The sequence below is a fragment of the Thiohalocapsa sp. ML1 genome, assembly GCF_001469165.1.
In the GTDB taxonomy this organism is placed as follows: Bacteria; Pseudomonadota; Gammaproteobacteria; order Chromatiales; family Chromatiaceae; genus Thiohalocapsa.
The window spans coordinates 57,672-173,014 of record NZ_JABX01000001.1 but is presented as its reverse complement, the minus strand read 5'-3'; the positions used below and the strand labels follow the sequence as shown (position 1 = coordinate 173,014).

At 68.3% G+C, this 115,343-nt stretch carries 89 protein-coding genes and 1 tRNA gene (2 of these 90 cut by a window edge); 41 read left to right on the top strand and 49 right to left on the bottom strand.

Annotated elements, in window-relative coordinates:
• Nucleotides 1-324, top strand: partial view of a homoserine dehydrogenase gene (locus ML01_RS00660; protein WP_058553456.1) — the 3' portion only. The gene continues 993 nt to the left of window position 1, outside the view; only the last 324 of its 1,317 coding nucleotides appear in the window; the start codon falls outside the window, past its left edge; its stop codon occupies nucleotides 322-324.
• A gap of 300 nt (nucleotides 325-624) precedes the next feature.
• On the opposite strand, the gene ML01_RS00655 is transcribed toward ML01_RS00660, so the two are convergent.
• The 8 genes from ML01_RS00655 to ML01_RS00620 all read right to left on the bottom strand — a co-directional run bounded on the left by ML01_RS00655 (nucleotide 625) and on the right by ML01_RS00620 (nucleotide 8,786).
• Nucleotides 625-1,026, bottom strand: a complete 402-nt coding sequence (locus ML01_RS00655; protein WP_156427480.1) for a hypothetical protein — start codon at nucleotides 1,024-1,026, stop codon at nucleotides 625-627.
• Nucleotides 1,027-1,062: 36 nt separating this feature from the next.
• Entirely contained in the window at nucleotides 1,063-1,365 is a 303-nt protein-coding gene (locus tag ML01_RS00650; RefSeq protein ID WP_058553454.1) for a DUF3240 family protein, read from the bottom strand.
• Between the two features lie 34 nt (nucleotides 1,366-1,399).
• Nucleotides 1,400-4,483 (bottom strand): efflux RND transporter permease subunit, encoded by a 3,084-nt coding sequence (locus tag ML01_RS00645; protein WP_058553453.1) that lies wholly within the window; start codon nucleotides 4,481-4,483, stop codon nucleotides 1,400-1,402.
• Entirely contained in the window at nucleotides 4,483-5,682 is a 1,200-nt protein-coding gene (locus ML01_RS00640) for an efflux RND transporter periplasmic adaptor subunit (protein WP_254045099.1), read from the bottom strand. The genes ML01_RS00645 and ML01_RS00640 overlap by 1 nt, the downstream gene beginning before the upstream one ends.
• On the bottom strand, nucleotides 5,679-6,914 hold the full coding sequence (locus ML01_RS00635) for a TolC family protein (RefSeq protein ID WP_162267933.1): 1,236 nt from the start codon (nucleotides 6,912-6,914) through the stop codon (nucleotides 5,679-5,681). Before ML01_RS00635 ends, ML01_RS00640 begins: the two co-directional genes overlap by 4 nt.
• A gap of 244 nt (nucleotides 6,915-7,158) precedes the next feature.
• Nucleotides 7,159-7,746: a diheme cytochrome c gene (locus ML01_RS00630; RefSeq protein ID WP_058553451.1), complete on the bottom strand. Its 588-nt coding sequence runs from the start codon at nucleotides 7,744-7,746 to the stop codon at nucleotides 7,159-7,161.
• A 32-nt stretch (nucleotides 7,747-7,778) separates the two neighbouring features.
• A complete protein-coding gene (locus ML01_RS00625) occupies nucleotides 7,779-8,153 on the bottom strand; it encodes a DUF1924 domain-containing protein (protein ID WP_058553450.1) in 375 nt (124 codons plus the stop codon).
• A 15-nt stretch (nucleotides 8,154-8,168) separates the two neighbouring features.
• Entirely contained in the window at nucleotides 8,169-8,786 is a 618-nt protein-coding gene (locus ML01_RS00620; RefSeq protein WP_058553449.1) for a cytochrome b/b6 domain-containing protein, read from the bottom strand.
• Between the two features lie 269 nt (nucleotides 8,787-9,055).
• Between ML01_RS00620 and ML01_RS00615 the strand changes: the two genes are divergently transcribed.
• The 3 genes from ML01_RS00615 to ML01_RS00605 are packed head-to-tail and all read left to right on the top strand — an operon-like array spanning nucleotide 9,056 to nucleotide 11,564.
• Complete coding sequence (locus ML01_RS00615; protein ID WP_058553448.1) at nucleotides 9,056-9,391, top strand: PepSY domain-containing protein; 336 nt, start codon at nucleotides 9,056-9,058, stop codon at nucleotides 9,389-9,391.
• Complete coding sequence (locus tag ML01_RS00610) at nucleotides 9,391-10,083, top strand: response regulator transcription factor (RefSeq protein WP_058553447.1); 693 nt, start codon at nucleotides 9,391-9,393, stop codon at nucleotides 10,081-10,083. Before ML01_RS00615 ends, ML01_RS00610 begins: the two co-directional genes overlap by 1 nt.
• The gene (locus tag ML01_RS00605) at nucleotides 10,080-11,564 is read left to right on the top strand and encodes a sensor histidine kinase (protein WP_082673804.1); all 1,485 of its coding nucleotides are present in this window, start codon (nucleotides 10,080-10,082) and stop codon (nucleotides 11,562-11,564) included. Before ML01_RS00610 ends, ML01_RS00605 begins: the two co-directional genes overlap by 4 nt.
• 43 nt (nucleotides 11,565-11,607) lie before the next feature.
• Here the strand turns inward: ML01_RS00605 and ML01_RS00600 are convergent, their stop codons facing one another.
• Nucleotides 11,608-12,168, bottom strand: coding sequence for a Slp family lipoprotein (locus tag ML01_RS00600; RefSeq protein ID WP_256363604.1), 561 nt, complete (start codon nucleotides 12,166-12,168; stop codon nucleotides 11,608-11,610).
• A 261-nt stretch (nucleotides 12,169-12,429) separates the two neighbouring features.
• Here ML01_RS00600 and ML01_RS00590 point away from each other — a divergent pair, with 261 nt between their 5' ends.
• A complete protein-coding gene (locus ML01_RS00590) occupies nucleotides 12,430-14,985 on the top strand; it encodes an EAL domain-containing protein (protein WP_058553444.1) in 2,556 nt (851 codons plus the stop codon).
• A 48-nt stretch (nucleotides 14,986-15,033) separates the two neighbouring features.
• Here ML01_RS00590 and ML01_RS00585 read toward each other — a convergent pair whose 3' ends face one another.
• From ML01_RS00585 to ML01_RS00565, 5 genes are all read right to left on the bottom strand, one after another.
• Entirely contained in the window at nucleotides 15,034-16,326 is a 1,293-nt protein-coding gene (locus ML01_RS00585; protein ID WP_058553443.1) for a chloride channel protein, read from the bottom strand.
• Between the two features lie 119 nt (nucleotides 16,327-16,445).
• The gene (locus ML01_RS00580) at nucleotides 16,446-16,784 is read right to left on the bottom strand and encodes a TusE/DsrC/DsvC family sulfur relay protein (protein WP_058553442.1); all 339 of its coding nucleotides are present in this window, start codon (nucleotides 16,782-16,784) and stop codon (nucleotides 16,446-16,448) included.
• A gap of 187 nt (nucleotides 16,785-16,971) precedes the next feature.
• Entirely contained in the window at nucleotides 16,972-17,655 is a 684-nt protein-coding gene (gene cas6, locus ML01_RS00575) for a type I-MYXAN CRISPR-associated protein Cas6/Cmx6 (RefSeq protein ID WP_058553588.1), read from the bottom strand.
• 229 nt (nucleotides 17,656-17,884) lie between these two features.
• The gene (locus ML01_RS00570; RefSeq protein WP_058553441.1) at nucleotides 17,885-18,598 is read right to left on the bottom strand and encodes a hypothetical protein; all 714 of its coding nucleotides are present in this window, start codon (nucleotides 18,596-18,598) and stop codon (nucleotides 17,885-17,887) included.
• Between the two features lie 101 nt (nucleotides 18,599-18,699).
• Complete coding sequence (locus ML01_RS00565; protein ID WP_058553440.1) at nucleotides 18,700-18,891, bottom strand: hypothetical protein; 192 nt, start codon at nucleotides 18,889-18,891, stop codon at nucleotides 18,700-18,702.
• A gap of 648 nt (nucleotides 18,892-19,539) precedes the next feature.
• On the opposite strand from ML01_RS00565, the gene dsrA reads away from it, so the two are divergent.
• From dsrA to ML01_RS00450, 22 genes are all read left to right on the top strand, one after another.
• Nucleotides 19,540-20,796 (top strand): dissimilatory-type sulfite reductase subunit alpha, encoded by a 1,257-nt coding sequence (gene dsrA, locus ML01_RS00560; protein WP_058553439.1) that lies wholly within the window; start codon nucleotides 19,540-19,542, stop codon nucleotides 20,794-20,796.
• 131 nt (nucleotides 20,797-20,927) lie between these two features.
• The gene (gene dsrB, locus ML01_RS00555) at nucleotides 20,928-22,001 is read left to right on the top strand and encodes a dissimilatory-type sulfite reductase subunit beta (protein ID WP_058553438.1); all 1,074 of its coding nucleotides are present in this window, start codon (nucleotides 20,928-20,930) and stop codon (nucleotides 21,999-22,001) included.
• Nucleotides 22,002-22,094: 93 nt separating this feature from the next.
• Entirely contained in the window at nucleotides 22,095-22,487 is a 393-nt protein-coding gene (tusD, locus tag ML01_RS00550; protein ID WP_058553437.1) for a sulfurtransferase complex subunit TusD, read from the top strand.
• A gap of 18 nt (nucleotides 22,488-22,505) precedes the next feature.
• Nucleotides 22,506-22,916 carry a sulfurtransferase complex subunit TusC gene (tusC, locus tag ML01_RS00545; RefSeq protein ID WP_058553436.1) on the top strand — a complete coding sequence of 137 codons (411 nt, stop codon included), beginning with the start codon at nucleotides 22,506-22,508 and terminating at the stop codon, nucleotides 22,914-22,916.
• A gap of 23 nt (nucleotides 22,917-22,939) precedes the next feature.
• On the top strand, nucleotides 22,940-23,248 hold the full coding sequence (tusB, locus tag ML01_RS00540) for a sulfurtransferase complex subunit TusB (protein ID WP_058553435.1): 309 nt from the start codon (nucleotides 22,940-22,942) through the stop codon (nucleotides 23,246-23,248).
• Between the two features lie 42 nt (nucleotides 23,249-23,290).
• A complete protein-coding gene (locus ML01_RS00535; RefSeq protein ID WP_058553434.1) occupies nucleotides 23,291-23,623 on the top strand; it encodes a TusE/DsrC/DsvC family sulfur relay protein in 333 nt (110 codons plus the stop codon).
• 286 nt (nucleotides 23,624-23,909) lie between these two features.
• Complete coding sequence (locus ML01_RS00530) at nucleotides 23,910-24,641, top strand: respiratory nitrate reductase subunit gamma (RefSeq protein WP_058553433.1); 732 nt, start codon at nucleotides 23,910-23,912, stop codon at nucleotides 24,639-24,641.
• Between the two features lie 137 nt (nucleotides 24,642-24,778).
• Nucleotides 24,779-26,314: a sulfate reduction electron transfer complex DsrMKJOP subunit DsrK gene (dsrK, locus tag ML01_RS00525; protein ID WP_058553432.1), complete on the top strand. Its 1,536-nt coding sequence runs from the start codon at nucleotides 24,779-24,781 to the stop codon at nucleotides 26,312-26,314.
• A gap of 133 nt (nucleotides 26,315-26,447) precedes the next feature.
• Nucleotides 26,448-28,409: an NAD(P)-binding protein gene (locus ML01_RS00520; protein WP_058553431.1), complete on the top strand. Its 1,962-nt coding sequence runs from the start codon at nucleotides 26,448-26,450 to the stop codon at nucleotides 28,407-28,409.
• Nucleotides 28,410-28,476: 67 nt separating this feature from the next.
• Nucleotides 28,477-28,989 (top strand): hypothetical protein, encoded by a 513-nt coding sequence (locus ML01_RS00515; protein ID WP_082673802.1) that lies wholly within the window; start codon nucleotides 28,477-28,479, stop codon nucleotides 28,987-28,989.
• On the top strand, nucleotides 28,986-29,783 hold the full coding sequence (dsrO, locus tag ML01_RS00510) for a sulfate reduction electron transfer complex DsrMKJOP subunit DsrO (RefSeq protein WP_058553430.1): 798 nt from the start codon (nucleotides 28,986-28,988) through the stop codon (nucleotides 29,781-29,783). The genes ML01_RS00515 and dsrO overlap by 4 nt, the downstream gene beginning before the upstream one ends.
• A gap of 66 nt (nucleotides 29,784-29,849) precedes the next feature.
• Nucleotides 29,850-31,079: an NrfD/PsrC family molybdoenzyme membrane anchor subunit gene (gene nrfD, locus ML01_RS00505; protein ID WP_058553429.1), complete on the top strand. Its 1,230-nt coding sequence runs from the start codon at nucleotides 29,850-29,852 to the stop codon at nucleotides 31,077-31,079.
• A 128-nt stretch (nucleotides 31,080-31,207) separates the two neighbouring features.
• Complete coding sequence (locus ML01_RS00500; protein WP_058553428.1) at nucleotides 31,208-32,584, top strand: cobyrinate a,c-diamide synthase; 1,377 nt, start codon at nucleotides 31,208-31,210, stop codon at nucleotides 32,582-32,584.
• Between the two features lie 127 nt (nucleotides 32,585-32,711).
• The gene (locus ML01_RS00495) at nucleotides 32,712-33,026 is read left to right on the top strand and encodes an iron-sulfur cluster assembly accessory protein (protein ID WP_058553427.1); all 315 of its coding nucleotides are present in this window, start codon (nucleotides 32,712-32,714) and stop codon (nucleotides 33,024-33,026) included.
• An 80-nt stretch (nucleotides 33,027-33,106) separates the two neighbouring features.
• Nucleotides 33,107-34,234: a hypothetical protein gene (locus ML01_RS00490; protein ID WP_058553426.1), complete on the top strand. Its 1,128-nt coding sequence runs from the start codon at nucleotides 33,107-33,109 to the stop codon at nucleotides 34,232-34,234.
• 296 nt (nucleotides 34,235-34,530) lie between these two features.
• Nucleotides 34,531-37,602, top strand: a complete 3,072-nt coding sequence (locus ML01_RS00485) for a BPTD_3080 family restriction endonuclease (RefSeq protein WP_058553425.1) — start codon at nucleotides 34,531-34,533, stop codon at nucleotides 37,600-37,602.
• Between the two features lie 202 nt (nucleotides 37,603-37,804).
• Nucleotides 37,805-38,335 (top strand): transposase, encoded by a 531-nt coding sequence (locus tag ML01_RS00480; protein WP_058553424.1) that lies wholly within the window; start codon nucleotides 37,805-37,807, stop codon nucleotides 38,333-38,335.
• Between the two features lie 598 nt (nucleotides 38,336-38,933).
• A complete protein-coding gene (locus tag ML01_RS00475) occupies nucleotides 38,934-42,098 on the top strand; it encodes a site-specific DNA-methyltransferase (RefSeq protein ID WP_058553423.1) in 3,165 nt (1,054 codons plus the stop codon).
• 395 nt (nucleotides 42,099-42,493) lie between these two features.
• Nucleotides 42,494-43,522, top strand: coding sequence for a phospholipase D family protein (locus tag ML01_RS00470; RefSeq protein ID WP_058553422.1), 1,029 nt, complete (start codon nucleotides 42,494-42,496; stop codon nucleotides 43,520-43,522).
• Nucleotides 43,523-43,854: 332 nt separating this feature from the next.
• Entirely contained in the window at nucleotides 43,855-44,067 is a 213-nt protein-coding gene (locus tag ML01_RS29465; protein ID WP_162267932.1) for a hypothetical protein, read from the top strand.
• Nucleotides 44,064-44,423: a nucleotidyltransferase domain-containing protein gene (locus ML01_RS00460; RefSeq protein ID WP_254045097.1), complete on the top strand. Its 360-nt coding sequence runs from the start codon at nucleotides 44,064-44,066 to the stop codon at nucleotides 44,421-44,423. Before ML01_RS29465 ends, ML01_RS00460 begins: the two co-directional genes overlap by 4 nt.
• Before the next feature lie 439 nt (nucleotides 44,424-44,862).
• Nucleotides 44,863-46,959, top strand: coding sequence for a UvrD-helicase domain-containing protein (locus ML01_RS00450; RefSeq protein ID WP_058553419.1), 2,097 nt, complete (start codon nucleotides 44,863-44,865; stop codon nucleotides 46,957-46,959).
• A 96-nt stretch (nucleotides 46,960-47,055) separates the two neighbouring features.
• Here the strand turns inward: ML01_RS00450 and ML01_RS00445 are convergent, their stop codons facing one another.
• The 6 genes from ML01_RS00445 to ML01_RS00425 all read right to left on the bottom strand — a co-directional run bounded on the left by ML01_RS00445 (nucleotide 47,056) and on the right by ML01_RS00425 (nucleotide 58,978).
• Nucleotides 47,056-47,271, bottom strand: coding sequence for a hypothetical protein (locus ML01_RS00445; RefSeq protein ID WP_058553418.1), 216 nt, complete (start codon nucleotides 47,269-47,271; stop codon nucleotides 47,056-47,058).
• Between the two features lie 98 nt (nucleotides 47,272-47,369).
• Entirely contained in the window at nucleotides 47,370-48,437 is a 1,068-nt protein-coding gene (locus ML01_RS00440) for a 3-deoxy-7-phosphoheptulonate synthase (protein WP_058553417.1), read from the bottom strand.
• Nucleotides 48,438-48,649: 212 nt separating this feature from the next.
• On the bottom strand, nucleotides 48,650-49,072 hold the full coding sequence (locus ML01_RS00435) for a helix-turn-helix transcriptional regulator (protein ID WP_058553416.1): 423 nt from the start codon (nucleotides 49,070-49,072) through the stop codon (nucleotides 48,650-48,652).
• Nucleotides 49,069-49,326 (bottom strand): type II toxin-antitoxin system RelE/ParE family toxin, encoded by a 258-nt coding sequence (locus tag ML01_RS31215; RefSeq protein WP_082673801.1) that lies wholly within the window; start codon nucleotides 49,324-49,326, stop codon nucleotides 49,069-49,071. Before ML01_RS31215 ends, ML01_RS00435 begins: the two co-directional genes overlap by 4 nt.
• 42 nt (nucleotides 49,327-49,368) lie before the next feature.
• The gene (locus tag ML01_RS00430; RefSeq protein ID WP_058553415.1) at nucleotides 49,369-55,596 is read right to left on the bottom strand and encodes a DEAD/DEAH box helicase; all 6,228 of its coding nucleotides are present in this window, start codon (nucleotides 55,594-55,596) and stop codon (nucleotides 49,369-49,371) included.
• 1 nt (nucleotide 55,597) lies between these two features.
• Nucleotides 55,598-58,978: an STY4851/ECs_5259 family protein gene (locus ML01_RS00425; RefSeq protein ID WP_058553414.1), complete on the bottom strand. Its 3,381-nt coding sequence runs from the start codon at nucleotides 58,976-58,978 to the stop codon at nucleotides 55,598-55,600.
• Nucleotides 58,979-59,272: 294 nt separating this feature from the next.
• Here ML01_RS00425 and ML01_RS00420 point away from each other — a divergent pair, with 294 nt between their 5' ends.
• On the top strand, nucleotides 59,273-59,995 hold the full coding sequence (locus ML01_RS00420) for a lipocalin family protein (RefSeq protein ID WP_058553413.1): 723 nt from the start codon (nucleotides 59,273-59,275) through the stop codon (nucleotides 59,993-59,995).
• 89 nt (nucleotides 59,996-60,084) lie between these two features.
• On the opposite strand, the gene ML01_RS00415 is transcribed toward ML01_RS00420, so the two are convergent.
• From ML01_RS00415 to ML01_RS00360, 12 genes are all read right to left on the bottom strand, one after another.
• Entirely contained in the window at nucleotides 60,085-63,249 is a 3,165-nt protein-coding gene (locus ML01_RS00415) for a DEAD/DEAH box helicase (protein ID WP_058553412.1), read from the bottom strand.
• Nucleotides 63,250-63,271: 22 nt separating this feature from the next.
• Nucleotides 63,272-66,757, bottom strand: a complete 3,486-nt coding sequence (locus tag ML01_RS00410) for an ATP-binding protein (RefSeq protein WP_058553411.1) — start codon at nucleotides 66,755-66,757, stop codon at nucleotides 63,272-63,274.
• Nucleotides 66,754-67,986, bottom strand: a complete 1,233-nt coding sequence (locus tag ML01_RS00405; RefSeq protein WP_058553410.1) for an ATP-binding protein — start codon at nucleotides 67,984-67,986, stop codon at nucleotides 66,754-66,756. The genes ML01_RS00410 and ML01_RS00405 overlap by 4 nt, the downstream gene beginning before the upstream one ends.
• A 195-nt stretch (nucleotides 67,987-68,181) precedes the next feature.
• Complete coding sequence (locus ML01_RS00400) at nucleotides 68,182-69,561, bottom strand: ribonucleotide-diphosphate reductase subunit beta (protein ID WP_082673799.1); 1,380 nt, start codon at nucleotides 69,559-69,561, stop codon at nucleotides 68,182-68,184.
• A 97-nt stretch (nucleotides 69,562-69,658) separates the two neighbouring features.
• Nucleotides 69,659-70,318, bottom strand: coding sequence for a phosphate-starvation-inducible PsiE family protein (locus tag ML01_RS00395; RefSeq protein ID WP_254045096.1), 660 nt, complete (start codon nucleotides 70,316-70,318; stop codon nucleotides 69,659-69,661).
• A gap of 130 nt (nucleotides 70,319-70,448) precedes the next feature.
• Nucleotides 70,449-71,492 carry a PdaC/SigV domain-containing protein gene (locus ML01_RS00390; RefSeq protein WP_058553409.1) on the bottom strand — a complete coding sequence of 348 codons (1,044 nt, stop codon included), beginning with the start codon at nucleotides 71,490-71,492 and terminating at the stop codon, nucleotides 70,449-70,451.
• Between the two features lie 97 nt (nucleotides 71,493-71,589).
• Nucleotides 71,590-72,012, bottom strand: coding sequence for a hypothetical protein (locus ML01_RS00385; RefSeq protein ID WP_058553408.1), 423 nt, complete (start codon nucleotides 72,010-72,012; stop codon nucleotides 71,590-71,592).
• A 274-nt stretch (nucleotides 72,013-72,286) separates the two neighbouring features.
• On the bottom strand, nucleotides 72,287-72,859 hold the full coding sequence (locus tag ML01_RS00380; RefSeq protein WP_058553407.1) for a plasmid pRiA4b ORF-3 family protein: 573 nt from the start codon (nucleotides 72,857-72,859) through the stop codon (nucleotides 72,287-72,289).
• A gap of 184 nt (nucleotides 72,860-73,043) precedes the next feature.
• Entirely contained in the window at nucleotides 73,044-73,409 is a 366-nt protein-coding gene (locus tag ML01_RS00375) for a hypothetical protein (protein WP_058553406.1), read from the bottom strand.
• Nucleotides 73,410-73,564: 155 nt separating this feature from the next.
• Nucleotides 73,565-73,879, bottom strand: a complete 315-nt coding sequence (locus tag ML01_RS00370; RefSeq protein ID WP_058553405.1) for a type II toxin-antitoxin system HicB family antitoxin — start codon at nucleotides 73,877-73,879, stop codon at nucleotides 73,565-73,567.
• A 410-nt stretch (nucleotides 73,880-74,289) separates the two neighbouring features.
• A complete protein-coding gene (locus ML01_RS00365; RefSeq protein WP_082673798.1) occupies nucleotides 74,290-78,375 on the bottom strand; it encodes a ribonucleoside-diphosphate reductase subunit alpha in 4,086 nt (1,361 codons plus the stop codon).
• Between the two features lie 475 nt (nucleotides 78,376-78,850).
• Complete coding sequence (locus tag ML01_RS00360) at nucleotides 78,851-79,597, bottom strand: hypothetical protein (RefSeq protein WP_058553404.1); 747 nt, start codon at nucleotides 79,595-79,597, stop codon at nucleotides 78,851-78,853.
• Nucleotides 79,598-79,855: 258 nt separating this feature from the next.
• Between ML01_RS00360 and ML01_RS00355 the strand changes: the two genes are divergently transcribed.
• Nucleotides 79,856-80,653, top strand: a complete 798-nt coding sequence (locus ML01_RS00355) for a c-type cytochrome (RefSeq protein ID WP_082673835.1) — start codon at nucleotides 79,856-79,858, stop codon at nucleotides 80,651-80,653.
• Between the two features lie 103 nt (nucleotides 80,654-80,756).
• On the opposite strand, the gene ML01_RS00350 is transcribed toward ML01_RS00355, so the two are convergent.
• Complete coding sequence (locus tag ML01_RS00350; RefSeq protein WP_254045095.1) at nucleotides 80,757-84,029, bottom strand: efflux RND transporter permease subunit; 3,273 nt, start codon at nucleotides 84,027-84,029, stop codon at nucleotides 80,757-80,759.
• Nucleotides 84,030-84,166: 137 nt separating this feature from the next.
• On the opposite strand from ML01_RS00350, the gene ML01_RS28245 reads away from it, so the two are divergent.
• From ML01_RS28245 to ML01_RS00345, 3 genes are all read left to right on the top strand, one after another.
• Nucleotides 84,167-84,304 (top strand): DUF4258 domain-containing protein, encoded by a 138-nt coding sequence (locus ML01_RS28245; RefSeq protein ID WP_156427474.1) that lies wholly within the window; start codon nucleotides 84,167-84,169, stop codon nucleotides 84,302-84,304.
• A 364-nt stretch (nucleotides 84,305-84,668) separates the two neighbouring features.
• Entirely contained in the window at nucleotides 84,669-84,839 is a 171-nt protein-coding gene (locus ML01_RS26705; protein ID WP_082673797.1) for a DUF2283 domain-containing protein, read from the top strand.
• Between the two features lie 62 nt (nucleotides 84,840-84,901).
• Nucleotides 84,902-85,837 carry a Gfo/Idh/MocA family protein gene (locus ML01_RS00345; RefSeq protein ID WP_058553402.1) on the top strand — a complete coding sequence of 312 codons (936 nt, stop codon included), beginning with the start codon at nucleotides 84,902-84,904 and terminating at the stop codon, nucleotides 85,835-85,837.
• Nucleotides 85,838-85,877: 40 nt separating this feature from the next.
• On the opposite strand, the gene pdxA is transcribed toward ML01_RS00345, so the two are convergent.
• From pdxA to ML01_RS00330, 3 genes are read right to left on the bottom strand one after another with little or no spacing between them, the layout of a single operon-like run.
• Nucleotides 85,878-86,906 carry a 4-hydroxythreonine-4-phosphate dehydrogenase PdxA gene (gene pdxA, locus ML01_RS00340; RefSeq protein ID WP_058553401.1) on the bottom strand — a complete coding sequence of 343 codons (1,029 nt, stop codon included), beginning with the start codon at nucleotides 86,904-86,906 and terminating at the stop codon, nucleotides 85,878-85,880.
• Nucleotides 86,907-86,961: 55 nt separating this feature from the next.
• Nucleotides 86,962-88,317 carry a peptidylprolyl isomerase gene (locus ML01_RS00335; RefSeq protein ID WP_058553400.1) on the bottom strand — a complete coding sequence of 452 codons (1,356 nt, stop codon included), beginning with the start codon at nucleotides 88,315-88,317 and terminating at the stop codon, nucleotides 86,962-86,964.
• Nucleotides 88,298-90,925 (bottom strand): LPS-assembly protein LptD, encoded by a 2,628-nt coding sequence (locus tag ML01_RS00330; protein WP_058553399.1) that lies wholly within the window; start codon nucleotides 90,923-90,925, stop codon nucleotides 88,298-88,300. Before ML01_RS00330 ends, ML01_RS00335 begins: the two co-directional genes overlap by 20 nt.
• 304 nt (nucleotides 90,926-91,229) lie before the next feature.
• Between ML01_RS00330 and ML01_RS00325 the strand changes: the two genes are divergently transcribed.
• Nucleotides 91,230-92,225: an aminoglycoside phosphotransferase family protein gene (locus ML01_RS00325; protein ID WP_082673795.1), complete on the top strand. Its 996-nt coding sequence runs from the start codon at nucleotides 91,230-91,232 to the stop codon at nucleotides 92,223-92,225.
• Between the two features lie 30 nt (nucleotides 92,226-92,255).
• Here the strand turns inward: ML01_RS00325 and ML01_RS00320 are convergent, their stop codons facing one another.
• From ML01_RS00320 to purD, 5 genes are all read right to left on the bottom strand, one after another.
• Nucleotides 92,256-93,311 carry a nucleotidyltransferase family protein gene (locus tag ML01_RS00320; RefSeq protein WP_058553398.1) on the bottom strand — a complete coding sequence of 352 codons (1,056 nt, stop codon included), beginning with the start codon at nucleotides 93,309-93,311 and terminating at the stop codon, nucleotides 92,256-92,258.
• Complete coding sequence (locus ML01_RS26700) at nucleotides 93,308-94,168, bottom strand: HprK-related kinase A (RefSeq protein ID WP_254045093.1); 861 nt, start codon at nucleotides 94,166-94,168, stop codon at nucleotides 93,308-93,310. Before ML01_RS26700 ends, ML01_RS00320 begins: the two co-directional genes overlap by 4 nt.
• Nucleotides 94,169-94,221: 53 nt before the next feature.
• Nucleotides 94,222-94,542, bottom strand: coding sequence for an HPr-rel-A system PqqD family peptide chaperone (locus tag ML01_RS00315; protein WP_058553397.1), 321 nt, complete (start codon nucleotides 94,540-94,542; stop codon nucleotides 94,222-94,224).
• Nucleotides 94,543-94,697: 155 nt separating this feature from the next.
• The gene (locus ML01_RS28240) at nucleotides 94,698-95,426 is read right to left on the bottom strand and encodes a hypothetical protein (RefSeq protein ID WP_156427473.1); all 729 of its coding nucleotides are present in this window, start codon (nucleotides 95,424-95,426) and stop codon (nucleotides 94,698-94,700) included.
• A gap of 337 nt (nucleotides 95,427-95,763) precedes the next feature.
• Nucleotides 95,764-97,029 carry a phosphoribosylamine--glycine ligase gene (purD, locus tag ML01_RS00310; protein ID WP_058553580.1) on the bottom strand — a complete coding sequence of 422 codons (1,266 nt, stop codon included), beginning with the start codon at nucleotides 97,027-97,029 and terminating at the stop codon, nucleotides 95,764-95,766.
• A 354-nt stretch (nucleotides 97,030-97,383) separates the two neighbouring features.
• On the opposite strand from purD, the gene ML01_RS00305 reads away from it, so the two are divergent.
• Nucleotides 97,384-98,274 carry a hypothetical protein gene (locus tag ML01_RS00305; protein WP_162267931.1) on the top strand — a complete coding sequence of 297 codons (891 nt, stop codon included), beginning with the start codon at nucleotides 97,384-97,386 and terminating at the stop codon, nucleotides 98,272-98,274.
• A gap of 136 nt (nucleotides 98,275-98,410) precedes the next feature.
• On the opposite strand, the gene ML01_RS00300 is transcribed toward ML01_RS00305, so the two are convergent.
• Nucleotides 98,411-99,322, bottom strand: a complete 912-nt coding sequence (locus tag ML01_RS00300) for a diguanylate cyclase (protein ID WP_254045092.1) — start codon at nucleotides 99,320-99,322, stop codon at nucleotides 98,411-98,413.
• The gene (locus ML01_RS00295; protein ID WP_216819080.1) at nucleotides 99,315-99,935 is read right to left on the bottom strand and encodes an Hpt domain-containing protein; all 621 of its coding nucleotides are present in this window, start codon (nucleotides 99,933-99,935) and stop codon (nucleotides 99,315-99,317) included. Before ML01_RS00295 ends, ML01_RS00300 begins: the two co-directional genes overlap by 8 nt.
• A 266-nt stretch (nucleotides 99,936-100,201) precedes the next feature.
• Between ML01_RS00295 and ML01_RS00290 the strand changes: the two genes are divergently transcribed.
• The 3 genes from ML01_RS00290 to ML01_RS00280 all read left to right on the top strand — a co-directional run bounded on the left by ML01_RS00290 (nucleotide 100,202) and on the right by ML01_RS00280 (nucleotide 103,072).
• Nucleotides 100,202-101,710, top strand: coding sequence for a mannose-1-phosphate guanylyltransferase/mannose-6-phosphate isomerase (locus ML01_RS00290; protein ID WP_058553394.1), 1,509 nt, complete (start codon nucleotides 100,202-100,204; stop codon nucleotides 101,708-101,710).
• Nucleotides 101,711-101,786: 76 nt separating this feature from the next.
• Nucleotides 101,787-102,878: a redox-regulated ATPase YchF gene (gene ychF, locus ML01_RS00285; protein WP_058553393.1), complete on the top strand. Its 1,092-nt coding sequence runs from the start codon at nucleotides 101,787-101,789 to the stop codon at nucleotides 102,876-102,878.
• A 117-nt stretch (nucleotides 102,879-102,995) separates the two neighbouring features.
• Nucleotides 102,996-103,072, top strand: a tRNA-Met gene (locus ML01_RS00280).
• Between the two features lie 149 nt (nucleotides 103,073-103,221).
• Here ML01_RS00280 and ML01_RS26695 read toward each other — a convergent pair.
• Together ML01_RS26695 and ML01_RS00275 are read right to left on the bottom strand one after the other, a co-directional pair.
• The gene (locus tag ML01_RS26695; protein ID WP_082673834.1) at nucleotides 103,222-103,350 is read right to left on the bottom strand and encodes a type II toxin-antitoxin system MqsA family antitoxin; all 129 of its coding nucleotides are present in this window, start codon (nucleotides 103,348-103,350) and stop codon (nucleotides 103,222-103,224) included.
• A gap of 155 nt (nucleotides 103,351-103,505) precedes the next feature.
• A complete protein-coding gene (locus ML01_RS00275) occupies nucleotides 103,506-105,068 on the bottom strand; it encodes an alpha/beta fold hydrolase (RefSeq protein WP_058553392.1) in 1,563 nt (520 codons plus the stop codon).
• A gap of 238 nt (nucleotides 105,069-105,306) precedes the next feature.
• Between ML01_RS00275 and soxA the strand changes: the two genes are divergently transcribed.
• The 3 genes from soxA (at nucleotide 105,307) to ML01_RS00260 (ending at nucleotide 107,782) form a co-directional block, all read left to right on the top strand.
• Nucleotides 105,307-106,152: a sulfur oxidation c-type cytochrome SoxA gene (gene soxA / locus ML01_RS00270; RefSeq protein ID WP_058553391.1), complete on the top strand. Its 846-nt coding sequence runs from the start codon at nucleotides 105,307-105,309 to the stop codon at nucleotides 106,150-106,152.
• Between the two features lie 14 nt (nucleotides 106,153-106,166).
• A complete protein-coding gene (gene soxX / locus ML01_RS00265) occupies nucleotides 106,167-106,913 on the top strand; it encodes a sulfur oxidation c-type cytochrome SoxX (RefSeq protein WP_254045091.1) in 747 nt (248 codons plus the stop codon).
• A 176-nt stretch (nucleotides 106,914-107,089) separates the two neighbouring features.
• On the top strand, nucleotides 107,090-107,782 hold the full coding sequence (locus ML01_RS00260) for a type I-MYXAN CRISPR-associated protein Cas6/Cmx6 (protein ID WP_058553389.1): 693 nt from the start codon (nucleotides 107,090-107,092) through the stop codon (nucleotides 107,780-107,782).
• A 29-nt stretch (nucleotides 107,783-107,811) separates the two neighbouring features.
• Here ML01_RS00260 and ML01_RS00255 read toward each other — a convergent pair whose 3' ends face one another.
• The 4 genes from ML01_RS00255 to ML01_RS00240 all read right to left on the bottom strand — a co-directional run bounded on the left by ML01_RS00255 (nucleotide 107,812) and on the right by ML01_RS00240 (nucleotide 113,427).
• The gene (locus tag ML01_RS00255) at nucleotides 107,812-109,368 is read right to left on the bottom strand and encodes an alkaline phosphatase (protein ID WP_058553388.1); all 1,557 of its coding nucleotides are present in this window, start codon (nucleotides 109,366-109,368) and stop codon (nucleotides 107,812-107,814) included.
• A 317-nt stretch (nucleotides 109,369-109,685) separates the two neighbouring features.
• Nucleotides 109,686-110,474, bottom strand: coding sequence for a hypothetical protein (locus tag ML01_RS00250; protein WP_058553387.1), 789 nt, complete (start codon nucleotides 110,472-110,474; stop codon nucleotides 109,686-109,688).
• Nucleotides 110,458-112,695, bottom strand: coding sequence for a heavy metal translocating P-type ATPase (locus ML01_RS00245; RefSeq protein WP_216819079.1), 2,238 nt, complete (start codon nucleotides 112,693-112,695; stop codon nucleotides 110,458-110,460). The genes ML01_RS00250 and ML01_RS00245 overlap by 17 nt, the downstream gene beginning before the upstream one ends.
• A gap of 360 nt (nucleotides 112,696-113,055) precedes the next feature.
• Nucleotides 113,056-113,427 (bottom strand): CU044_2847 family protein, encoded by a 372-nt coding sequence (locus ML01_RS00240; RefSeq protein ID WP_058553386.1) that lies wholly within the window; start codon nucleotides 113,425-113,427, stop codon nucleotides 113,056-113,058.
• Nucleotides 113,428-113,754: 327 nt separating this feature from the next.
• Here ML01_RS00240 and ML01_RS00235 point away from each other — a divergent pair, with 327 nt between their 5' ends.
• Nucleotides 113,755-115,343 carry the 5' portion of a tetrathionate reductase family octaheme c-type cytochrome gene (locus tag ML01_RS00235; RefSeq protein WP_082673793.1) on the top strand. 121 nt of this gene lie beyond the right edge of the window, so the window shows 1,589 of its 1,710 coding nt (coding positions 1-1,589); it begins with the start codon at nucleotides 113,755-113,757; its stop codon lies beyond the right edge, outside the window.

The following is a 115,343-nucleotide window of genomic DNA, read 5'->3' as shown; positions in this document are numbered from 1 at the left end:
CACCTGGCCTTCCAGCCCACGGAGCTGGCCGACACGCCGGTGCTGCCCATGGCGGACGTCGAGACCGCGTATTACCTCAGGCTCACGGCGCTCGACCGCCCCGGCGTCATGGCCCGCATCGCCGGCATCCTGGGCGAGGAGGGCATCAGCATCGAGGCCATCAAGCAGAAGGAGCCGGCTGCCGGCGAAACGCACGTGCCGCTCATCATGCTCACCCACCGCGTGCGCGAGGCGCGCATGGACCGGGCGCTCACCCGCATCGGCGAGTTGGACGCGGTCGCGGGCCACATCATGCGCATCCGCATGGAGACGCTCGCGGGGTGAGATGCGGCCGGCGGGCGCGGCGCCATCTTCTCCACTCCAAAGGACCGACCGTGACCGAGGCGGAGCTGCGTACGGTCCTGGAGGGCATGGCCGTCCCGTTCTGGAAAGATTGGCCTTCTGGATCGGGACCGTGCTCGGCGTGCCCGGGGTTGCGCTCGCGGGATTACCATGAAAGTCGCGCGCGGCGCGCTCCTTAGCCCTGCGCGCCCTCTGGGAGAGGGCCGGTTGCGGCTGCAGTCCGACGTGCTGGAAGCGACAACCAGCCTGACCTTGGGGTGCTCCATATTGGCGGTACTTCCCCTATTTCTGGTGCGCGATCTGCACCGAGCTGCCGGCGGGCGGGTCCACCGGCAGGCGCACGTAGAAATGGGCATCGCTTGACTGCAGGTTTCGCCGCATCGGCTTGGTCGTTTTCTCGGCGAGCACGACGCCGTCGGGGCCGAGGACCCTGACCTCGACCGCCCCTGGCGCCAGCATGCGCATTGACGGCACGTGCTCGATGTCGCCGCTCACGCTGAGTGCGCCGGCATCGCGTCGCACCTGTACCCGGTGCACCTCGTAGCGGCTCCCGGCGGATGTCTCTATGGCGAGGTCGGCTTCGGTGCGCGACGCCGGCTGCGTTGCGCACGCCGTCAGTGCCAGTGCCAGTACGCAGGACAGCAACGCGGCAGGTCCGGCGGTTCGATAACAGATTGTCGTCATGGATGCGCTCCCGGGGTCAGTCCCCGATGGGTTTCGTCAGTCGATTCGGCCGGCGGCGTGAATGGGCGCCAGCCAGTAGTGGATGCCGCTGCCGCCGAAGGCCGCGGACAGGTCGTCGATCAGCGCGTGCGCGCGTTCTTCACTCAGCTCCAGCAGGAACAGCACACGCCGGCTGCGCCCGGCCACCTGCTCGGCCAGGGTCATGGAATGCTCCGAGGACCCATGCCCGGCCACGGCCATGCTCGTGAACCCCGGCGGGTCGCCGCGCTCCAGCAGCCACTCCGACAGGCTGTCCTCGACCTTCGGCGAGCAGATCAGATAGAGCAGGCATAGGGACATAGGCCAATCTCCGTCAGTGACTACGGTTTTACGCTCAGCCGAAACGCCGGTAGAGCATCGGCAGCAGCACCAGCGTCAGCACCGTCGAGGACACGAGCCCGCCGATGACGACGATGGCGAGCGGCTGCTGGATCTCGGAGCCGGGGCCGCTGGCGGACAGCAGCGGTGCCAAGCCGAACGCGGCGGTGGTGGCGGTCATCAGCACCGGGCGCAGGCGGCGCATGGCGCCTTCGACGACCACCTCCTCCATGGGCCGGCCCAGCGCTCGCAGTTGGTTGAACCAGGTCACGAGCACCACGCCGTTCAGCACGGCGATGCCGAGCAGCGCGATGAAGCCCACCGACGCCGGCACGGACAGATAGACGCCGGTGATGGACAGCGCGAAGACGCCGCCGATGAGCGCAAACGGGATGTTAGCCAGCACCAGCAAGGACTGGCGCACGGACCCGAAGGTGGAGAACAGCACCAGAAAGATCAGCACCAGCGCCACCGGCACCACCAGCGCGAGGCGGGCCGCCGCACGCTGCTGGTTCTCGAACTCGCCGCCCCACTCGATCCAGTAGCCGGTGGGCAACGTCACCTGCTCGGCGACGGCGGCGCGGGCCTCCTCGACGAAGCCCACCAGGTCGCGCCCGGTCACGTTTGCGATCGCCGTCGCCATACGGTTGCCGAGCTCGCGCGACAGCACCACCGGCCCCTCGGCGCGCTCCATGTGCACCAGGTTTTCGATGGGGACGGAGCGCCCGTCCGGCAGCGCGAGCCGCAGGCCCCGAAAGCGCGCCGGCGACGTGCGCAGCGCCTCGGAGCCGCGGATCACCAGCGGCCGGCGCTTGCCCTCGCGGTAGACCGTGCCGATGGGCAGCCCCTCCACCTGCGCGCGCAGCATGGCCGCGAGCGCGTCGGCATCCACGCCGAGCCGGCCGGCCTCCAGGCGGTCGATGACCAGATTCAGGTACTGCGCGCCCTCGTTGCGGGGCGTGAAGACGTCCTCGGCGCCGTCGATGCGCCCGAGCACGGCGACGATCTCCTCCGTGACGCGGTTCAGGGTGTCCTGATCGCCGCCGAACACCTTCACGGCCAGGTCGCCGCGCACGCCGGTCAGCATCTCCGACACGCGCATCTCGATGGGCTGCGTGAAGGCGTAGTCGAGCCCCGGAAAGTCCTCCAGCACGGCGCGGATGGCATCGATGAGGTCGTCCTTGCTCGCAAACCGCCATTCCTCCGGCGGCGCCAGCACCAGAAAGCTGTCGGTCTGGTTCAGCCCCATCGGGTCCAGCCCCAGCTCGTCGGAGCCGGTGCGGGCGACGACGCCGCGCACCTCCGGCACTTGCGCCATGATGGCCCGCTGCACGCTGAGGTCGATGTCGAGCGATTGCTCCAGATTGATGGACGGCAGCTTCTCCAACTGCACGATGAGATCGCCCTCGTCCATGGTCGGCATGAAGGTCTTGCCGACACCCAGGTACAGCGCGCCCGCCACCACCAGCAGCGCCAGCGCGAGCACGATGACCACCCATTCGTGCCGCAGCGCCCAGCGCAGCGACGGCGCGTAGATGCGAAGCAAGAGGCGCACCAGGCGCGGCTCCTGCGCGTGGCCCTTGCCGAGCAGGTAGGACGCGAGCACCGGAATCACCGTCAGCGACAGCACCAGCGCGCTCGCGAGCGCGAACACGATGGTCAGCGCCACGGGCACGAACAGCTTGCCCTCCAGCCCCTGCAGGGTCAGCAGCGGCAGGAAGACGATGATAATGATGAGCGTGCCGGAGGCCACCGGCACCGCCACCTCTCGCGTCGCGCGGAAGATCAGGTGCAGCCGCGGCAGCCGCTGCGCGCGGGCCGCGCCGTCGGCGTGCTCGCCGCCGCCGGCGCGCGAGAGCTGCGTCACGATGTTCTCGACCACGACGACGGCCGCATCCACCAGCATGCCGATGGCAATCGCAAGCCCGCCCAAGGACATCAGGTTCGCGGACAGGCCGAACCAGCGCATGAGCACGAAGGTCGCGAGCGCCGCAAAGGGCAGGATCAGCGCCACCGTCAGCGCCGCGCGCAGGTCGCCCAGGAACAGCACCAGCATCAGCATCACCAGCACCACGGCGTGCGCCAGCGCCGTGCTCACCGTGGTGACGGCGCGGTCTACGAGCTGGCCGCGGTCGTAGAAGACCTCGATGTGGACGCCCGCCGGCAGCGCCGGGGCGAGCTCGTCGAGCTTGGCCTTCACCGCCGCCACCACCTCGCGGGCGTTGGCGCCGCGCAGCCCGAGCACCAGCCCCTGCACGGTCTCGCCCTCGCCGTTGCGCGTGACGGCGCCGTAGCGGGTCAGCGCGGCGTAGCGCACCTCGGCGATGTCGCGCACCCGCACCGGCTGGCGGGCGTCGCCGCCGACGACGATGGCGCCTAAGTCGTCCAGGGTCTTGATGGCGCCTTCGCTGCGCACCAGCAGCACCTCCTCGCCGTCGGCGAGGCGCCCGGCGCCATCGTTGCGGTTGCTCGCCGTCACGGCGGCGCCGAGCTGCTCCAGGCTGATGCCGGCGGCGCTCATGCGGGCGTTGTCGGGCTCGATCTCGTAGGTGGTCACGAGGCCGCCGAGCGCGTTCACGTCCGCGACGCCGGGCACCGCGCGCAGCGCCGGGCGGATGGTCCAGTCCAGCAGGTCGCGCTTCTCGGCCAGCGTCAGCCCGTCACCTTGGATGCTGAACATGAACATCTCGCCGAGCGGCGTGGTCAGCGGCGCGAGGCCGCCGTCGACGCCGTCCGGCAGGTCGCCGCGGATGGCGGCGAGCCGCTCCGCCACCTGCTGGCGCGCCCAGTAGATGTCCGTGCCCTCGGCGAAGTCCACGGTGATGTCCGTGAGACCGTACTTGGCGATGGAGCGCAGCATGGTCTGGCCCGGGATGCCGAGCATCTCGACCTCCACGCGGCTGGTGATGCGCGTCTCGATCTCCTCCGGCGTCATGCCGGGCGCCTTCATGACGATCTTGACCTGCGGCACCGACACGTCCGGAAACGCATCGATCGGCGTGCTCAGAAAGGCGTACCAACCGGCGGCGGCGAGGCCGAGCGCAAGCAGCAGCGTGAACGCCCGCTGGGTGAGCGAGAAGGCGATGAGACGGGCGAGCATCAGTGCGCGGCCTCGCCGTCGGCCGCGGCGGCCTCCTCGGCCGTCGCCTCGGCCCCGAGCCAGGCGGCCTTCAGCTCGATGACGCCGGCGACGACGACGCGCTCGGCCGTCGTGAGCGGACCGGACAGGACGGTCTCGCCCTCCTCCTCCGCGACCAGCGCCACCGGCAGCGGCGCGAAGCCCTCATCCCGCGCAACGAACACATAGGTCGCGCCACCCTGGCGCACCACCGCCGCCGCCGGCACGCGCCAGCGCTCGCCGGCGGCGGTCGCGGTGGCGAGCTGCACCTCGACGAACTGGCCGGGGCGCAGCCGCTCCGCGCCGTCCGTGACCTTCGCGCGCACCAGCACGCCTTGGTCCTCGCCGTGCACCAGACGGCCGACGGTGACGATGCGCGCCTCGATGCCGGACTCCGACAGCAGCGCGCGGCTGCCGGTGCCGATCCCTTCGAGCTGCTCCACCGGCACGTGCACCTCGACCCACAGCGCGCTGAGATCCGCGATCTGATACAGCGGCGCCGCGGCCGGCACGGACTCGCCGGTGCCGACCATCTGCTCCAGCACCACGCCGCCGATGGGCGCGCGCACCGGCAGGCTGGAGGTCAGGGTGCGGGTCTCGGCCAGGCGGTCGATGTCGGCCTCCGACATGCCCGCCAGCGCCAGCACCTGGCGGCGCTGCGCGGCCAGGGTCTGCAGCTCATCCCGGCGCGCGCGGCTTTCCAGCAGCCGGCGCTCCGCGATGACGCCCTCGCGCTGGAGCATGCGGTCGCGGGCGACCTCGCTCTCGGCCAGCGTGAGCCGGGTCAGGGCTTCCAAGTAATCGCTCTGGATGGCAACCAGATCGGGGCTCTGCAGCCGCGCGAGCAACTGGCCCGCCGTCACCTGCTCGCCCTCGGCCACCAGCAGCGACTCGATGACGCCGGCCTGGCGCGCGGCCACCACCTGCAACTGCGGGTTCGGCACGGCGACACGGGCGGGCCAGCGGCGCGTCAGCGTGCTCGCGGCGGGCACCACCGGCGCGAGCTCGATGCCGAAGGCGCGCTGCTGCTCCGGCGTCAGCGACACCGGCTCGGCGGCCCAGCCGGCGAGGCTCGCCAGCCCCGCCAACGCGGGCAGCAGCACGACGGCGAGGCGCCGGGCGCGGCGGCGCGGACCGGCAACGGCGCGTGCAAGAACGGTTCTCGAGGTGTTCGACATCATTCGGGCAGGATTCCCAAGGCTTGATTGACGCGGGCCAGCGCCTGGCCCTGCTCGGCGCGCCGGAGCGCCAGATCCAGTTGTGCTTCGCGTGCACGGCGCTCGGCGAGCAGGCGTTCCGAGAGGTCCGTCTCGCCGAGCTCAAAGCCCCGCTCCGCCACCGCGAGCGCGTCCGCGGCGAGCCGCGCGCGCGCCTCGGCGACAGCGAGCGCTGCGGCGGCGCCGCGGCGGCCGAGCACCGCCTCCACCAGCTCCCCCTCGGCGGCGCGCCGCAGGCGGTGCAGCTCGGCGAGCTGGTCGGTGACCTCGCGCTCGCTCGCGGCCAGCGCCGGTGCCGCGTGGCTGCGCAGCCCGAACGGGATGGAAACCTCGACCTGCACGGTGTTGTCGCCATCCAGCCGCGGGTCGTCGCGCACCCGCACGCCGCCCAGGCTCAGGATCGGATGGCCGCGACGCTCGCTCGCCACGCGGTCGCGCTCGGCGCGCGCCCGCCCTAGGGCCGCGTTGGCGGCGACGAGCAGCGGGTGGTGCTCCGGCAGCAGCGGCGCGGGCGCATCTGCTGTGGCCGCATTGCCGCCGGGCTCCGGCGGCAACGGCAGCTCCGTGCGCCCGGTCAGCGTCGCGTAGGCGGCCTCCGCCCGGGCGAGGTCCGCGTCGGCGGTGGTGAGCTCGGCGGCGCGCGCAAGCGTCTCCTGCTCGGCCGTCAGCAGGTCCAGCCGCGCCAGCTCGCCGGCCGCATAGCGCTTCGCGACGACGGCCTGGAGCGCCTCTGCGGCCGCGTAGGCCGTGCGCGCCTGGTCGGCCTGCACCTTGGCGAGCGCGACCTCCCAAACGGCGTCACGCACGGCGCCCGTGACCTCCCAGCGCAGCAGCCCGGCCAGCGCATCGGCGCGCACGCCGAGTGCGCGGGCCAGCTCCAGCCGCGCGCGGCGCTGGCCCGGCAGCCACAGCGGCAGCTCCACGAGGGCTTCGAGCGCATAGGCGCCGGCGTCCGCGTTGAACTGGTCGGTGACGCCTTTGAGCCGCAGCCCCGGGTCCGCGGCGGTGAAGGCGCCGGCCTGTTGGCGCACGGCAGCGGCCTCACCGCGCAGCGCGTCGGCGCGCACGAGCTGTCCGGCCGCTGCGAGCGTGCCCTCGACGACCTCGGCGAGGCTCGGGCGCGCGCCCTCTGCCGGGGCGTCGGCAGGCGCCGCGGGGGGCGGCAGCAGCGCGATCAGGCAGAGGAGTCCGGGCAAGAGCAATCGCGCTCGGCCAGCTCGTCGCTGTGTTGGGGCATGGGGCATAGCGCAAGGCACTGGAGATGATGGGTTGGGCTGCGCCGGGACTGTCGCGGCACCGATCGGTCGGCGGCTGATGCAGCATTGACGGTAGCCGCCGAACCTGAACCCAAGCTGAATGCGACCGGCGCGCTCGGCCGGCGTCGGCACGGCGCGCTCGGTCGCATCCGGTCTCGGCGTCGGCAGCGCGGCGGCGCGAGACTCAGTCGTCCCAGCGGCCGACGCCCGGGATGTTGACGCGATGCTCGTTGTAGACGCCCTCGTCCGCACCCTGATGGCAGGCGTTGCAGTTGCTGAGGCTGCCCACGTCCGGGTTGCCGGCGACCATGCGGGTCGGAATCTCGTGGTGCTCGTTGCGGAAGTAGCGGGTCGCGGTGATGCGCGGCAGCGCCTCGGTGCCGGCATCCCCCACCGAGAAGGCCCGCGCCCGGGACTTGCCCGAGCGCTCCGCCGCGTTGGCGGCGAGATAGCCCGCGATCTCCGCGCGCAGGTCCGTGGACAGCGAGGCGTCGTCGCCATAGTGATCCCCGAGCGCCTCGGGGGCCATGATCTGCCGCCAGGCGTCCATCGGCAGCAGGCCCGGCTGATAGGCCATGTGGCAGGCGCCGCATTCCTCGGCGTAGGCGGCGTTGGCGACGGGCTGCACGTCCTCGCCGGGCTCCACCCAACCACGCTTGTGGTGCTCATGGTGGTCGTCATCGTCGTCGTCATCGCCGACGGCGAGCCCGGCGGCGCCGAGCGCCAGCAGGGCCGCGGTGAGGCCGCCGGCCAGGACAAGGGTTGCTTTCATGGGTTGCTCTCCGGTGTGGTCGGTGCGTCGGGTCACTGGCTGGCGATGTAGGCGAGGAAGTCCGCCTTCTCCGCGGCCGTGCATGCGCGGCCGAGCGTCCAGTTGCAGTTGCGCCGCAGCCACTTCTCGACCTTGGCCTCATCGGTGAGCCGGGCGGGGTTGACCGACGGTGCGAGCGGCTTGATGGGCTTGCCCGTCGTCGCGTGCCGGCCCGGCCCGGTCAGGTCCTCGCCGTGGCAGCTCGCGCAGCTACGGGCTTCGCCGCCGCCCGCCTGCGAGTGCTGCGCGGCCCAGGCCGCGGCGCCGGCGGCGGCATCGCCGGCCGCTGCCGCCGGCACGGCAGCGGCAGCCGCGAGCAGGCCGGCGCAGAGCAGCGAAACGGACCGATGGGGGTTGGTGTTGGTCATCGTGCCGTCCTCCGGTCAGTCGCGGCGCTTGCGGCCGCTCAGCATGCCGCCGACGAGGTTTTCGCGATGCGCGAGGCTTGAGAACAGCACGCCGGCCACATGCAGCACGATGAAGCCGAGGGTCAGGTTGGCCAGCACCTCGTGGGTCTCTTCCAGCACCTCGCCCGTCGCGGCGGACGTGCCCGCCATGAGCGGCGCCAAGGGGCCGGAGAGCTCCTGCGCGCCGTACAGCGCCATGCCGCTGAGGCCGGTCAGGCCCACCAGCAAGAGCAGCGCGACGACCATCGCGCCGCCCGCGGGGTTGTGGCCCAGGTAGCGCGGCGCTTTGAGGCGCAGCGCGTCGCGGATGTAGCCGAGCACCTGCCGCGGCCCGCGGACGAAGTCCGTGAAGCGCGCGTGGCGCGTGCCGATGACGCCCCAGACCAGGCGCACGGCGATCAGCGTCAGCACCAGATAGCCGGCCCAGACGTGCACGCCGAGAAGATCGTCCTCGACGATGAAGGCCGTCGCGAAGCCCCCCACCAGGGACCAGTGGAAGATGCGCACCAGCAGGTCCCAGACCCGTACGCGGCTGGCGTCGGACTGGCTGGCGGGTGCGGCGCCTGCACCGCCGGTCAAGGTCTGCAACGTCATGGCGAGTCGCTCCGTTGTCTGCAAAGATGCATGCACATCGCGGCTGCCGCCCGGCGTCGGACCCTTGCCCGGCGGCCTCGGCAGCACGCTTGCGATGCAGAGTACCGAGCGGCTACTGACCGATCCCTGTACGGCCCTGTCAGCCTTTCGTCAGGTGGCAAGGCACACCATGCTCGGGCGGCAGGGCCGCGCACTGCGTGCCGAGCGGGCGCCGCGCGCGGCCCGCCGCAACCCCGAGGCAACAGGCGCAACAGCGCCGGAGCAACGTCATGCAACCGCTCCTGCCGACCGCGGCCCGCCGCGCCCGTCCCTGGGCGCTGCTGGCCGTGCCGCTGCTGCTGGGGTCCGTGGACCCGGCCGGCACGCATGAGCATGACCACGACCGCGCCCGCGCCGCGCTCGCCCGCGGCGAGGTCCGCCCGCTGGCCGAGATCCTGACCGTGGTGCACGCCGCGATGCCGGGCGACATCGTCGAGGTCGAGCTGGAGCGCGAGCACGGCCGCTGGGTCTACGAGCTCAAGGTCATCACCCCGGACGGCCGCCGCTTGGAGGTGCTGGTGGACGCGGCCACCGGCACCGTGCTGGAGCACGAGGAAGACGACTGATGCGCATCCTGCTGGTCGAAGACGACCCGCGCGTGGCGGCCGCCGTGGCCGCGGCGCTCGCGGCCGCCGGCTTCGTCGTCGAGCACAGCGCCGACGGCGAGGACGCCTGGTTCCGCGGCGACACCGAGAACTGGTCCGCCGTGATCCTGGACTTGGGTCTGCCGGGCATGGACGGGCTCGCGGTGCTGCGGCGCTGGCGCGAGGCCGGCCAGCGCTTTCCGGTGCTGGTGCTCACCGCCCGCGGCGACTGGCACGAGCGCGTGGAGGGCATCGACGCCGGCGCCGACGACTATCTGCCGAAGCCCTTTCGCATGGAGGAGCTGCTCGCGCGGCTGCGCGCGCTGGTGCGCCGCGCCGCCGGCCAGGCCTCCGCGGTGGTGCAGGCGGGCGGGCTCGCGCTCGATACGCGGCGCATGCAGGTGAGCCGCGACGGCGTGCCGGTGCACCTCTCGCCCACGGAGTACCGGCTGGTGGCCTATCTGATGCAGCACGCGGGGCGCGTGGTGCCGCAGTTGGAGCTGACCGAGCAGCTCTACGCGCAGGACTTCGAGCGTGAGTCCAACGCCGTGGAGGTGCTCATCGGGCGCGTGCGGCGCAAGCTCGGCAGCGGGCTCATCGAGACCCGGCGCGGCTTCGGCTACGTCATCGAGCCGGATGCGCCGGACGCCGCCGCGCCCGCCGACCCGCCGTGAACCGCAACTCGCTGCGCGCACGGCTCGCCGTCGCGGCGCTCCTGTCCATCACGCTGGCGCTGCTGGTGGCGGCGGCGAGCCTGGTGATCCTGTTCGAGCGGCATGTGGAGCGGCGCATCGGCAGCGAGCTGACGAGCCGACTGAACCAGCTCGCCGCCGCCGTGCACATCGCACCGGACGACGGCGCGGTCAGCGTCGAGCAGCCCCCGCAGGACCCGCGCTTCGGCACCCCGCTCGGCGGACTCTATTGGCAGGTGGACGACAGCGAAGCCGGCAGCGCCGGCGTCGGCCTGCTGCGCTCGCGCTCGCTCTGGGACACAACGCTGGCGCTGCCGCAAGACGCACTGGCGGCAGGCGAGGTGCACACGCACCGACTACCCGGCCCGGGCGGACAGGCGCTCCTGGTGCGCGAGCGCAGCATCCGGCTCGGCGGCGCACCGAGCGCGGACGCAAGCGGCGCAGCGCGCACGCTGCGCCTGGCCGTGGCCGAGGACCGCGCCGAGCTGGTGCGGGCGCGCAACGCCTTCGCCGCGGACATGCTGCCGTACCTCGGCGTCATCGCTCTAGTGCTGGGGCTCGCCACCTGGGCGCAGATCCGCGCCGGGCTGGCGCCGCTGGAAGCGCTGCGCAAGGGTGTCTACGCCGTGCGTGCCGGCACCGCGGAACGGCTGCCGGAGCACTATCCGGACGAGGTGCAACCGCTGGTGGCCGAGGTCAACGCGCTGCTCGCCGCGCGCGAAGCGTCCATCGTGCAGGCGCGCAGTTGGACGGCCGATCTGGCGCACGGCCTCAAGACGCCGTTGAGCGCCCTGGCGGCGGACGCCGACCGGCTGCGGCAGCAGGGCAATCCGGCGCTGGCAAACGACCTGGAGCAGCTTGCCCTGCACATGCGCCGGCGCGTCGATCGGGAGCTGATCCGCGCCCGCATGCGCTCCGGCTCGCACGCGCGCCCCGCCCGGGCAGATGTCTCGGAGGCCCTGAACCGCGTGCTTGGCACGCTCAAGCGCACACCGGACGGTGCCCGGTTGGCATGGCGCGTGGCCGGACCGAACGTCGGTGCCGTAGCCCTGCCCGCCGAGGATCTGCTCGAGCTGCTCGGGAACCTGCTCGAAAACGCGGCCAAATGGGCTCGTCGGCAGGTCGATGTGCAGGTCGCCGCCACGGCCGCAGGCGGCGGCGATGAGATACGGGTCGCCATCGCCGACGACGGCCCGGGCATCGCCCCGGACCAGTTGCACCGGCTCGGCCAGCGCGGGCTGCGTCTCGACGAGCAAAAGGCCGGCAGCGGTCTCGGCCTTGCCATCGCACGGGACATCGTGGCGGCGTACGGCGGCGAGATCGACTTCGGCCATGCCGAGATCGGCGGACTCGCCGTGCGGGTCTGCCTGCCCGCCGCGCCGGAGCCAACGGCCGAGGGCGGCGGGCGGAGCTTGCGCGAGCGCGCTGAACTGCCCCGCTCGGCCCTGCGTCCCTTACGCTGATAGTCCTGAACAAACCGTCGAAGAGGGATCGCCGCGCTCCCCGTCACCAGTACCAAGGCCGATGCCAGGGCCCGAAGCCGGGTCCGTACCAGGGCCCGAAGCGGGAGCCCGGCCAGCCGCCGTACCACGGGTCGTACCACGGGCTTGGGTATGGCGCGCGGACGCTCTCCGGCTTTGCCCACAGGTGCCTGCCGGTGGCGCGCACGACGGGGTAGCGATACGGGTAGTCGCCGACATCGTGCGTCTCGACGCCGGTGACGGTGCCGCTGACCGTCAGCAGGCGCCCCTCGGGATAGGTGGCCGGGTCCAGGAAGCCATCGAAGCGGGCGATGAAGCGGCCAAGCCGCGCGTCGTCGCCGCTGTCCTGCGCCGGCTCGCCGGCGGCGTCCAGCGGCCAGGCGAGGAGCTCGATGTCGGTGTTGGCAGCGTCGTTGCGCACGGCGAGGATGCGCCCGCCCCAGCGCACCGGCGTGCCGACGTAGCGCTCCGGTGCCGCACGGACGGCGGCAGCCGTGACCGGCGCCGGGGCCGGCGTGCGGATGTCTTGTGGCACCCGCGCCGCACAGCCGAGCATGAGCAGCGTGCCGAGGACGGCGAGCGCGATGGCGCCGCGCGCGTGCCCGATCGCGCACGGCCGAGTCCACGGTGCCCGGCGCCTGGCCGCTGACCACCGCCCGCCCCGGTACCCGCTGTACGCCGTCCACGCGCAATCGGCGACGCGGTTCCGGTCACACATCAGGCACCTCCGCTTGCAGTAAGCTTGCGCATATCACCAGCCCTTCGTATCCGGGCGGTACCCATGCTTGGCCGTCGCGGACTACCACCGGCGGCGCAGCGCTCAGGACTTGCATCGCGATCGGCGAGCATGAAGAAACTGATTCAGAAGAACCCGCAGCATACCGCGGCCGGCGCGGCGGTGGGGGGCGTCGATGAGCTGTCCCCCGCTGCCGACGGTCTGTTGGTGCGTATCCAGACCCTGACCCGGGTGGTCGAGGGCCTGCCCATGGTCGTGTACGTCCTGGGCGAGCAGGACGACTCGCCGCGCTACGTCAACGACTTTCTGGGCACGCTGTTGCGGCTGCCGGACGCCGACGACCGTCCGAGTCATAGCCTGTGGCTGGCGCATCTGCACCCCGAGGACCGCGAGCGCGTGCTCGCCGAGCGAGCGGCGAGCCGGATGGCAGCCGCGCCCTTTGCCGCGGAGTATCGGCTCACCGCGGCGGACGGGGCGGTGCTCTGGGTGAGCGACACGGCCCGCGACATGGAGGCGGAGGAGTCCGGCGCGCGCGTGCGGGTCGGCATCCTGAAAGACATTACGCAGCGCCGCGAGACCGATCTCGCCTTGCACCAAAGCCTCGCGCTGAACGCGCTGCTGCTGGCGGCGATGCCCGATTACGTCGCCTATCTGGACCCCGGCTGCTGCGTGCGCCACCTGAGCAGCGCGCTGGCGGAGGCGCTCGGCTGGACGGCGGCGACCGCCATCGGCGTGCCGCTTGACGATCTCCTGACCGACGCTGCCGTGCCGCTAACAGCGTGGCTGGAACGCTGCCGCGCGGGCGAGCTGCTGCGTCACGAGGTCTGGCTGACGCTGCCGAGCGCCGGGCGGCGCTGTCTGGATGTTCGCCTGATCCCGCACGAGGTCGACGGCGCGCTGGACGGCATTCTGTTCCTTGGCCGCGATGTCACCGATGTGGTGGAGCAGCGCGTGGCGCTGGAAGAGCGCGAGGCGCAGGTGCGCAACATCGCCGGCAACGTGCCGGGGGCGATCTTTCGGTACATCCAGTCGCCGGATGGCGGTCGGCGCATGCGCTACATGAGCGAGGGCTGCCGTGACATCTGGGAGGTCGATGTCGCGGATGTGGAGCAGGACGCCGCGGTGCTGTGGGAGATGGTGCTGCCCGAGGACCGGGCCGCAATGCGCGAGTCCGTGGACAGGTCGGCGCGGGAGCTGACGGACTGGGAGTACCAGTGGCGGGTGCGCACCCCGAGTGGCCGGCTCAAGTGGCTACACGGCCGCGGCAAACCGCAGCGCGGCACCGGCGGGGAGGTGATCTGGGACAGCGTGGTGCTGGACGAGTCCGCCCGCAAGCACGCGGAGCTGGAGCTGGACCGCCTGGCGCATCAGGATCACCTGACCTTGCTGCCGAACCGGCTGTCGTTCCAGCGGCGCCTGGCCGAGGCACTGGCGCGCAACGCCGAGCGGCGCGGACTCGTCGCGCTGCTCTTCATCGACGTCGACAATTTCAAGCAGGTCAACGACTCCTTCGGCCACAGCGCCGGCGACCGGCTGCTGGTGGAGCTGGCGCGTGTGCTCTTGGGCTGCATCCCGCCGGAGCAGACGTTGGCGCGCATCAGCGGGGACGAGCTCGGGGTCATCACCGAGCGCGCGCAGGACCAGCACGGCGTCGCCGCGCTCGCCCGCAGCCTGCTGGCGGCGGTGGACCAGTGGCGCTTTCAGGTCGATGACCAGGAGATCGCGGTCAGCATCAGCATCGGCATCAGCCTGGCGCCGCTCGATGCAGAGGATGCCGAGGCCATGCTGAGGACCGCGGACACCGCCATGTACCGGGCCAAGCAGCTTGGGCGCAACCGCTACCAGTTCTACGATCCGAGCTTCACCGAGGCCGTGCAGCAACGCATCGCCTTCGAGAACGGCCTGCGCCGGGCGCTGCAGGAGGACGGCCTGGTACTCCATTACCAGCCGCAGGTGGCGGTGCCGGACGGGCGCGTCGTGGGCGTCGAGGCGCTACTGCGCTGGCGTCACCCCGAGCAGGGCATCCTGCGGCCGGTGGCCTTCCTGTCCATTGCCGAGGGTGCCGGCATCATGGGTCCCATCGGCGAGTGGGTGCTGGCGAAGGCCTTTGCGACCTTTGCCGACTGGAAGCTCGCCGGCATCGCGCCGCCGCGGCTCACGCTCAATGTGTCCGCCAAGCAGGTGGCCGATACGGACTCTCCGCGCCTGGTCGAGACCATGCTGCGGCGTTTTGCGCTGGCGCCCACCGAGGTGGAACTGGAGCTGAGCGAGGACCTGCTGGTGGAGGAGGGTGGCGAGTCCCTGCGCGTGCTGCAGTCGCTCGCGCGGCTCGGGCTCACCATGGCCATCGACGACTTCGGCACCGGGCGCTCGTCGCTCGCCTATCTGCGCCGGCTGCCGCTGACCCGGATCAAGATCGATCCGTCCTTCATCGCCGCGCTGCCGGACCCGGACGCCGCCGCCATCGTGCAGAGCATCGTCGCGCTCGCCGGCAGCCTGCGGCTTCAGGTCATCGCCGAGGGCGTCGAGACGCGCCAGCAGGCCGACTTCCTGGTCCGAAACGGCTGCCCCGAGGTGCAAGGCTTCTACTTCGCAGCGCCCATGCCTCGCGCCGAGATCGAGCCGCTGCTCGCCGCCGGGCGCCTCGATCTCGCGCCCGTGTCGTGACAGCCCGCACCCCGCACCCTGCACTTCAAACTTCAAACTTCAAACTTCCTACTCCCTCCGCTCCTCCCGCTCGACCAACACCCGCGCCAGCGAGTGATACAGCGGCTGCGGACTCAGCAGAAAGGACACGCCGTAGCCCACCATCGCCGCCGCCATCAAGGCGACCAGCGTGTTCTGGTCGTTGGTCATCTCCATGACGATGACGAAGCCCGTGATGGGCGACTTCACGGCACCGGCGAAATAGGCCACCATCGCCATCAGCACCATCAGGTCCAGCGGTGCCAGCGGCAGCAGCCGGTGCAGATCGGCGCCGATGCCGGCACCGGTGGACAGCGCGGGGGCGAAGATTCCGCCCGGGATGCCGCTCAGGTACGACGCTAGGCTCGCGATGAACTTGTAGATGGGGTAAAGCGGCTCCGGCGCCTCGCCGGCGACGACGACAGCGCGCGCGATGTCGTAGCCCGAGCCCATGACCTGGTAGTCCGTGAGCACCCCCATCAGCACCAGCACGGCGCCGCAGACGAAGGCGACGCCGAGCCCGTTGCTCGCCACCAGCGGCGCCAGCGCCCGCGACAGGCGCAGAATCAAGAAGGCAAACAGCCCGCCCGCGAAGCCGGCGACGACGCCGCAGAGCAGTACCGCGAGCCAGGGGCCGAGGCCCTGCACGGGCCCGGCGGATGCGGTGCCGAAGTAGTAGCGCTCGCCCAGCAGCAGCATCGACACCAGCGCCGACACCAGCACGGACAGGATCACGATGCCCGCGAGCCGCGGCGTGAAGCCGCGCAGCATCTCCTCGAAGGCGAAGATGATCCCGGCGAGGGGCGTGTTGAAGGCCGCGGAGATGCCCGCCGCGCCGCCCGCGAGCAGCATGCCGCGCGCCATGTAGTCCGCCGGGAAGCGGGCGAGCCGGCGCATCGAGTACATGATGGACGCGGCGACGTGCACCGTCGGCCCCTCGCGGCCCACCGATGCGCCGCAGCCCTGACCGATCAGCGTGAGCAGGATCTTGCCCGCCGCGAGCCTCAGCGTCAGGAAGCGGTCCTTGTTCTTAAGCTCCAGTGCGGCGATGACCTGGTTGATGCCGCTGCCCTCGCTGCCCGGAAAGAAGCGCCGCGCGAGCCACACCACGAGCACGAGCCCGAGCGGCGTCAGCAGCAGCGGCGCCATGGGCGCCGCCTCGGCGATGGCCGCGAACAGCCGATTGGCCTGCTCGCTCAGTACGCCGAACACGGAAGACACCAGGCCCACCGCGAGCGCGCCCAGCAGAAAGGCCCCGCGCACGCGCCAGGCGCGCCGCGACAGGAGCACACGGCGGATGTAGCGCAAGCGGCGGGTTTTCATGGTGTCTGCGGGCTTACTTCGGGTTCCGACGCCGCCCGGTTGGGGCGTCGTGCCGGCACAAAAAAAGCCGGCACAAGGCCGGCTTCATCGACGCGCACCGGGTGGCGCGACCCGACGGCTCAGTAGCCGCCCTTGCGCATCACCTCGGGCAGGCCCGCGATCTTGGTTCCCTGCTTGGTGGGCGCTAGCGGGAAGAGCTTGTAGAGGTCCTTGCTCGTGGGCTTGGTGCCCCAGAGCTTGCCCATGTCCTTCAGCAACTGGCGCTCCATGGGCTGGTTCTGGTTGTTGTTCAGGTACTCATCGCGCAGGTACTTGATCACGTCCCAGTGCTGCTCGGTGAGCTCGATGCCCTCCGCATCTGCAATCACCTTCGCGATGTCTTCGTCCCAGGCGTTGGGATCGGTGAGATAGCCGCTGCCGGTGGTCTCGATGCTCTTGCCGTTGACTTCGATTGCCATGTAAGGGGTTTCCTCTCGTCATCGCCGCCCCGCTGGGGTACCGGCGCGTTCTTGTTCAATCGGTTTGCTCGGGCGCGTGCCGGCGGAGGCTGCTGCGCCGGCGCGGGGCCGGTGCCGCTGGCATCGCCAACATCACGAATCGCTGATATTAGTGAGATCGAGCGGGCACGTCACCCGCGCGAGATCGCTACTGGGGCTTTTGCACCGCATCGATGCCCTTGTGCGGGATGAACAGCCCGCAGCCCATGACCCGGTGCGGGCCCAGTCCGCGCTCCTGCAGCCGCACCGATTCTTCCGCCGACAGGTTTGCGAGCATCAGGCTGCGGGTGATGAGGGGGCCGGCCGGTGTCGCCAGCGCCGTCGCCTTGCCGCAGAGCGCCTTGCGCATGCGAATGTCCAGCGCGGTCAGTGCCTCGGCGGCCCAGCGCAGGAAGCCCTCCTCGTCCAGCTCAGCGGGGCCGGCGACATAGCGCGCGAACAGTGTCGCCGCTTGGCTCAGCGCCTTCGGCTTGCCGCTGCCGACGCCGAGTGCGGCGCCGCCGACATCGAAGGTCTTGCCTTCGAGCGCCGCCCTCAGTTGCTCGACGCGCTCGCGCGGTACACGGATCGAGAGCTTGGTGCGCCGCGACAGCAACAGCGCCTGATCGACGCCATGGCTCGGGCGCTCCCAGCCGTTCTGCGAGCCCGCCACATGGATGCTGTGAATGCCGCAGCCCGGCTCGTCGAGCCAGGGGGCGGCGTCCAGCAGTGCCGTGCTCAGGGCGTGGCAATGGTCCACGGGGATCTCGCGGCACTGCAAAGCAAACAGCACGTCCACGACGTTGTCGGGGATGGTGATCTCGGGGGTGTCCTCGTCGTCCTGCCAGAACATGGTCATGCCTTAGATTCGAAAATAAACGGTACACTCGTTGCGGCGGAACCGAACGTCGGTCTATCGCTATCGCTATCGCCGGTGAGCGACATCGCGCGCCACAAGGGGTTCGCACATCGACGCGGCTTGAGCCGAATGTGGGTGCAGGTAAGAATTTCGATGTCGATTTCGACGAAGGGCTGGCGGAACCTGAGTGTGTGTCAGTTGTGTCGTTCTTCGCCGGGCGGGGTCAGCTCGGCAGCCGCGCCTGCATGGCGTCGCGGTGGAACCACCAGTCGTCCTGCACCAGCACGTCGATGACGTTGCGCAACCGCACCAGGAACTTGTCCGGCTCGCGCAGCTCAAGCCGATCGCGCCAGAGGTCGAAGGCTTCCTGACTGTCCACGTGGCTGTGGCGCCGGGCGACATTGGCCAGGAGCTGCGACGTGAAGAAGATCAGGTTCTCGCGCTGTACACCTTCCGCCCGCAGGTCCGCGAGGAAAAGCGCGGTGGTGGCGGCCACGGCGGCGCCGTCGGCATCGTCCGGCGTTTCATCGATGATGTGATTCAGCAGGTCCACCGCCAACTCCACGTCGATGGGGCAGGTGACCGCGAGCCAGATGCCCTGGCCCAGGGCCGCGAGGGACCCCGGCTGCTCGGCCCGGAACAGCACGTCGCAGCAGTCGGCCGCCAATTCGAATTGATCAAGCGCCATGAAGGTGTCGAAGGCCTCGCGCGCCAGCGGCCACGCCTGCGTGCCGCGGCCGAGGCCCACCAGCGCGCGGCCCATCTGCAGCTTGATGTCCGCGAGTTGGCGTTCATCGGCGCCGATGCGGTTCAGCGTGTCGAACTGCTCCTGCAACGCGAGCAGATGCGACTCAAGCGCCGCCTCCTCTGCCCCTTGATGGCCGATGGAGTCGGCCGCGGTATCGGCCAAGCGTTGGGTGATCTCGTAAGCCTTCATGGATGTCGCCTGATGGGTTGGCCTGTGGCCCCGGAGCGCGGAGCCCGCTCCGGCAATCGCTGCTGATGGACCTCTTGGGACGGCGCTAAGGCGCACGTCGTTCAGCGGATCAGGCCGCTGAACGCGGCCTCCAAGCGGTCCTCCCAGTTCTCGGGCGTGTCGGAAAATGGCGGTTTCACGTCCATGCGGAAGAAGCGCTCGCCGCTGCGAGCCACGTCCTGCACGGCCGCCTCAAGCGCCGGGAAGGTTTCGATGTCCTTGCGTGAGACCAGGATCTCGCTGAGCTTCAACATGCCTGCTGCGTACCCTCGGTTGGGAATCGTGCCGGTGTCCCGGCGATGGTAAGCCGCGCGACGCGGCAGCGGCTGCCGGAGCTGCCGGCCGCGGCGAACCGGCGTCGCCCTCACGGATTGCCCCGATGTTAATGAACGTTTGTCCCGCTATCGCCCTTGGCAAGGGGAGGCGTGCTAAAGGTCCGCACGCCACATGGAACTTCCGCAGGCGCCGCGTGTCGGCTGTCGCTGGCCGGCTATGTGCCGACGCGGCGGGGGGAATGCAACGCGCGGTCAGCGCCGGCGGAGCCCTGTGGCGGCGGGCTGTATTAGTACATGGTTATATTAACGAGATTTGACATTCCCCGGGGGGTTGGCTAGACTCGCGCGTCTTGGTCGCGGGCCTAGGCGACGGCTACGGCCTTGTTGCAAATGCAAAAAATGCGCTGCGGTCAACTATCCCCAAGGGGATAGACCGCAGGGTCGTCTTCCACCCCCAATGCGGAGTTTCGGTGGCTGTCGGTGCCGGCTATAGTGCCTTCCCAGAACGCGGGGTGGCATTTGCGCCTTATAAACCCCGTCGCTTACCGAACACCGGTCCGGCAGTCCGCGGCGTGCTGTCTGACGCCGGGCACCGATAGAACCGACCTCAACGGGAGATTCAGCGACATGACGATCGAGAAGCACCACACTCCGATGATCGATCAGCTGGAGGACGGCCCCTGGCCGAGCTTCATCTCCGGCATCAAGCGGCTGCGCGACGAGCATCCGGACCCCCGCATCAACGCGATGACCAACGACCTCCTCGGTCAGCTTGAGCACTCCTACGAAACCCGCAAGGGCTACTGGAAGGGCGGCACCGTGTCGGTCTACGGCTACGGCGGAGGCATCATCCCGCGCTTCTCGGAGGTCGGTAAGGCGTTTCCGAAGTCCAGAGAATTCCACACCCTGCGCGTGCAGCCGCCGGCCGGCAACCACTACAGCACGGCCATGCTCCGCCAGCTCGCCGATAGCTGGGAAAAGCACGGCTCGGGCCTGGTCACCTTCCACGGCCAGACCGGCAACATCATGTTTATCGGCGCCGACACCCAGTCGACGCAGCACTTCTTCGACGAGATCAACGAGTACGGCTGGGACTTGGGCGGCGCCGGCCCTTGCGTGCGCACCGCCATGTCCTGCGTCGGTGCCGCCCGCTGCGAGATGTCCTGCACGAACGAGCTGAAGGCGCATCGCATGCTGGTCAACAACTTCGTTGACGACGTGCACCGCCCGGCCCTGCCCTACAAGTTCAAGTTCAAGGTGTCCGGCTGCGCCAACGATTGCCAGAACGCCATCGAGCGCTCCGACTTCGCCGTGCTCGGCACCTGGCGCGACGACATGAAGGTGGACCAGGAAGAAGTCCAGGCCTACGTCAAGGAGCGGGGCCGCCAGTACATCATCGACAACGTCATCACCCGCTGCCCGACCCAGGCCCTGTCGCTGAACGACGACGACACGCTGGCCGTCAACAACCGCGACTGCGTGCGCTGCATGCACTGCCTGAACGTCATGCCGAAGGCGCTGCATCCCGGCGACGACAAGGGCGTGACTATCCTGATCGGCGGCAAGCGCACGCTCAAGATCGGCGACCTGATGGGCACCGTTATCGTCCCGTTCAAGAAGCTGGACACGGAGGAAGACTACGAAGAGATGGTGGAGCTCGCCGAGGGCATCATCGACTTCTGGGCCGAGAACGGCCTCGAGCACGAGCGCTGCGGCGAGATGATCGAGCGTATCGGTCTCGCCAACTTCCTCGACGGCATCGGCATCGATCCTGACCCGAACATGCTGAGCCATCCGCGCCAGAGCTCCTACGTCCGCATGGACGGCTGGGACGAGGCGGCGGAGGCCTGGTTCGAGAAGCAGGCCGAGAAGGCGGCCGGCTGATCCGGCCCAGGCCTCGGCGCGCGGCGCCTTTTCCTCCCCGGAGGACATCCCCGGAGGAGCGCCGCGCGCCGATTCGCTGCGCGAGTGTCGATCAGCACCTAACTGTTTACTGATTTACTGGAGGAACATCGATGGCCAAAGACATGCGCGAGCCCGTCGAGAGCGGCTGCCCCGATCCGTGGCAGTACATGCACCCGGTGATGCGGAAGAACTTCGGACAATGGAAGTACCACGATCATCCCCGTCCCGGCGTGCTGCGTCACGTGGCCTACAGCGGCGACGAGATCTGGACCGTCAAGGCCGGCACCCAGCGCATCCTCGACGTCTTCACGCTGCGTAAGCTGTGCGACATCGGCGATGAGCTCGCCGACGGCTACGTGCACTTCACGCTGCGCTCGAACATCGAGTACATGGTCACCGACGGTGCCCGCGTGCAGCCGCTGATCGATGCGCTCGAAGACGCCGGCTTCATCGTCGGCGGCACGCAGAACTCCGTCACGATGATCTCCCACACCCAGGGCTGGCTGCACTGCGACATCCCCGGCACCGATGCCTCCGGCGTCGTGAAGTCGATGATGGACGAGCTCATCGACGAGTTCCGCAACGCGAATATGCCAAACCGCGTGCACATCACCACCTCCTGCTGCCAGATCAACTGCGGCGGCCAGGGCGACATCGCCATCAACGTGCAGCACACCAAGCCGCCGAAGATCAACCACGATCTGGTCGCAAACGTCTGCGAGCGCCCGTCCGTCGTCGCCCGCTGCCCGGTCGCGGCCATTCGCCCGGCCATGGTCAACGGCAAGCCGTCGCTGGAAGTCGATGAGCGCAAGTGCATCTGCTGCGGCGCCTGCTACCCGCCGTGCCCGCCGATGCAGATCAACGATGCCGAGCACTCCAAGCTCGCCATCTGGGTGGGCGGCAACCACTCCAACGCTCGCGGCAAGCCGACCTTCCAGAAGCTGGTCGCCGCCGGCATCCCGAACAACCCGCCGCGCTGGCCCGAGGCGACCGCCATCGTCAAGCGCATCCTGAAGGCCTACAAGGAAGGGGCGCGCGACTGGGAGCGGGTCAACGAGTGGATCGAGCGCATCGGCTGGCCGCGCTTCTTCGAAGAGGTCGAGCTGCCCTTCACCAAGTATCACATCGACACTTGGCGCGGCGCCCGGGCCAGCTTCAACAGCTCGTCGTACATCCGCTTCTAGGCGCTGTGAGGCGCTGCGGCGTTTCCTGAAGCTCGCGGCGGCCGGCAGCGGAGGGGGTCCGCTGCCGGCAGTCGCCGCCACTGCGAGGTCGCTATGAAATTTGCAATTCAAATCAACGAAGGACCGTACCAGCATCAGGCCTCCGACTCGGCGTACTTCTTCACGAAGGCCGCGCTGGAGAAGGGGCACGAGGTGTTCCGCGTGTTTTTCTATCACGATGGCGTCAACAATGCGTCGCGGCTCACCACGCCGCCGCAGGATGACCGCAACGTGGTCAACCGCTGGGCCGAGCTGGCCGAGCAGCACGACCTCGACATGGTGGTCTGCGTCGCTGCCGCTCAGCGCCGCGGCGTCGCCGACGAGGGTGAGATGCAGCGCAACGGCAAGGATGCGACCAACATCCACCCGCGCTTTCGCATCTCCGGGCTCGGCCAGTTGGTCGAGGCGGCCATTCAAGCGGACCGTCTGGTCGTCTTCGGCGACTGAGCGGCGGGGGATAAGGTCATGTCGGAAACCATCAAGAATTTTCTGTATCTCAATCGCAAGGCACCCTACGGGACCATCTACGCGTGGGAATCCCTGGAGGTCGTGCTCATCGGCGCCGCCTTCGACCAGGACGTGAGCCTCGCCTTCGTCGATGACGGCGTCTACCAGCTCACCAAGGGCCAGGACACCGCCGGCATCGGCATGAAGAACTTCTCGCCGACCTACGCGGCCCTGGGCGACTACGAGGTCAAGAAGATCTTCGTGGAGCAGGAGTCCCTCGACGAGCGCGGCTTGACCCTCGACGACCTCCAGCATCTGGTCTGGGAGGACGAGGACGAGGACTACGCCGAGAAGGACTCGATCAAGCTCGTCTCCCGCGCCGAGATGGCCGCGATCATGGACGACGCCGACGTCGTCTTCAGCTTCTGACATCGGCCTGAGCGAGGACACCGATGAGTACGCTTCACACCGTCAACAAGTCGCCCTTCGAGAAGCCGTCCCTGGATGTTTGCCTGGCCCACGCCACGGCCGGGGCCGGCGTGCTGCTGATCGAAGACGGCGTGTACGCCGCGACCAAGGGCACCGCCGTCGAAGATCGCGTGAAACAAGCGCTCGATTCCGTCAAGCTGTTCGTGCTTGGACCCGATCTGCTGGCCCGGGGCTTCACCGAGGATCGCGTCATCGACGGCATCAATGTCGTGGACTACGCGGGCTTCGTGGATCTCGCCGCGGAGCACGACAAGGTCCAGGCCTGGCTGTAATGCCAGCAACCCTAATTTCAGCAACCCTATAGGAGCAACGAGATGCCAATCGAAGTCAACGGTAAGACCTTCGAGACCGACGAGGAGGGCTACCTCTCCGACATCAACGCCTGGGAGCCCGGCGTTGCCGAGGTGATGTCCAAGGAAGACGACCTAGAGCTCACCGACGAGCACTGGGACATCATCAACTACCTGCGCGACTACTACGAGGAGTATCAGATCGCTCCCGCCGTGCGCGTGCTGACCAAGGCGGTCGGCAAGAAGTTCGGTAAGGACAAGGGCAACAGCAAGTACCTGTACGGCCTGTTCCCCTACGGTCCGGCCAAGCAGGCTTGCCGTTACGCGGGGCTGCCAAAGCCCACCGGCTGCGTCTGAGCAAGCCCACCGGCTGCGTCTGAGCAAGCCCACCGGCTGCGTCTGAGCAAGCCCACCGGCTGCGTCTGACCAAAGCCCGCCGGCGTCTGACCAAAGCCGATCGGCTGCGTCCGAGCGAAGCCGTGCGCTGTCGGTCCCGTCAAGGGACCGGCGGTTCGAGGCGCCGCGCGTGACGCCACCGGCAGCCGTACTCGCGCGCGGTCCGCGGACCTGCCGCCGGCCGACGCCCTGAGCGTCCGGCCCCGATAACGAACGCCATAGAGAACACCACAGAGGCAATGTCGCCATGACCTACATCTCCACGCTCTACGCCTATCTGTTCTATTTCGCGGCGTTCGTGCTGGTGGCGGGGCTGGCGGCGAAGGTCTTTCAGTACGCGCGCACCCCGGCGCCGTTGAAGATCCCGACGACGCCTGCGCCGACGACACGCGCGGGTGTCGCCTTCCGCATCACGCGTGAGGTGGTCTTCTTCGAGAGCCTGTTCCGCGGCAACAAGTGGATTTGGATCTTTGGCTGGATATTCCATTTCGGCCTGTTCCTGGTGACCCTGCGGCACCTACGCTACTTCATCGATCCCGTGTGGGCGCCGATCCAGTTCATCCAACCCTTCGGCGTCTACGGCGGCATCGCGATGGTGGTCGGCCTTGCCGGGCTGTGGGCGCGTCGCTTCTTGGTCGATCGGGTGCGCTACATCACGTCGCCGTCCGACCATCTGATCCTAGCGCTCTTGATCGCCATTGGACTCTCGGGACTGTCGATGCGCTTCGTCGTGCACACCGACGTCATCCGCGTGAAGGAGTTCTTCCAGGGGTTGTACGTCGGGCAGTTCTCGACCTTACCGGCGGATCCGCTGTTGCTCGGCCACCTGCTGCTCGTCGCCCTACTGATGATTATTTTTCCGTACAGCAAGCTGTTGCATATGCCGGGGCTCTTTTTCAGCCCGTCGCGCAACCAGGTCGACAACCCGCGTGAGCGCCGGCACATCGCCCCCTGGGCGCGGCGCCTGGAACAGCAGTGATGCACAACTTCGACGCGTCCGGCACCGGCGACTGCGTCCACTGTCGAAACGAAGCCAGCGAGGCCCGTTATCGGCGCCTCCCGTCAGAAGAGAGAGGCGCCGCTGCGCGCGTTACCGCTTTCGGAGACTCATGACCCATGGCTAAGGCTGATTTCGCAGTACCCGTCCTCAAGCAGTATCCGGAGATCCCGGCCATTGAGCCGGGCGTGATGGCGCATTCCGCCCCCTTCAAATCGAAGGAGGAGTTCCAGGCGCCGCTCGGTTTCCCGGGGCAGCTCGTTGACGACTGGCAGCAGAAGGCCCTCGACAAGATGGGCGACCTGCTCGGCCGCTATCGGGGGCTCCGGGTGTACCTGGACTCCTGCGTCAAGTGCGGCTCTTGCACGGACAAGTGCCACTATTACCTCGGCACCCACGACCCGAAGAACATGCCTGTTGGCCGCCAGGACCTGATGCGCAAGGTCTACCGGCGCTATTTCACGCTTGCGGGCAAGTTCTTCCCGAAGCTGGTGGGCGCCGAGGACTTCACCGAAGAAGTGCTGAGCGACTGGTACAGCTACTTCCACCAGTGCTCGCAGTGCCGGCGCTGCTCGGTGTTCTGTCCGTACGGCATCGACACCGCCGAGATCTCCATGGCCGCGCGCGAGATCATGGATCACATCGGCGTCGGCCAGAAGTACTGCAACGAGATCATCGCCAAGGTCTACAGGATCGGCAACAACCTAGGCCTGCCGGGGCCGGCGCTGGCCGACACGCTGGAGGGTCTCGAGGAGGACGTCTTCGACGACACTGGCGTCGAGGTGAAGTATCCGCTGGACCAGGAAGGCGTCGATATCCTGTTCGTGACCCCGTCGGCGGACTTCTTTGCGGAGCCGCACGTGGACGGGCTCATCGGCTACGGCAAGGTCATGCACGAGGCGGGCGTCTCCTGGACGTTCAGCAGCTATGCCTCCGAGGCCGCCAACTTCGGCATGTTCATCGGCTCCTACGACAACATGCGCCGCGTGGCCCTGCGCATCCGCGAGGCCGCCATCAAGCTCGGCGTCAAGCGCATCGTTTTCGGCGAGTGCGGCCATGCCTGGCGCGTTGCCTACAGCTTCTTGAACACGCTGGCTGGCCCCTGGGACTTCCTGGACCCGCGCTACCCGGTGCCGCAGCACATCTGCGAATTCACCTATGACCTGATGCAGCAGGGCAAGCTGAACTTCGACAAGAGCCTGAACGACGACATGGTGCTGACCTATCACGACTCGTGCAACGTCGCCCGGGCGTCGCGCATGGGCGATCGCCCCGGCGGGCAATTCGACATCCCGCGCGCCATCATCCGCGCCACCTGCAACAACTTCTACGATATGGACGAGGACACCATCCGCGACCGCACCTTCTGCTGCGGCGGCGGCGGCGGCCTGCTCACCGACGACCTCATGGAGATCCGGGTCAAGGGCGCGCAGCCCCGGGTGGAGGCGCTGAACAACGTCATTCAGGAAAAGGGCGTCACGCACATGGCCGCCATCTGCGCCATCTGCAAAAGCCAGTTCACGAAGGTGCTGCCGTACTACGGCATGGATATGGATCAGATCGTCAGCGTGCACCAGTTGGTGTCCAACGCCCTGATCCTGACCGGGCAGACATCCGATGAAGACGCGGAGGAGACCGCCGACGAGGCCGCCTGAACGGGGCCGGCCGCCGCAAGACGGCGGCCCGGCGGAGGCAGTCTTTCAGCTCAACGACACCGGCCGACGGCGCGTCGACCAGAACCTCATCGACAAGCGGGCGCGACAGCTCGCAGCGTAAGGAGCGTTATCCATGGCAACTTCCAGCGACGAAATGACCAAGCTTTCCTGGCGTCGGTTCGAGGACGGCGACAACGTGTGGGACAAGCTCACCGAGCAAATCTTCGTCCAGGATACCTCCCACAAGTGTCCGACCTACGTCCACAAGACGCCGCCCTGCCAGGGCAGTTGCCCGTCCGGTGAGGACATCCGCGGCTGGCTGCAGATCGTGCGCGGGCTGGAGCAGCCGCCGGAAGGCGTGACCTGGCAGGAGTACGCGTTCCGCCGCTCCACCGATGCGAACCCCTTCCCGTCCATGATGGGCCGGGTCTGCCCGGCGCCCTGCCAAGACGGCTGCAACCGCAACGAGCTCGAAGACTTCGTCGGCATCAATGCCGTCGAGCAGTTCATCGGCGACACGGCCATTGCCGAGGGCTACAGGTTCGCGCCGGCCCCGCAGGATACCGGCAAGCGCATCGCCATCATTGGCGGCGGACCGGCTGGCCTCGCGGCCGCCTACCAGCTCCGGCGCAAGGGCCACGCGGCCACCATCTTCGAGGCCCTCAGCGGCTTGGGCGGCATGTTCCGCTTCGGCATCCCGGGCTATCGCGTGCCGCGCGACGCGCTCGATGCCGAGATCAACCGCATCCTCGACATGGGCCAGATCGAGGTCAAGCTGAACACCAAGGTCGGCACCGATGTCACCGTGGAGCAACTGGAGCAGGACTACGACGCCATCCTGTGGGCCATCGGTTGCCAGTCCGGCCGCGGTCTGCCGGTGCCCGGCTGGGAAGGCACGCCGAACTGCGTCTCCGGTGTCGCCTTTCTGAAGGCCTTCAACGAAGGCCGCATGAAGGTCACCGCCGAGAAGGTCGTCTGCGTCGGCGGTGGCGACACGTCCATCGACGTCGTCTCCGTTGCGCGGCGTCTCGGCCACATCACCAAGAGCGGCAAGAGCGACCTGCCCGAGACCGTGATCCACAACGGCTATGTCGCCCACGACACCGCCATGACGGCCGCCGCAGAAGGCGCCGAGGTCACGCTGACCTCGCTGTTCACGCGCGACAAGATGACCGCCGCCGAGCACGAGGTGCACGATGCCTTGCATGAGGGCGTGACGGTCCTCGATGGTGTCATGCCGCTGGAGGTCATCAAGAACGAGAACGGCCGCGCCATCGGCCTCAAGGTCGCCGATTGCGAGATGAAGGACGGGCGCCCGACGGCGGTGGAGGGCACCGAGCGGGTCCTCGAGGCCGATCTGGTGGTCTCCGCCATCGGTCAGGGCGGCGACCTCACCGGCCTGGAGGACTTCGACAACGGCCGCGGCCTGATGAACTCCGACAAGTTCTATCAGGTGCCGGACAAGCCCGGCCACTTCGTCGCCGGCGACATCATCCGTCCGCACCTGCTGACCACTGCCATCGGCCAGGCCTGGATCGCCGTTGACTCGATTGATGCTTACCTGAACCAGGTCGAGCAGCGCAAGCGCCCGAAGGTGGACGTGCACCACTTCAACCTGCTGGAGAAGATGACCGAGGCGCACCTGGCGCCCGAGCAGTTCAAGGTGCAGGAGTCCGGCGATCTGCGCGGCACCTCCGACGCCAACTACGCGATCCACAACTACGAGGATCGCTCCGGCGCCGAGGTCATTCCGCACGACGAGCTGTTCCTCGGGCATTTCAAGTACGAGGCGCGCTACCTGCGCAAGGAAGAGGTGCCGAGTGCCGAGGAGGTGCTGGGCCACTTCAAGGAGCGCGTCATCGGCTACACCACGGACGAGGCCATCGCCGAGGCCAAGCGCTGCATGAGCTGCGGCATGTGCTTTGAGTGCGACAACTGCGTGATCTTCTGCCCGCAGGATGCCGTGTTCCGCGTCAACAAGGATCAGAAAACCACCGGCCGCTACGTGGACACCGACTATGCCAAGTGCATCGGCTGCCACATTTGCGCCGACGTCTGCCCCACGGGCTACATCAAGATGGGCCTTGGCGAGTAACCACCGCGCAACCAGCAACCACGAGCGTTCGATGGACCGCCGGTCCATCGGCGCTCGGGACAGAGCGATGACACACAATCAGCCACAGCCACTGCGTGCCCGCGTCGGTGCGCTCCTGCTCTCGGCCCTCCTGCTGGGCCTGGTGGGCGCGGTGCAGGCGACGGGCGTCGGCGACTTCGTCGTCGACAGCTCCAAGGCGGCGGCGCTCGGCAACTGCGTCGAGCCCACCGAGTACATGCGTCGCAACCACATGGAGGTGATCAAGCACCAGCGCGACACCACCGTGTATGGCGGTATCCGCTCCACCAAGCACAGCCTCATCGGCTGCGTTGCTTGCCACGCGGGCCATGATGAGAACAACGAGCCCATCGCGATCAACGAGCACGGGCAATTCTGCGCCGCCTGCCACGACTATGCCGCGGTGAAGGTGAATTGTTTCGACTGTCACGCGACCATCCCGAAGGGTGAGGGATGGAACCAAGAGACAGCGGCGGCCCACCAGCAGCTCGTGCCCGGTGCACGACCACCCCGCACCGCGGGGGTCGGTTACGCCGCGCCGGCAGAGGGTGAACACCAATGAGCCGAGACGAACAACTGAACGAAGGCCGTCGCCACTTCCTCGGCGTCGCCGCCGGCGGTATCGCCGGGAGTGCCGGCGGGGTCGGCGTAGTCGTGGCTCTGAGTGCGCTGACCGGCGCCGATGACGCCGACGCCGCGCCGCGCGCCGAGCCGGTGGACGACCGCCACCGCTGGGGCCTCTTCATCGACACGAGCAAGTGCGCGGAAGGCTGCAGTGCCTGTGTCGATGCCTGCGCCGAGGAGAACGGTCTCGATCTGCAGGTGCGCCCGCATGGCCAGGCGGCCGCGAAATGGCAGAACCAGCGGTCAGTGTGGGTGCGCAAGGTCAAGCTTGAGGACAAGGTCAGCGGCCATGTGACCAACCTGCCGCTGATGTGCCAGCATTGCGAGCATCCGCCCTGCGTCAACGTCTGCCCCACCGGCGCGTCGTTCAAGCGTGCCGACGGCATCGTCATGGTGGACCGCCACACCTGCATCGGCTGCCGCTACTGCATGATGGCCTGCCCGTACAAGGCACGCTCATTCATCCACGAGCAGGTGGAGGAAAAGTTCAGCCGCGCCCCGCGCGGCAAGGGTTGCGTCGAGAGCTGCAACCTCTGCGCGCACCGCCGTGACGACGGCCAGGACTCCACCGCCTGCGCAGATGCCTGCGCCGCCCTGGGTCACAACGCCATCGTCTTCGGCGACATCAAGGACCCGACGAGCCCGTTGCGCAAGGCCCTGCGCGGCCAGCCGAGCCGACAGATCCGTGAAGACCTGGGGCTCAACACCGGCGTCCGTTACGCGGGCCTCTGATTCCGATCCCCCCGACCCGCCGCGCGGCCGGCACGGGCCGCCCGGGCAGCAGCACCGAGATCCACGATGGCCAAGAGAATCGTTTACCGCGAATGGCTGATCCAACCCGAGCGTTACTGGGGGTTGCTTGCCGCCCTCGCCGCCGTCATCGCCATCGGCGGTGCCGCCGCGCTGTACATGGAGCATGAGGGGCATTGGGTCACGGGCATGACCAACTCGGTGGTCTGGGGCCTGCCGCACGTCTTCGCGGTGTTCCTGATCCTTGCCGCCTCCGGCGCGCTCAATGTCGCCTCCATCGGCACCGTGTTCGACAAGCCCGTGTACAAGCCGCTGGCGCGCCTGTCCGGGCTGATGGCGGCGGGCTTGCTGGTGGGCGGCCTGCTGGTGCTGGTGCTCGATCTCGGCCGGCCGGATCGGCTTGTGGTTGCGATGACCACGTACAACTTCACGTCGATCTTCGCGTGGAACATCTTCCTGTACACCGGCTTCCTCGCCATCACCATCGGCTACCTGTGGACCATGGCTGAGCGCAAGGGCAACCAGTTCCAGCGCCCGGTGGGCATCTTCGCCTTTCTGTGGCGGCTCGCGCTCACCACCGGCACCGGGTCCATTTTCGGGTTCCTGGTGGGGCGCACCGCCTACGACACGGCCGTGCTGGCGCCGATGTTCGTCGTCATGTCCTTCGCCTACGGCCTTGCCGCCTACATGCTGGTGCTGATGTCGAGCTTTGCTTGGGACGGCCGTCCCATCGGCCCCAAGCTGCTGAAGCGGCTCAAGGATCTGCTCGGGCTGTTCATCGGTGCGGTGCTCTACTTCACGCTGATCTACCACCTGACCAACCTCTACGGGGCCAAGGACGCGGACTTCGAGCACTTCATCCTGCTCAGCGGCGGCATCTACACGCTGCTGTTCTGGGGCGGCTGGGTGCTGATCGGCGGCCTGCTGCCCTTGGGCATCGTGTACCACCCGCGGCTCGGCAAGGAGCCGAACTGGATCGCCGGCGCCTGCGCGCTGGTCATCGCCGGGGGTCTTGCCGCGCTGTACGTCGTCATCATCGGCAGCCAGGCGTACCCGCTGGAGATGTTCCCGGGCAAGACCGTGCTCGCCTTCGGCGAGCCCGGGGACATCGGCGGCACCGTCGCGCCCTACGTGCCGAGCCTGCCGGAGCTCTTGCTCGGCATCGGCGGCGTCGCGGTGGCGATGCTGATCGTCTCCGTCGGCATCCGCGTGCTGCAGTTCCTGCCGGAGTCCTTGTCCGACAAGGAGATGGACGGCCTCACCGCGTCCGCCGCCTGAGGCCGGCTTGAGCCGCCTGTCAGCCCAGCCGCTGCGGTGCGGTACGCCACGTCCCGTGCTGTACGCGGGTGCGCGTCCGTGCCAGAACGGCGCGGGCGCCTGAGCGCAGCCAGCCCGCAGCCGCCGTTATGCCGCACCTGTACCTCGCCGCGACCCGCAAGTCCTCCGGCAAGACGACGCTCAGCATCGGCCTGACCCGCGCGTTTCGCGACCGCGGGCACCGCGTGCAGCCCTTCAAGAAAGGGCCGGACTACATCGACCCGCTCTGGCTGAGCCAGGCCGCCGGTCGTGCCTGCCTCAATCTCGACTATCACACCACCCCGGCGGATGAGATCCGCGGCGCCTTCGCCCGCGCGCTCGCCGGGGCGGATTTGGGCCTCATCGAGGGCAACGTCGGCCTCTTCGACAGCATCGACCTCCATGGGGCGCACAGCAACGCCGAGCTCGCGAAGCTGCTCGGCGCCCCCCTGGTGCTGGTTGTGGACGTGAAGGGCATGGGCCGCGGCGTCGCGCCGGTGCTGCTCGGGTTTCGCGCCTTCGACCCGGCGCTCGATCTGGCCGGCGTCATTCTCAACAAGGTCGGCGGCGCGCGGCATGAGAGCAACCTGCGCCGCGTCATCGAGCACTATACGGACCTGCCCGTGCTCGGCGCCGTGCCGCGCCTGGACGAGCTCGGCATCGAGGAGCGCCATCTCGGCCTGATGCCGAGCAACGAGGCCGACGCCGCCGAGCAGACCGTGCAGCGCATCGCCGGCATCGTCGCCGAGCACCTGGACCTGCCGCGCCTCGCTGACATCGCCGCCGCGGTGCCGACACCCGGGCTGCCGGGTGCGGTGTGGCCGGAGGCGATCAGCACGGCGCCCCGGGTGCGCATCGGCATCGCCCGGGACGACGCCTTTGGGTTCTACTACCCCGACGACTTGGCGGGCCTCGAGCGCGGCGGTGCGGAGCTGGTGCCCTTCAGCCCGGTACACGATGCTGATCTGCCCGCAGTGGACGCGCTCCTCATCGGCGGCGGCTTTCCGGAGATGCGCATGGATGCGCTCGAAGCCAACGCGTCCATGCGCGCCGCCGTGCGCGACTTCATCCGCGCCGGCGGGCCTGCCTACGCCGAGTGCGGCGGGCTCATGTACCTTGTCGAGCATCTGCACTGGCACGGCCGGCGCGCACGCATGTGCGGCGTGCTGAACGCCGACGTCGCGATGCACGCGCGCCCGCAGGGCCGCGGCTATGTGCGGCTCGCCGAGACCGAGGCCTTTCCGTGGCCGCGCGCGCAGCACCCCCATGGTGGCGAGATCCGCGCGCATGAGTTTCACCACTCCGCCATCGTCGCGCCGGACCCGGACTGGACCTACGCCTACCGCGTGCTGCGCGGGCAGGGCATCGACGGGCGGCACGACGGCATCGTGCAGCAGAACCTGCTCGCGAGCTATGCGCACCTGCGCTCGGTGGGCGGCGTTGCGTGGACGGAGCGCTTTCTCGCCCACATCCGCGGCGGGCTCTGAGCCGCGCCGGCGGGGGCTGCACTGACCCCGCGGGGCGACGCCGCGGGCGTTGGCGCGTTATGATTTCGCGTGAATTGGGCCGGCACCCAGACCCGCCGGCCAAGCAGACAGCAGTGGGAAGAGACGCATGTTCAAGTTGACCCCGGCTGCGGCCGAGCAAGTGCTGAAGGCGGCGAAGCAAGGCAATGCCGAAGGCTTGTCGCTGCGCCTCGCCGCCGAGCAGAAGCCAGACGGCGCCATTGAGTACCGCATGGGGTTCGAGGACTCCATCTCCGACGACGACATCCGCTTCCAGAGCGAAGGCGTCGACATCGTCATGTCGCCGGAGGACGTGCCGCTGCTCGACCAGGCGACCATGGACTATGCCGAGGTCGAGCCGGGCAAGCTCCACTTCGTGTTCCTGAACCCGAAAGACCCGCACTACAAGCCGCCTGCTGGATGAGGGGCTAGGGGCTAGGGGCTAGGGGCTAGGAGCCCACCCCATCTTCCTAGCACCTAGCACCTAGCACCTAGCACCTGAACATGGAATTGGCCAGCGAAGACAACTTCCGGCTCAACGTGCTGCTCGCGAGCAAGCCGAAGGCGATCCGCATCGACGAGTCGAAGCTGGTCGTCTGCGGACTCACGGACAAGGGCGAGGCCAAGGTCGAGCTCAAGCCCACCGGCCGCCCGGAGCAGTACCTGCGTGCCGTGCGCGAGCTGATCTCGGGCCACATCCTGGGCTCGCCCGGCGGCTATCCCGTCTATCTCAAGCGCTGGACGCGCATGGGCCAGATGCGCGACGAGAGCCTGGAGCAGCTTCTGATGCTCGGCGAGCCGGAAGCGGTGGTGGCCGCGGTGGGCTCGCCCGGCCTCACCGAGGAGCTCGCCCGCCGTGCCTGGTGGGCCATGGAGGACGCCGACAACGCCCGACGCATGTTGGAGAACCCGACGATCGTCGCCAGCGCCATGGGACCCGTGCTCGCGGCCTACGTGCTCGACTACCTGCCCTTCGAGACCGAGACGGACGCGCAGACCGACTCGGTGCGGCTCGTTCTCAAGCCCGGGCTGCTCACGCCCGCGCAGGTGCAGGACCTCTGGAGCAAGTCCGCCCGCAAGCAGGCCTACTTGGTCGGCTTTCTGCGGGCGCTGCCCGATGATCTGCCGCAGCCGCTGCCGGCACGCGTCGATCTCGCCGCCGTCGAAACGGGCCTGGCGGGCCTTCGCGCCGCCGGCAACCCCATCGCCGCGCTGCTCGCCCGCGTGCTGTCCGGTCAGGGGCAGACCTGGCTGCGCACGGTCGCGACCGTGTTGGACAAGCCGCCGAACCAGGATGTCGTGACGGCCGCCTTCGACTGTCTGCGGGCGTATTTTGCGGACCTGCGCCCTGAGGGTCACCCGAGCATGGCGCTGCCCGACCTCATCGCCGAGGCCGAGGCCTTCGCCGACACTGCCACCGCGCCTGATGCCGTGCGGTCCGTGCTCGCTACCCTGCCGCAGGCGCGCGCGGATCTCGTCGCGATGCGGGTACTGTCCGGCGTCGGCTACAGCGTGATTCGCCCGGTGCTGAGCGACCCGACCACACTCGGCAGTCTGATGCGACGCAAGCTCAAGCCCGTCATCGAGCCTATCTTGGGCTACCTCGACCAGCTTCGTGCGTCCAACCGCTGACGCACTGGGATGACCGAGCGCCATTGATCGCCCGTGCTGCGGCCGCTCGACGCGTTGCGTGCTGGTCGATCACCGGTTCCCGAACAAGCGACCGGGAGTAGAGAGTCCGATCCCCTCGCGCAGCCTGCGAATCCTGTCGACGTCGAGCGGGCGCGCAGGATTGAACCCGATTACCGGGTAGGGCTTGCGCTGACCAGGGGTGTTCGTGCACAAATGCCCTTGGCGCGGACGCGCCGGCTGCTTTGCCGTGTGCAGAGCCGGAGCGGTCCGCCTAGGCAAGACGCACGGGAGGGAGCTTGGACAACCCATTCTTCGAGCGGCCGATACTCAACTCGCCCTACGCGTGTCCGAGTCGGCATTGGGAGCTGGACCCGCAGGGCCAGCCGACGCAGCAGATCATCAACACGCGGCGCCCGGCTGAGTTCATCACGCCGATCCCGAAGCCGAAGAAGCGCAAGCCGAAGCCCCGACAGCAGGGCCTCGCGCTGGATGAGGTCGAGGAGCTTTCCGGCGAAACGCAGCGCTACGCGCACACCGCGATCTTGAACGAAGTCCGCGAGCACGTGGACCGTTGGCGTCTGCTGCCGGAGGCCGAATGGAAGGTCACGCCGGAGACCGCCAGGCTGCTTAAACGCTGGCGCCAGGACGACTTCACCGGCATCCGGCCCTTCTTCTGCCAGATCGAGGCGGTTGAGACAGCCATCTGGTTGATCGAAGTGGCGCCAAAGCTGGGCAAGGTGCGGCAACGCTACCTGGCGCACCTCGACAACGCCAACGCCGAGGCCAATCCCGGCCTCATGCGCCTCGCGCTCAAGCTCGCCACCGGCGCCGGCAAGACCACGGTCATGGCGATGCTCATCGCCTGGCAGACCATCAACGCCGTTCGCTACGAGACCAGCAAGCGTTTCAGCCGCGGATTTCTCATCGTCGCGCCGGGCCTGACCATCAAGGACCGGCTGCGGGTGCTGCTGCCGAACGATCTCGACAGCTACTACGCGAGCCGTGAGCTGGTGCCCACCGACCTGATGCCGGAGCTGGAACGGGCCAAGATCGTCATTACCAACTACCACGCCTTCAAGCGCCGCGAGCGCCTGGAGCTGGCCAAGGGCAACCGCGCCCTGCTGCAAGGCCGCGGCCCGGCGCTCGATACGCTGGAGACCGAGGGCCAGATGCTCCAGCGCGTGTGCCCGGAGCTGATGGGCCTGAAGGGCATCCTGGTGCTCAACGACGAGGCCCACCACTGCTACCGCGAGAAGCCGGCGGACCAGAGCGACGAGGACAAGCTCACCGGCGACGACCGAAAAGAAGCCCAGAAAAACGCCGAGGCCGCGCGGCTCTGGATCAGCGGCCTTGAGGCCGTGCAGCGCAAGCTCGGCCTCAACCGCGTCATCGACCTCTCCGCCACGCCGTTCTTCCTGCGCGGCTCCGGCTATGCGGAGGGCACGCTGTTTCCGTGGACCATGAGCGACTTCTCGCTAATGGACGCCATCGAGTGCGGCATCGTGAAGCTTCCCAGGGTGCCGGTGACGGACAACCTGCCCGAGGGCGAGATGCCCAAATTCCGCAACCTCTGGGAGCACATCCGTGCGCGGATGCCGAAGAAGGGCCGCGGCAAGTCCAACCAATTGGACCCGCTCAGCCTCCCGGTGGAGCTGCAGACCGCGCTCGAAGCCCTCTACGGCCACTACGAAAAGACCTTCGAGCTGTGGCGCGAGGCCGGCGTCGATGTGCCGCCCTGCTTCATCCTCGTCTGCAACAACACCTCCACGTCCAAGCTTGTGTACGACTACATCGCCGGCTTCGAGCGCGAGCAGGACGACGGCAGCGCCCGCTTCGAGCAAGGCCGCCTGGCGCTGTTTCGCAACTTCGACGAGCACGGCAACCCCTATCCGCGCCCGCGTACGCTGCTGATCGACAGCGAGCAGCTCGAATCCGGTGAGGGGCTGGACAAGACCTTCCACGCTGCGGCCAAGGACGAGATCGAGCGCTTCCGTCGCGAGATCATCGAGCGCACCGGCAACCGCACCGACGCCGACAAGCTGACGGACCAGGACCTGCTGCGCGAGGTCATGAACACCGTCGGCAAGCCGGGCCGGCTCGGCGGCTCCATCCGCTGCGTCGTGTCCGTGTCCATGCTCACCGAGGGCTGGGACGCCAACACCGTCACGCACGTGCTCGGCGTGCGCGCCTTCGGCACGCAGCTCCTGTGCGAGCAGGTGGTCGGGCGGGCGCTCCGGCGCCAGTCCTACGATCTCAACGAAGACGACCTCTTTAACGTCGAGTACGCCGACGTGCTCGGCATCCCGTTCGACTTCACCGCCAAGCCTACGGTCGCGCCGCCGCAGCCGCCCCGCAAAACCATCCAGGTCAAGGCCATGCGCCCGGAGCGCGACCACCTGGAGATTCGCTTTCCGCGCGTCGCCGGCTACCGGGTGGAGCTGCCCAACCAGCGCCTGGAGGCCAGGTTCACCGACGACTCCCGGCTGGTGCTGACCCCGAACCTCGTCGGTCCGTCCACCACCCGCAACGCCGGCATCATCGGCGAGAGCGTGGATCTGGACCTCAAGCACCTGGACCAAGTCCGCCACTCCACGCTGCTGATGCACCTCACCAAGCACCTGATCCTGACCAAGTGGCGCGACCCCGGCGAGCCGCCGCAATTGCAGCTCTTCGGCCAGTTGAAGCGCATCGCCCGGCAATGGCTCGACGGCTGGCTCGACTGCAAGGGCGGCACCTTCCCGGCGCTGTTGATGTACCAGGAGCTGGCCGACATGGCCTGCGAGCGCATCACGGCCGCCATCACCCGCGCCGAGATCCATCGCCGCCCCGTGAAGCCCGTGCTGGACCCGTACAACCCCGCCGGCTCCACCATCCACGTCAACTTCAGCACCAGCAAGGAAGACCGCTGGGAGACCGACGCCGCCCGCTGCCACATCAACTGGGCCATGCTCGACAGCGGCTGGGAGGGCGAGCTGTGCCGCGTGCTGGAGGGCCATCCGCAGGTCCGCGCCTACGTCAAGAACCATAACCTCGGCTTTGAGGTGCCCTACCGCATGGGCAGCGAGATGCGCCGCTACCTGCCGGACTTCATCACCCTCATCGACGACGGCCACGGCGAGGACGACCTGCTGCACCTGGTCATCGAGGTCAAGGGCTACCGCGGCGAAGACGCCAAGGCCAAGAAGGACACCATGGACACCTATTGGATTCCCGGCGTCAACAACCACGGCGGCTTCGGCCGCTGGGCCTTCGCCGAGATGACCGATGTCTGGGAGATGGAAGAGGGCCTGGAAGAGAAGGTCCGCGAGAGCTTCGACACGCTGCTCGCGGACAAGCTGCACCCCGGGAGCACGGACGATGCAGACTGACCGCGGACGCCGAACGCGCGCCCGCGACGCTGGAGCGTCGGCCAGACACTCCGACGCTGGAGCGTCGGAGCGAGGCGCGACGCCCACCCCGGCCCAGCCCGGCCCGCATTGCGCGCCTGGCACGCTGGCGCGCCTCGCTCCCACGCTCCAGCGTGGGAGCACGGGCAGACGCTCCAGCGTCGATTGAATGGAGGCCCCGCACATGGCCCGCGACCGCTACAAAATCCTCGACCCCACGGCCCCGCACTTCCTCACCTGCACCATCGTCCAATGGCTGCCGCTGTTCTCCCACCCCGCCAACGCCCGCATCCTGCTCGACGCCCTGACCTACCTGCAGCACAACGGCGACATGACCCTCTACGGCTACGTCATCATGGAAAACCACTGCCACCTGCTCGCCCAGTCGCCCGCCATCGGCAAGACCATGGCCAGCTTCAAGTCCTTCACTGCCGCGCGCATGATCGACGGGCTCATTGTCCGCAGATCACCGGTGCTTGATCTGCTCGCCTTCCACAAGCTGCGCCATAAGCGCGACCGCGAGCACCAGGTCTGGCAAGAGGGCAGCCACCCCGAGCTGATCGCCGATACCGTCATGGCCACACAGAAGCTGGAATACATCCACAACAACCCAGTCAAGCGCGGCTATGTCGATGACCCGCTGCATTGGCGCTATTCGAGCGCGCGCAATTATGCCGGCATAGACGCGCTGATTGAGGTTACGACGCAATGGTGACGCGCGCGCACGGGACGCTGGAGCGTCGGCCCTTGCTCCCCGGCTTCCGCGTGGGAGCGAGTCCAGCATCCTGGCGCCCGCCCGCCAGCGTGGCAGCAAGTCCAGCATTCCTGGCTCCCACGCTCCAGCGTCCACGCCTGGCTCCCACGCTCCAGCGTGGGAGCAGTAGCCGACGCTCCAGCGTCGCGTCTGCCGGACCATCCGCAACGATGACGGAAAGAGCACAGCACGTGGCGAACAAAGACCGGAAGACCATCGAGGCGCTGACGCACGCCGAGGCCAGGCGAGTCCGCTCCTGGCTCCCACGCTCCAGCGTCCACGCCTGGCTCCCACGCTCCAGCGTGGGAGCAGTAGCCGACGCTCCAGCGTCGCGTCCGCCAGACCATCCGCAACGATGACGAAAGAGCACAGCACACGGCGAACAAAGACCAGAAGACCATCGAGGCGCTGACGCACGCCGAGGCCAGGCGAGGCCGCTCCTGGCTCCCACGCTCCAGCGTCCACGCCTGGCTCCCACGCTCCAGCGTGGGAGCACTAACCGACGCTCCAGCGTCGCGTCCGCCAGACCATCCGCAACGATGACGGAAGAGCACAGTACATGGCGAACAAAGACCAGAAGACCATCGAGGCGCTGACGCACGCCGAGGCCAGGCGCACGAACATCCCCACCGCCGAGTATCAGCCCGTGCTGGCGGATGCGGACCGGCAGCCGCAGGAGGTGCGTTACCCCCGCGGCGGCGGCGGGCTCGCGGATGAGAAGGCCGCCCGCGATCCGGACTTGGACCCGCAGCTCGTGTGGCGCGGCAAAGACCGGCAGGATTGGTCCGACCTCGTGGTGCAGGCGCCGCCGCTGTTCATTCAGGAGAAGATTCACCCGAAGGTGCTGATTGATGATCTGGTGCGCCGCAGCGGGCTCCGGGACGCTGGAGCGTCCGCCCTTGCTCCCCGGCTTCCGCGTGGGAGCGAGGCGCTTGCGGCGCGCTCGGTGCCGGAGCAGTTGGACCTGTTTGCGGACTTCAATGGCATTGCGGCGGAGGTGGATAAGACCGAGTTCTATCGGCACGATGCCCATTGGACCAACCGCATGATCCTGGGCGACAGCCTGCAAGTCATGGCGTCGCTGGCGGAGCGGGAGGGGCTGCGGGGCAAGGTGCAGTGCATCTATATCGATCCGCCCTATGGCATCAAGTTCAACTCCAACTTCCAGTGGTCCACCACCAGCCGCGACGTGAAGGACGGCAACACCGCGCACATCACCCGCGAGCCGGAGCAGGTGAAGGCCTTCCGCGACACCTGGCGCGACGGCATCCATTCCTATCTCACCTACCTGCGCGACCGGCTCACCGTCGCCCGCGATCTGCTGACCGACTCGGGGTCGGTGTTTGTGCAGATTGGGGATGAGAATGTGCATAGAATAAGGGCGTTGCTGGATGACTTGTTCGGAGAGGAGAACCACATCGCCCAGATACTCTTCGTCAAGACTAGCGGGCGTACCCCGAAGTATCTTCCAAGTATCTCCGACTACATTCTTTGGTATGGGCGTGACGCATCGACAACAAAATATCGAAAACTGCTTGCGGAGAAAGAAGCGATAGACAATCCTTTGGAAAGGTACGTATGTATCGAAACCAATGCCGGCGATATCCTAGACCTAACGGTTCGGCAAAAGCAGGGTATTGTACCGGTGCCTAATGGGAGAATCGTTCGGCTCAAGGGAACTGACTCGCAAGGCGCGGGAGAAAGTCGCCCCGTATCGTTTCAGGGCCGGCAATTTAGGCCAACGTCTGGTAGACATTGGTCAGTAGAATACGGCGGTATCGCAGGCACGTTCTTGCGTTCCGGACATGCGTTTGCTGTAGGCACAAGTTTGCGCAGGAAGGCCTATCATGAGTCGTTTCCTTTTCGTCAGTTGACGAACAACTGGGACTCAATAAGAGCTTCTGGTTTCGGCGTAAAGCCAAATTATATCGTGTATACCCTTGAGGGAGTTATCGAACGCTGCCTGCTCATGACCACCGACCCCGGCGACCTCGTTCTCGACCCCACCTGCGGCTCCGGCACCACGGCCTATGTGGCGGAGCAATGGGGCCGGCGCTGGATCACCATCGACACTAGCCGGGTGGCGCTGGCGCTGGCGCGGGCGCGGATCATGGGGGCGCGCTATCCGTACTACCTGCTCGCGGACTCGCGCGCCGGGCAGCAGAAGGAGGCCGAGGTGACCCGCACGGCGCCCTCGACGGCGCCAACTCGCGGCGACATCCGCCAGGGCTTCGTCTACCAGCGCGTGCCGCACGTCACTCTGAAGTCCATCGCCAACAACGCCGAGATCGATGTGATCTGGGAGGACTGGCAGCCCAAGGTCCAATCGGCCCTGGAGCGCCTCAACGCCGCGCTGCGCCGCCACGCGACGCCCTACACCGTCGGCACCGGCGGCCGGGCCGGCAAGCAGGTGCGCTTCGACGCGCCCGACGCCGAGACCTTCACCATGCCGAGCGGCGAGGTGGTGCCGGCGCATCAGCTCACGGATTGGGAGGTGCCGCGCGACGCCCCCGCGGACTGGCCCGCGTCCGCCGCCGCGCCGCTCGGCGACTTCTGGCACGCCCGCATCGCCCGCCAGCGCGAGATCGACGCCAGCATCGCGGCCAAGGCGGACTACGAGTACCTGTACGACAAGCCCTATGAGGACCGCCAGACCGTGCGCGTCGCCGGCCCCTTTACGGTGGAGAGCCTGTCGCCGCACCGGGTGCTGGGCGTGGACGAGAACGACGAGCTGATCGGCATCGAGGACGACAAGCCCGGCTACGGCGAGGCGCGGGACTTTGCCGCGCTGATGCTGGAGAGCCTGCGCGCCGCCGGCGTGCAGCAGGCGCACAAGGACGGCCGCATCCGCTTCACGTCCCTCACCCCCTGGCCCGGCGAGCTGATCTGCGCCGAGGGGCGCTACCCCGAGCCCGGCGCGGACACGCCGGACGCGCCTGGCTCGCCTGGCTTCCACGCTCCGGCGTGGGAGCCAGGGCAGACGCTCCAGCGTCGCGGCGCGGCAGCGCCGGAGCCAGAGCCACGCGACGCTGGAGCGTCTGCCCGACACTCGGACGCTGGAGCGTCGGGGCGAGGGGACGCCGAAGCGTCGGAACCAGGCAGCGTCGAACGCCGGGCCGCGATCTTCATCGGCCCGGAGTTCGGCACCGTGTCGCGCCCGGACCTGGTGCAGGCGGCCCGCGAGGCCGCGGACGCAGGCTTCGACGTGCTCATCGCTTGCGCCTTCAGCTACGACGCCCACTCGGCGGACCTGTCCAAGCTCGGGCGCCTGCCGATCCTCAAGGCGCGCATGAACGCCGACCTGCACATGGCCACGGAGCTGGCCGACACCGGCAAGGGCAACCTGTTCGTGATCTTCGGCGAGCCGGACATCGACGTGCTGGATGCCGGCGACGGCCTGGTGCAGGTCAAGATCAACGGCGTGGATGTGTTCCACCCCCAGAGCGGCGAGGTCCGCTCCGACGGCCCCGACGGCATCGCCTGCTGGTTCATCGACACGGACTACAACGAGGAGAGCTTCTTCGTGCGCCACGCCTACTTCCTCGGCGCCAACGATCCCTACAAGGCGCTCAAGACCACGCTCCGCGCCGAGATCGACGAGGACGCCTGGGCCAGCCTCAACAGCGACACCTCCCGTCCCTTCCCCAAACCCGCGTCCGGGCGCATCGCCGTCAAGGTGATCAACCATCTGGGCGATGAGGTGATGAAGGTGTTTCGGGTGTGAGCTGTGCCGTTGCTGCTCAGTCTCGCTCCAACGCTCCCGCGTGGGAGCAAGGGCGGACGCTCCAGCGTCGCGATGCGGCAGTGCCCGCACCACGCGACGCTGGAGCGTCGGCCAGACACTCCGACGCTGGAGCGTCGGAGCGAGGCGGGCCCACCCATGCTGGCTCCCTCGCTCCCATGCTCCCGCGTGGGCGCAAGGGCGGCGTGGCAAGGCTGCTCAGTCTGGCTCCCACGCTCCGGCGTGGGAGCACGGGCAGACGCTCTAGCGTCGCGAGCCGGATCAGCATGCACGCGCCGCTGGAGCGCGGGCGCCACTCAACGGTTTGCCCATCCGCTGGGCATCGCTCATTCACCCAGCGACCTCACTGACCTGCCGTACTTGAACAGGAAGCCATCATGCCGACGATCATTGCCACCGACGACCTCTCCGACTGTCTGGATGACCTATCGCCCACGCATGTGGCCGTGGCCTTCATGGGTAGAGCCGGGGCACGCTATCTGAACCTCGCACTTCTTGAGCGCGTGATCATATCGCCCGGGCTCGGCACGAATCCGGCGGCCGTGGTGGAGCTCGCTGAATCCATCGGCTGGGAACGCGTCCTGCTATTGGAAGCCCTGCATTCCAAGTTGTACTGCGCCGCGCATGCGGCGTTGATCGGCAGTGCCAATCTCTCTCGACAGGCACTTGAGCCAGGCGGGCAGCAGGAACTTTGCGTCCTGCTCGACGACACGGACTCCGTGCGCACCGCAAGAGACCTCTTCGATGGCTATGCACGCGAGGCCGAGCAAGAATGTCCGACCACAAGGGACAAGCTGGCGCTGCTGCATAAGCTGCGGCGTCAACGTCGGCGTGCCGAAGTCTACGACGTTAGTCTGTCGGACGACCCTCCGCCCGTGGATGCCGTGGACCGGTTCGGGGATTACAACGTAGACCGTGACGGCGAGGTGTTTTGTGCATGGGTTATGAGTGACGAGACGGAATATACGGAGAATGTTCCGGAAGAGGTGCGAAGTGCCATTGCAGATGAAATCCACTTGGCGCCCGACGACTTGGATCCGGAGCAGGAGTGGTTCCTGTACTACCACGTTCATGGCAATGATCCGGGGCTGCATTTGGGGCGGAGACCAGTATTGCTTTACGTTCATCGCTTATTTGAGGACGGCTGCACGGACGAAGGCTATGAGAAGCTCGGAGTCCAAATGAGCGATCTGCGGTTGCCGAAGCCGCCGTTCGATGTGGAAGACCATTGTTTCGTGCAAGCCTTCCGCGAGGTCATGTCTCGTGACGAGTTCGCGGTGCTGCGAGGCGCTGCGGCCGATGATCCTGGTGAATTCGCGGAGGACACGTGGCGCTTTAATGATCACCGGGAACTCAATCGTCGGTTTCTGGGTGAGTTGAAGCGTGTCTACAAGCAGCGCTGCTGAAGCGCGGATCACGACCGGGCGATTCAGCCAGACACTCCGACGCGGGAGCGTCGGAGCGAGGCGAGCCCACCCAGCCTGGCTCCCACGCTCCCGCGTGGGAGCAAGGGCAAACGGCGCCCCTTACCCCGGGCGATCCTGTATGGTTTTGACCGCTACATTCTTTCTTCGTGTGCGGCCCGCTGAGCATCGGGATGAACGAGACAGCCACCCCCACAATCGTGCAGGCGGCGCCCGTCGAGGACGAGGAAGCACTTCAACGTCGAATGCGCCCCGCTGCCGTTTACGCTGTATCGCGTCGAACGGTCCTGATGGGCCAGCCGGAGGATGTCCCCATGCCCGCGATGACCGTCAAAGCCCATTTCGACGGCCGCACCATCCAACTGGACGAGCCCATCGCTCGTGCGCCGAACGCGGGTCGGCAGCGGGGCGTGCTGGAGTCCCCGCACACGATCGGCGCGAATTGGCCCGGCCTTGCCACGGCAGGGCTTGCCCGCGCCTTCGGCGACGATGAGCCGGACTATGGGCCGGAAGAGCTGCGCCGATGAACGCGGTTGACATGGAAAGGACCGGGCTCGACGAGCCGGAGCTGCTGCGCCGGCTGGTGGATATCATCGTGCGTGAGGCCGACCCGGAGGCGATCATCCTTTTCGGCTCCCGCGCCCGCGGCGATGCGCGACCGGATTCCGATATCGATCTGTTGGTGATTGAGCGCGAGCCCTTCGGCCCCGGCCGTAGCCGGATGAAGGAGGCCGCGCGGCTGTATCGGGCGCTCGGCGACCTGCCGGCCTCCAAGGACCTGTTGCTCTTCAGCCGCGATGAGGTGGCAGGCCGGCGCACTGCGCCGAATCATGTCGTTGCGCGGGCCTACCGCGAAGGACGGGTGTTGTATGGCGACGCCTGAGCACGCGGAGTGCATGCTCCAGATGGCCCGCGGGGACCGCGACGCGCTGGCGGCGACGGTCGATCTGTCCCACGCTCCGGCGTGGGAGCACGGGCAGACGCTCCAGAGTCGCGGCGGCCGCCACGGGGCCCGAGCGACGCGCCGCTGGAGCGGCGGCCACACACGCCCACGCTGGAGCGTGGGAGCGAGGCCCGACACGCGCACGCTGGAGCGTGGGAGCGAGGCCCGCACGTGTTTCGGTAGTGAGCCGTGCCACCGCGCAGCCATCGCGCCCGGCTCGGCGCGGAAGCACAAGCGTGCTCTGGCTCCCACGCTCCGGCGTGGGAGCACCGGCAGACGCTCCAGCGTCGCGGCGGCCGCCACGGGGCCCGAGCGACGCGCCGCTGGAGCGGCGGCCACACACGCCCACGCTGGAGCGCGGGAGCGAGCGCGCTGAGCCATGCACTTCCGCATCGCCGACACCTTCACCGACAGCCTCGCCCGGCTCACCGGCGAGGAGCAGAAGGCGGTCAAGACCACCGCCTTCGATCTCCAGCTCAATCCCGCCCACCCGTCCTTCAGCTTCCACAAGCTGGAACGCGCCAAGGACAAGCGCTTCTGGTCCGTGCGCGTCAGCCGGGACATCCGGCTCATCGTGCATCGCACGGACGAGAGCCTGCTGCTGTGCTACGTGGACCACCACGACGCCGCCTACGCCTGGGCGGAACGGCGCAAGCTCGAAGCGCATCCGAAGACCGGCGCCGCGCAGTTGGTGGAGATCCGCGAGACGGTTCAGGAGATCCGGGTTCCCGTCTACGTCGAACAGGCGGCACCGCAGCCCGCGAGCCGCACCGGCGGCGTCTGGCTGCTCGCGAAGCTCGACGACGACGTGCTGCTCGGCTACGGCGTGCCGCCGGAGTGGCTCGCCGAGGTGCAGGCCGCGGACGAGGACGGGCTGCTGGCCATCGCGGACCATCTGCCGCAGGAGGCCGCCGAGGCGCTGCTGGAGCTGGCCACCGGCGGGCAGCCGCAGCCGGCGGCCGTGGTCGCGCCGGCCGATGCCTTCTCGCACCCGGACGCGCAGCGCCGCTTCCGGGTCATGGAGGACGTTGACGCCTTGGCGCGGGCGCTGGCGTTCCCGTGGGAAAAGTGGACCGTCTTTCTGCACCCGGGCCAGCGCCGTATCGTGGAGCAGGACTTCAACGGCCCCGCGCGGGTCGCCGGCTCCGCCGGCACCGGCAAGACCATCGTGGCGCTGCATCGCGCCGTGCACCTCGCACGCTCCGATCCTGCCGCGCGTGTGCTGCTGACGACCTTCTCGGCGCCGCTGGCCGCGGCGCTGCAGAGCAAGCTCGGCCGCTTGGTGCACAACGCCCCGCGCCTTGCCGAGCGCATCGACGTGGCCGCGCTGGATGCCGTCGGCGAGCGTCTGTATCGTGCGCGTACCGGCGCGCCGACGCTGGTGGACCAAGACACGCTCGCCGCGTTGCTTGCGAGCGCCGCGGCGGGCACTGGCGAGGAGCCTCGCTTCCTGCTCGGTGAGTGGGCAGAGGTTGTGGACGCCTGGCAGCTCCCCGACTGGCCCGCCTATCGCGATGTGCGCCGGCTCGGGCGCAAGACGCGGCTGCCGGAGCGCCGCCGGCAGGGCTTGTGGTCCATTTTCGAGCAGACCCGAGCGGGGCTGAACGCGCGCGGCCTCATCACGCGGGCGGCACTCTTCACGCGCGTCGCCGAGACGCTCGCCGCCGACCCGCAACTCGTCTACGACCATGTCATTGTCGACGAGGCGCAGGACGTGGATGTCGCGCAGCTTCGGCTGCTCGCCGCGCTGGCCGGAAACCGGCCGAACGGGCTGTTCTTCGCCGGCGATCTAGGCCAGCGCATTTTCCGGCAGCCCTTCTCTTGGAAGGCCCTTGGCGTCGACGTGCGCGGGCGCTCGCGCACGCTCAAGGTCAACTACCGGACCTCGCACCAGATCCGTGCGCATGCCGATCGGCTGCTCGGTACGCGCCTGGCGGACGTGGACGGCAACGTCGAGGACCGCGGCGGCACCGTCTCCGTCTTCAACGGTCCGCCGCCGCAAGTGCTGCTGTGTGACGATGAGGCCGCCGAGTGCACCGCGATTGCTCGCTGGCTTCGCGAGCGGGCCGCGGATGGGCTGCACCCGCAGGAGATGGCCGTGTTCGTTCGCTCCGACGTGGTGCTCGGGCGCGCCCTGGCGGCCGTCGCAGCGGCCGGATTCCCCGCGGCCATCCTTGATGAGCAGATGCAGCAGCCGGCAGGGCAGGTTGCGGTTGCAACCATGCACCTGGCCAAGGGGCTCGAATTCCGTGCGGTTGCCGTGATGGCGTGCGACGACGAGGTCATTCCGCTCCAGGCCCGCATCGAAACCATCACCGACGAGGCCGACCTCGACGAGGTCTACGCCACCGAGCGCCATTTGCTCTATGTCGCCTGCACGCGCGCCCGGGACCATCTGCTCGTGACAAGCGGCGACGTGCCGTCGGAGTTTCTGGACGACTTCAGACCTACTGCCGGCGCACCGTCATGGTCGTGAGGGTGCCGCCCACCTGGCTCGATAGCTGATACTGCCCGTCGCAGATAGGGGCAGTGCGAGGATGGCCTCGTGACCGCAGAACCGGCCCCAGATGCGTCAGTCGTTTTTGCCGGTGCGGGTGACGGTGGCGTAGGAGTCGAAGCCGCCGACGCTGCCCGTCACCCGCAGCTCGCGGGCGTTGATGCGCGTGATCTCGGCGTAGGACTCATGCCCCGCGATGTGGCCGGTGGCCCGCCATTTGCGATCCTTGACGATCTCGGAGATGCTCGCAAACGACTCGTGGCCGTCGACCCAGCCCGATGCCTTCCACATGTGCGCCTCGAATCGTCGAATGGCCGCCCATTATGTTGTCCTCAGCGCGACCGTGGGCGCCGGCTCCGACGATTGCAATGGGCGCTCGCGGACACCGCTCAGCGCTGGCGCTTGCGTTCCCGTCGGCGGGCGGCGGCCTCCGCGAGCTCTTCGAGCATCGGCACCGTGTCGTCCCAGCCGATGCAGGCATCGGTCACGCTCTGGCCGTAGAGCAGCGCGACGCCCTCGGCGATGTCCTGACGGCCTGCGACCAGATGGCTCTCGATCATGGCGCCGATGATGCGCCCGTCGCCGCGGGCGATCTGCCCGGCCACGTCCTCGCAGACGCGGACCTGCTTCTGCGGCTGCTTGCGGCTGTTGGCGTGGCTGAAGTCGATCATGATCTTCGGCCGCTGGCCGGCGGCCTCAATGGCCTCGGCCGCGATGTTGACGCTCTCGGTGTCGTAGTTCGGCCGGCTGCCGCCGCGCAGGATGATATGGGTGTCGAGATTGCCGCGGGTGTTGAAGATCGCGGACTGGCCGTCTTTGGTGAGCGACATGAACACGTGCGGCCGGGCGGCGGCGGCGATGGCGTCGATGGCGACCTTGACGCTGCCGTCGGTGGCGTTCTTGAAGCCCACCGGGCAGGACAGGCCGGAGGCTAGCTCGCGGTGGCCCTGACTCTCGGTGGTGCGGGCGCCGATGGCGCCCCAGCTCACGAGGTCGGCGATGTATTGCGGGCTGATCAGGTCCAGAAACTCGGTGCCGGCGGGCACGCCGAGCTCGTTTAAGTCCAGCAGCAGCTTGCGGGCGATGCCCAGCCCCTTGTTGATCTCGAAGCTGCCGTCCAGGTTCGGATCATTGATCAGCCCCTTCCAGCCCACGGTGGTGCGGGGCTTCTCGAAATAGACCCGCATCACGACCATGAGCCGATCGGCCAGCGCGCGGCGGACCTCCACCAGGCGGTGCGCGTAGTCCATCGCCGCGTCGGTATCGTGCACCGAGCATGGACCCACGACCACCAGCAGGCGGTCGTCGTCGCCGTGCAGGATGCGCTCGATCTCGCTGCGGGCGTGGAACACCGTCTCGGCGGCGGTGTCGGTGATCGGGAACTCGCGATGCAGGTCCTTCGGCGCAATCACCTGCTTGATGTCGCGGATACGAAGATCGTCGGTTTCAGGGCGCATGGCTCGGCGCACCGCAGGGTGCTGGCTGGACTGGACGGCACGGGGCTGTCGGCGAGGCCGCGCCACGGCCTGCGGCGGGGCTCGACAATGCACGGCGCGTGCCGCGGAACAAGCGCCGCAGTATAGCCGATCAGGCCCCGAGGCGGCCGCGGCGCGATCTTGGCTGGAAGGGCTCTGCGCGCGACGTGACGGACTGCCGCCGCCGCGCTGCCCTACGTGCCGGCCGTCGAGGGATCAAGGTCGTCGGCATCGACGCCGAGCGCGGCGGCCAAGCGCAGCAGTGCGTTCGGATCGACCTTGATCTGGCCCGTTTCCCAGCGCTCGACCAAGCTCTCGGTCACGTCCGCCGAAGCGCCGAGCGCAGCGCGGTCGAGCCCCCGGTACTCGCGCCACACCTTGAGCGGCGGCTCGCCTGCGACCAGCCGCTTCACCACGTCGCCGGGAATCAGCTCCTCGCCGTCGGCAAGCGCCGCTGCCGCCGCCTCCGCCGCCGCCTCCACCGCCGCCTCCACCGCCGCCTCCACCGCCACAATGTCGGCCCGCTCCTCGGCGAGCGCCAATAGCCGGTGAAAGTCGGTCCAGGGAATGACGGCCCATTCCGGGCGACCATCCCGCTCAATAATCTGCGCCTTCATTGGTACACGTCTCCGCGAGGGCCAAATTCCAGTACGAGTATGACCAGACGTTCTTGCTGGATATCACAAATGGCACGCCAGCCGCCGACCCGCAAGCGCCAATAAGCTGTCCCGGTCAGAGGCTTCCAGTCTCCGCGATAAGCGGAAGGTCGGCTGGCGATGGCCTCCGGCTCAGCCACAACCCGGGCCTGAGTCTTCACGGGTGCGTTGCGCAGGGACTTCAGCGCGGACTTGCGATAGCTGATCTGGTACACGTCTGCCGACAGCCCCCGGGCGGTTTCGGGGCGTTTCGCGCCTCAGTCGGCGGCGCACGCGTCTCGACAACAATACCAATAGGTCGCGTGTTCTTGATTGGACGCCTCGATCTCAGGATCGGCGCTTGCCAGGGCCTCGACCTGGCGCCTGGGTGACTCGGCAAAGGGAAATCCCAGCGTTGCTCGGCTCGCAATCCGCCAGTACCCGAGTCCCTGATCGAAACGCAGAGACCAGCACTCCCCGTCCGGCCAGGTCAAACGCAGCTCGCGCGCATGCGGCAGTTGACGCGCGTGGGTCTCGTGCCAGCCGAACTCGGCCCAGGCTGCGCTGTACCAGGTCTCGATGATTTCTCGCCGCTCGAAGGCGTCCCGCCAATCATGTGAGAACAGCCGCGGCTCGCCCGGATGAGGTCGGTCCAGGGTCGCGGTGTCGACGCGCACGTGCGTCTCGGCGCCAATGCCACCGCTGTGCTGTCCGAGACCGTGCAGCAGGCGATGCAGCAGCACGAGCATCAGTGGCGAGCGCAGGTACCGGTCCGTATATTGGACCGCTTGCAGCGGCTGAGCCCCTTTCAATTTGGCGCCCAGCGCGGGAACCTCCGCCGCCAGCAAAGCCCAGGCGCGCTGACCGAAGCCGCCGGCGGACCCATCCAGCTCCCGCGTCAATGACAAGGCGGCGGCGCCGGCCGGGGCGCTGCGCAGCTCGGCAGGCGACAACGGCAACCAGTCGGGCGGCAGGGGAGTCAACGGCACGCCTTCGCGCGCGCGGGCGAACGGTCCACCAAGCTCGCCGCCGCCCCAGCGCGTTCCCGGTACCAGGGCCGCGTCGCTCGCGGCCGCCCAGCGCACTCGGCCGGCGTCGGACCCAAGCTCGATCATCAACGGCAGACCGCCACAGCGGACCGGCGGCTCATCGGGTGACAGAAGCAGCTCCGCGCTGCAGTAGGCTAGGAGCGCGGCCAAAGCGTCGGATTGGCTGTCGTCCAAGCGCGTGCGGGCGCCGGCCGGCATAACCAGGCGTAGCCTGATTGCATCGTTCGACCACCGCTCCAGCAGCCCCCGCAGCCGCCAAGCCAAGGGCTCCCAATCCTGCACGTTGCCGCCGAGAAAGACGCGCAGCTCGCGTACCTTCAGCCGCTGCGCCTCCCGGTTCATGGCGAGGCTAAGGGGCTCCAGCTCCAGCCGACTGGCAGCGCCAAAGGCGCGCAGGGTCTCGGGCAGATCGAGTGCGTGCAGGAAGGCGGGCGTCAACAGATCGAGCGCGGCCTTGCGGTCGAGGTCATCGACGTGATGCTGGGTGTCGTGGGTCAGCAGGCACGCCTGGCAGGCCGCGTCGCATTCGCGCGGGCAATGCAGGGCATCGCGCGCGTCGCGCAACAGCTCCGGCAGCAGCGCAACGGTCTGACGGGCATAGCCCGCGCCGCCGGTTGCGGTGTCGTAGAGATACAGGGAATAGCCCGCCTCGCCGTCCGCCATCCGGCTCGGGGCGGCGAGCACGCCGACCTCGCCCTCCTCAATGCCGAGCCGGCCGCAGAGGGCGCGGCGCAGCGCCACCGCGAGCGTGAAGGCAGTGACCCGGTCCAGGGGCCGTTGCGCCGCATCCCTCGGCTGCAGCTCGAAGACCTCGGTCTGGGCAACCACACCGAGGCGCACCCCGCGCGGGATCGCCCAGTCGGGGGTGTCGTTCCCCGGACACTGTCGCTCGTTGTCGTTCAGGCGCCCGCCGCGCAGCCGCTTGTGGGACAAAGGTCCCTGGTTGTCGACGCTGCCCACGAAGCTCGCCGGGAGCCGATCATCCGGCAACATCGAGTCGGCCAGCCCGCAGCGTAGGCACAAGGCGTATCCGCGGCCGTGCAGACCCTCGCTGTACTGATAGATGGTTGCCTCGGTACTGCTCCGATAGCGCCCCAGAGCGGCGTCGGGCAAGGGCATCCAGTCCGCCCCGTCCAGCGATACAAGCGGGTCTCGAACCGGGATGTACTGCGGAATGGTGATGTCGTTGTGCGGCTTGCAGCGAATATCCACCGCGAAGCCGGCGGGCTGCAAGTAGCGCCGGCGGTCGAGGGACGCCGCGCTCGCGCCGCAGCTCGGGCAGTGCTCCGGCCACAGCAGGCGCGTTCCATTGGCCCCGCAGTGTCGGCAGCGCCAGGCCCAGCGCAGGTTCTGCAGCTCCGGCGCGGCATTGGCGTCCACCGGCACTTGCCAGTTCAGTGTCACGCCCCCGCTGCGGTAGACACGGCCATCGAGCACGGTGTCGGTACCCGGCGCATAGTCTCGGATCGCGATGCTGAGATGCCGGCTCGGATAGCCGGCACGCTGCGCCCGGTTGTCTTCCCGCTCGCCGCGCACGGGTCGGTTCAGATCCTGCATCGTGGTCGTGACGAAGGGCACCACGTCCGTCGGGAAGCCGTAACCTGGCAAAAAGCCGACATTGGCCAACTCCCCGAGCAGATACTCGCGGCGCAGCCGCTCGAGCTGGATCTTGATGGCCTTTTCGGGCTTGGTGTCGCCGTCTCGGGTGTGCAACGCCTGCTGTTGGGCGAGCAGTGCGTCCAGGTCGGCACGCCAGCGCGCCGCGGCGCGGTTCAGGGCCGTCGCGGCGCGCCCGAGCAGGGCCGCGGCTGGGCGCCCGTCCAGCACGGTGCGCGCCGTCACGCGGGCAATACCGGCCGGTAGCTCGGGCGCCGTCGGCGCGGCGGCTTCGCACCAGTCCGCGAACTGCTCCGCGGGCGCGGAGCTGCCTTGCGCGGCGGCCTCGAAGAACCAGCCGGTGCGCAGCCGACGGATGTCCGGTGCTCGGTCGCGCAGGAACGTGGCCAAGGTCAGTGCGTTGAGGTGGCGCTGCACGATCGGCTCGCTTTGCAGAGAGACATGGGGCAGGCCGAGTCGGGTCTCGAACGCCCACAGGGGATTCTGAAATACGGCCTCCCCCTGCGGCGTGGCCTTGCACAGCGTGAAGCTGAGCGCCGCGGTCTCGCCGCGCCGCCCCGCACGGCCAGCGCGTTGCAGGAAGTTGGCCGGGTGCGGCGGCACGTTGTTCATCGCCACCGCGGTGAGCCCGCCGATGTCCACGCCCATCTCCATGGTCGTCGAGCAACTGAGCAGGTTGACCCGGCCCGCTTTGAATTCGGCGGTTCGGCGCATCAGGTCGGCGCTGCCGATCTGCGCCGAATGCTCGGCCGCGCGCAGGAAGCGCCGGTAGCGGGCCAGGCGGTCGCCGAGATCGGGCCAGGCACCGAGTGCTCGCAGCTTAAGCACATCCGGGTCGGATTCGAGCCATGCCTCGGCCGCCTCGGCCCCCTGGCCGCGCCAAAACGGGTGCGGCAGGCGGGGCATCGTGAGCGGCTGACAGCGCGCCAGCGCATCCGGCCCCGGCAGCGGCGGCAGATAAGGCGTGATGCCACAGAACGCCGCCGGCAACAGGCGCCGGGTCACCGGGCAGAACCAGGCCTCTCGGACCTCGCTCAGCACGGCCTTGGTGTGGAGCTCAAGCTGGAAACCGTCCGCAGTGGGCGACAGGAGCGGTCCCAGGCCATCCCAGATCTTGATTAACAGCTCGTCGAGAACGCGCGCGTGCTCGGGGTTGGCCAATTCCAGCGAGAAGGCATGTGAAAGCAGCCGAATCAGCCGATTCCGACCGGCAAACGCAGACCGGGTCGACGGCCATGGGCGCTGCACCCGGCGGTTCGTGACCGCGACCCCCGGCTGCACCAGAAAGCTCGCCCGGGCAGGGAAACCGAGCCAGCGAACGATATCGTCGGTCGCCTGCACCGCCGGCCGCCCGCTGCGCAACCAGTAGTCCACCGCGACTTGGAGCAGCGTGCGCCATTCCTCATCGTTCACGCCGCGCTGGCGAGCCGCCGCCGGAGCCGCCGCATGGGCCAGCGCCGGGTAGCGAAGCTGGACCAGTCCGAGACCTTCCAGCGAGAACTGCCGCCGTGGGCGTAGGAAGAACTCGCGCAGCAGGCACAGGTGGACCAACTGCCGCTCATTTAGCAGCCCAAAGGTCAGCGTGCCCAGCTCCGGCAATACCCAGGAGCGGAGCTCGTCGGTGGCCAAGAGCTTGTTCTCCAGCTCGGACCACGGGAGCGCACCAAGCGCCGGGGCTTGGATGCGATCGAGCTCCTGGCGCTTCTGCTCCAGGATGCCGCGCACCACGGCGTTGCCTTCGGCCAGGGGGCCTAGCTGCTCCACTTCGCGGCGCAACTGCTCGATTGCTGCGGGATCGGGGCTCGGCACGGCGCTCGCCAACTGGTGGTAGATGAAGCTGCGAACGTAGTCCCGCTCCGCCTCCTGCTGGAGCTTGGCCGCGAAGCGTGCGGTGCCCTGCCGGCTGTCGGTGAAGGTGATCAGGCGCCGGCCGTCCAGCGGCCTGGGGTCCGCGGGTGTCGCACTGGGCGGCATGGCCTCCAGCAGCGCGGGGATGGCGGTGCCGAGCATGAATGGCGCGCCGATGCGCACCGGTCGGAATAGCGCCCGGTCCCGCGAGCGCTCGTGACAGACGGCGCATTCAAGGCCGTGGCTGCCGGGAAAGCGCAGGTGCACCGCGACCCCTTGCTGCCCGGTCGGGTCGAGCCGGCCGTCGCTGCCGAGCCCCCAGGACGCTTGCGTGGCCCGATCGCGGCTGGTCAAGAGGCGTGGCAACTGGACGGCCGGCGCCGCCGGCGCGGCGTCACCGTCGGCCTCGTCGTCGGTGATCGGCTCCAGTTCCTGCTGGAAATCGTCCTCATCCTGCTCGTAGCGCTGGGGCTCCAGCCACTCCTGGCCGTCCCGATGCGCTTCGGCGGCGGCGAGATACTCGGCGCCGCACTCGTCACACTGCACCAGCTCGAAGACGGGCATCTCGCAGTGGGGGCAGTGTTGTCGGCGCTCGAAAAACAGCGCGCCAAAGGGCCAGGCCGGGTCGTCCAAGCGGGTGTTCTGGCGACCGGGACAGGCATCGTTGGCGCATGCCCAGAGGCCCGCGATGGTGCGCTGAAACAGGTGGGCGCGCAGCGGCAGGAAGGGCTGTCCCTGCGCAGTGACGGACTGGGTGCATAGGTCGGCCCATTCCAGCGTCTCCAGACGCGCATCGGTGTCGTCGCGCCCAAGCAGGACGGTCGCGAGCCGGCTCAAGCGATCGGGCCGCTCGACCAGGTGAGCGCGCAGCCCTCGGAAACGTCCATCGCCGGCCAAGGACGCGAAGCGTTCCGCCGGCGTCTGCGCGCGCACCTCCGCGAGAGTTCCGCAAGGTTCATCTCGGGCCATCAGCTCCGCAGGTAGCGCCGGCACCTCCCGATGTCCCTGTACGACCTGTACTCGGTCGAGACCGACGCCGGCCACGTCGGCGAGAAATTCGGCCAGCCGTGCACGGGATGAGTCGGTGCCGTCGCCAAGTGTGGCCGAGGTTGCAATGAAGCGCACCTGCTCGGCGCGGGCGCCGAAGGCGTGCAGCACCCGTCGCAGCAACAAGGTCAGCTCGGCCGCCTGGGAGCCCATGTAGCTGTGGGCCTCGTCGATGACGACCCAGCGCAAGCGCCCCTGCGACTGGTCCAGAATCGGCCGGTCCTCGTTGCGCACCAGCATGTACTCCAGCATGGTGGCGTTGGTGACCAAGAGCGGCGGCGGGTCGTTGCGCAGCGTGCGGCGATCCGGCACCTCGCAGGGCCGTTGCGCGTGGCCATGCTCGGGCGTGTCGCCGTTGTAGAGGCAGAACCGAAGGCCGCCCGCAAAGGGGCCGGTCCAGGCGATGAGCCGCTCCTGCTGGCTCTTGATGAGCGCGTTCAGCGGATAGAGAAAGATCGCGCGAATGCCGGTCAGCGGCGCACCCTGTCGCTCTTCAAGCTCGCGCGCCAGGTCGTCGAGGATGGGGATCAGGAAGCACTCCGTCTTGCCGGAGCCGGTACCGCTCGTGACCAGCACGGACAGGCCGTCGCGCGCGGCCTGCCAGGCCTGCAACTGGTGCCTGTAGGGCCGGCGGCGGGCAGGGAAGCGGTAGTCCTCGCCCCCCGGCACCCGCTCCGGCTCCCGCAACGCGCGCACCAAATCCGGGTGCAGCAGCGTGCCGGTCAGCCCGCCGAGGGTGACGTCGGCCGGCTGCCATCCGAAGCTCGCCTCGAGCACGGGGTCCGCCAGCAGCGCGCCCGGCTGTCCCGGTGGCTGGCCCAGGCAGGCCCGCAGGTACTCCCGCAGCGGGTCGCTGCGAAAGCCGCGCAACCCGAGAACGGCACGAGTCCCGCGCCGGCCGAGCTGCGCCACGAGGGCGGAGAGAAAGCGGTCCTGCTGCGGCATGTCAGCTCCCCGGTGCATGATCGACCGGCGGCAGCTCCGCAAGGCCGATGGTCAAGGCAATGGCGTGAACGCGGTCGAACCATTCGCGATCGAAGGCCCGCAACAGCCGCAGCTCGTGACTCAAACGGGCAGCAGGCTCGCTGCCGCTGAGCGCAATGTGGGCCGCTGCGAACGGGGCCTGGCGAACCGGTCGATAGAAGCCGGCCAGGTGGGCATAGCGGTAACCCCGCATCCAGCCCGTTACAGCCATCATCTGCGCCATGACCTCGGGGCCGTCCGGCCAACGCGCATCCGCGTCGTGGCGCCCTTGGAGCGCTGCTTCCTCGCCCTCGATGAGCTCATCCACCCAGCGGGTGTCGGCGCGTGCCCGGCGCAGCTCGCTGCTTGCGGGCAATGGGCGTTCCGCAAACACCTGTTCCTGCAACCAGTCGCAAAGCGCCCGCCAATAGGGGCGCCGCGCCGCAACGCGATCGCGGAAGTGCTCGAACTGCCCGAAGGCGACAGCGTCGGCGCACTCGATACCGGCCAAGCTCTGCCGCAGCCACTGGAAATAACCGGCCGCCGCGGCGCGCCAGTCAGCGACAGGCAGCAGCATCCACAGGAACGGCAGTTGCTCGGACAGAGCCCAGACCGCCGCAAAGCCCTGCTCGTCGCTGCGCAGCAAGAGCCGGGCAAGGGCCGCGGGCCTTCGCGTCAGCGCACAGATCGCGTCGAGGGAAGTCGCGGGCAGCGTTCTTGTCAGCGCAACGAATCCCGAGAGCAAGTCCCAATCGGGATGCGCCGGATCGGCCGCCAACAGAGCAAGCGCGTGTCCGATCGCTGCCGCGCGCACCTGCGGATCGGGTTCGCGGATGGCCGCCGTCAGTGCCGATGGCGCTGTCTCCTCCGCGGCATCGGCGGGCGGAGCCGGCGCCACCGACCAGAGCAACGGCCTGAATCGGGACCAGTCGCCGTCCTTCGCGAGCACCCACCAAGGTCCAGACTCCAGCCCGTCCGGAATCGCCCAAGAGGGCTCGCCGTTGGCGCAATGCGCCAGCTCGATCGGTACCGCGGTCGGTTCCCACAGCGGGATCATTCCGACCCGGACACGCTCGCGCCAGCCGGCATCGAGCCTTGCGACGACTCCCTCCGGCAAGCCCACCACGCCACGGTTGCGGTCCGGCTCGATCCAGGCATCGAAACGGGCGACCCGAACCTGTGCCAAACGCTGTCCGCTGCCGGTCTCGACGATCAGCCGCACCTGGTCCTCCAGGGCGCCGGCGCTCGCAAGCAGCGAGGCGATGCGCGCCTGCCAGCGATACAGCGCGCAGTCCAGGCGCCCCTGTTCCAAGGCCGGCAATCGCTGCTGAAACGGCGGCAGCGCGGCATCGCCGCCGACCAGCTCGATCCTGAGCCAATGCGCGGCACCACTCGCTGCATCCTGCACCACGACTTGTAGTCCGGCCAGGCGATCCAGCGCAATGCAGTCGTCGGGCGGTAGCACACGCCCGGCAAGCGCGAAGAAGGCGCCACGTTGCGGATACGGCAGCGTCAGGACCAGCGGCTCGGCGTCCGGCCACGCGAGCGTGATGGGCACGGGCTCCGGCGTCCGGCCCGTCGTCACCGGACAGCGGATCTCGGCGCTGTCCGCGCCCCGCACCGCCACCAATGGCTCGCCGTTGACCTCCGCCCGCACGGACACATCCGCGCCGGCGAGCGACGTAAGGCGCAACACACCCGGTTGCCCGGCGCTGCCGATGACAGGCGACACTTGAAACTGTCGCGGGAGGACGTGGATCTGCCGCCGGCAGCATTCCACGCCATCGACGCCGAGCAACCGTAACCAAAGCAGTCCGTGACCGGGCTCGGTGCGCGGACGCCAAGCCCCGCCGTCGCCCACCGGGCGCCATTGGACGCTGCCGGGCGCCTCGGTGCGGCCACCTAGGTCATCAAGCACCTGAAACGCAGGCAGCCCGAGATGGAGGGGCTTTATCGTCCCCGCGAGCGCGAGTCGGCGGCCGCTGAGGACATAGCTGCCGGCGGAATCGGTCTGCTGGCCGCAGCGGATGTGCCAGCGCTGCTGCTCCGGGTCGGCGAACGCGGCCGTGCCGGAGACCACGTAAACGAGCCGATCCGGGAGAGCCAACCGCCCCTTGGACTCAAAAACGCCGTCGTCGGCAGTTCCACAGGGCGCCATCCCCGGGGGCACCAGAACCAGCACCTGCGGGTCGCGCGTGCGAACTTGCCCCTCGGCCAACCACTGCCATTGACCGGACCGCCCGCGCTGGATGAAGACCCAGGGCAAAGGCCCCCAGGGGTCTTCGTCGATTGCCGGCAACACGGACTCCGTTTCGTCGTCGCTCAGCATCAGACGCGATGTCTCCATGAGCGCATCACCGGCCGTCGCGACGCCGCCGCGTCGAAGCCATTCCAGACGATAGCGTGCGGGGCTCGCCGACTCCTCGACGCGAGTCAGCCAGGCGATCGCCTCCATGCCATGCATGCCCGCCAGCAACAGTCGCAGCCGCGCCGCGGTCGGTGGCTCTCGCATCGCCCAAGCGGCGATTTGGTCCGGGGTTGCGTACTCCGGGAATTCCAAGCGCCGCTGCAAGCACCAGCCCTCTGCAGTGGGGCGAAGCACCCCGCACCAGCGCGGCTGTCCGCGCGCCTGCCGCGCCAGTTCCTCGGAGTGGCGGATCAAGCCCGTCAGCAGACGCTGGGCCACCTGATCGTCCAGCCGCAGCGGCAAGGTCCGACGCCATTGCGGGTTGCATTGGTCCAGCGCCGCGATGGGATCGGGCACCGCGCCCACCAGCCCTTGCAGCTCCGCCACGCGGACGACGAGCTGTCCGGCCAACTGTAGGACCGGTTCTTGGCGCAAGCTCGCGGGCAGCCTTGCCACATGCTGCCGCGCTTGGGCGAGAGCCACATCGGAACCACCTTGGCCGGCCCGAAAGTAGCCTTCCAACACGGCGCGGAAAAATCGCGTTAGGTGCGCGTCCTGCTGTGCCAGCAGACGCAGCGGCAGACCGCCTTCGCAGGCGATGGTGACGAGAAAAAGGCGCTGTCCCCCACCGCCGATCAACAGGGGACGCTGCCAGAACTTAAGCCCCTGCTCGACCCAGACCCCAATCTGCGGCTGTGGCGGTGCCGGCAGCCCGAGCGGCTGAAAAATAGTTTCCCAGGTCCAGGGGCCGCCCGCATGCTCGCGCCGGAACGTCTCGGCAGCGAAGAGACAGAACGCGGCTGGAAGCTCGATGGCGCTTCGGCTGGTTCTGAGCCGTTCGATCACGACGGCCCTCAAGTCGTCGAAGGCATGATCGGTTGCCCGATAGGCATAGAGCGGACGACCGTCCGGTTGCGTCTGACGGGTATGTGTGAACAGAAATTGCGCAAGCGGCATCGCAGGCTCCTCGCGGCGATCAGATCACGGCAGCACGAATAGTATATGACGACGGCCGGCGCAGAACGTCTCGTGAATGGTAGTGCGTGCCGTAGCGCATCTACCTGCGCCACCCCTACTCGTGCCTCGCCGCGCGATGATCCGGCAGCGGTCATGGCTTGTGCGCGTGCCCAAACCGTACAATGTTCGCCTTTTGCCGCCGGCCGTCCGGGTCGGTGCGACAGCGCTACGGCCGGCCACGGCGTTTACCAGCGGGCCGTAGTGCCAGACCACGCAACGAGATTCGATCACAGCATGAAGAACGACGGATTCGGCTCAGGGCCGGAACAGCCGGGGCCGCCGACCGCAGTCGCCAAGCCGCGCCGTGCGCGCCGCCGCCCGGCTCGCAGCCTCGACACTTGGGCGGAAGAGATCTACTCCGCGCCGGCGGACAAGCCCGAGGGCGAGGCGCAGGTCATCGTCAGCACCCGGCTGCGCAAGCCGAAAGTGCACCTGATGGCGCCGGCGACGGCGCCGTTCGTGGATCTTCGCCGCTACATGGGTCGCTGGTACGAGATCGCGCGACTGCCCTATTTCACGCAGCGTCGCTGCGTCAAGGACGTGCAGGCGGACTACGTGCTGGGCGAGGACGACATGGTCTATGTCACCAACCGTTGCACGCACGAGGGCGGCAACCTCGGTACCGCCAAGGGGGTGGCCCGAGTCGTGGACCGCGGCAGCAACGCGCGCCTGGAGATCAGCTTCCGCACCCTGTACGGCGTGCACGTGCTCTGGGATGACTACTGGATCATCGGCCTCGGCGAAGACTACGACTATGCGCTGGTTGGCCAGCCGACCCGCAAGCGCGGCTGGGTGCTCGCCCGCGACCCGAACCCGCCGGAGGAGCAGATCCAGCGCTGGTTCGCGGAGTTCGCGGACAAGGGCTTTCCGGCCCAGGAGCTATTGCGTACGCGACAGGAGGGACCGGCAAAGGCCGAGGCCAAGCAGGCGTCCGCTGCGCTGGACGAGGCCGTTTAGTCGGCGCAGGGTCGCGAAGCCCTCTTTGGGCCCTTGGCCCTTGGCCCTTGGCCCTTGGCCCTTGGCCCTTGGCCCTCAGGCCTTGGCCCTTATGGCCGCAAACGTGACGCGCCGAGCTCGCTGCCGGAGACGAATGCCGCCACATCCGCCGCCAGCGCGGCGAGCAGCGCCGTCGGCACGTCGTCGCTGGCCTGCGCCAGGCTGTGCGCACGCAGGATGAGCGTCGCGTCGTCGGCGCGGAGTTGGCCCGCGGGCAGGGCATCAGCGTAGAGCCAGACGGCGGCCCGGGCGGGCTCGGGCGCTTGGTCCTGTCCGGCACGCAGGGCGGCGGCGTTGAGCAGGGCGCCGAGCAGCAGCTCGGCAGCGGGGGCGACGCAGTCCTGGCGCAGCAGCAGCTCCGCGGCGTCGAGCTTCTGGCGGGCGCGGCGCAACAGCGGCGGCTCGGCGGGTGCGGCGGGCTCGGCGTCGGCAGTGGCTTGGTAGAGCGGTGCCGCCTCGGCCACGGGTGATGCGGTGCCCAGGCGCTCGAGCCCGCGTAGCGTGCGGCGGTCGATGAGCGCGATGGGCACCTGCTCCGACAGGGCCGCGGCGCGCGCGTCGTCGGCGTCGTCCACGTGGTCGAGCACCACCAGCAGGCCGCCGCGGGCGGCCAGGATGCGCTCGATGCGCAGGCCGAAGTGGCGCTGGAGCAGCTCGATGCAGCGGCGGACCTCGGCGCCGACGGCGGTGCCGGTGCCGGCTGCTGCGGTCTCCGCTGCGGACGCGGGCTCCGGGGGCTCCACGGGCTCGTCCAGCTCGCCGGCGGGCTCGGCGTCGGCCAGGGCTGCGAGCGCCATCGGGGTGGCCGCGTCCGCCGGCAGGGCGGCGGGCGGGGGTGTTGCTGCGACGCTGCCGCCGGCCAGATCCTCTGCCAGCACCTCGGCAAGGCGCTTGGACATGCCGACAACATCCTCGTCGGCATCGATGTCCACCACGTTGTCGAACAGGTCGCGCTTGCCCTGCACCAGGCGCAGCACGTGCTCTTCGTAGGCGTCGGCGGCCACCAGATGCACGACCTGGACCTTGTTGCGCTGGCCGAGCCGGTGCACGCGCGCGACGCGCTGATCCAGCACGGCCGGGTTCCACGGCACGTCCAGGTTCACCAGCAGCGACGCGCATTGCAGGTTGAGGCCTGTGCCGCCGGCGTCGGTGGAGATGAACACCTGGCAGGCGTCGTCGTCGTGGAACTTGTCGAGCAGCGCACCGCGCTTGGCGCTCGGCACGCCGCCGTGCAGGCGCACGCAGCCTAAGCCCATGCGACGGACCTGTTCCTCCACCATCTCGCCCATTTTCTCCCACTGCGAGAAGACCACGGCCTTGAGTCCGGCGAGCTGGCAGCCTTCCTCCAGGATGCTCGCCAGCTCGTCGAGCTTCGGCGAGCCCCGGGTCTCCTTGTCCACGAGCCCGGCGGCGTCGCAGGCCATGCGGGCGCGCTGGAGCGACGCCATCATGCGGTTCTGCTCGGCCGGCGTCAGCGGGCGGCGCTTCATGATTTGCGCGAGCTTCGCGGCGGCGGCGACGGCCTCGTCGTGGATCTCTGCCTGCTTCGGCGACAGCGGCACGTCGCGGCGCTGCTCGATGCGGTCCGGCAGTTGGTCGCGCACCAAGGCGCGGTCGCGGCGCAGCATGACCGGCCCGAGGCGCCGGCGCAGCTCCGACAGATTGCGGTAGCCGAGCACCTTGCCGCGCTCGTCGGTGATGTGGAAGTCCACCATGTAACGCCACAGCGGCCCGAGCACGCGCGGGTCCACTACCTGCATCAGGCTGTAGAGATCCTCCAGGCGGTTCTCCAGCGGGGTGCCGCTCAGCACGAAGGCATAGCGCGAGGGGATGCGCTTGATGGCGGTGGCGATCCGGGTGCGCCAGTTCTTGATGCGCTGGGCCTCGTCCAGGATCAACAAATCGGGCGACAGCGTCTCGTTGATGACGCTCAAGTCCCGCAGCACCAGCTCGTAGTTGATGATGTAGAAGCCGCTGCCCTTGCGGTACTGCACGCCTCGCGCCGAGGCCGGCCCCTGCACCAGGTGCGCCGCGGCGCCGGTGAAGCGCTCGATTTCGCGCTGCCACTGAAACTTGAGCGAGGCGGGGCAGACCACGAGCACGCGCTCGACGTTGTCGTTGCGGTGCAGCCAGTGGGCGGCGGCGATGGCCTGGAGGGTCTTGCCGAGGCCCATGTCGTCCGCGAGCAGCGCACGGCCGCGGCCCACCAGAAAGGCGACGCCGTCCACCTGATACGGATAGAGCCGGGCGCGGATCTCGGGCAGCCGGCCGCCGCCGGCCTGAATCCGCTCGGCGATGTCGCGGGCGCGCAGTTCCCGGGCGGCGTCGTCGGCGAGGCGGCGGGCGAAGCCCAGCGCATCGTCGCCGATCAAGAGCTCATCGCCGCCGTGCTGCTCGGCGAAGGCGAGAAACTCATCCGGCAGCCGGCCGCGGAAGGCGCCGTCGGCGTCGAACCACTGTGCCAGCACCGGCCCCAGGTGAGCGGCGATCTCGGCGGAGCGGTGCAGCCGGATGCGCGGGGCGTCGTCGCGCTGCCAGTCCAGATAGACGTAGGGCCGCGGCGCGGGCTGCTTGCCGATCAGTTTGAAGTCCTTGCGCTTGCCGATGCGGTGCAGCACCGCCTCGATGTGCTTGCAGGTGCCGAGCTGGTTGGTCGCGAAATCCGGGCAGGTGCAGTGGTTGGCGCGCTCCGTGAGCGAGCGGATCTGCACCTGCCAGTTGGATTGCACCGGGCTCGCGCCGGTGCCGATGGAGCGCGCGCGCCACGTGCCGAACCAGGGCGCGTCGTCGTGCTCGCCGGCGACGGGCTCGACCTGCACCTCCGCACGTCCGCGCTTGACCCGTTCCGCGATGGCCGCGGCAAGGGCGTCGCCGAGCTTGACATCCGGCGGCTCCGCGGTGCCGAAGGCGAGCAGCGCGGCCAGCGCGTGCACGCAGAGACCGCCATCCGCGTCGGCGCCGCCGCAGTCGCAGGCGTACCAGAGGTTGCCGTCGGCGTCATAGCCCAGGGTCAGCGCCAGATGCTCTTCGCTCTCCTCGTCCTCCACGTCGGCCTGGATCTCGCCGTCGATGAACTTGACCGCGACCACGCGCTTGTCCTGAGTATGGCGCCAAGCGCGGCGCAGCAGCGCCTCGCCGGCCAGCGCTTGCAGCTCCTCGTTGTCGAACAGGAAGTCGGTCGCGGTGGCATGCGCTGGGCTGGGGGTCGGGGACATGATCACTCCGGGTTGGGTAGGGTCATGCGGTCTGGGGTCGAGCCAGAAAGCGCAGCGGGCCGTCGAAGTGCTCGCGCGGCAGGGGCGAGGGCGTGTCGGTCGGTGTGCCGTCGAGCATCTGGACATGGCCGGTCTCGGGATCGAGACGGAGCTTGGCGGTGTAGACCTGGCTCGCGTAGCCGATCGTCGCCGAGTAGACCGGGCGGCTGTCATCCTCGGTCGTGAGCAGGCGCCAGGGCGAAACAGGCGTGGCCGGCGCGAGTGCTGCCGCAAGCGTCGGCTCCGCGACGGCATCCGGCAGGTCGTCCGCGTCGATGATCTCGAAGCGGCCGGCCTCGCCGCGGACGGCTGCGCAGAACCACCGCGTGTAGTCGGCTCTGGCGCGCGCGGTGTCGAGCCGGATACGCCCGTCGGCGACCAGCGTCTGCGGGACGGCGCTCTTTCCGTCCAGCAGCACCAGCCCGTCTGCGCCCGCCAAGAGGTCCAGCGCGCCGGCCTGGTCTGCGCCCGCGACCTGCACGTGGATCAGGTCCAGGTCGCTGAAGGACAGGGGGCGGCGCTCGATAAGCACGACGCTCAGGCTCGGCCGCCCCAGCCGGTCCCAGCCCGGTCCGGCCGGCGCCAGCGCCCTAAGCGCGTCCGGCAGCTCGGGGAGCATGCGCCCGAGCAGACTCCGCGCGGCGGCGAGGTCGAGCCGCTGCCAGGCGCCGGGAAGCAGGTGCGCGGGATGCGGCGCGGTGGCGTCGCCGTAGTGTGCGAGCAGGGCGTCGGAGTCGATGGCATCGGCGCTCGGCGGCTCCGTGTTCCAGAACGCCCGCTGCCGCTCCGCGTCCGCCGCCTCGGCGAGCCGGCGCTCGACGGTGATCAGCAGCGCATCCAGCTCCCGGTCCAGCTCGTCCGGCTCGGTACGGAACAGGTTGATGAGCCAAGGCGTCAGCAGCCCGCGCTCCTCCCGCGGCAGGCCGAGCAGCACCTCCGGGCGTTGCGCGGATTTGTACTCGACGCCGGCCGCGAGCAGCCGCAGCGGCAGTTGCAGTTGCGGGATGTCGCGGGCCAGCTCTCGCCAGGTGTCGAGCCAGGCGCGGGCGGTTTGCTCCGGAATCCAGTCGATGGCCAAGACGCGAAGGCTCCGGACCAGCGCCTCGCCAAGCTCAGTGAGCAGGCCGTGTTTGTCGAACAGCTCAAGCCAGAGCGCGATGTGGCGGCGCCAGATGGGGGGGCTTTGGGTGCGGGCGGGGAGCCAGCGGACTGGGACGAGATCTCGGCCCGACCAAACCGGCGGGCGAGTCTCGGCGAGGAGCCGATCGAGCGCGGTGCAGCCCTCCTCCCAGCGGTCGAGCCAGAGCAGGATGTCAGCGGACAGGAAGGTTCGCCGGAACGAGTCAACAGCGCTGTAGCCCGGCCGAGGCTGCTCCAGCAGACCAAGTGCCTCGGCGGGCCAGCCTAAAAGGGTCAACTCGGCCGCCTTGGCGTAGGTAACTGACGTTCCGCTGCGATCGAGATCGGGGTCAATCTCCGCCGCCAGATCGAAACTGCCAATCGCGGTCTCGAAATCGCCTAGGTCGGCGCTTGCATAGCCGCGATAGACCTGAAGCACCGCCGACTCGGGCATGAGCCGGGTCAAGCCGTTGGTGAGGCGCTCGATCGTCCGCGCTCGTCCCTGCTCCTGCAACGCGCCCAGTAGCTGGCTCCAGGCGTCCATGCGGCGCGGTTCCAGGGCCAGCGCCTTGCCTAAGGCCCGCACGGCCTCGTCGTGCCGATCTAGGCCCCAGAGGTCGATGGCGCGCTGATGCCAGTCGGCCGCGCTCTCGGGTTCGCCGGCCAGCTCGATCGCGCGCGCCAGATATCGCTGGGCTTCGGCGTTGCTTCCGGCGCGCTTGAGGTTCCAGGCGTGGTTGCGATTCAGCGCCGGATCTCCGGGCTTCAGCTCGACCGCCCGACCCGAAGCGTGCAGGGCTTCGTCGATAAGGCCGAGCTTGCTACAAATGATGCCTTGCTGGCTCCAACCGACGCTGATCTCGGGGTCGATCTCGGTCACGCGCCGCCAACACGCGAGCTGATCTTCAAGCGAAGCCTCTAACGCCGCAAGACAAACCGCCTTGCGGCACCAACAATTCTCGTCGTCGGGGTCACGCTCCAATGCGCAGTTAATCTGTGCGAGCGCCCGCTGAAGGTCGCCCTCCTGCATGGCGCTCAGGAACGCCTGCTCCAACGACGCCCGCAGCGGGTCCGGCTCCGACTTGGCCCGCTCGACGGCCGCTTGCAGATGGCTGCGCTCCAGGTCGCAGGCGGTAGCGCTGCCGGCCAGCTCCGCCAGCTCGCGGCCGCTGTACCAGATGCGCAGGAAGTCGATGAAGAGCGGGATAGTCTCGCCGCGCTGCTCCTTGACCTCCAGGCACAGGCGCATCAGCGGCTCGCGCAGCTCGTAGTAGTTGTTGCGGCCGATGCTGTCGGCTTGCAGCACATAGCCCAGCTCCACCAGCTTGCCGAGCTGCGTGGATGCGCTCTGCGGGGTGACCATGACCTCGCGGGCGATGGTCTTGACCGGCACGGCGACCTTGAGCCGGCGCAGCGTATCGACAATGCCCCGCTGCAAGGGCGCGAGCCGGGCCATGCGCGACTGGTAGTAGGGGGTCAACTCGTCCATGAGCTTCATGAACGGCTGCACCAGGTCATCTAAGGACTCGCGGCTCAGAAAGTCGTGGAAGATCACGTAGACGCGCGGGTTGCCGCCGGCCAGGTAGTGCACCGCGCGCACGCGGGCGAGGCCGAGCGGGCTCCAGATCAGGTCCGCAAGCGCCGTGTCGCCGGCGTGCTCGGCGAGTCGGGCGAGCAGCGCGGCGGCGTCCTCGACGCCGAAGGGCTCCAATCGCTGGGTGCGGAAGAAGCCGTAGAAGGCCTCTTTCTGGTCCGTCAGCGGGTCGGTGAGGCTGGTCGTGGTGGCCAGTATGGCGACGCGCCCGGTGTTCTGGATCAACGCGCGCAGCTTGCGCTGGCCGTCCTGGCGCAGGTCGGCGAGCAGGTCGTCCAGGTTCTCCACCAGCAGCAGCAGTGCGCGCGCGCGCGCCGGGTCTTCGGCGGGGTCTTGCAGCGCCTCGGCGATCAGTGCCTCCAGCATGGCCTCCTGGTGGCCGGTGTCGGCAACGTCGAGCACGGCCTCCAGGCGCTCGCCGAGCCAGCCCAGGTCCGGCTCGTCGTCCCGCAAGCGGCGCAGGATCAGCGCGAGCAACTGAGCGTAGCCGGGCACGTAGGGGTCTTCCGGCAGCCAGGCGATGCGCAGCCGCGCGGTCAGCTCCGCATCGGCACGGACGCGGTGGTTGATCAGCGCGACCAGGTGGGTCTTGCCGATGCCGCGCGGGCCGACCAGGAGGCGCTGGTGCTTGTTGTCGGTGAGCGCGCTGTCGCGGATGCTGGCCAGGAGGCTTCGGGCGAGCGGCTCGCGGGCGACGAAGAGCGCCTCCAGCTTGTCCGGGTCGCTGGGGGTGAAGGTGGAATGACCGTTGGTCATGGTTGGCCGGCTCCCGCGGGGGCATCTGCCGGCAGTGGCCCCAGACCCAGATCGAGCCGCCACCAGCGGCGGATGAGCGGGAAGCGAAAGCCGAAGCGGCCGTCGGCATCCTGGCCCAGGTAGTGATCGCGCTGCATCAGCTTGAGCAGCCGGCGCAGCGGCTCGCGGTCGGGGCCGCAGAGGGCGCGGGCGGTGTCGCTGTCCGGCCGGAATTGGAGCGTGAGCGCCTCGTGCAGGTCGCCGAGGGCGAGCGGTCCGCGTTCCGCGAGGGTATCGAGCAGCGCGCGAGCCGCTGCCGCCTTGGGGCCGTAATAGCTGGCCAGGCGGCTGCGGTAATGCTCCAGTTGCCAGGGGTCGTTCGGGTCGGTCAGGGCGTGTTGGATGATGCGGGCGGCCAGGTCGGGCGTCGCCGCCTGCCCCCCGTCGGCCAGCTTGGCCACGACGTGCTGGATGTAGTACGCGATGCCGTCCAGCTCGCGGGCGATGTGCTCGGCCGCGGCCGATGCGTCGGCGCCGTCGAGCCCCTCGCCGCGCACCAGCAATAGGGCCAGCTCCGTCGCGTCCGGCTGTGCCAGCGGCGGAATCTCCACCGTGCGCATGTCGTTGATTGGTGAGTGCACCCAGCCGTCGTCTTGCAGGCTGGTCAGGACGTGATGCAGCCCGATGGAGCCGGTGAATACCAAGCGCAGGCGCGCGTGGGTTTGGCGCAGCCCGCGCAGGATGTCCAGCAGGTCCACGACCACGGCCTCACCCTCGGCGCGGGCGATCTTCTGCAAGGCCCAGGGGAATTCGTCCCAGATCAGGGCCACCCGCGGCTCCGCGTTCGCGGCGAGGCCGCCGAGCAGGCGCTCCAGTGCCGTCTTCCAGGGCACGCCTTTGGCGCCGGGCAGCTTGAGCACGCCTGCGACCTCCGTGCCGCCCAGCGCGGCCCACAGGTCAACAAGCCAACGCTTGGCCTGACTGGAGCCGCCCAGGTGGCCGCCGATGGACTGCGCCGTGCGCTCCACCAGCTCTGCCGGGCTGCTGACCCGCTCCGCATCCATGTACACGGCGCACAGATCGGCGGTCGGCTCGGCCATCATCTTGCGGATGATCGTGGTCTTGCCCATGCGCCGCTCGGCGGTCAGGACCAGGCCCTGCCCGTCCAGCATCGACCACAGCCGAGCGATGAGGGGGTCGCGCCCGACCACGTGCTCGGGCGCGATGATACCGCCGGGAACCGCTTTCATATGACCTTAAAGATGCGCATCAGGTAGGACGTACGTCAACTCTAGCGTGCTTTTGGGTGCGTGCAAAGCCCGCTGTAGCGAAGACACCGCGTTGCCATCGGCCCCGCCGAGGTCAGGATGCAGACTCCCGGCGATGCTGCAGCGTTGCGGCCGCGCGCCGCGAGGGCGGGCCGGCTGGAAGCCGGCCCCACCGAATCAGTCCCAGCTCAGCGCCCCGCCGGTCTGGTACTCGGTGACGCGAGTCTCGAAGAAGTTCTTCTCCTTCTTGAGGTCCAGCACCTCGCTCATCCACGGGAAGGGGTTCGCGGCGCCTGGGTACTGCTCCGGCAGGCCGATCTGCGCGCAGCGGCGGTTGGCGATGAACTTGAGGTACTCCTCAAACATCGGCGCGTTCAATCCCAGCACGCCGCGGGGCATGGTCTCGTGGGCGTAGCGGGCCTCCAGCTCCACGGCCTCGCGGATCATCGCCACCAGCTCCTGGCGGAAGGTCTCGGTCCAGAGGTGCGGGTTCTCGATCTTGATCTGGTTGATGACGTCGATGCCGAAGTTCATGTGCATGGACTCATCGCGCAGGATGTACTGGAACTGCTCGGCAGTGCCGGTCATCTTATTGCGCCGACCCATGCTCAGCACCTGCACGAAGCCGACATAGAAGAAGATGCCCTCGAAGATGACGTAGAAGGCGACCAGCTCGCGCAATAGCCGCTGGTCATTCTGCGGCGTGCCGGTGTGAAAATGCGGGTCCGCCAGGTATTGCGTGAAGGGCAGCGCCCATTCCGCCTTGCGGGCCACCGCGGGCACCTCGCGGTACATGTTGAAGATCTCGCCCTCGTCTAGCCCTAAGCTCTCGACGACGTATTGATAGGCGTGGGTGTGTAGCGCTTCCTCGAAGGCCTGGCGCAGCAGGTATTGGCGGCACTCCGGATTGGTGATGTGGCGATACACCGCTAGCACCAGGTTGTTCGCCACCAGGGAGTCCGCCGTCGAGAAGAAGCCGAGATTGCGCTTGATGATGGTGCGCTCGTCATCGGTCAGCCCGTGCGGGTCCTTCCACAGCGCGATGTCCGCGTTCATGTTGATCTCTTGCGGCATCCAGTGGTTGGCGCAACCGTCGAGATACTTCTGCCAGGCCCAGTCGTACTTGAAGGGTACGAGCTGATTCAGGTCCGCTTGGCAGTTGATGATGCGCTTGTCGTCTACGCGCAGGCGCCCGGCACCCATCTCCAGGTTCTCAAGCCCGGTCGCACCGCCGTGGGCCTCGCGGTCGTAGGGCAGGGGCTCGGCGCGCGCAGAAGGTGCCGCGACGGGCGGTTCCTCGTCCAGCAGCGAGCGCTGCACCGGCAGCGGGTTCGGGTTCACCACCGGCGCGGCACCGGCGGTGCGCATCAGCGCGTCGTTGGCGACCAAGCCGCCGCCCGGGCGCACCGCGGGCGACGGTTGTTGCTCCTCCGTCAGCGCGAAATCGTCTTCGCCGTCGGCCGCGAGGAACGGCTCATCGCCGAAGCTTGCATGCCGCGGCGCATCGTTGCGCGGGCGGGTGTTCAGGTTGGCGAGCGGGTCGTCCCAATTCAGCATGAGGTCTACTCCGACTACTCTGTGGATGGTGTGTTGGTGCCGAGCGAAGGCCTGGTCACCGCGGGGGCCGGGCTTGGGCGGCGGGGCCGCATGGCGATCAATGCTCCCCGCCCCCGGGCGGCGGACCGCCGGCGTCCGCCTGCGAGACCAGCCAGTAGGCGACGCCCAGCGCCAGCACGATCGCGCCGATGCCGATGAGGTCCAGCGCCGTGTATTGCTCCGTGTCCAGGATGATGATCTTCCGCGCAATGGCCATCATCGCCGTCGCGACGACCAGCTTGACGGGAAACACGTCCGTGCGCAGGTACAGCGTGATGTTCGCGAAGATCTCATAGGCAATGAGCACGGCGAGGAAGGCGCCGAAGGTCTGCACGATGTTCGGCACCATGAAGTACGGGGGTCGCGACATGCTGCCGTAGAGCGTGTGGATGACGCTGACAACGCCCTCGATGATGACCACGACCATGGCGATGGCCAGCACATAGGTCGCGATCCGCAGCACCCGGTGTAGGAACCGCAGCACCGGGTCGGGTGCCCGGGTCGGGAATTCTTCGTGCCCGCGTGGCAATAGATTCATGGACTGGTCCCCGGCCGGCGTGGGCAGCGGCGCATCCTGTGGCTGCTCGCCGCCGCCCCGGCGCCGCCGGCGCACGAGCAGCGTGCCGAGCAGGCCTGCAGCCGCCACCGCGGCGAGGACGACGGCGACGCGGGCAAAGTCTGGCCAGTCCCACCATGACAGGGTGTCGGCTTCTGGCATTGGGGGCTCCGTCTGGCTGGCATTGATGGGAGCAATCTGGGTACATGTCTTCGGTGCTCAGGCGGTGCAAGGCTAACCGTCCAGTGCGGGGTATCAGCCGAGGCGCCGCGACCGTTCGGCGTCCGCATCCTCACAGTCGCCCGTTCGGGAAAAGCCGCGGGTTGAGCACGCGCCTCAGCGCCGAGTAGGGCACCTTCACGTCGTGAAAGCCGATGGCATAGGGCCCGACCTGATACTGCTCGAAGACCACCCGCAGCCCGTCGCCCAGCGGCAGCAGCTTCTGGTAGTTCTCGGCAGTGGGCGCCGTGCCGGTCATGAGCCACTCCTCGCCGCCCCTGAACACGGCCTGCCCCGCCAGCGCCTTGTAGCTGTGCTCGGACAGCGCCTTGAGCCAGGGGCTCCCGGGCTTGAACAGGCCCGCCGGCGGCACGCGCTTGCCCGTGTCGCGGTCGATGACCACGGGCAAGTGCGCGACGCCGCCGTGGGCGCCGCCGGTATAGCTGTAGCTCGCGAGCCCGATAGACCAGAACCGCGGTGCCGCGTACACCTCGCCGTAGTCGATGTCGAGCGCCCAAGGCTGCCCTACATGCCCGCCCTCGGCGAGCATCTCCCGGTACATCTGCCGGAAGTCATCCACCTCCGTCTCGACGACGCCGGCCAGCGTGCGCTCCGCGGCGGCGGCGGCCTTGTCGCCGCCGAGGCGCGGATAGGCCGCCTTGACTTCGAACCGTGGCCCTTCTTGGGTTATGCGCACCGATTTGGCCGTGCGTTGGAGCTTGGGCTCACCCATCGCCGCCGTCGCTGCGCTGCCGCCGCCCGGCTTGTCGGCGGCACTGCGTGCCGGCGCCCCGCCCAAGGCAGAGATGCGCGCCCGGTAGGCGTCGGCGACGCAGGTGCTATCTGGGCAACGGTCGCGCAGGCGCAGCCAATCCCGCTGCGCGCGCTTCATCGCCGCCGGTTCGGCTGCGCTGCGGCGGGCCTCGGCGTACAGCCGGCCGAGCTCGGTGTCGAGTCGGCCCAACTCCGCGTCGGCGCAGATGAGCTTCTCGATGCGGGTGCCGGCCTTCGCGCAGTCGAAGCTCGCGGCCGTCGCCATCGGCGCCGCGGCCACAAGCGGGAGCAGGCCCGCCACGCGGAACAGGATGGCGATGCTGTGTTGCCGATTGATGGTCATATCGGTCCTGCCCTCTCAGGTTGGTTGGTCCACGCAATCGACCTGCTGCGGTGCCTCATCGCGCCGATGCATCGCGGCCGGCGCAGGCCGCCGTTGCTCAATCGTAGGGACCAAGGAAGATCATGCCGCCCCAGAACACCGCACAAACCAAGGAAAATGAAAAACACGCCCGCATCAAAAAGAACTGCGCCGAATGGGTAGCCTGCAGCGCCTCCCGGAACAGGCCCACGTCGTCCGGCAGGTTCGTCTCCGCCACCACGATGGCCTTGACCAGGCGCTGTTGAATGTCGATGGAGCGCCAGATGATCAGCATGACGATAATGGACCACAGGAACAGCACCATGTTTGCCGCTCGCGCCGTGTGCGGGTGGATCTGCACCTTGTCGAAGGCAAGCATCAGCGCGGTAATGGCCAACACCTGCACGATCACGTTGACATTGAAGCGGGACCAGAACCGATCCAGCTCCGAATTCAGCGTCGCGATGTAGATTTCGAGATAGCGAGGGATCTGAATGGTCATTGTTCGGTTGTCGGCCTTGTCGTGATGGTGCCTGTTCAAGTGTCCCGGCTGCGTACGCGCACAATCGCGCCGCCGCCGCCGACGGCGCATGATCCGCCTTGATCACAACTCCGACCACAGCAGCCGTCGCCTGCGCAGTCAGGCCATCCTGGCCTGACGCCACCAGGGCTTGAAGCCCTGGCTGCGCACGGACCCGCGGCGCGGGCCGGGATAAGGATCAAGGCCGTATGATCGACCAGGCAGAACTGCTGATCAGCCCCTGCAGCACGCCCGTCTACGAACGGTTTTGCAATCCGGAGAGCGCGAAATTGGCGGCCCTTTCATCGAATTCCTCGGCATCGAATGGCCCCCCTACCCATTCCAGCATCGACTCGTGCTCCGGATCGGCAGGATCGGCCAGGACCTTGAGCAAGGCGGCATAGCCCCAGACGCCCCCGCAATCTTCCGGGGGGCAGGCGCGCTTACCCTTGATGCACACCGGCAGCGCTTCCTCCTTATCGTAGGGCAGCACCTGCTCGAGCATGATCTGATGCTCCCAGCCGTCGCCGAAGTCATACTCGTAGCTTATCGACTGCTTCTCTCGTGTGAGTAGGTCATGCAGCTTGACCTTGCTTTCATCTTCGACCCCCATGTCCTCCCCGAAGTCATTGTCCGGGACACCGAAAAATACGCCTTGAGCTTCAAACTGGTGCAAGTGACAATCCAGCCAGCCCATTACGAGCTGGATCACCAGGTGGAGCTGATCGAGACGGATATCGCTCGGCACGAGCACCCGCCGCCAGATCGGCGGCTTTGCGCCCTTCAGCGTGATCTTCAGTTGGTAAGTCCGCTTCGGTTGTCTTGCCATGGGATGGCCTCCCCCATCGAGTTGGTCAGTGTCAGGAGTATCAAGTGCGACGCCGCTCTGGGTCCAATAGGTCCAATAAGGGGTCGGTCCAATAAGGGGTCAGGTCCAATAAAGAGTTAGCGCCCTTTTCCGGAGTCACTTGCTCCGCGTGCCTGTTGCAAGAGCGGTGCGTCAATGTTTATCCTCAGACAAACTCCCGAATAAACTCATAGTATCCCCGTGGGCCTGACGCGGAGTGGCGCTTGACAGAGCGCTTGATCTTATCGATGCATGACAGGTACTCCTTGAGGGTCAAGTCGTTGATCTTGTCGATGCGCTCGCGACCGACGGCGACACACCAATCGACGATGGGTTCGGTGCCGGGCAGGATCTTGAGCGGCTCGTTCTTGGCGTAGCCGAAGGCCTGCTTGGCGGCGACCTTGGCGCTGTCCAGCGCGAACATGCATTGGGTGTCGGTGAGCGTCGGCGAGCGGTCGTACAAGCTGCGCAGGCCGACCTCAATGTTCTGCAAGACGTCGATGTGCGGGTCTTCGTTGGAGTCTGTTGTCACGTGCGATTCCCGTGGTGGTGGTTGGCGTTAGGGTATCGGTGAGCTCTTATGGCGTGTGCGGATGTGGCGCGCGGCTGCGCCAGCCGGGCCGACTAAAGTCGGCGTACCCAGGGGAGGGGAGGCCGGTCATTGTTGACGCACCCGGGTCAGACGCATTAGGCCCCCGCCTTGATCCGCTTCGCGATCCACTGGTTCAAGCTTATGCCCTCCGCTTCAGCGCGGGTCGCGGCGCGCCGGTGGAGCTCCGGGGGAAGGCGCAGCGGGACTCTGCCGTTGAAGCTGCGATCGGGCTGCTCGCCGCGCTCGGCGCAGAAGGCGAGGTAGTCGTCAATGCTGTCGTGAAACGCCTGCTCGACTTCCGCAAAGCTTTCGCCCTCAAAGGTGATGACATCGCGCAGGCCGATGGCCCGGCCGAAGAAGCTGCCGTCCTCGGGCTCGACGGCGCCTTGGTAGCCCTTGTACTCAAGCATTGTCATCCTCCGAAACTGGTAGCGGGTGAGCCGCAGGGTCTTGTCGGCGCGGGACGAGATTATCTGGCGGCGGCAGGAAGTCCGGGACGGTTTCGCTGTCGCCTAGGGGCTCATCTGTGTAGAGCTGATTGTTGTGGACTTCCGCTGTTGCTGTCGACATTGAACCGATCTCACGCCGGGGCAGTAGAGTGCGGCTGTCGCCGCGTGGGCGGACTGAAGTCGGCGTATCCAGGTCGGGCCGACGAAAGGCGGCGTACCCAGAGCGGGCCGACTAAAGTCGGCGTACCCAGAGCGGGCCGACTAAAGTCGGCGTACCCGGGCAGCCGACCAGACGCCGGCGGTCTCAGTCCGCGCGCTCGCCATTTCAAACTTCACCCTTCAAACTTCACCCTTCAAACTTCACCCTTTTCTTATTGGCAACTCTCGCACTCCGGATCCAGCACCGAGCACGCCTTCGGCTCGGTGGCACCCGCGCCATTACCTTTTCCGTTGCTCTTGCCCACGCTGATGTAGCTGCCGCCGACGGCCGAGAGCCGATTCGACTTGGTCGCGTCGTCCATGGTGGACTTCTCGACGTGGGTGGCGCCCATGGAGCGGAGGTAATAGGTGGTCTTGAGGCCGCGCACCCAGGCGAGCTTGTAGAGGTTGTCGAGCTTCTTGCCAGAGGGCTCGCTCATGTAGAGGTTCAGGCTCTGGGCTTGGTCGAGCCACTTCTGCCGGCGGCTGCCGGCTTCAACCAGCCAGCGGGCGTCGATCTCAAACGCCGTGGCGTAGGTCTGCTTGATGTCGTCCGGGATGCGGTCGATCTGCTGCACGCTACCGTCGTAGTACTTGAGGTCATTGACCATGACGCGGTCCCAGAGACCGTGCTCCTTGAGGTCTGCAACCAGGTAGGGGTTGACGACGGTGAACTCGCCGGAGAGGTTCGACTTGACGAACAGGTTCTGATACGTCGGCTCGATGGACTGGCTGACGCCACAGATGTTGCTGATGGTCGCCGTCGGCGCGATGGCCATGCAGTTGCTGTTGCGCATGCCGACAGTGGTGACCCGCTCGCGCAGCCGGTCCCAGTCCATGGTGAAGCCGGTGTCCATTTCGAGATAGCCGCCGCGCCCTTCGGCGAGCAGTCGAATGCTGTCGATGGGCAGGATGCCCTGGCTCCACAGGCTGCCCTGGAAGCTCTGATAGCGCCCGCGCTCTTCGGCCAAGTCCGTGCTGGCCTCAATGGCGTAATAGCTCAGGATCTCCATGCTCTGGTCCGCGAACTGCACGGCGCCCGGGGTCGCGTAGGCGATGCCGAGCTTATACAGCGCGTCCTGAAAGCCCATGATGCCTAAGCCCACCGGGCGGTGGCGCAGGTTGGATTTCCGCGCCTGCGGCACGTTGTAGAAGTTGTAATCGATGACGTTGTCGAGCATCCGCATGGCGGTGCCGACGGTCTGCTTGAGCTTGGCGGTGTCGAGGCCGTTCGGGCCGACATGGTTGGCGAGATTCACGCTGCCGAGGTTGCAGACCGCGATCTCCTGATCGTTGGTGTGCAAGGTGATCTCGGTGCAGAGATTGGATGAATGCACCTGACCCACGTGCTGGTTGGTATAGCGCAGGTTGCACGGGTCCTTGAAGGTGATCCACGGATGGCCGGTCTCGAACAGCATGGCGAGCATCTTGCGCCACAGGTCCACGGCCTTGATGCGCTTGTAGACACGCAGCTCCCCGCGCTCGCCGCGTTCCTCATAGGCCGTGTAGGCGCGCTCGAACGCCTGGCCCATCAGGTCGTGCAGGTCCGGCGTCTCGTCCGGGCTGAACAGGCTCCAGTGCTGGTCTTCTGCGACGCGCTTCATGAACAGGTCCGGCACCCAGTTGGCGGTGTTCATGTCGTGGGTGCGGCGGCGGTCGTCGCCGGTGTTCTTGCGCAGGTCCAGAAACTCCTCGATGTCTACGTGCCAGGTTTCGAGGTACGCGCAGACGGCGCCCTTGCGCTTGCCGCCGTTGTGCACCAGCGCGGCGGCGGTCATGTAGCTCTCGTCGCCATCGACCTTGAGGTCATGCACTTGGCCCACCGGCGCGATGGGCTCGACGGCCTTGACGCGGGTGAAGACCCAGTTGCCGAGCCGAAACCAGTTCTGCTTGGTGAGCGCCGGCACGCCGACCAGGTCCGCCACCATCGGCGCTGCCGGGATGCGCAGATCGAAGGCGCGGGTGGTGCCGGTGAAGGACACGACGCTGCCATCGGAGCGCGTGCCCACATGGCCGTTGTCGCGCTCGCGGTACTGACCGGCGCAGGGTATCCCCAAGCGCAGCAATTGGTAGCGCAGGCCTTCTGCGAGCGCGGCGGAAGTGCTGGTGAAATAGATCTCCTTGCCTCGGCTGACGCCGCCGTCGGTCTCCAAGAGACCCTGGATCAGCGCCAGCGCCTGGTTGTGTGGCAGGTGGCTGAAGCGCCGAGCGATGCGCTTGTTGCGGCTCGCGTCGTACAGGTCGGCTTCCGCGAAGGGCAGTGCGGCCTGGCCTTGCCCGACCCACTGGCCGGTGGTGGCGCAGCGCGCGAGGCCCTTGCCGACGGACCACTTGATCTGGAGGTAGCTGTCGCCCCTCACGCTCTCCCAGAAGTGGATGCCGTGCTCGCTAAGATACGCGCGGACAAAATCCAGATGCCGGCTGTCGCGCGCGGGATTGCCGGAGATGCCGAATTCACAGCCGCGGGTGAGGTGCCCGTCGCCGAGCAGGATGCCGTAGAAGCGCGCGTCGGCCTCGGTGAAGCCGTCCACCGGCAGCACCTCGCCCGGGATCACCTGCGCCACGTAGTCGCCGCGGCCGAGCTCACCCGCGTCGACCCAGTCCGGCTTGAGCTTGCCCGCGTCGATCTGGCTCAGTGTGCGCTCGATGGACTGCTCCTGCGGCACGCCCTGGATGGCCCAAAACGGATGGCCGGCGGTGACGCGCAGGTCGTTGATCGAATGCTTGACCCGCACCCGCACCATCGGCGCGTCCTTCTGCTCGTAGACGAAATGCTCGGTGACCTCGCGGTAGCGCCCGCGCTGGCCGAGCACCAGGTCGCCGCGCTTGATGTCGGCAATGGGCTTGAGGCCGTCCGCGCTGAACACGGTGGTGTCCGGCGCGAAGCACTGATTCACGGCCACCGCCGTGTCATTCGCCACCTTCAAGAACGGCACCACGCCCTGCGACTTGCCGTTCGTGCCCTTGATGTGCGCGCCCATGCCGCGCACGCGGGACCAGTCGTTGCCTAAGCCCCCGGCAAACTTGCTCAAGAGCGCATTGTCCTTGATGGCGCCGTAGATGCCGTCGAGATCGTCCGGCACCGTGGTCAGGTAGCAACTGCTCAACTGCGGCCGGAGCGTGCCGGAGTTGAACAGCGTCGGCGTGCTGCTCATGAAGTCGAAGCTGGAGAGCAGCTCGTAGAACTCGATGGCTCGCTCCTCGCGGTCGATCTCGTTGATGGCGAGCCCCATGGCGACGCGCATGAAGAAGGCCTGCGGCAGCTCGAAGCGCACGCCGCGGTCGGTGTGGATGAAGTAGCGGTCGTAGAGGGTCTGGAGCCCGAGGTAGGTGAACTGGAGATCGCGCTCGGGCTTGAGCGCGGCGCCGAGGCGGGCGAGGTCATAGCGGCTGAGCTGCTTGTCCACCAGCTCCAGATCGCCGGCGCGCTGGATGTAGGCCGCCAGGTAGTCCGCGTAGCGCTCGTCCATGTCGCGCTGGGTCTCGACGCCGACGGCCATGCCCAGGAAGCCCAGCGCCTCGCGCCGTAGGATATCCAGCAGCAGGCGCGCGGCGGCCTGGCTGTAGGCGGGCTCGCGCTCGATCATGGCCCGCGCGGACATCACCAGCGCCTGACTCACGTCGGCCTCGTTGACGCCGTCAAACAGATTGCGCAGCGTGTCCTTCAGGATGGCATCGGCGTCGACGCCATCGAGCCCGCGGGCGGCCTCTTCGACGAGCCGCGCGAGCCGCTCCGTGTCCAGCGGCCGGGTGCTGCCGTCCGGCAGCGTGACGCTGATGCTCGGGGTGCCTGCGGCGTCCGGGGCAGTCACGGCGGCGGTCTTCTCAGCGCGCTCGCGGGCGCGGGCGTCTCGATAGAGCACATAGTCGCGGGCGACCTTGTGCTCGCCGGCGCGCATCAGCGCGAGCTCCACCTGGTCCTGGATGTCCTCGATGTGCACGGTGCCGCCGCCCGGTAGCCGACGGGTCAGCGCGCTCGCGACCTGCTCGGCCAGTTCTTCGACGCGATCGTGGATGCGCGACGACGCCGCGGCGCCGCCCCCCTCCACGGCCAGGAAGGCCTTGGTCATGGCGACCTTGATCTTGTTCGGATCGAAATGCGTGACCTTGCCGTTGCGGCGGATCACCTGCACCCGACCCGGCTGGTGCGCGCCGATGTCGGCGGTGTAGGCGGGCAGGTCGTCCTGGGCCGCGCGCGCGGCGCCGGCGTGCTCGGATTGCTTGGGCGTGGTGTCGTCGGCGCGGGTCGCGGCGGCCATGGCGGTTCTCCTGGCGTGTGGTGGTTCGGTTTGTCGTCTTTCGCTTTGTCGTCTAGGGAAATGCGACCGGGCCGTCGGACCCGCGGAGCTGTTCCCGCTCCGTGCCCGAGACACGTCAACTCCTCGCCCCCAGCTTCAATGCTCGGAATATATATGCTCGTGGTGACCTGTCAACCACAAGATATTGTGCTCAAGTCCGTTGGAAAGCCGTTAGCGAGCTGTGCGAAATCTGTGGATAACTTGGTGCCGACAGTGCGCGAGGGTGCGCTATTGCGGGCTTCGGCTGTGGATAGTCGACGGGTGTGAGGGCCGGGCTCGGCGGAGCGCCCGGCGACGGGCGGCAGCGGCAGGCGGCGGGGGCCAAGGGCCAAGGGCAGAGGGATGCGCTCCTCGGCCCTCGGCCCTCGGCGCTTGATTCAACTGGCGCCGACGCGCTGCGCGACACGCGCTTCGGAGTTCCGCCGGGGGCGGTGGCTCAGCGCACTTCGACGACGAAGTACTTGGACGGAGTCTGGCGTTGGAGGTTGACCTGCGCCGAATAGGTGCGGGTCTCGCCCGGCTGCAGCTCCGGGATGTCTGCGGGGGTGATGGTCTGGGTCTTATCGAGTCGCGCGGCGCCGGTCTGGAGTCCGGACTCGTCGAACAGCACGATGTCCACCTGCGGCAGGATCGGCCCCGTGCGCGCGTTGTGCACGACGGTGGTGAACTCGATGGTACTGAGATCGCCCAGGCCGGACTTCACGAAGGTGATGTTCTTCACGTACTGATCGTTGAGCTCGATCTGCCGATCGAACACCAGCTCGTCGACGCCGGGGATGCGATTGGCGAGCAGGATGCGCAGATCGTTGTTGAGCTCGGTGATGCGCTCCCGCGCCTTGGCGAGCTCCGCCTCCATTTGTTTCTGCTCCACCGTCAGCGACGTTTCCTCCATGCGCAGGCGCTTGCTGTGGAAATAGAGCACGACGGAAAACACGATGCTGGCCACGAGCCCCGCGGCGAGCCCCGCGGCGAGGATGCGCAGCCGCCGGATCTTGCGCTTGCTGCTGCTCGAGGTGCGGTGATGCGTGGGGCCGCTCCTGCGGGGCCGGAGCTGGCCGTACACGGGCTCCGCCATGCCCTCCTGCCGACGCTGGCCATCGCCATAGCTGGGCTGCGCACCGCCGCGCGCTGGGATGTCACTCGGGCCGCGGCCCTGCCAGTCCGGATTGCGGAAGTCGTTCATCGCCGGGGTCCCATGTTGAATTACCCTGTCGTCCTCGCGCTCAAGCGGGCGAAGCAGCGAATCTTACAGTCCGCCGACGCTACTGTCAGTGCTGCGCGTCGGAATCTATGACGGAGTCGGTTGACAGTGCGCCTCCGGCGACGAGACAGCTCATCCGGCCAATGCGATACTTGGAAGGCGACCGTCGGCGCAGCTCGCCCGGCAGCCGCCGGGACCCGCAGGCGCGACATGCGGGCCCATCCGCATCTGGAGGACCCCATGTTCGTTGTACGCTCCCGCCGCCATCCTTTGCCGCCGGCCCTTGTCTTGCTCGCGGTGCTGTCCGTGCCCGCTGCCGGGCTCTGCGAGTCCGCAGCCGAGCCGCCACCCGCGGACCCGGCGGCCGTGGCCGCCGCCGAGTACGACCAAGTCATGGCGCTGACACCCGATATCGACAACGGCCGTCGCGCCTATCTGACCTGCGCGGTCTGTCACCTGCCGGAGGGCTGGGGCAGCATCGACGGCAGCTATCCGCAGATCGCGGGCCAGTTGCGCACCGTCATCATCAAGCAGTTGGCCGACTTCCGCGCCGGCAACCGCGATAATCCGCTCATGTACCCTTTCTCGGTGCCCAGCATCCTCGGCGGGCCGCAGGAGATGGCCGACGTCGCGGCCTACGTGGCCGCGCTGCCGATGACGGCTGACAACGGCTTGGGCCCAGGCACCGACCTCGAGCGCGGCGAGCAGCTCTATCGCGAGCAGTGCATGGATTGCCATGGCCCCGCCGGCGAGGGGGACGTGCAGGACCACATCCCCGCGCTTGCGGGCCAGCATTACGCCTATCTCGTGCACCAGTTCGATCAGATCCGCGCCGGCGAGCGGCGCAACGCGGACTCCAAGATGACCAAACAGATCGAGCACTTCACCGCTGCCGACGAATCCGCGGTGCTGGACTACACCTCCCGGCTGCGCCCACCCGCGGACAAGCTTGCACCGCCGGGCTGGACCAACCCGGACTTCCCGAGCTTCGTCCGCGATGCCGCCGGCATCCGCGCGACGCCGCCCGCGACGCCGTAGCGGGCGGATTCCGCAGACCGGCAAGGCACTGAAGCGAGGGCCAAGGGCCAAGGGCCGAGGCGAGCCCCTTGGCCCTCGGCCGTGCGTCCGCGGTGCCCCTTCTTCACTGCGCGAGCGCGCCGCGAGCGGCATCCGCCGCGGCCGGCGACTCACCACGCCGCCCCAGGATCCGATAGACCATCGGCACCAACAGCAGGGATACGAACAACGAGAAGCCGAGCCCCCAAACAATGACGATGGCTAGCGGTTGCAGCATCTCGGAGCCCTCGCCGAAGGCCAGCGCCAGCGGCAGCATGCCGAGCACCGTCGTCAACGTGGTCATCAGGATGGGCCGCAGTCGCAGCCGCGCGGCGCTGACGATGGCCTCTGCCATGGCTGCGCCCTCGGTGCGGCGGATCTCGATGAACTCCACCAGCACGATGGCGTTGTTGACGACGATGCCGGCGAGCATGATGAGCCCGAGCCAGACTGGCATCGACAAGGGGGTGTCGGTCACCTGCAGCCCGAGCACCACGCCGATGAGCGCGAAGGGCACCGACAACAGAATGATCAGCGGGTTGCGCAGCGACTCGTACTGCACTGCCATCACCACCAGCACCAGGAACAGCGCGAGCGCGAGCAGGATGCGGCCGAGATCCCGGCCTTCGTTCAGCGTGTCTAGCGCGCCCGCCTCGTAGAAGGTATAGCCGCGCGGCAGCGGCAGGTCGGCGAGCGCCGCCAGCGCAGCGCCGATGGCCGTCTCCAGGGTCGCGTCGCCGGCCACCGACGCCGACACCTCCACCACCCGCTGCTGGCGGTCGCGCATGATCCCCCCCGGCTGCGGCAGCACCTGGACCTCGGCAATGTCGCCGAGTCGGATGGGCCGTCGCTCCCCGGTGTTGCCGAACAGGATGATGGACTCGATATCCCCGGGTGCGCCCACGTCGTCGCGGTCGAGCCGCAGGCGCACGGCAACGCCGCGATCGTCGTCGATGAGCTCCGTGACGGTCTCGCCCTCCAGCGCGAAGCGCAGCACGGCACCGATGTCCTCGACGCTGAGCCCGTAGCTCGCGGCGCGGCGGCGGTCTACGCTCACGGAGAGTTCGCGGCTCACCTCCTCGTTGGAGTGCTGCACGTTGGCGAGGCTCGGCACCTCCTTGAGGCGCAGCACGGCGGCATCGGCCAGGTCGATGAGCTGCGCTAAGTCCGGTCCCTGGAAGCGCAGGCTCACGTCGTCGTCGCCGCGGTTGAAGCGGATGCCGCGCACGCCGCTGGTGTAGTAGTAGGCGCTGAGGCCAGGTATGGCCGCGTCCCGCACCAGGCGCTTCAGCCGCTCGATGAAGGCGTCCGACGTGAGCCCGTCGCGCGCCGCTGACGGCCGCAGCAGCACCTGAATGCCGCCGCGGTTGGGGCTCTCCCAGGCCGAGCGGCCGAACACCCAGCCGCCGACCGTCGTGAACACCGCGTCAACCTCCGGCTGGGCGGCGACGATGGCCTCGACTTGGCGCGTCATGCGGTCCATCTCCTCGACGCTGATGCCCTCATCCGCCCGGAGCGCGATCTGCACGTCGCCCTCGTCGAGCTCCGGCAGGAACTGCTGCGCGCCGGTGAGAAAGCTCGGCACCGTGAGCGCGAGCCAGGCGCTGAAGCCGGCCACCACGAGCCAGCGCAGCGGTAGCAGGCGTTCAAGCAGCCAGCCATAGGCCGCCTGGAGCGCGCCGACGCCGCGATCGATGCCGCGCCGCAGCCAGCCCTCCCGCGTCGCCGGCACCCGGCTTGCAAGCGCCGGCACCAGCGTCAGCGCGACGATCATGGACGCGAGGATCGCCGCCGAGATGGTGAAGATCAGCTCTCGGAACAGGAGCCCGACCAGCCCGCCGATGAACAGAAACGGCAGCACGGCAGCGAGGTTCGTCGATGTGGAGGCGACGATGGCGCTCGTCACCTCTTGGGCCGCGTTGACGGCCGCGGGCACCGGCTGCTCGCCCAAGCGCTGGTGGCGCTGGATGTTCTCCAGCATGACGATGGTGCTGTCCACCAGCATACCGACGCCGAGCGCGAGCCCGCCCAAGGTCATGATGTTGAGGTTGAGCCCGAAGGCGGCCATCAGAATGAAGGTCACCAGCACGGCGATGGGCATGGCGCTGCCGATGATGAGCGTGCGCCGCACGCTGCCGAGGAACAGATACACGACAAACATCGCCAGCGCGGCGCCGGTCAGCGCCGCCTGCGCGGCATTGCGCAGGCTCGCCCGGATGTAGCGCGCCTGGTCGCTGACCTTGCGCACGCTGATGTCCGGCGGGATCTGGGCCTGCTCGACGAGGGTCGCGAGCGCCGCATCGACCCGCTCGACGACGCTGACCGTGTTCTCAAGCGGCTGCTTCTGGATCGAGAGCTTGATGCCGGGCTCGTCGTCGAGCCGGATGCGCAGGCGCTCCGCGGCGGCGCCGTCGATGACCCGCGCCACGTCGCCGACGCGCAGCAGCCCGGGCGGGGCGCGCGCTGCGCGGTCGTTGTCAGGGCGGGCAGCGCCCGGCGGATCAGCCTCGCCTGCCTGCCGCAGCGGCAGGTCGATAATGGCCGCGGCCTTGTCGAGCCGCCCGCCGATGCGCCCGCTGATCTCGCCGTCGGTCATCATGAGCCGGCCGGCGGGGATGTCGCGGTTCGCCGCCTGCAGCGTGTCACGCAGGTCCAGCAGGTCCAGCCCGACGCCGGCGAGGCGATATTGATCCGCGACGATGCTGATCTCGCGCTCTAAGCCGCCGCCCACCTCCGCCGCCGCGATGCCTGGCAGGGTCAGCAGCGAGCGGCTCAGGTTGTACTCGACCCAGTCCCGCAGCTCGACGCTGTCGCGCAGGCTCGAACTCACGACGTACTCCGCCACCGGCAACTGAAAGGGGTCGCTCTTGTAGATGACCGGCGGCTCGACGGTTTCGGGCAGGAAGCGCCGGGCCTGGTCGAGCCGGGTGCTCGCATCGCGCAGCGCCCGGTCGATGTCCTCGCCGTAGCGAAACGACAGGTCCACGGCGCTGCGCCCCTCGCGGGTCTCGGACTGGATCGCGATGGCGCCCTCCGTGGCCGCGAGCTGCTCCTCCAGCAGCCGCGTCACCTCGTCCTCCATCACCGCCGCCGGCACGCCCGGGTCCAGCACCCGCACGCGGATGTCCGGATAGGTGATGCGCGGCAAGAGATCCAGGTTCAGGCTGCCCAGCGCGAAGCCGCCGAGCACCATCACCGCCAGCGTCAGCATGACGACGCCGATGGGGTGGCGGACGGACCAGGTGGAGAGGCCGGTGATCATGGGCGAGCGAAAGCATCCTGGTGGGCTTCGCGCCGCCGCCGGACAGCTCGGCTGCGGGCAGGCTGCGCGGCGCTGGCGTGCATCTTGCTCAGACATGCGGACGCCTCAGGGTTCCGAAAGGGCGCCGCTGTCGGCATTCCAGCTCGCCGCAGTGCCCGCCCTCGACGCCCGGGATTAGAATGGCGCCTCATCTGTGATGCTTGCGTCGGCACAGCTTGCAATGGAGCGAAGCAATGAGCGAGGGCTTTCAGAGCAACCGTTTCCGCAAACGGGTCTGGCTGACCAACCATGCCATTGAGGCGATGGCCAAGCGGCGTGCGACCTTGGCGGAGGTGAAGACGCTCATCGAGCAGGGCGCGCTGCTGGAATAAGTCGAGGGACACGCCTGGATTTCGCACGATTCTCGGGCGCGCCGCGGTGACAACCTGGTGTGCGCTGCCGTCGTCGTCGGAGACGCTGTCGCGATCAAGACCGTCATGGTCGACTGGCAACAGAGGTATCGGGAATGAAGATTGTCTACTACTAGCGAGGCAGAGCCTCAGACCGACCAGGGCACGGCGCCTAGTCTTGCGCCGCCCGCTCGTCGGCGTATTGAAGCAAGGGCCAAGGGCCAAGGGCCGAGGCGGGCTCCCTTGGCCCTTGGCCCTCGGCCCTTTCGCCTGCAAGCGCCGTGTCGTCGTGAAACTTGACTCATCTGCAAACATTCGCCGCCGTCAAGCGCTCTAGGAGGATGACATCCTCTTTCTGGCGCTTGCCAAGGGCGAGATCGTCCGGGATGAATCATTGAGCTGGAACGTGAACATCGGCTACACGGCCGACGGCATCGGCGAGATCACGATCCTGGATGCCCAGAAGACCGGCATGTATCCGCTGCAGATCAAGCGCGTGCTGGCCGACGCGGCCTGAGGCACGCCGCCCGGAGCCGCTATCATGGTGCCCGGTCACAGCAGAGCAACCGGGAGAACGGCATGGATCGGGCAGTACGTATCGGCGTCGTCGGGGTCGGCTATCTGGGGCGCTTCCATGCGCTGATCTACTCGCGCCTCGACGGTGTGGAGCTGGTGGGCGTCGCCGACACGGACCCGGCGCGGGCGCAAGCCGTGGCGGCGGAGGCGGGCTGCGCGGCGCATGCGGACCCGGCGGCGCTGTTGGGCCTGGTGGATGCGGTGAGCATTGTCGTGCCCACCACCGCGCACCTGGACGTGGCGCGCCCGTACCTGCAAGCCGGCGTGCACACGCTCTTGGAGAAGCCGGTGGCGCCGGACATGGACCAGGGGCGGGAGATCGTGCGGCTCGCCGAGGCGTCCGGCGCGATCTTGCAGATCGGCCATCTGGAGCGCTTCAACGCGGGCATCATGGCGCTGGCGGCGCGCATCGACCGGCCGCGCTTCATCGAGGCGCAGCGCATGGGCGGGTTCAAGGAGCGCGCGACAGACGTGGACGTGGTCTCGGACCTGATGATCCACGACATCGACATCATCCTGTCCTTGGTGGGCGACGCGTTGACGGACGTGCGCGCCGTCGGCACGCCGGTGTTGACCGAGCACGTGGACATCGCCAATGCTCGGCTTGAGTTCGCCAACGGTGCCGTTGCCAACATCGTCGCCAGCCGCGTGTCGGACCAGACCACGCGGCGCATCCGCGTGTTTCAGCCGGGCGCCTATCTCTCGCTCGACTTCGTCGGCCAGACCCTGGACATCGCGCGACCGGTGCCGCAGCCGGGCCAGCCGCGCCCGGAGATCGTCCGCGAGCGCATCGCGGTGGAGCCGGTGAAGCCGCTCGATGCCGAGATCGCGGCCTTTGTGGACAGCGTGCGCACGGGCCGCCGCCCGCTGGTGGACGGCGCCGTGGGCCTCAGGGCGCTGGAGGTGGCGTTGGAGGTGGGTCGGCGGATGGCGGATTGAGCCTGCTCGTGCCGTGCTTGCGTCCCGGGGAGGAGCCGCCTCAGCGGGGCGCGCCGGGCGCCTGATTCCGCTCCAACTCCGCCATGCCGATCGCCATATCCAGCGCGGCGGCGAGGCTGCCCACGTCGGCCTGTCCGGTGCCGGCCAAGTCCAGCGCGGTGCCATGGTCCACGGAGGTGCGGATGATGGGTAGGCCTAGTGTCACGTTGACGGCGTGGCCGAAGCCCAGGTGCTTGAGCACCGGCAGCCCCTGGTCGTGGTACATCGCGAGCACGACGTCGGTGTCGGCGAGCCGTGGCGGCAGGAAGGCCGTGTCCGCCGGCACCGGACCGCGCACGTCGGCGCCGCGGGCGCGGAAGTCCGCAATGACGGGTGCGATGATCTCGATCTCCTCACCGCCCAGGTGTCCGCCCTCGCCCGCGTGCGGGTTCAGCCCGCAGACCACGATGCGCGGGGCGGCGATGCCCAAGCGTCGCGGCAGGTCGGCGAGCAGCGTCGTCAGCACCTCCGCGATGAGCTGGCGGTTCAGCGCCGCCGGTACGTCCTTGAGCGCCAAGTGGGTGGTGGCGAGCGCGACGCGCAGCCCTGGCGCCGCGAGCAGCATCACGGGCTTGGCGTGGCAGTGCTCGGCAAAGAGCTCCGTGTGGCCAGTGAAGGCGAGCCCGGCGTCGTTGATGACGCCCTTGTGCACGGGCGCGGTGACCACCGCCTCGAACTGCCCGGCGAGACAGTCGCGGCAGGTGGCGTTGAGGGTCTCGATGACGTAGCCCGCGTTGCGCGGGTCGAGCCGCCCGGGCCGCACCGGCTCGCGCAGCCGCGCCGCCGCGTGCACCTGGAGCGTGCCGGCGCGCTGCGGCGCCGGGATGCGGTCCGGGTCATGCGGCAAGATCTCCAGCGGCAGGCCGAGCAGCCCGGCGCGCTCCTGCAGTAGGGTCGGATCGCAGACCGCGACCAGCTCGGCAGCGTGAGGGCGCTGCGCGAGCGCGACGCAGAGGTCCGGGCCGATGCCGGCGGGCTCGCCGGGGGTCAGCGCGATGCGCGGCGGCGGCGGCTGGCGGATGTCGGTCATGGGCTGCAGGGCGGCTCCCGGGCGGGTCGGGTTGGCGGACGCCGGGCGCGGCGCATCAGTAGTCGCCTGCGTCCAGGCGCAGGTCCACGTAGGCCTCGTCGCGGAGCTGGCGCAGCCAGATCTCGGTCGCCTCCTCGGCCTTGCGCCGACGCAGTGCGTCCTCGGCGCGCATGCGCATCAGCGCGTCGGTGGTTTCCTGACGGCGGCGTTCGAGTACCTGCACGATGTGCCAGCCGAAGGGCGACTTGAACGGCTCGCTGACCTCGTTGGGTGCGAGTGCGTCCATCACCTCCTCGAACTCCGGCACCGTGGCGCCCGGGTCGACCCAGTCGAGGGCGCCGCCCTTGAGCGCCGTGCCGGTGTCATCGGAATGGGCGCGGGCGAGGGTGCCGAAGTCGTCACCGCCGACGATGCGCAGGCGTAGCTGATCGAGCCTGCGCTTGGCGTCGTCGTCCGACACGAGCTCGCTAGTGCGGATCAGGATATGGCGGACGTGTGTCTGGCTGACAGGCTCCGGGTCGTCGCCCTTGATGTCGGAGATCCTAATGAGATGAAAACCACTCGGGCTTTGAATGGGCTCCGCTGTCTCGCCCTTGGCGAGCTTCTGCGCGGCATCCACGGCGAGTGTCGGTACCTCGGCCATCGGGAACCAGCCGAGGTCGCCGCCCTCCAGCGCGCGGCGCCCTTCGGACTCCGCCGCGGCCATGCTCGCGAAGTCGGCGCCGCCGCGCAGGCGCCCGAGGATGCTCTCTGCCTTGCTGCGGGCGGCGGCGATCTGGCTTTGCGTGGGGTTGTCCGGCAGCGCGATGAGGATGTGCTGCAGACGCACCTCGCGGCGCTGGATCAGGGAATCCCCTTCGCGCTCCAGGAAGCGGTCGACCTCGGCGTCGCTGATGCGGATGTTGCGCATCACGGCCTGTTGCTGGAGCTGCGTGGCGACGATCTGCGCGCGAGTGTCTTCGCGGAAACTCTCGAAGTCGATGCCGCCCTGCTGGAGGGTCAGGCGCAACTCGTCCAGCGACAGGCCGTTGCGTGCAGCGATGCTGGTCATGGCCTCCGTCAGTGTCGACTCGTCCACCTCAATGCCGAGGCGCTCGGCCGCCTGTAGCTGCAGGCGCTTGAGGATCAGTCGCTCAAGCACCTGCTTTTCGAGCACGTCGCGCGCCGGGATGCTCGTGCCGCGGGATTGCAGCTCCGGCAGCACCAGGTCGATCTCGGCCTGCAGCTCGCTCTGGACGATGACATCGTCGTTGACGACCGCAACGATGCCGTCGAGCGGCCCGGCCGCGCCGGTCGCCGCGAGGATCAGCAGCAAGCCGGCCAGCAGGTTGCAGGCGAGCCCGCGTGTGTCGCCGACGCGCGGGAATCGTGTCCGATGCGGCCGGGCGGGTTTAGTTCGGGTTGTAGCCATAGATCTCGCGTTCCAGGAAGTCGCCCACCGGGTCGCCGATGGCGCCGAGGCCGGCAAGCTCGAGTTGCAGCATCACCGACGTGCTTGCGGGGTCGCCCGCGCTGCGCTTGAAGTGCCGGCCCACCAACCGCAGTCGCCCGCAGCACTTGCCGAAGGCGATGCCGGCGACGGCGTCCATGGTCTCGGCGTGGCGCACCGAATAGAGCCAGCGCCCGACCATCTCGATGCGCTCGCCGAGGGGCAGGCGGAAGGACAGGTCCGAGTCTTCATATCGGTTCTCGGGGTTCGTCGCCGTGAGATCGGCATGGTACGAGAGGTTCAGGACCCGCTGCCCCGGGTCGCGGTATTCCAGTCGCAGTGTACGCCGCTGCCAGGCGTCGGTGTCCGCCTCTGGGTCAAATTCAATGCTCGCGCGGCCGAACCAATTGGTAAACAGCCGGGCCGACAGCTCGCCCGCGTAGGGGGAGGTGTCGGATGTCTGCACGGGCTCGCCGATCTGGACCTTTCGGTCTGCGAAGTAATAGATCTGGCCCAGGCTCAGCCGGAACAGCTCGACCCCGCTGGCGCCCTCCAGCAGCCGGGAGCTGATGCCGGCGGTGAGTTGATTGGCATCGCCAATGCGATCGCGGCCCGTGAAGCGGCTGCTTCGGAACAGGTTTGCAAAGGCGAAATCGAGCTCGGAGCTGTCGAAGATCGGCGTGTCGCTCTGGTCCTCGTAAGCCGTGTACAGATAGTAGAGCCGCGGCTCCAGGGTCTGTACCGCGCTGGTGCCGAACCAGTTGGCAGGGCGCTCGAAGATCAGTTTGCCGTCGAGATCGACGCTCGGGATCGCATACGCCGGGTCCTCCGAGATGCCAGGGGCGGTGTCCGTGAGGTCGTAGCGCGATAGGTAGAGACGGGCGCTCGGGATGAGATGACCGTAGCTGCGTTGCAGCGGCCAGGTCATGAGGGGGGTCAGCGTTCCGCGCTGGCCGTGTACGGCGTGATTGTGATCGAAGTAGTTGTACTCTGCCTCCAGGCCAACGGTGGGGCGCCCGAGGTAGCGGCCGCCGCCCTCGGGCAGCAGAGCCCGCGGCGGGATGCGGAACAGCACCTGAGGCAGGCGACCGTAAGGGCGGCTCGCCGGCGCCAAGTTCTCCTCCACGGTCTGAAACGCCCGCAGGCGCGTGAGCAGCGACCAGCCGTTGCCGAAGTACTGGATGTCGCCGCTCTGTTGCAGGTAGCGGGTGCTGGTGGCGTCGATGGTGTTGCCGAGGTCTTGAAGGTAGTCGTCGTCGCTGATAGCGCTGTAGTCGACCCGCGTGGCCAGACGTCCGAGCCAGAGACCTTCCTGCAACACGTCAAAGGCCCAGCGGAGCTTATTCTCGCCGTCGTAAGCCTGATCCTGCGGCAGGATCTCGGCGCGGATCTCGCCCCGGTCGGCGCGGGTCAGGTAGCGGAGCTCCGTGCCGAGCTGCAGGCCGCGCTTGCTCATGATGCGCGGCGTGATCGTGGCGTCCAGGTTCGGTGCAATGTTCCAGTAGTACGGCAGGGCGAGGTCCAGGCCGCTGCTGTCCGATGACCCGAACGCCGGGACCAGGAGGCCGCTGCGCCGACGGTCGTCGATGGGAAACTGCAAGTAAGGCGTGTAGAACACCGGCACGCCGGCGATGCGCAGGTGTGCGTCCCGGGCGACGCCGAGCCCGGTGTCCTGATCGAGCTTGAGCTTGTCTGCCCGCAGCGACCAGGCATTGCTGCCGGGTGGGCAGGTCGTGTAGATCAGGTCGCGGTAGGCGGTGCGGCTCGGGCTCACCACGTAGGCGGTGTCGGCGAGCCCGCGGGCATTGAGCGGTCCGGCGAGCCGAAAGCGCGGTGCATCGACGCGGCCCTGCTCGGTGGCGAGGTTGATCTCCGCCGCGGCGCCCACCAGGCGCACCTGCGGATAGCTGAGAAAGGTATCGCCGGGACTGGTGACAATCTCGCTCCGGCGGTCGTAGCTGATACGGCCCGCCTCGACGCGTTGCGCGTCGCGCTCGATGGTCACGGCCCCGACGGCGTCGATGATGTCCTGCTGCCGGCGATAGGAGATACCGCCGGCGTCCAGATCGACGGGGCCGGACTGCGCGGCGGGTGCGGCGAGGAGCTCGTCCGTATCGGGCCCGGCGATGCCCGGGGGGCGCGGGCCGCAGTAAGCCCAGTCGAGGCCTTGGTCGAGCCGGCCGGAATCCGGCTCGATGGGCTCGGTGACGATGCCCGCTGTGGTCCCGGGCTGGTCCAGGTAGCCGCGGTCGCGGCTCGGGGTGGCCCCCGGCAGGGTGGTCACGCGCGGCGGAATGGCCGCCGCGGGCAGGACCCACAGTGGCTCGTCGTCCGTAACCGTTGGCGCAAGGGCCGCGGGGCCGACCCCCGGCAGCAGATAGGGCGAGACAGGCGTCGGCAGCAGCGGATTGGGCGCCGTTTCGTCTGCCAGCATGTCGGGAACGGGCGGCAGCTCGGCGGGGCCTTCTGGCGGCATCGGCACAGCCTGTGCGTTGCTGCGTGCCGGCGGCATGCCGAGCGCTGCGGCCAGCAGCGCTGCGGCGCATGCTGCGGAACGGCGGCGGCGGGTGTTGCGGTTGAGGTTAGGCATTGCAAGCTGTGCACGGTGCCTCGGCGGGTCCATTCGACAGCGCCATCGCAGGCTACAAGGGGGCCGCGACGCCCGTCGGCCAAGCTGGCCGCTTCAAGCGACCATCCGGCTCTGCACCGGTTGTCGCGACGCCCGCCCCGGCGGGATGTCGGGTGCAATTCGACAAAGTCGCACATTCGGCAAAAGGCATCAATGCGTGGGTCGAATCTGCTAGTCTCCGCTGCGCCGTACGGGGGCTGCGCACAGCGGTGGTGCGGTGGCGCCCGCAGGTGCGCGGCTTGGCGTTGTAGGGTCGGAGGTTCTGTTGACAGAGCGTGGTGAGCTGTTTCAGGCGTGGTTGCGGGCGGCGCTTGGCGGGGAGCTGCCCAGCCTCTCGGCGGCATCGGCGGATGCGAGCTTTCGTCGGTACTGGCGCGTTCGCCAGGGTGCGGACACCGTCATCGCCGTGGATGCGCCACCGCAGACCGAGGACAGCGCCGCCTTCGTGCGCCTGGCGCGGGCGTTCGCGGACATCGGTCTCAATGTGCCGCGGATCATCGCCGAAGACGTGGCGCAAGGCTTTCTGCTGGTGGCGGATCTGGGCGACCGGCACTACCTCGATCACCTCACGGATGCGAACGCGGATCGGCTGTATGGGGACGCCATCGGCGCGCTGATCGCGCTGCAGGCGGCGGGTCCGCAGACCGATCTGCCGGCGTACGACGAGCCGTTCTTGCGCCGCGAGCTTCGCATCTTCGACGAGTGGCTGCTGGACGGCTTGCTCGGCCTGCCACATGAGGCGCAGGACCGTCCGATGCTGGAGCTGACCTACGACCTGCTGGTGCAGAGCGCGCTCGCGCAGCCGAAGGTCTGCGTCCACCGGGACTTTCACAGCCGCAACCTGATGCTGACCGAGCGGGCCAACCCCGGCATCCTGGATTTTCAGGACGCCGTGCTCGGGCCTGTCACCTACGACCTTGTCTCCCTGCTGCGCGATTGCTACATCGACTGGCCCGACGAGCGCGTGCAGTCCTGGATCGACGCCTATCTGGACTCGGCATTGCAGTGCGGCATCCTGCGCGATGAGCACATCCCGGCCTTTGTCGGTTGGTTCGACCTGATGGGGGTGCAGCGCCACCTCAAGGCGGCCGGCATCTTCGCCCGGCTCGCGCTGCGCGACGGGCGACGGAACTATCTGCAGTACCTGCCGCGCACACTGGGCTATGTGAGAGCCGTTGGCACGAAACAACCGGCGCTGGCGCCGCTCGCGAGCATCATCGACGAGCGGGTGCTGCCGGGGGTCGCGGCGCACCTGGCGTGAGCGTCCCGCTGCGGCGCGATGCGGCCGCGCTCAGTGGGACCCGCGGCGCAGCCCCTTGCGCAGCAGGTGCAGGGCCAAGAGCCCCGGCGGCATCCGCAGCCAGTGGGAGCGCAGATACAGGAGCCATGCCGAGATGTGCGCCGGCCTGCGGGTCGGGTAGCGGGGTTCCAGCACGCGCGGTACCAGCAGGTCCATCAGTCGCCCGTTGAGTTGGCCCGGCGCGAAGGCCTCCGCGGCGCGCATGACCTCGTTGGGCACCGGCGTATCGAGCAGACGCCGGCAATAGCGCAGCGCGTAGTAGAGGGGGCGGCCGAGCTCAAGCTGCTCGGCCCGCGGCAGCAGCCGGTCCCAGAAACCGGCTTCGTCGCCGAGCTCCTGCATCAACTGGTGCAGATCCAGCAGCCCGCTCAAGTCGCCCGCGATCTCGCCGTCCTGGAACAACTGCGCCGCGCTGTGCAGCAGCATGTCCTCCGGGCAGAGCACCCGATAGGGCGAGTCCGGGAGCGGGCGGCTTGCGGCCCAGAGCAGCTCAGGGTCCGGTCGCACCCGGCCGGTCAGCGGCAGCAGGGCGTGATGGACGTCGACCTCCAACAAGCGCGTGCGATGGTGCAGCGGCGGCAGCTCGTGCATCCACCGGCGGTAGTAGCGCTGGTCGTAGCGGTCGCGGGTTTCCGACAGCCAGCCGCCGCGCTCCAGCGCCGTCTCCGCGGTTTCCAGTTGCGTGCGCGGCACCATGATGTCGACATCGGCGAAGTCGCGACCGCGTGCGACTTCGAGGTCCGCAAGGGCATAAGCCGCGCCTTTTAGCAAAAGCATAGGCACGCCCACCGGTGCAAGCGCTTTGTTCAGCTTGCGCAGCTCAAGGCGTACCTGAGATTGCTTGTAGCGTGCAAAGCAGCGCTGAGCGTCGAGATCGTGCCCCACCAGCGCTGGGCAATCGGCCTCAACCCCGTGTCGTTCGAGGAGGCAGCTCAACCTGCCGCCCAGGCGGTGCGCATGGACTTCCCGCAGTAGCCGATCCCAGGCCGACAGAGACAAGTCGCGCACTGTGCCAGGCCTTCTGAGGGCCTGCAGCAACAGGCTCATGGCGCTGGTGATGGTAGGCGGTCAAGGGCGGACAGGATGCTGTCGAGGCCGCCGTACTCCGCGCTCCAGCATGAGCATGTGTCGACCACATGCTCGACTGCTGCAAAGCCGGCCACACCTATCAGCCTGTAATTGAAGGCGTTCTGTGAAAGGCGCACGAAGGCGAGGTGACGCGGCAAGGGCGTGAGCCGAACAGAGCTTCCGGCACGGTAACGAGGGAACACGATCCAAGCTGGGCGAACGGTTTCCATGTCACGGCTCAGGGCCTGCTTGTCGGGGCGCAGGTGTGCGACGTCGCCCTTGCGCGTGCGTGGAAAAACGGGGCCTAGATCGGCTTGCGGGGAGAATCGGCGGATGATCTCGATGGAGTCGTTCTTCAATGGAATGGCTCTAGGAACAGGTTGCAGTAGACCGGTTTTCCAATCGAGAAGCCCGAACTCGTCCGATAACAGCCGCCATCCCGACAATGCGAGCGCAGCAGCAAGCGTACTCTTGCCGGAGCCAGGTATTGCAGGCAGGATCAAGGCGTGCCCATCTCGCTCGAGTGCGGCCGAATGCAGCATCAGATATTGGTGGGCACGCGTTGCGATGCACCAGTTGAGTCCCCACTCCAAAAGCGCAAACGCATGGTCGCGGGGAAAGGGTTGGAACGGAGTTTCGCTGTCGGTGCGGAATACCGCCTGCGGCGCGAACAGACGCCGGCTCAGTGAGCCCTTTTCAACTGCGACGTTGAATAAGGCGAGGTCCCGAGGCTCGGCGTCAACGTTGGTTCCGTAACACCATCGAACCAACTGAATCAGATCATGAAGCGGCGTGCGCAGGCGCACCGAAAATGGGCCGACGCGGTAGGTCAGCACAGACCCGGACCCAATTTGACCCCGCCACACGCCTGCGGCGTGTGTAGGCGCAATCACGGCGAAGCAGCGAGCTCCACAAGCTCGATCTCCGAAAGCGTCTGGAGTGAAGTGTGGATCTTGTCGCTGAACTGAGGGCTCGGCGCCCCTGCATCCAAACAGAGAGCCAATATTTCTGCGGTGGTCATTTCGCCTTTGCTCAAGGCAAGCAGTATGAGCGTCGGTAGCGCGTTCAAGATGTGGGTCTCGCCCGTCTCGCCATGGAACAGCAGACTCTCCGCGTCCCAGTTCGCCCATCGGAACGTCGCGGGGCTGACGGCTCTCCAGTGGTCGCCATCGCGGTTGGTATGGCTTGCGCTATCGGTGGTGTGCTCCATCGTTCTAGCGTTTCCCTCTGTGACATGGGGAGACACCGATTTATATTGAGCTCCTGCCCGGCGGGAAATGCCGAATACTTAAGCGTTTCCCTAGAGTGCAGCTCCCAGTGCTGTCTATGTCGGATGGCGAAAGGGGTCGGGATATCCCACGCTGCTTATGTGCTTTGAAAACTGAGCAGGCAACTCGTTGTCAAGGGGATGTTCCCCGCCTGATTCGGGTCCACCTGGACCGCAAAGGGGTAGAAGCAGTAATTCGGCGGCTCCGGCTGGGAGGTCGCTTCTGGCGGCCAGGACGGGCTCGTTATATTGCAGTCGCTTGGGAGGTTGTCGTTACCAACAGCGACATCGGTTTCTGGATCCACGACCTCGAACCTTGTCGTGTTGTAAAGATAGAGAAACTGGGCCGGTTGCGCAGGGTTTATTGGAGTTGTGAGAAGACCGGGGTCAACCCAGGTGCCACGCGGCGCGGCGCTGGTATTCTGAGGATTGTCGCCGACGACCGTAACAGGGTTGCTCTCGATCGTGAACCGGAAAACGGTGATAGGACCAAAACCGACAGACGCGTCAAAAATCAGGTAGTCCTGAACCGAGCCCGGAATGCGAATGTAGTGGTCTCCAGGCGGAACTGGGTCGAACACGACTGGACTCGGTGTGTCCCGGCCGTTCTGTCTGTTGATCACGCAGTGTGGGGCGCTGGCGGCGGCCAAGGCTTCGCCGCTGGGCAGAGTAGCAATGAACGGTGCCGCCGAAGCGGCCGCCTTAAGCAGCCCGCGACGCCGACGCGAAATCGCGTCGTCGCTGGAAGTGCACGGCTGATTGCTTGTGCCGGCCGATGCTGCGGCCTGCACGTCCTGTTCGCGTTCGGGTCGTTGCATGTCGGTCATATCGCGCTCTTTACAGTCCTATGCCTCATGCCTACTCTACTGCACGCGGCGTGCCACAAATGCCAAGACTCTGATTTCTGAGTCTTTCGTATGGTAGAGCACAATCAGTGCTCAGGCGAGTGTAAAATTTGACAGTCAATCCTCCGGCGGGATCGGTCTCCTGGAGCGAGTGTCATCCATGCTCGTCTGAAGCGTGTCTCCAAAGAAGCGCAGGCCACTCATGCCTGCCCTCCCTGCGTGGCTATCCGCTGGCCAGTCCGGGATCGATGCGGATGTGCGCGCACCCAAAAGGCTTAACTGTCAAGCGGGTAGCGTGTCCGGGGCCTTGTTCCGGCCGCTATTGTTTGCCGATGTCGTGGCGATAGAACCCCCCGTTCATTTGAACATGCAGGATGGCCTCGTACGCCTTCGCCCGGGCGTCAGCGAGCTCGGGCCCAACCGCCGTGACGCAGACCACGCGCCCCCCAGCGCTGAGGAGCGTTTCATTATCCAACCGCGTGCCCGCATGAAAGACCTTGATGCCGGGGCTCTCCATGCGGGCAATGCCTCGAACGGGAACACCTGTGTCGTAAGCGCCCGGGTAACCCCCGGCGGCGAGCACGATACTCACCGAGGCTTGTTCGGACCACTGAGGACGCACGACATCGAGTCGTCCCTCCGCGGCAGCAGCGATGAGCCCCGTGAGATCCGACTCAAGCCGCATCAAAATTGGCTGGGTCTCCGGGTCTCCGAGGCGGCAATTGTACTCCAGTACCGTCGGTGTGCCGTCGTCGGCAATCATTAGCCCGGCGTAGAGAAAGCCGACGTAACGCAGTCCGTCCGCCGCGAGCCCGGCGACCGTCGGGCGCATGATCTCATCCATGATGCGGCGCTCCAGGTCCGGGGTGACCAGCGGCGACGGGGAGAAGGCGCCCATGCCGCCGGTGTTCGGGCCGCGGCCGCCGTCGTCGCGGGCCTTGTGGTCCTGGGAGCTGGCCAGCGGCAGGATATTCGCCCCGTCCACGAGCGCGATGAAGCTCACCTCGGTCCCGGTGAGCCGCTCCTCGATGACCACCGTCGCGCCGGCGCTGCCGAAGCGGTTGCCGGCGAGCATGTCACGCACGGCGGTCTCGGCGCCGGCGAGGTCGTCCGCGACCACGACGCCCTTGCCCGCGGCGAGGCCGTCGGCCTTGACCACGATGGGTGCGCCGACCGCGTTCAAGTACGTTAGCGCCGCGTCGAGATCCGTAAACGTCCGGTGCCGCGCCGTGGGGATGCCGTGCCGGACCATGAAGTCCTTTGCGAAGGCTTTGGAGCCTTCGAGCCGCGCCGCTGCCTGCCTGGGGCCGAAGCAGCGCAGGCCGGCCGCCTCGAAGGCGTCGACGATGCCCGCGACCAACGGCCCCTCGGGACCGACGATGGTCAGGCCGATGCCTTCTTCGCGCGCGCAGTCGACCAGCCCGTCGATATCGTCGGCGGCGATGGGCAGGTTGCGCACGCCGGGCTCCGTCGCGGTGCCGCCGTTGCCAGGGGCAACGAGGACTTCTGCCACGCGCGGCGACTGAGCGCACTTCCACGCGAGGGCATGCTCGCGACCGCCGCTGCCGACGATGAGGATCTTCAACTGGGGCTGAGACACGTGGAACGGGCCGATCTGAGACTGCTTCTGGTGCGCCATATACGGCGGCGGCGCTTTGACGCGCAATGATGCCACGCGGTTGTCGCGGTGCCTACCTCCGCCGGCGCGCCCGGTTTGTGGCGTGCCCGTACCTAGGCGTCGCTGGGAGCCATGCACCCTCCACCTCGTCGGTCTCTTGCCACCGTTTGGCACTTGCACGCCGTCCGTTACAGGCAAAACTAGGCGAGTCTCCTATAGGCCACATTAAGGAATAACCTCCAAACTTGACGGCAAAACGTCGCCTCCCGGTGCGGGCACAAACTTGGCGGCCGAGAGACGCAAGCACGAACAGCTAACATGATGACTATCACGCCACCGTCGACCGAGCGTCGGCAAGACTGGAAGCTGCAGGCACTCGATGACGTCGCCGGCACGGCCGACTGGCTCAGCGCGCAGCGCAGCATGGACGTGCGCGACGCCCTGCCGGCGCTTGTGCTGCGCCTGGACCGCCTGCGGGAGCTGGAGCTGGAGCCCGGGACGCGCTTGGAGCTGATGCGCCTGTACAAGCGCCCGGTTCTGAAGGCCTGCGCGGCCCTGCCGAATCCCGACCCGCAGGCGCCGGACGGTGGCTTCGGCGGCACAGGCCTGACGGCCGAGCAGCGGCTCGATTGGCTGATGCGGGTGAACCTGGGGCAGTTGTTCCAGGAGCTGGATCGCAAGCGCTATCGCTGTGCCGCGGCCACGGAGGACAACCGCCAATGGGTGCTGCGGAACCTGTTCAAATTCCTGCGCCGGCAGATTCGCTACGCGATGCTGGCCCGGCGTCCATGCCCGCGGCAGACCTGGCAGGACCTGCATGACCTCTTTGTGTATCTGGTCATTCGCGGCAACGTGCAGTTGGACAGCGCGGTCCATGTGGATGCGTTCGACGACGGCTTCGATGCCGAGAGCGAGTACAAGCGCCTGCTGCTGTTGGGCTACGCCCAGGCGTGCGGCCTTGCGGGACAGCCGGCGCTTGATCTGCTCCAAAAGGCGCCGGAATGGGCGCGCAGGTCACGCTTGTCCGACCCGGGGGCGCACCTCGGGCTCTTCAAGCTGATGCTGGTGGAGGTATCCCACGACCGCCCTATGCGCATCAACGACGGCAGCCTGCGCGAGGGCTTTCGCGGTTGGGTCCTGCTGCCGGCCGACGCGTTCATCCAGTTCATCCAGCACGGTACGCGGCGCTCGCGTGCCCGCAACGCCGCCTGATGATCGGCGCGGGCTGCGGCGCCGCCGCTCACTGCGGCCCTGGCCACTGCGGTACTGCGGTTGCGCAACTTGACACATCGCCCCGGCTCTTGCCCGAGCCGTGACGCTGGGTCTTCAAGGGCGGGCCGATGGCCGGTCAGTCTTGGTGTCGTAGGCGCCGCACGCGGTTGCGGCCCTCGCGTTTGGCCTCAAACAGCCGATCGTCCGCGAGGCGCAACAGACCGTCCAGGTCTTCAGCGCCGTCGCAGCGCAGCGCGAGCCCGATGCTCACCGTCATGTGCAGATCCGGTTGCGGCGGCGCGAAGCGCAGACCCTCGACGGCGACACGGATCGACTCTGCCAACTGCTCCACCGCGTCTAGGCTGCAGCGCGGCGCCAGCAGCGCGAACTCCTCACCGCCCAGCCGACCGAACAAGTGTGTCGGCGGCAGCAGGGCGCGCACCACGTCGGCGAAGCGGCGCAGTGCCGCGTCGCCGACGGCGTGCCCGTGGTTGTCGTTGACGTGCTTGAAGTGGTCGATATCCAGCATCAGCGCGGCCAGCGGCGCGTCGTCCGTCTGGGCGTCGTGGAACAGTCTGGCTGCCTGCTCGAAGAACGCGCGGCGGTTGTGCACGCCGGTGAGATCATCGGTGACGGCCGTGCGCCGCAACTGCTCCATGGCGCGCCGGTGTTCCACTTGGATGCGCACGCGAGCCAGCAGCTCGCGGGAGCGGAACGGCTTGGTGACGTAGTCGCCGCCGCCGACATCGAAGGCGCGTACGAGGCTCGCCTCATCGGTCTTGGCCGTGATGAACAGGATCGGGATGTCGCGCCAGCGCGGGTCGGCCTTGATCCGGGTGCAGACCTCGTAGCCGTCGATGCCGGGCATGACGATGTCGAGCAGGATCACGTCCGGGGTCTCGTGCCGCAGCAGATCGAGCGCGCTGTGGCCGTCGAGCGCGACGATCACGTCGTAGTCGGCGAGCAGGCCGAGCAGGATGTCGAGGTTGCTCTCGTTGTCGTCGACCACGAGCAGCTTGGCGCGCGCCGCGTCCATGCCGTCATCCATGCGGTCGCTGCTCCAGGACGCACAGCGCGTCGCGCAGCCGGTACCCGGCCACCAGCGCGGCGACATCTTCGAGCAAGGGTTGCAGCGGCGTCCCGGCAGCGCGGGACTTGAGCTCGGCGACCGCCGCCTTGGCCTCCCGGGCGCGGCCATGGCGGAGCCACTCGGCAAGCTCGTCCAGCCGCACCGCAAGCAGGGCGGGCGGCAGCGGCTCGCGTTGTGGTTCGCTGTCCATCGGGTCTGCCGCAGCGGGCGGCAACGCGGATATCACGGCATCGCAGAGCCTGGGCAGCGCGCGCTCGATCTGTTGTGCAACGGCGACGGCGTCCGCCGGGGCCGGTCCGTCTTGGCGCAGCAGCTCGCACAGCGCGGCCGCGAGCCCGCACAAGTCCTCGGCGCCGAGATTGCCGAGCATGCCCTTCAGATCATGCGCGCGACCCAGTGCGGCTGCCTTGTCCGTGCCGAGCAACGCGGGCAGACCGTCGGCGGCGCCGCGCTGGGTCGTGGCGAACCGGCGCAGGATCGACGCCGTCAGGGACGCGTCGCCATCGACGCGCTCGCTGAGCGCGCTGATGCTCAGCCCGGCGATGTCGGCAGGTGACAGATGTTTCACCATGGCGCTCGGTCGTGGTCGATGGTGGCAGTTGCGCCAGCGCTTGCAGTTGCCCAGCATGACGCTTGCGCGCCCGGCGACGGTGGGCGGGTCTTCCTCCGCTGCTCTCCGGTAGGATACCAACTCCGGCAAACCACCAGCCCACCAACCTGACCAGCAACCTGAGTCGCCCCGGCACGGCCGCTGTCTCGGCGCCGGAAATTGACCCTGTGTGCGGTGGTTGCTTTAATCCGCTACCGCTTCTTCCTTCCGGCTTCCGCGAGAACCGCATGTCCCTACTCCCCGTCATTCTCTCCGGTGGCTCCGGCACGCGGCTTTGGCCGCTGTCACGCGAGGCTTATCCGAAGCAGTTCTTGCCCTTGGCCGGGGAGCATACGATGCTCCAGGCAACGGTGCAGCGGCTCGATCGCCTGGCCGAGGAGCACCCGCGGCTGGGGCTCCATGTGCAGGACCCCCTCGTGGTCTGCAACGAGGCGCACCGGTTCCTGGTGGCCGAGCAGTTTCGCGTGCTTGGCCGCAGCACCGCTGGCATCCTGCTGGAGCCCGTCGGCCGCAATACCGCCCCGGCGCTGACACTCGCCGCGCTGGCAGCCGTCGCCGGCGACGCGGCCCGGGCCGACCCCGTGCTGCTGGTGATGCCGGCGGATCACATCATCGCCGATGCGCCCGGCTTCCGCGCAGCGGTGGCCGACGGCTATTTGCTGGCCGCGGACGGTGCCGTCATCACCTTCGGCATCGTGCCGACCAAGCCGGAGACGGGCTACGGCTACATCCGCCAGGGCGAGCCCCACGCCCGCGCGGGCTTGGCCGGCGCGGCGTATCGGCTGCACGCCTTTGTCGAAAAGCCCGACCTTGCCACCGCCGAGGGCTACCTCGCCTCCGGTGAATACCTCTGGAACAGCGGCCTCTTCATGCTGCGGGCGTCGGTGTGGCTCAGGCTGATCCGCCGCCTCCGCCCCGACATCCTGGCGGCCTGCGAGGCCGCGCTCGCGGGCGGTAGCCGCGACGGGGACTTTTTGCGCCTCGATACCGCGAGTTTCGAGGCTTGTCCGAGCGACTCCATCGACTACGCGGTCATGGAGCGGCTGTCCGCGGATGTCGCCGAGCATGGCGCCGATCTGCCGGCGGCCCTGGTGCTGCCGCTGTCCGTCGGCTGGTCCGACGTCGGCGCCTGGTCCGCGTTGTGGGAGGTACGCGAGCACGACGCCGCCGGCAACGTGCTCGACGGCGACGCCTTCGTGCACGATGCCGAGAACAACCTGGTGCTGGCCCAGCACCGCATGGTCGCCGCCGTCGGCGTCAACAACTGCATCATCGTCGAGACGCCCGACGCCGTGCTGGTGGCGGACAGGAACCGAGCCCAAGACGTGAAGGCCGTGACCCAGTTCCTGAAGAACGCGCAGCGCAGCGAGCACCGCCATCATCAGCGCGTGCACCGACCCTGGGGTGCCTTCGAGTCCATCGACGCGGGCGAGCGCTACCAGGTCAAGCGGCTCACCGTGAGCCCCGGCGAGTCCTTATCGCTGCAGATGCACCACCATCGTGCGGAGCACTGGATCGTCGTGTCCGGCACTGCCCGGGTCACCTGCGCCGACAAGACCTTCCTGCTCGCCGAGAACCAGTCCACCTACATTCCGGTCGGCGCTACGCACCGGCTGGAGAATCCGGGCAAGGTGCCGCTCGAGATCATCGAGGTGCAGTCGGGAGGTTACCTCGGCGAGGACGACATCGTTCGGTTCGAGGACGTCTACAACCGCACGCCGGGCGAGGGCTGCTGAATCGGCCCGAGCCCGTGGATCGCGGCTGGGCTATCATGGCCGGCTTTCCGTCGAACCTTTCCATCGGTCTTTCGTCATGGGCTTCAAATGCGGAATCGTGGGCCTGCCGAACGTCGGCAAGTCCACGCTGTTCAACGCGCTGACCCGCTCCGGCATCGCGGCGGAGAACTATCCCTTCTGCACCATCGACCCCAACGTCGGCGTGGTGCCGCTGCCGGATGCGCGCCTCGATGCCATCGCCGCCATCGTCAAGCCCGCGAGCATCGTGCCGACGACCATGCAGTTCGTGGACATCGCCGGGCTCGTCGCCGGTGCGTCCCGCGGCGAGGGGCTCGGCAACAAGTTCCTCGCCAACATCCGCGAGACCGACGCCGTCGCGCACGTGGTGCGCTGCTTCGAGGATGACGACGTAACCCACGTCGCCGGCAGCGTCGACCCGGTGCGCGACATCGAGATCATCGACACCGAGCTGGCGCTGGCGGACCTCGAAACCGTCGGCAAGGGGCTCGATCGCGCCATGAAGGCCTCGAAGACCGGCGACAAGTCCCAGCTCGTGCGCAAGGCGCTCCTGGAGCGCGTCGCCGCGCATCTCGACGAAGGTCGGCCGGTGCGCGCCATGGACCTCGGCGAGGACGAGCGCGCCGGCCTGCGGGATCTCTTTCTGCTCACGGCCAAGCCCACCATGATCGTCGCCAACGTTGCCGACGACGGCTTCGAGAACAACCCGCTGCTCGATCGAGTGCGCGAGCACGCCGCCCGCGAAGGCGCCGAGGTGGTGCCCGTCTGCGCCGCCATCGAGTCGGAGATCGTCGAGCTGGACGAGGACGGGCGCGCCGAGTTCCTCGCGGACTTGGGGCTGGACGAGCCCGGCCTCAACCGCGTCGTGCGCGCCGGTTACCGGCTGCTCGGGCTTGAGACCTATTTCACCGCCGGCCCCAAGGAGTGCCGCGCCTGGACCATCCCGCAGGGCGCCACCGCGCCGCAGGCCGCCGCCGTCATCCACACCGACTTCGAGCGCGGCTTCATTCGCGCCGAGGTCATCGGCTACGACGATTTCATCGCTTGCAAGGGCGAGCAGGGCGCCAAGGAGGCCGGCAAGCTCCGCAGCGAGGGCAAGGACTACATCGTCCGCGACGGCGACGTCGTCCACTTCCGGTTCAATGTGTAGCCTGGGGCAGGGCCGAGGGCCGAGGGCCGAGGGCTGAGGAGGAAGAACTGCCGGCGGAAGGCCAAGTCCCCGTGCTTGACGGAGGCAAGCCGGCCGGCTAAAGTTCGCGGTCTTTCCGGCTACGTAGCTCAGTTGGTTAGAGCGCGGCACTCATAATGCCGATGTCGCTAGTTCGAATCTAGCCGTAGCCACCAGATAACCGAAACGAATCAGCCGCCTACTGGCGGCTTTTTTGTGTTCGCGCTAGCCCGATTGTGCGCGCCCCCAGCGCCCCCAGCGCCCCCAGCGCCCCCCGCGCCTCCCCCATCGCCAGCACGCGCTCCGTCATGGCCTCGTCCAGGTACTATTCGCCGCAGTTGTCGCAGACCATCGCCGGCACCTGGTTGACGACGACAGTCGCGCCGTCCCGTTCCAGCGTCACTGTCACGGTGCCGGGCCGGGGTTCGCTCTGCTTGCAGATCACGCAATGCATCATTGGCTCCGGGTTCTGACCTGGTCGTCCCACAATGTCGGGTCGGGCCGATAAGCGGTTACCACCGCGCAGGTGCCGTCAACCGGGCTTCTAGGGTCGGCTGCGCGGTTGCAAGACTGTACACGGTGGCTAGGGGCAGGCCACGTGCAGCAGCCTTAGAACCGCCCGAGCACGATCCAGATCATGAGTGCGAGCGCAGGCGGCAGGAGCCAGCCCCAGGGCGTCAGCAGCGTGAGTCCGGCCACCAGCACGGCCAACATCCCGAGTAGCCCCGGCAGCAGCACGTCGCCGTACTTGGCGAACAGCGTGAAGGCGGCCGATGGCTTCGCTGGTGCCGGCAGGTCGGCGCGCGCGAGCGGCTCGCCGGTGAGCAGGAAGTCGGCTATCGAGTCCGTGTTCTGCCCGCTCAGCATGGCGCCGTGGCCACCGGTGTAGCGGTTGTAGCCGATCAGGTCCCGGTCGCCGTACTCGAAGCCGTCGGCGCCGCCGGCCCCGAGGCTGCGCATGCCGAGCCGATGCAGCACGCGGCAGAGCACGCCGACGGGCCAATCCTCCGAGCCCATGTCGCAGCGCAGCCGCTGCACCTGCTGTCGCGCGCCGATGACCTGCTGCCAGGGGTAGTCCGCCGGCAGCAGGCTCGCGGCAAGGTAGACTCGCTCGAAGCGCAACCGGGGGAAGCGGCGCAGCACCTCGCCCAAGATGTAGGTGCCGTTGCTGTGGCCCGCATAGCAGAAGGTCGCGCTCGGGTTGCGCGCGAGCTGCTCGCTGATCTGGTCAACGAACCAGGGCACCAGGTTGTTCCGCGCGCGGGTGCTGAGAAACCGCCGGGCGGACAGGTAGCCGTAGGTGGGCACGATGACCTTGGCCTGCGGGTCGCGTTGCTCAAGCTGCTCCGCGACGCGCTGGAAGCACTCGCGCGAGTCGCGGATGCCGTGCATCAGAAAGAACACCCGTGTCGCCTCGGCCGGGGTGGTCACCTCCACGTCCGCCTGGGACGCGCCCAGGAAGGCGCGCACCAGCGCCGTCGAGGTGTTGGCGTTGGGCCGGACGATGCTCGCATGCGTCGCCCCCGGCACGCGCACCGGCGTCGCGTTCGGGAACTCCTCCAGGTCGATGACGTCCTCCGGGCGGATGAAGGGGTCGTTGGTGCCAAGCAGGTGAATGACCCGCGGCTGGTTCGACTCGTTGCGGTTGAACAGCACCCAGTCGATGCGCAGCCGCGAGATGTAGTCTGCACCGCGCAGCATCGCCCGCAGCATGCCGCCGAAACCGAGGGCGCTTGCCAGGCGCATCAGCGGCGCGAGCCAGATCCGCTGCCGCCACGGGACGAAGTGGGCGCTGAACCCGCGCCCGAAGGCGCCGAGCAGCACGATCCGCGTCACGAGCCCGGGCCAGACATCCGTGCGGCCCACCTTGGCGCCATAGCCGGAGGCATCCAGAAAGGCCCGGCGCACCAGCGTGCTGCCCATGCTGTGGCCGGCGAGGATGATGCGCGCGACCTGGGTGCGGTGGGCGTAGACGTAGTTCTCGATGGTCGCGTTCAGGTTCTCGGCGATGCCTTCCGGGTCGCGGTTGCTGAGCGGCGAGAGCCGATAGTCGAAGTCCAGCCAAAGCGCATCGGCGAGGTCCGTCTCCCGCAGCAAAAGCTCCTTCAGCGGCGCGAGGTTCGCGGGATCTCCGCGGTAGTCCGGCACCAGTACGACCAGGGTCTTGCTCATTATCGGGGCTCCTCGGGGCAGACGGCTTCGGCCAGCGCACCGTTCGCGGTTCGCGGACACTGGACCGGCGTTGCGAAAAATTCGTTACTACGCACGAATTGTCCGTCGTGTGCGCCGCCGCGACGACCACATGATGAGCCGTCAGTGCCGCGGGGGTCCTTTTCTGCTCCTTTGCGCTCGACCCGCCCCGCCGCTGTCCCACAACTACAACCCCGAGGAACCGGGAGGAGACCTATCCATGCTGAGATTAACCCTATGCGCGGCCTGCCTGGCGGCATGCCTCTCCACCGTGGTGCTCGCAGACAGCCAATGGCGTGCGCCGGAAGAGGTTCTGCAAGCGCTCATCGACGACAACGAGTCCGCGTATCTGACCCAGAGTGAGCAGAACATCATGATGATGCCGGACAACGCGGCCCTATGGGTCGCGGAGGAAGGCGCAGCGCTGTTCAGCGAGCCCCGTGGCCCGAACAACGTGTCGCTTGAGACCTGCGACCTGGGCAAGGGGCCCGGCGTTGTCGACGGCGCCTATGTCGAGCTGCCGCGCTTCTTCGCGGACACCGGCCGGGTCATGGACCTCGAGACCCGGCTTGCGCACTGCATGACGACGATTCAGGGCTTCTCGGCGGACGACCCGGAGGTCAAGACCCGCCATGGCTCCGACTCGGACATGATGAAGCTCCAGACCTTCATCGCCTATCGATCCAGCGGCCTGCCCTGGAACCCGCCGCTGGAGCATCCGCTGGAGCAGGCCATGCGCGACGCCGGCGAGGCGCTGTTCTTCCGCCGCGCCGGCACGTCCGACTTCAGTTGCAGCACCTGTCACGGCCAGTCCGGCAAGCGTATCCGTGCGTCCGTGCTGCCGAGCGTCAACGAGCCGCACGAGTGGAGCAAGGCCATCTCCTGGCCGGCTTATCGCGTCGGCCAGCAGGAGGTGCGCAGCAGCAATCACCGCATCCGCGGCTGCTACTGGCAGATGCGCCAGCCGCAGAGCATCTCGGGCTCCGACGCCGCCATCGCGTTGATGTCCTTCTGGACCGACGCCGCGCGGGGCCAGCCCGCGATCCTTCCGGACAAGAAGCGTTGAGGACAAGAACAGCCATGAGCGTAGACCGCATGATGATCCGATACCCCACCCTTGTGGCCGCAGCGACTGCAGCGCTGCTCGCCCTGCCCGCCGCCACCGCCGCACCGCCCTCGCCGCAGGCCGCCTACACGGCCATGAGCCCGGAAGAGCTCGCGGACTATCTGATCTTCGAGGCCGGCGGCTTCGACCTGGAAGCTGGCACCCAGACCGGCGGCACCGCGCGCGAGCGCATGGTGCAGGACCGCACCCAGAAGGTCTGCTCCGCCATCGCCCGCGCCGGCGCGCAGCTCGACCGCGCGACGGCCGCCAAGATCAGCGCCCTGGCGGACGCCTCCATTGTCTTGCCGGAGGATGGTTTGAAGCTCGGCGACTGGCAGCGCGGCGAGGCGGTCGCGCGCTCCGGCTTCGGCTATCGCATCGGCCACAACCCGGACGACCACGACAGTCAGCCCCCCGGCGGCAACTGCTACGCCTGCCATCAGCTCGACCCGAACGAGACCGCGTACGGCACCGTCGGCCCGAGCCTGACCGGTTATGGCCGGCTGCGCGGCACGAGCGAGCCGATGCTCAAGCACACCTACCAAATCCTGTACAACGCGCACCTGTTCTTTCCGTGCACGACCATGCCGCGCTTCGGCCACCACGGCACGCTGACGCCGGAGCAGATGGCCGACGTCATGGCCTATCTGCTCGATCCGGAGTCGCCGGTGAACCAGGACCTACCCCAAACCGTGGAGGCTGACGCGGCGGCGCAGGACTGACCGGCCCGCCGGCGCTTGCTCCCGAGGGGCGCCGGCGGCCGCTGGGTCTCGGTGCTTGGGACGCGCACCGCCTGCAGCCTGCCGGCTCAATGGGTGAGCCGGCGGCCGTGCTACAACGACGTTGACGCTGATCAACTCGTTTCGGCCAACCGGCCGCCCGGCAGGGAGGAACGTCGATGCCCCTTTATTGCTGTGCCGACTCCAAGGCACCCGTCGTCATCTCTTCGACGGTAGATGTGCGGTTTCTGGTCCAGGGCCAGCCGCTCGACCTCATTGCGCCCGAGGCGCTCTACCGCGCGCTGTGCCGGGCACCGCGCTGCGGGGATTGGTTCGCAGCGACGGACGTACTCGCGATCGCGGCCGTGCAGGTGGACGCGGCGGAGGGCCGCAGTGGCGCCGGCGAGGGCGCCCGATCACTGCTGCTGCGCCTGCCCGCGGAAGATCTGCCGTGCGTGCTCGGTCTGGCAGGCGGCGTCCTCTACGTCGATGGATTGGAGGTCCGTTTCGCTCCACAGGCACTGGTGGAAGCGATCAAGCCCTGCGCGGTGCTGCACTCCCCTTGGGTCACGCTCGCGACGGCGCAGAACGGGCCGGACTGGCTCGGGCCTCGGCGCTCGGCGCGCGGCGTCGGCGGCGACACGCTGGCCGGCTTCGCCGCGGCGCTGAGCGATGAGCTCGACGCGCTTGAGGTTGAGGCCCTGGTCTCGCTGGAGCCGGCACCTGCGCAGCCGCCGCTGCAGGAAAGGCCCTGCTGCGCCGTCACGCTGAGCGGCTTGAGCCCTGACGACAGCGTGCACCTGCAGGAGGCGGGCTTGGGCGAGCTGCGCAAGCTCGGCTGCGGCATCTTCCGCCCGCATCGGCAGCGCTGAATCCCCGCGCGGATGCGCGCGCGGCGCTGTCAGCCCGCCACCGGCCCCGCGCGCCCGTGCTCGACGGTGAAGGTCGCCAGGGTGTCGCAGGGTGCCTCGGGCTCGCGCACGCTCGCCACCCCTTGCAGCTCGGCCGTGAGCCGCTCCGGCCTCAGTGTGAGTCGCAGATAGCCCCGGTGCAGGCCGGTGGCGTAGTGGATATGCGGGTTCTCACGCAATGCGGCCTGGATGTGGTCCTCCGGGGGCGGACGCGAGCTGATGGACGTGCCGACGAATTCACTCGCGACCGTTGGGGAGCGCGCATTGCCGAAGTCCGGCTTCAAGTCCGCGACCCAGAACGAGTGCACGTCGCCGCCGAGCACCACGGGATTGGCGCAGACGTCCTGGGCGAACAGGTCGAGCAGCCGCTGCCGGGCGGCCGGATAGCCGTCCCAGCCGTCGGAGAAAAATCGCTCCCCCGGCCCCTCGCGGCCATCGGCCTCAGCCATCAGCGTCTGCTGGCCGAGCAGGTTCCAGCGGGCGGCGGAGCCGCGCAGACCGGCGGCGAGCCAGCGCTCTTGGCGCTCGCCAAGCAGCGTCGCCGCCGGATTCAACCGCTCGGCGCAGTCGCCGCCGATCATATTGGAGCCGGCGCGGCCGGGCTTCGGGCAGGGCTGCGGGCTGCGGTACTGGCGATCGTCCAGCATGTGCAGGCGCGCAAGCCTGCCGTAGTCCAGGCGGGTGTAGATGCGCATGTGCGGGCCGAACGGGACCATGCCGCGCGGCAGCGGCATGTGCTCGTAGTAGGCGCGGTAGGCCGCCGCGCGGCGGGCGAGGAACCACGCCGGCTCGTCGTCGTCCTGCGACAACGCGCCGGCGTAGTCGTTGTCCACCTCGTGGTCGTCCCAGACCACGAGCCAGGGGCAGCTCGCGTGCGCGGCCTGCAGCGCCGGGTCGGACTTGTACAGGGCGTAGTGCCGGCGATAGTCCTCCAAGGTCACCGGCTCCACGTGCCCCTGGGAGCGCACCAGGTCGGCCCCGCCCGGGTGCTCGTAGATGTAGTCGCCCAGGTGCAGAAACAGATCCAGGCCATCGGCCGCCACATGCCGGTAGGCGCTGTAGTAGCCGTGGGCATAGTGCTGGCAAGAGCCCACCCCGAGGCGAAGCTGCGCCGCGGTCGCATCGAGCGGCGGCGCGGTGCGCGTGCGCCCCACGGGGCTCGTGGCACCGCCGGTATGAAATCGGTACCAGTAGTCGTGATCCGGCGCCAGGCCGTAGGGCTCGACATGCACCGCGTGCGCCCAGTCCGGCGTCGCGTACACGGTGCCGGCGGCGGCGATGTCGCGAAAGCCCTGGTCCCGCGCGAGCTCCCAGCGCACCGGCACGTTCACGGGCGGCATGCCGCCGGCGGGCGCAAGCGGCTCCGGCGCGAGACGCGTCCAGAGCACCATGCCGTCCGGCCGCGGGTAACCGGATGCGACGCCCAAGCTGAAGGGGTCGCGCGCGAAGGTCGGCGCGGCGAGCAGCGGGGTGGCGACGCCCGCGAGCGGCAGGCTCGCGAGGGCGCGGAGCAGGTCGCGCCTGCTGAAGCCTTGGGGCGGAAACATTGCTTGGCCCTCGACGCAGCGCGCAGGATTGTGCCCGGTGCTCCCCGGCGTCTGCGCCCATGAAGAACTCCGAATACAGCCGCAAGCCGGGCGGTCGGCTGCGGTGCTGCTCGCCTTCGGGCTGATCGACGGATCGGCTTTCGCCCGACGGCAGGGCGACGAGGTTACCAAGCGGATGTGTCCGCTTCATGTCGGCGCGGGCGGCGACCGCCGCGTGCACCCGCGCCAAGGGGGCTAAGGGCTAAGGGCCGAGGAGGGCACCTTGGCCCTTGGCCCTCAAGCATAGGGTCACCGGCGGCGCGGCGACGGCAGCAGGATCAATCGCCGGGACGCGCCGTCGCGGCCTCGTTGCCGATGCCGAGCGGCGGCTGCGTGCCGATGCCGCCGATCTCGACGATGACCTGCGCGGCCTGCGCCCGAGTCAGATACAGCCGCAAGCCATCGTCGCTGGTGATGACGATGCGCTCTTGGTCGCCGCCATCGAGGTCGGCAACGGCCTGCGCGGGCGCGATGGACTCCAGGACCAGGGTGCTGCCGGGGCGGATGCCCAGCGCCTCGATCTGTTCCCGCGCGGCCTTGCCGCCAAGGATAGCGGTGACGAAGAAGGGGTGATCCCGGCGCGCGTTTGCGAACTGCACGTTGCGGCCGTTCAGCTCGCCCCAGAGCTTGGCGGCGACGCTCTCGGTGAAATGCACGCGGCGATGCTGGCCCAGGCGCGCCGTGTAGCGCATGGGCGGGATCTTGCGCAGGAGCTGCACGCGGTCGTTCTCGTGCAGCCCGAGCGTGGCGAGCCCCGCCTCCAGTCCGGCGCCGCTGGTGAGGCCCTCGATGTGGCCGGCCTCGCCGGGCAGCATCTCGATGATGGGGGTCTTGTGGCCGTCGTCGTGGTGCACGATGACCTTGGCCGCCATGCCGGCGGACAGGGTCGCCTCGCCCTGGGGGCCAAGTATCCGCACCGGCGCCAGAACGACCTCCTCGTCCTCGCGGTGCAGCAGGGAGCCGCGATGCAGCCCCAACCGCGCAAGGCGGACATCGAGCTGGCACTGCATCACCGCGGCGAGCCTGAGCGCCTCGCCCACCGGTGCCTGGTCAAGCGAAATCTGCATCGCGCGCCTCCGCGTTGGCTGAGTGCTCAAGGTGCCGCGCGCCCGTCGCGGCGAGCGCGGCCGGGGCCGCGTCGTCCGCGTTGCCGGCATCGATGTCGTCCGCGGCCTCATCCGGCGGCTCAGCGCCGTCGTCGCCGACTGCGACCGGCAGCGTGAGCGCCCGGCCGGTGCGCCCGGCCAGGGCGGCGTAGCCGAGGATACCGACGGTGCTGCCGTTGTGGATCGTCGCCGCGGCCACGGGCGGCAGCAGGCCGGCGACGGCCAGCGCCATGGTGGCGCTGTTGATGCCGATCGATGCAACCGCGCACTGCTTGAGTACGGCCTGTGTGTGCCGCGCCGTGGCGACGGCCACCACCAGCGCGTCCAGGTCCGGGCGCATCAGCACCACCTGGGCGGCCTCGCGGGCGAGGTCGGCGCCGTTCGGCATGCTGATGCCGACATCGGCGCTGACCAGCGCCGGGGCGTCGTTGACGCCGTCGCCGAGGAAGGCGACACGGCGGCCTTCGGCCTGGAGGCGGCGGACGGCGACGGCCTTGTCCTCCGGCTTTAGCTCCCACAGCACCTCGTCGATGTCGGGCAATGCGCGGCCGAGCGCGCGGCCGGCATCGCGGTGATCGCCGGTGAGCACCACGGTGCGAATGATCCCCAAGCGCTTCAGGTCCGCAAGCGCCCGCACCGCCTCCGGGCGGATGCGGTCGCGCAGCGCGATGAGGCCCACCAGCTCGCCGTCGCGTGCGACGTAGAGCAGCGACTTGCCGGCGCCGTAGAGGTCCGCCTCCAGTGCATCGGCGGCGGTGCAGTCCACGCCCTCGTCGTCTTCCAGGAAGTGCCGGCTGCCCACCAGCACGCGCTGATCGTCTACAAAAGCGGACACGCCGTGCGCGACGACGAAGTCCACCTGGCTGATGGGCGGCAGCGCCAAGCGGCGCGCGGCGGCGGCGTTGACCACGGCGCGCGCCACGGGGTGGTCATAGTGCTCCTCGGCGCCGGCGGCCAGGGCGAGCAGGCCGTCCTCGTGCAGCTCGGCGAAGGCGATCAGGTCCGCCACCTGCATGTCGCCGGTGGTGAGGGTGCCGGTCTTGTCGAACACCAGCGTGTCCACCCGGTCCAGATCCTCGAGCGCCTGCGCGCCCTTGAACAGCACGCCGGCGCGGCTCGCCGCGTAGAGGTTGCTGCGCACCGCGACGGGGTTCGAGAGCTTGATGGCGCAGGAGTAGTCCACCGTCAGCACCGAGGCCGCCCGGCCCAGATCCCGCGTCAGCGCGTACACGACGAGCCCGGTGGCAAAGGTGAGCGGCACCAGCCGGTCGGCGAGTCGGGTGCTCTGCTCCTCGCCGCTGGAGCGGGTGCGCAGCGCCGTCTCCAGAAAGCGGTTGATGCGCGCCATCGAGGTCTCGGCCCCCACCTGCTCGGCGCTGATGCGGATGTGACCCTCGTGGATGACGGAGCCCGACAGCACTGCGCTGCCGGCGCCCACCGGCACCGGCAGCGACTCGCCGGTGAGGCTCGCCTGGTCCACGGCGGCTTCGCCGTCTAGAACCCGGCCGTCCACGGGGATCAGCTCCCCGGGGCCGCAGACGACGACGTCGCCGATCTGCACCTCGGCGAGCGGCAGCTTGGTCTCGACGCCGTTGCGGACCACCCACACCGACTCGGTCTGCGGCGTCAGCAGGCGCTTCAGCAGATCGTTGGAGCGCTGCTCCGATGTCGCCTCCACGTACTCGCCCCAGTTCAGCAGTGCGCCGATGGCGTTGGCGGTGAAATAGTCGCCGCGCAACAGCGACAGGAGCTTGGCCGAGCCGTCGAGCACCTCCACGCGCACCCCGTCCTCGACCAGCGTGTCCACGCCCTTCGCCATGGTCGGCAGCGCCAGGGTCCAGCTCACGAGGATGCGCAGCGGCAACGGCAGGAGCGGCGTCGCCAGCGCGAGCAGCGTCGTCGCAATGGCGCGAAACGGGTCGGGCGGCTGCTCGCGCACGGCGTCCGGGCGGTAGGCGTCGTCCGGGATGTTGGCGAGCGCCGTCAGCACCCGGGTGCGGGTCGCGGCGTCGCCGTCGAAGTCCACGACAATGCAGCGCGCGCCGCGATTGATGCGCACGCGGGCGACGCCGGACAGCGCCGCCACCAGAGCACTGAGATAGGCGAGGTCGAGGCAGGGGTGGGCGATGACGCCGCCGCGCAGCCGCAGGCGCCTGGGTTGCGCATTGACGACCTGGAACACCGATCGGGGGATCGGCTTGCAAGATCGCGAAGACAACGAACGAGCCTCCTGCCTGGTCAACGAAGGGTTGGCGTGTCGGCGCAGGGCGCCGCGGGGCTGGTCAGCGGCAACGGAAACTCCGGCAGGGCATCGGCTGTGTCTGGGGCCAAGGCCAACAGCTCCGGGTTGATCGGCGATTGAGAGACTGGAACCAATCGCTTCAATGAGCCCGTTCAACACCCCGAATCGCGCGCTTGCGAAGTCTAGCGCACCTGCGAATGCTTTGCATTTGCTGTTCGTTGAGGGCTGATTCTGGGATGCAGGCGGTCGTTGTTCGGCAGGTGATTGCGGATCAGCCCCGGCCCGTGGTGCCGGCGGGCATCAAGCCTTAGGGTCCAGCGCCAGGCGCTGGTTGCGCCGCGACAGGTTGCACTGCACCGTGATCTTGAGCGTGCCGGCCGCGTCGCCCCTGGTGATGAAGGGCACGCCGGCCTCGCCGCCGAGGCTGACGCCGAAGGCCAGCGTGACCAGCTCGATCTCGGCGTTCGTCTCCTGCAGCGCGGCCACGGCGCCGTCGACAAAGCCGCGCAGCGTCTGCTGCACTTGGCCCAAGTCCGCGCGCCAGGCGCCCTCGCGGCCCGAGCGGGCGTAGCCGGGGGCACCGATGGCGGAGCGCGGCACCGACACCTCGTCGTCGATCTCCACCAGCACCGTACGGCCGTCGCCAAGGTCAAGCTCGATGAGTTTCGCCATGTCCCAGCCTGCTATGGACGCTTCTATGGACGTTTCTATGGACGTTTCGTCACAGCGCGCCAGTGTAACCGAAGCGCCGCGGCGACCTGAGCAAAAGGGCCGAGGGCCGAGGGCCAAGGGATGCCTCCTCGGCCCTCGGCCCTCGGCCCTTTGGTGAGGCTCTGCCTCGCTAGTGTTGATGCACGGCAAGGTTTTCCGCACACCACTCGCGCCGGCTTGCGTCATGTCAGCGCGCGGGGGCCGGCGCTGGACGATGCTTAGCAGCCAAGGTCTTGCGGCGCGCAGTGAGCTCCGCCATCCACCGAACGCCTGCCTGGAGAACGGACCATGCGACCCCACGGCGACTCATGGGCGAAGCCCCCATTTCCGAACGCCGGCGCCGACGCGCGGCGCCGCGCCGGCGCCTGCATCGCGCTGCTCGTGGCGCTGCTGCTGCTGCCGCCGCTGCTGGCCGGCGCCGAGGCCGGCAGTTGGCCAACCCCGCCGGCCACCGCGGAGCCGCCGCCGCAGGTGTCCGGCCCGCTGCGGGGCGGGACCGCGGATCACACCAAGTTTAAGGAGCTGCAGGGGCCGTTCGAGTCGGGACCGGAGGTCACCCGCGCCTGTCTCGGCTGCCATACCGAGACCGGCAAGCACTTCATGCGGAACATCCACTGGACCTGGTCCTACCAGAACCCGGATACCGGCCAGCAGCTCGGCAAGAAGTACCTGATCAACAACTTCTGCACCAATTCCCGCGGCAACGAGGGCATGTGCGCGCAGTGTCACGCCGGCTACGGCTGGAAGGACGAGCACTTCGATTTCACGGACGAGACCAACATCGACTGCCTAGTCTGCCACGAGACCACTGGCACCTATTACAAGACGCCGAATTCCGAGGGCAGCCCCGCGTGCTCGGTGATGTTTGAGGGCAAACCCCCAATCGACCTTGCCGCCGCGGCGCAGAGCGTCGACCTGCCGCAGCGCGCCAACTGCGGTGCCTGCCACTTCAACGGCGGTGGCGGCGACAACGTCAAACACGGCGACCTGTCCTCGGCATTGAAAGCGCCGCCGCGCACCCTTGACGTGCACATGGGCGTCGATGGGCTCAACTTCGCCTGCTCGGCCTGTCATGTGACCAACCAGCATGTCTGGGCCGGCAGTCGCTACAAGGTGGTCTCCAAGGACACCGAGGGGACGGGCCTGCCCGGACAGCGCACGGACGTGGCCACCTGCGAGTCCTGCCACGGGCTTGCACCGCATCCCGTTGACTCGCTCGCCGCCTTCAAGCTCAACGACCACGTGCAGAGCGTCGCCTGCCAGACCTGTCATATTCCGGCGTTCGCCCGCGGCGGTGTTGCCACCGTCGTCGATTGGGACTGGCGTACCGCCGGCAGGACGCGCGACGGCGAGGGCTACCACGAGGAAGGCTACATCCAGGGCAACGGCGAACATCGCTACACCTATAAGTCGATCAAGGGCGATTTCACCTACGCCGAAAACCTCGTCCCCGACTACGCCTGGTTCGATGGGCAGATGGTCTATACCACCATCGAGACCAAGTTCGACCCCGCTGCCGAGTCCATTGACATCAACGGCTTCACCGGCTCGCGCGAGGATGCGCGCTCGCGTATCTGGCCCTTTAAGCGCATGCACACCTGGCAGCCCTATGACAAGGGCAACGGTACCCTCGTCTACACGCATCTCTGGGGCGAGGATGACGCCGCCTATTGGGGCAATTACGACATGGGCGCCGCCATCGCAAAGGGCATGGCCGACTTCGGGCTCGACTACTCGGGCGAGTACGGCTTCATCGAGACCATTTCATGGTGGCCGATCACGCACATGGTGGCGCCCAAGGAAGAGGCGCTCGCCTGCGGCGACTGTCATACACCGGATGGCAGCCGATTGGCTTCCGTGGCAGGGGTTTACATCCC

Excerpts from the sequence above, each read along its gene's own strand:
- ML01_RS00395 (WP_254045096.1), bottom strand. The coding sequence starts at position 70,318 with ATGCCAGAAGCCGACACCCTGTCATGGTGGGACTGGCCAGACTTTGCC.
- ychF (WP_058553393.1), top strand. The coding sequence starts at position 101,787 with ATGGGCTTCAAATGCGGAATCGTGGGCCTGCCGAACGTCGGCAAGTCC.
- ML01_RS00490 (WP_058553426.1), top strand. The coding sequence starts at position 33,107 with ATGGAATTGGCCAGCGAAGACAACTTCCGGCTCAACGTGCTGCTCGCG.
- ML01_RS00240 (WP_058553386.1), bottom strand. The coding sequence starts at position 113,427 with ATGGCGAAACTCATCGAGCTTGACCTTGGCGACGGCCGTACGGTGCTG.
- ML01_RS00350 (WP_254045095.1), bottom strand. The coding sequence starts at position 84,029 with ATGTCTGAGCAAGATGCACGCCAGCGCCGCGCAGCCTGCCCGCAGCCG.
- ML01_RS00460 (WP_254045097.1), top strand. The coding sequence starts at position 44,064 with ATGAACGCGGTTGACATGGAAAGGACCGGGCTCGACGAGCCGGAGCTG.
- ML01_RS00570 (WP_058553441.1), bottom strand. The coding sequence starts at position 18,598 with ATGAAGGCTTACGAGATCACCCAACGCTTGGCCGATACCGCGGCCGAC.
- ML01_RS00470 (WP_058553422.1), top strand. The coding sequence starts at position 42,494 with ATGCCGACGATCATTGCCACCGACGACCTCTCCGACTGTCTGGATGAC.
- ML01_RS00320 (WP_058553398.1), bottom strand. The coding sequence starts at position 93,311 with ATGAGCCTGTTGCTGCAGGCCCTCAGAAGGCCTGGCACAGTGCGCGAC.
- ML01_RS00300 (WP_254045092.1), bottom strand. The coding sequence starts at position 99,322 with ATGGATGACGGCATGGACGCGGCGCGCGCCAAGCTGCTCGTGGTCGAC.
- ML01_RS00520 (WP_058553431.1), top strand. The coding sequence starts at position 26,448 with ATGGCAACTTCCAGCGACGAAATGACCAAGCTTTCCTGGCGTCGGTTC.
- ML01_RS00400 (WP_082673799.1), bottom strand. The coding sequence starts at position 69,561 with ATGCTGAATTGGGACGACCCGCTCGCCAACCTGAACACCCGCCCGCGC.
- ML01_RS00610 (WP_058553447.1), top strand. The coding sequence starts at position 9,391 with ATGCGCATCCTGCTGGTCGAAGACGACCCGCGCGTGGCGGCCGCCGTG.
- nrfD (WP_058553429.1), top strand. The coding sequence starts at position 29,850 with ATGGCCAAGAGAATCGTTTACCGCGAATGGCTGATCCAACCCGAGCGT.
- ML01_RS00440 (WP_058553417.1), bottom strand. The coding sequence starts at position 48,437 with ATGCGCCCTGAAACCGACGATCTTCGTATCCGCGACATCAAGCAGGTG.
- ML01_RS00640 (WP_254045099.1), bottom strand. The coding sequence starts at position 5,682 with ATGATGTCGAACACCTCGAGAACCGTTCTTGCACGCGCCGTTGCCGGT.
- ML01_RS00370 (WP_058553405.1), bottom strand. The coding sequence starts at position 73,879 with ATGCTTGAGTACAAGGGCTACCAAGGCGCCGTCGAGCCCGAGGACGGC.
- ML01_RS00250 (WP_058553387.1), bottom strand. The coding sequence starts at position 110,474 with ATGCAGATTTCGCTTGACCAGGCACCGGTGGGCGAGGCGCTCAGGCTC.
- ML01_RS00360 (WP_058553404.1), bottom strand. The coding sequence starts at position 79,597 with ATGAACGACTTCCGCAATCCGGACTGGCAGGGCCGCGGCCCGAGTGAC.
- ML01_RS00585 (WP_058553443.1), bottom strand. The coding sequence starts at position 16,326 with ATGAAAACCCGCCGCTTGCGCTACATCCGCCGTGTGCTCCTGTCGCGG.
- tusB (WP_058553435.1), top strand. The coding sequence starts at position 22,940 with ATGAGTACGCTTCACACCGTCAACAAGTCGCCCTTCGAGAAGCCGTCC.
- ML01_RS28245 (WP_156427474.1), top strand. The coding sequence starts at position 84,167 with ATGAGCGAGGGCTTTCAGAGCAACCGTTTCCGCAAACGGGTCTGGCTG.
- ML01_RS00405 (WP_058553410.1), bottom strand. The coding sequence starts at position 67,986 with ATGAAAGCGGTTCCCGGCGGTATCATCGCGCCCGAGCACGTGGTCGGG.
- ML01_RS00425 (WP_058553414.1), bottom strand. The coding sequence starts at position 58,978 with ATGCCGCTTGCGCAATTTCTGTTCACACATACCCGTCAGACGCAACCG.
- ML01_RS00630 (WP_058553451.1), bottom strand. The coding sequence starts at position 7,746 with ATGAAAGCAACCCTTGTCCTGGCCGGCGGCCTCACCGCGGCCCTGCTG.
- soxX (WP_254045091.1), top strand. The coding sequence starts at position 106,167 with ATGAGCGTAGACCGCATGATGATCCGATACCCCACCCTTGTGGCCGCA.
- ML01_RS00480 (WP_058553424.1), top strand. The coding sequence starts at position 37,805 with ATGGCCCGCGACCGCTACAAAATCCTCGACCCCACGGCCCCGCACTTC.
- ML01_RS00645 (WP_058553453.1), bottom strand. The coding sequence starts at position 4,483 with ATGCTCGCCCGTCTCATCGCCTTCTCGCTCACCCAGCGGGCGTTCACG.
- ML01_RS00275 (WP_058553392.1), bottom strand. The coding sequence starts at position 105,068 with ATGAGCAAGACCCTGGTCGTACTGGTGCCGGACTACCGCGGAGATCCC.
- ML01_RS00515 (WP_082673802.1), top strand. The coding sequence starts at position 28,477 with ATGACACACAATCAGCCACAGCCACTGCGTGCCCGCGTCGGTGCGCTC.
- ML01_RS00260 (WP_058553389.1), top strand. The coding sequence starts at position 107,090 with ATGCCCCTTTATTGCTGTGCCGACTCCAAGGCACCCGTCGTCATCTCT.
- tusC (WP_058553436.1), top strand. The coding sequence starts at position 22,506 with ATGTCGGAAACCATCAAGAATTTTCTGTATCTCAATCGCAAGGCACCC.
- pdxA (WP_058553401.1), bottom strand. The coding sequence starts at position 86,906 with ATGACCGACATCCGCCAGCCGCCGCCGCCGCGCATCGCGCTGACCCCC.
- dsrA (WP_058553439.1), top strand. The coding sequence starts at position 19,540 with ATGACGATCGAGAAGCACCACACTCCGATGATCGATCAGCTGGAGGAC.
- ML01_RS00580 (WP_058553442.1), bottom strand. The coding sequence starts at position 16,784 with ATGGCAATCGAAGTCAACGGCAAGAGCATCGAGACCACCGGCAGCGGC.
- ML01_RS00655 (WP_156427480.1), bottom strand. The coding sequence starts at position 1,026 with ATGACGACAATCTGTTATCGAACCGCCGGACCTGCCGCGTTGCTGTCC.
- ML01_RS00385 (WP_058553408.1), bottom strand. The coding sequence starts at position 72,012 with ATGACCATTCAGATCCCTCGCTATCTCGAAATCTACATCGCGACGCTG.
- ML01_RS00420 (WP_058553413.1), top strand. The coding sequence starts at position 59,273 with ATGAAGAACGACGGATTCGGCTCAGGGCCGGAACAGCCGGGGCCGCCG.
- ML01_RS00530 (WP_058553433.1), top strand. The coding sequence starts at position 23,910 with ATGACCTACATCTCCACGCTCTACGCCTATCTGTTCTATTTCGCGGCG.
- ML01_RS00565 (WP_058553440.1), bottom strand. The coding sequence starts at position 18,891 with ATGTTGAAGCTCAGCGAGATCCTGGTCTCACGCAAGGACATCGAAACC.
- ML01_RS00335 (WP_058553400.1), bottom strand. The coding sequence starts at position 88,317 with ATGGCTACAACCCGAACTAAACCCGCCCGGCCGCATCGGACACGATTC.
- ML01_RS00625 (WP_058553450.1), bottom strand. The coding sequence starts at position 8,153 with ATGACCAACACCAACCCCCATCGGTCCGTTTCGCTGCTCTGCGCCGGC.
- ML01_RS00495 (WP_058553427.1), top strand. The coding sequence starts at position 32,712 with ATGTTCAAGTTGACCCCGGCTGCGGCCGAGCAAGTGCTGAAGGCGGCG.
- ML01_RS00445 (WP_058553418.1), bottom strand. The coding sequence starts at position 47,271 with ATGTGGAAGGCATCGGGCTGGGTCGACGGCCACGAGTCGTTTGCGAGC.
- ML01_RS00345 (WP_058553402.1), top strand. The coding sequence starts at position 84,902 with ATGGATCGGGCAGTACGTATCGGCGTCGTCGGGGTCGGCTATCTGGGG.
- ML01_RS00365 (WP_082673798.1), bottom strand. The coding sequence starts at position 78,375 with ATGGCCGCCGCGACCCGCGCCGACGACACCACGCCCAAGCAATCCGAG.
- ML01_RS00620 (WP_058553449.1), bottom strand. The coding sequence starts at position 8,786 with ATGACGTTGCAGACCTTGACCGGCGGTGCAGGCGCCGCACCCGCCAGC.
- dsrO (WP_058553430.1), top strand. The coding sequence starts at position 28,986 with ATGAGCCGAGACGAACAACTGAACGAAGGCCGTCGCCACTTCCTCGGC.
- ML01_RS00380 (WP_058553407.1), bottom strand. The coding sequence starts at position 72,859 with ATGGCAAGACAACCGAAGCGGACTTACCAACTGAAGATCACGCTGAAG.
- ML01_RS00355 (WP_082673835.1), top strand. The coding sequence starts at position 79,856 with ATGTTCGTTGTACGCTCCCGCCGCCATCCTTTGCCGCCGGCCCTTGTC.
- ML01_RS00410 (WP_058553411.1), bottom strand. The coding sequence starts at position 66,757 with ATGACCAACGGTCATTCCACCTTCACCCCCAGCGACCCGGACAAGCTG.
- tusD (WP_058553437.1), top strand. The coding sequence starts at position 22,095 with ATGAAATTTGCAATTCAAATCAACGAAGGACCGTACCAGCATCAGGCC.
- ML01_RS00290 (WP_058553394.1), top strand. The coding sequence starts at position 100,202 with ATGTCCCTACTCCCCGTCATTCTCTCCGGTGGCTCCGGCACGCGGCTT.
- ML01_RS00435 (WP_058553416.1), bottom strand. The coding sequence starts at position 49,072 with ATGAAGGCGCAGATTATTGAGCGGGATGGTCGCCCGGAATGGGCCGTC.
- cas6 (WP_058553588.1), bottom strand. The coding sequence starts at position 17,655 with ATGTTCTGGCAGGACGACGAGGACACCCCCGAGATCACCATCCCCGAC.
- ML01_RS00415 (WP_058553412.1), bottom strand. The coding sequence starts at position 63,249 with ATGTCCCCGACCCCCAGCCCAGCGCATGCCACCGCGACCGACTTCCTG.
- ML01_RS00295 (WP_216819080.1), bottom strand. The coding sequence starts at position 99,935 with ATGGTGAAACATCTGTCACCTGCCGACATCGCCGGGCTGAGCATCAGC.
- ML01_RS28240 (WP_156427473.1), bottom strand. The coding sequence starts at position 95,426 with ATGACCGACATGCAACGACCCGAACGCGAACAGGACGTGCAGGCCGCA.
- ML01_RS00450 (WP_058553419.1), top strand. The coding sequence starts at position 44,863 with ATGCACTTCCGCATCGCCGACACCTTCACCGACAGCCTCGCCCGGCTC.
- ML01_RS00500 (WP_058553428.1), top strand. The coding sequence starts at position 31,208 with ATGCCGCACCTGTACCTCGCCGCGACCCGCAAGTCCTCCGGCAAGACG.
- ML01_RS00430 (WP_058553415.1), bottom strand. The coding sequence starts at position 55,596 with ATGCCGCAGCAGGACCGCTTTCTCTCCGCCCTCGTGGCGCAGCTCGGC.
- ML01_RS00615 (WP_058553448.1), top strand. The coding sequence starts at position 9,056 with ATGCAACCGCTCCTGCCGACCGCGGCCCGCCGCGCCCGTCCCTGGGCG.
- dsrK (WP_058553432.1), top strand. The coding sequence starts at position 24,779 with ATGGCTAAGGCTGATTTCGCAGTACCCGTCCTCAAGCAGTATCCGGAG.
- ML01_RS26695 (WP_082673834.1), bottom strand. The coding sequence starts at position 103,350 with ATGCATTGCGTGATCTGCAAGCAGAGCGAACCCCGGCCCGGCACCGTG.
- ML01_RS00315 (WP_058553397.1), bottom strand. The coding sequence starts at position 94,542 with ATGGAGCACACCACCGATAGCGCAAGCCATACCAACCGCGATGGCGAC.
- dsrB (WP_058553438.1), top strand. The coding sequence starts at position 20,928 with ATGGCCAAAGACATGCGCGAGCCCGTCGAGAGCGGCTGCCCCGATCCG.
- ML01_RS00390 (WP_058553409.1), bottom strand. The coding sequence starts at position 71,492 with ATGACCATCAATCGGCAACACAGCATCGCCATCCTGTTCCGCGTGGCG.
- ML01_RS00475 (WP_058553423.1), top strand. The coding sequence starts at position 38,934 with ATGGCGAACAAAGACCAGAAGACCATCGAGGCGCTGACGCACGCCGAG.
- ML01_RS00330 (WP_058553399.1), bottom strand. The coding sequence starts at position 90,925 with ATGCCTAACCTCAACCGCAACACCCGCCGCCGCCGTTCCGCAGCATGC.
- ML01_RS00650 (WP_058553454.1), bottom strand. The coding sequence starts at position 1,365 with ATGTCCCTATGCCTGCTCTATCTGATCTGCTCGCCGAAGGTCGAGGAC.
- ML01_RS00590 (WP_058553444.1), top strand. The coding sequence starts at position 12,430 with ATGAAGAAACTGATTCAGAAGAACCCGCAGCATACCGCGGCCGGCGCG.
- soxA (WP_058553391.1), top strand. The coding sequence starts at position 105,307 with ATGCTGAGATTAACCCTATGCGCGGCCTGCCTGGCGGCATGCCTCTCC.
- ML01_RS00255 (WP_058553388.1), bottom strand. The coding sequence starts at position 109,368 with ATGTTTCCGCCCCAAGGCTTCAGCAGGCGCGACCTGCTCCGCGCCCTC.
- ML01_RS00535 (WP_058553434.1), top strand. The coding sequence starts at position 23,291 with ATGCCAATCGAAGTCAACGGTAAGACCTTCGAGACCGACGAGGAGGGC.
- ML01_RS29465 (WP_162267932.1), top strand. The coding sequence starts at position 43,855 with ATGCCCGCGATGACCGTCAAAGCCCATTTCGACGGCCGCACCATCCAA.
- ML01_RS00305 (WP_162267931.1), top strand. The coding sequence starts at position 97,384 with ATGACTATCACGCCACCGTCGACCGAGCGTCGGCAAGACTGGAAGCTG.